Here is a 115,343-nt window from a genome sequence, read left to right as displayed (position 1 = left end):
TTCCGCTTTAATATAAACTCGTCATTCTCTTGTACTTTTAATGCAGCATTTATACCTGCCATTAGTCCTTGAGAAGCAGCTTCTTCATAACCAGTTGTTCCATTAATTTGTCCTGCAAAAAACAAACCATCAATCAACTTAGTTTCTAACGTATGTTTTAATTGTGTAGGTGGGAAATAATCATATTCAATGGCATAACCAGGTCTAAAAAATTTAACGTTTTCAAAACCAACTACAGATTTTAGAGCCTTAAACTGAACGTCTTCTGGTAAGGATGTTGAAAATCCATTCACATAAACTTCAACCGTATTCCAACCTTCAGGTTCAACAAATAACTGATGACGATCTTTATCTGCAAATCGATTAATCTTATCTTCAATTGAAGGGCAGTATCTAGGTCCAGTACTTTGGATTCTACCATTAAACATTGGAGAACGCTCAAAGCCCTCACGTAATAAATCATGTACTTCAGGGCTTGTGTACGTCATATGACAAGAACGTTGTTCTGTCAAGGGTTTAATACGATCTAAATAAGAAAACTTTTCCGGCTGTTCATCGCCAGGTTGCTCAATCATTTTAGAATAATCCAAAGAACGACCATCAACTCTTGGAGGAGTTCCTGTTTTCATTCTTCCAGATTCAAAACCTAAACCAATAAGCTGTTCAGTAATTCCAGTAGCTGCTCTTTCTCCTGCTCTTCCTCCACCAAAATTTTTATCACCAATATGGATTAATCCATTTAAAAATGTTCCATTGGTTAACACAACCGTTTTTGCTTTAATCTCAAGTCCGAGAGAAGTTTTAACTCCGACAACTTTATGGTTCTCGACTATTAAACCTGATACCATTTCTTGATAGAAATCAAGGTTCTTTGTTTGCTCTAAAAGCAATCTCCAGTCTTCAGCAAAACGCATTCGATCACTTTGAACCCTTGGACTCCACATTGCGGGCCCTTTAGATTTATTCAACATTTTAAATTGAATGGCTGAAGTATCACTTACTATTCCACTATAACCTCCTAGAGCATCAATCTCTCTTACAATTTGTCCTTTCGCAATTCCTCCCATAGCAGGATTGCATGACATCTGTGCAATGTTTTGCAGATTCATGGTAATGAGTAGCGTTTTACTTCCCATGTTGGCCGCAGAAGCAGCGGCTTCACTACCTGCGTGGCCAGCACCAACTACTATGACATCATATACGTCGTTGAACATAATTTAAAATATTGTTCCACGTGGAACATTAGGTTTTCGAAATTTTCAGTTTGCAAATATACGTCTAAATACTAATATATTAAGACAGTTGCTTTATGTAGAAATCTTCTTTAGAACGCATTACAGATTTATCATCATCAGTCTTGTCCTTATATCCACAATAATGAAGAACGCCATGAACCATAACTCGATTCAATTCTTCACTAAATAAAACCTTAAAATCTTTAGCGTTATCAGCAACTCTATCTACAGATACATAAACATCACCATGTAATTCTTTTCCTACAGAATAATCAAAACTAATAATATCAGTTAAGGTATCGTGATTAAGGTATTTCATATTAATTTCATGCAAATAATCATCGGTACAAAAGATATAATTAATCTCTCCTTCTCGACAATTCTCTGAAATAATAACGCCAGAAATCCATGTCGAAATTTCATTTTCATTGGATAACTCAAAATCGGTTTCGTAATTAAAGCTGATCATTTGTTTTTTTAAAATACTCTTGGACTTTCTTTTTGTAAACGTCCTGCAAAGGTAGTGCTTGCCTATTTAAAATTTCAGTAGTGTTGAAATACTCTTTTGCGGTAGGCAACTTGTTATTTGTTGTGTTCTTAAAAGTAGTATTATCTGTTTCGGATTTACGCTTATTATCTTCGCCTTGCATAAACGTCGCATTTTCCATTTTCAACAGTTGATGTTGTAGGTCCATCATTTTTTGAAGAGTTTGGTTTGTAAACCCTTTATTTATTAGATCCAATTCAACTTCCTCCATATCTTTTAAAAGCTTCTTTCCGTCGCCTTGCTTACCTAATTCTCCTAGTTTGTTTTCTAAAGCCTGACGTAGTTGTTGTTGTTGTTGATAAATACGATATAATTCGCCATTAAGGTCTTCATTACTACCTTCTCCATCACCTTGGGAATTTCCGTTTTCTCCGCCCTCTCCATCTTCACCTTCTTTACCTTCTTTACCTTTTTTACCTTTTTCACCTTCTTTACCCTTTTCACCTTCCTTTTCACCTTCTCCATCCTTTGGTTTTCCTTGCTCGCTTTTTTTTATGCCGTCCTTCATTTCCCCATTCAACTGTTCTTGACTCATGATAATATCTGGCAATTGCATATCGCCTCCTCCTTTACCCATTGAAGGCTTCATTTGAGCATTCATATTATCAAGAATATCACTTAAGAAGCTAGCCAGCTCATTCGTAGCTGTAATAGTATATTGTTGAGCAGCGACCCCTTGATATAATCGATTTTCAGACAATTGTCCGAGTGACTTGTCAATATTAAAAAACACTTCTGTAATTTGTTTATTGACTTGTTCCGAAATTTTTGGTTGCCTTAATGATAATGCAAACAAACTATCATCAACATGTTCGAAATGTTCTCTCAAATTACTCTGCTTTCTTAAGAACTTTCCATATTCGTTGTGGTTAATTTCTATGCTCTTAAATTGATCCATTAAATTTTCTTGATCAAACGAGAACAACACTAAATTATCTAAAACTTGTCTAAGCATGGTTGCATCTTCTTGCGCCTGATCTCCACCTCCCATTTGCATCATTTGAGCCATTTGCCCACTCATTTCTTTCATTTTCTGAGCGGCCTGCTTTTGTTTCTTCTTTGCTTTTTCCTGCGAATCTTGAGGTTGGCTTTCTGGTTTTTCTCCTGGTTCACCTTGTTCACCCTTTTCGCCAGGATCTTTCTCTTCTTGTTCTTCTTGTTCTTTTTGCTCTAAAGCATCCGTTGCCTCCTGTTGGTCTTGCTTTATAGATTCCTCCGTTGGTTTATCTTGAGGTAATTCCATTGGCTTTTTAAGACCCTTATTTTCTTTCTGAAGTTCATCCATTTCCTTTTGGAAATCTTCAAACTTTTTATTTAGTTTTTCCTGCTCTTCTTTCGTGTTGTTTTCTTCGCTTTCTTCAGACAATTTCTCCTGTTCTTCGGCCAATTCCTCCAACTCCTGTTGTAGTTTTTCGGCTTTCTTGGCTACATAATAGCGTTTTGTTAGCTCTAAAAGTTGTTTTAAACTTCTCTCTTTGTTTTTATTCTGTTTCGCTAATTCTTCAAGTTTTTGAGAAAGTTCTTCCTTTTGGATTTTCTCTTGCATTTTCTCAAGTTCTTCTAAAAGCTTTTCGTCCTTCTTGAGTTGTTCTTCATTCTCCTCAAGACGTTGTTTTAAATCCTCTTTAAACTGGTCCTTTTCTTCGTTTTCGTTTTGAAACTCCTCAAGGTTTTCTTTCAATTTTTTATTGAAATTTTGCATGAGTTGCTCTTGCTCTTTTTGACGCTTTAAGAAATTTTCAAACTTCTTTTTGTCATTAAAATTTAACTCTTCCTTTTCCTTTTGGGTTTTAGAAAACTCCTCAAGTTTCTTGTCCTGTTCTTTAAGCTTTTCGAACGTTTTACCTATATCTTTTATTGTTTCATTTTGCTCCTGAAGTAGTTTTTGCTCTTCTTCTTCCTTGGTTAGTTTTCTGTAATTGTAAACAGTGCTCTTTGTGCTTTTATAATTATGAATAGCATCATTGTCGAATACTTGAAAATAGAATTCATAATCTACGCCGTCAGTTAAATTCAACTGATTTGGAAACGCGCTTACAAACTCATCAAAATTTGATTTTGCTATAGGTATATTCTCAAATGACTTTTCACTCGGGTTTGTTGATGGATAATACACCAATCGCAACTTACTCAACCCATAATCATCACTAACTTGACCGAAAAAATAAAGTGTTTGATTATCTATAGAATCTCTTTCCATCTTTAGATTAAGCTCAGGATAACTGTCCTTAATAACGTTTAATGAAAATGCCAAATTCTCATAGTCTTTAAGATTTGCATTGCTTGTACTAATGCTATAATCCGTATTATTATAAATACGTTTAGTCGCTTCAAACTTTCCTTCGGTTAAATTTTTAAAATTAATCGTGTCCTTAGAATATAAAGCCACATCATCTGTAGATCGCGTAGATACTTTCCATGTAACATTTGTTCCTTCGGGAATTGTTGAGTTCCCTGTACTCTTTAAAATCTCATCTCTTTTTTGAGTGTAGGCTGGATAATCTAAAACCATTTCAAAATTCACTAAAGTAGGCACTTTAATCACATTGACACTGTAATCTTTTGAACGCACTTCGTTAGCCGACAAATTAAAACTCAAAGCATCTTTTAACTGAGGAAATAAATATTCAAATTGACCTGGAGCCGACTGCTGAAGGAAATAGGATTGACCATTGTAATGAATTTGAGCATTTTCCGGAACGACATCACCTGCAGTGTTAACAATAAGTTTAAACTCTTTGTTTTCTATAGCATTCATATCTTCATTAGCAACAAAAAACTGAAAAGGCGCAGGTGGCTCGTAAGCTGTTTGATAATTAATGACTCGATCGTAACTATCACTAAACCAATCTATTTTACCCGTAAAATATGATACTAGTAAAATTGCGATTGGAATTGCGGCATATTTTAAATACTTGGTGTTCTTATTAAAATTAATAGCCAGTTTGAATGGAATCGGACTTAATTCAGACGATTTCTGTTCGATACTTGCTTCAAGAAGTTCAGATTGGGTATTATTATGATTTAGCTGAAGCACGTTTAGTAGCTTGTCACTTACTTCAGGGAAATGATTTCCAATAATTTGAGAAGCCTCCTCGTAATCTATACCTTTTTTAAGTTTGAATAATTTCGCTAATGGAAACGCAATAAACTTTGTAAATAATGCTAATTCAACACTGATAAAAACCCAAAACAAAATAGTTCTAGCTGTTGGGTTTAACCACAAGAAATACTCAATTAACAAGGTCACAATTAAATACAACAAGCCAATAGCGAAAAACAAAATAGCGCCTTTGACTAATTCATTAGTATAGAATCTCCTAATGAATTGTTCTAATTTGGATTGTATGTTCTTGAAATTATTCAACATTAACTATTTAACTCACTAAACTACAATTTTATTTTAACCTGCAAATGCCTAAATTTGGTAAGTTTCTGTTAATTTCGAGGAGTTGTGTTAAAATAAAGACCAACTCGCATTACCATTTGTATGAAAGACTTAAAATATCTCGCTGCATTCTCCATACCACTTGTTGCTTTTTTAGGATTATATTTTAAAGGAAGTTTCGTGTTTTTAACTCCCATTTACGCTTTTGTAATGATCCCTTTGCTAGAGGTTGTTTTTCCGGTTGAACCTAGTAACCTGTCTTCGGAAGATGCAGACCACAAATTAAAGCAAACCGTTTTTGATTGGTTATTATACCTCAACTTTCCTGTCGTTTACGGATTATTATTCTTTGGAATATATCAAGCAGCCACATCAGTTATTGAAACTTATGAACTTACAGGAATGATTATTACTGTTGGTATTGTCTTAAGTGTAAACGGAATTAATGTCGCACACGAACTTGGCCACAGACAAAATACAAACGAGCGTTTTATTGGTAAGGCTTTACTCCTGCCTTCACATTATATGCATTTTTACATTGAACATAATTTTGGTCACCATTTACATGCTGCAACTCCCGAAGATCCAGCAACTGCAAGATATAATCAAACGGTGTATTCTTTTTGGTTTACCTCTATTTATAGGCAATATGTTGGTGCTTGGAAAATTCAGAACAAACTATTAACAAATAATAATCAAAGGTTCTTTTCTTTAAAAAACGATATGTTTTGGTATACGATTTTTCAAATTAGTTATTTAGCAACTATTTTCATTTTACTCGGAAATATTGGATTATTGTTTGCTGTTTCCGCAGGAATTATTGGAATTCTTCTCCTTGAATCAGTAAACTATATTGAACATTATGGATTAATGCGATTAAAAACCAAATCTGGTCGATACGAGCGTGTTAAAGAAATGCATTCTTGGAATTCAAATCATGTCATTGGTAGAATTGTGTTATACGAACTAACAAGACATAGCGATCACCACTTCAAATCATCTAAAAAGTATCAAATATTAGATTGCCATGACGAAAGTCCGCAAATGCCATTTGGATATCCAACCTCTATGGTTCTAGCAATGATTCCTCCTTTATGGTTTAGGATTATGAATAAACGTGTGCCTAAGGAAATGATTTTAACTTAACCATTTCTATTCATAAATATCGTTTTACCTTTGCAGTCATAAAATAAAAACCATGACCAAAGACGTTCGTGTGCGTTTTGCACCAAGCCCAACTGGACCTTTACATATTGGAGGTGTGAGAACAGCCCTTTTTAACTACTTGTTTGCAAAAAAACATAACGGAACTTTCATACTACGTATTGAAGATACCGATCAAAATAGATATGTTGAAGGTGCTGAGGATTACATTGTTGAATCCTTAAATTGGTGTAACATACCGTTTGATGAAGGGCCAAACAAGAATGAAAAATTTGGACCTTACAGACAAAGCGAACGTAAGCATTTATATAAGCAATATGCAAATGAATTAATCGAAAAAGGTCATGCATACTATGCGTTTGATACTGCTGAAACTTTAGACTTTCATAGAAAAGATCACGAAGCTAAAGGAAAAACCTTTATCTACAACTGGCATAACAGGTTAAAATTAAGTAACTCTTTATCTCTTACTAAAGAAGAGGTAAAAGCAAAAATAGATGCTGGTGACAATTATGTGATTCGGTTTAAATCACCTCAAGACGAAATTTTACGTCTTAAAGATATTATTCGTGGTGATATTAAAATTGACACCAATGTTTTAGACGATAAAGTTTTATTTAAAAGTGATGGAATGCCAACTTATCACTTAGCAAATATTGTTGACGATCACTTAATGGAAATTTCTCATGTGATCCGTGGCGAAGAATGGTTGCCATCTTTAGCATTGCACTATCAATTGTACACTGCTTTTGGCTGGGAAACACCACAATTTGCACATTTACCATTAATACTAAAGCCAACAGGAAAAGGAAAATTAAGTAAGCGAGATGGTGATAAATTAGGTTTTCCTGTATTTCCCTTAGAATGGACAGATCCAAAATCTGGAGATACTTCAAGAGGTTATAAAGAAGACGGTTATTTTGCTGATGCAATGATTAACTTCTTGGCTTTTCTTGGCTGGAATCCAGGTACTGAACAAGAAATATTTAACCTAGAAGAATTAACTAATGCTTTTGATTTAGACCGTGTAAATAAAGCTGGAGCCCGTTTTGATCCAGATAAAATTAAGTGGTTTAATCATCATTATATGCAAGTTCAAGACAATAATGGTTTAGCTGATGCATTCAAAAATTCGAGAACTGAATTAATTGAAATTGACTCACAATACATCGAAATGGTAGTTGCTTTGGTTAAAGAACGCGCGACATTTGTTGGTGATTTTTGGGACTTAAGTCACTTCTTCTTTGTTGCCCCTATTTCTTATGATGAAAAAGCTTCAAAAAAGGCCCTAAAAGAGGATACGGCTGAAATTTTAACTACTGTCAAAGATTTAATTGATAGCTTAGAAGACTTCACGGTTGAAAACCTTCAAAATACTATAAAAGGATGGATTACTTCTAACGAAATTGGTTTTGGGAAAGTAATGATGCCTTTACGACTAGCTCTTGTTGGAGCTCTGCAAGGTCCAGATGTTTTTGATATTATTTTTATGATTGGAAAAACTGAAACATTGAATCGTATTGACGCTATTATAAAGTCAATTTAAAGCGTAATCATCAACGAAAAGGCGAGCATGGTTTGGTTACCCTCAAACTTTTCAGAAGAAGGAGTAGTTGTTAAATCCTCGTCATTGAGTTTATTGAAAATATTTGTAAATCCGTAGCTATAGGTTGCTCTTAGCTTAAAATTACCAATGCCAGCTGTTGCTCCTACTACTCCATTGACATTAAAAGGAGAAATATCGCTTATGTCTTCAGCTAACAATGCATCATAACCATTAATAAAAAATTCTTCTTGACTACTGCTCTTAAGATCTAACTGACCATTGTATTGAAGTTGTGGTCCTACATCTAGAGTAAGATTATTACTTATTAGTTTCACGTGAAGCATAAATGCCAACTGAACAGCCATTAAATCATATTCTAACATTTCGATGTTTTTCGATGTTGCAGTAGATCGACCTTCAATTTCAATTGAATTTTGAGATAATTGCAAACCATAGCTTACAGTAAACCACTTGTGAGGAATATCAACTGTTGCAACCATGCCTCCTAGAAAACCTGAACCGCTTTTAGTTTTAAAGTTATCGGTTGTAATATCATATTGGGTTAATCCTCCAACAAATCCTATTCCGTTTTTTATCGTGTATCTTTTATGTTGTGCTGTCGATATTGTAACAAAAGCAACACAAAACACTACTAATATAATAAACTGCTTCTTTTGCATCTCTAAAGTGTGTGATTTGAGCAAATATAACTTAATTTAGTAACTGATTATTTTCTTAACCATTTAAAAAAACTTGTTATGGGTGAATTTATTTTAATTCCAATTATATTTTTCGGCTTAATCGTATTGATTTCGTCATTCTTCGTTGTTAAACAACAAACAGCCGCTATTATTGAACGCTTCGGTAAGTTTAATAGTACTAGGCAATCTGGATTACAGCTTAAAATACCTTTAGTAGATCGCATTGCTGGTAGACTAAGTTTGAAAATTCAGCAGTTAGATGTTATTATAGAAACTAAAACTTTAGATGATGTGTTTGTGCGTTTAAAAGTGTCTGTGCAATACAAAGTGATTAGAGAAAAAGTTTATGATGCGTTCTATAAACTTGATTATCCGCATGATCAAATAACATCTTATGTGTTTGATGTTGTTCGTGCCGAAGTGCCTAAAATGAAATTAGACGATGTTTTTGTTCGTAAAGATGATGTTGCTATTGCGGTTAAATCTGAATTAAATGATGCGATGGCTGAATATGGTTACGATATTATTAAAACCTTAGTAACTGATATAGATCCAGATGCACAGGTAAAAGAAGCGATGAACAGAATTAATGCGGCAGATAGAGAAAAAACTGCAGCTCAGTTTGAAGGTGATGCAGCTCGTATTTTAATTGTAGAAAAAGCAAAAGCTGAAGCTGAAAGTAAGCGTTTACAAGGACAAGGTATTGCTGATCAACGTCGTGAAATTGCTCGTGGTTTGGAAGAGTCGGTTGAAGTATTAAATAAAGTAGGCATCAATTCTCAAGAAGCCTCTGCACTTATTGTTGTAACACAACACTACGACACCTTGCAATCTATAGGTCAACACACAAATAGTAACTTGATTTTAATGCCAAATTCACCTCAAGCTGGAAGCGAAATGCTAAATGATATGGTTGCTAGTTTTACGGCAAGTAATCAAATTGGTGAGGCTATGAAAAATTCAAGAAAAAAAGATGAAGAATAGAATTAATGCGTTTCTTTTTATAGCATTACTCAGTTTTAGCTTAGGGCATTCTCAAACAAAAGAGGGTGCCTTAAGAGATGCTAAAACCACAAGTAAAGCCACTTTAGACCAGGATTTTAAAACGGTATTAAAGCACACTCTTCCTAAGGTTGTGGAATTAATGGGAGGTCAAGAACAGGCTATTCCAATGTTAAAGAAAACCTTTGATGATTTAAATTCTCAAGGATTTGTCTTTGAAAAAGCAGATATATTAAATGTTTCTGAAATTGTATTCGAACAAGATCAGCATAGGTGTATTGTTGAAGGCTACAATGTGATGAAAATGAATGACAAGAGAATTAAATCAAAAAGTTACTTGCTAGGAATCTATAATTCAGAAGCACAATATTGGTGCTTTATTGAGGCTAAACAGCTTAAGAATCCAAATATGATGAATATGGTATTCTCTGACTTCCAAACCAAACTAGAAATTCCAGATGATCAATTAACAACCGAAGTTATAGAAGAAAATTAAGGTTTGGTAATAATCGAGTTTTGAGCGAAAGGATGTCTCTCATCCCAATCCCTTACTGGATTGGCATATTTTACAATCAGTTTTAAAACGGTATTGGCTATAATGTTATTGGTATGCTTTAAATAAATATGCATATTGTATGGTTTCGCGCCAATTGAACTCTTTATTTCCATAGCGGTTCTCGCAAAAATAACTTGCTTAAACTGGTGTTGAATTCCGAAAGAGGCCATATCAAACAACATATTTAAATACATTTGATATTGGTGTTGCAACTCTTGATTATATCCTAAAAAGTAGGTCTCTAGTTTGTCGTGGTTTTTAATAAATGAATAAAAACCTATTAGTTCTTCACCTGAAAAATAACCATATAGTTTAAAGTCGTCCTTAAGCTCTTTTTTGAGTTGAAAGAAATGGTTTTCGTGTAGTTTAAACGAATTAACACCTGCGTTGTCAGACACGTTTTCATATAATCTATAAATTTCACCAGAGTGATTTTCAACGTCTTCCAAATTGAACTCGTTACACTCAATACCTTGACTTTTTTTACGGGCAGTCTTAAACCGTCTTCGATATTTTTTATTAAAATCCGCAATATAAGTTTCTGGCGAAGACCAACTATCCCTGACATCGAAAATCATGTTTGGTTGTGCCTGAGCTTTGTATAACTTTTCTTTCCGGAAGAAATCTCTACTAGAATGAAATGAATCATTTTCAAAATAATCTTTAAACCCTATGATTCTTATTTTTTTACCGAATTGATCCTTAATTGTTTTTGCAAGCTCATGCAACCCTTTAGAAACTTGATCTAAAAAAACATCTTGAGAGATAGATTCGGAATTGAAATACAAACCATGTTGTCCTGTATGCATAAGGTTTCCTACTATTAAAGCATTGCCTTTTACAATCTTTGAGATGAGGAATTTTCCGCAGCGTTTAAAAAACTGATTAGAGGTTTTTCTAAACACATCATCTAAATACATTTGAACACGTTGAATAATAGCAATACCTACTAATTTCTCTTCTTGATAAACACCCAAAAAGTAAGTAGAAAAATTACTCGGACTAGAATTTTCAAGCGCCTTAAGAAACGGTGTTTTTAAGAATACATCATGCGTAGGAAGCGTATTCCAAGCTTGAGGCAAGTCTGATGTTGAATTATATAATTTAAAGTGTGTCAATATGATAAAATAAAAAGACTGAAAACTTAAGTTATCAGTCTTTAAAATTCTTTTATGTTACAAAATTATAACCAACCGCAAACAATGGCTCCCATTATCGTTAAGGATATTGTCCAATACATTCCGTTAATAAGGATATATTTCCAGCTTTTACGTTCAAACATTCCGTTAATTGCAATTACAGGTAAATACATAAATATACCAGCAATGGCTCCATGTAAAGCGCCATGCTTAAAGGTTCTAAAAACGTTTCCATAATCAGCCATAAACGCCTCATAAGACGGTTTTGCTAAAGTAGGATCTCCACCCATTAAGCTAAAAGCTCCCATTTGGTGGTTTGTAAGTGCTTGAAGAAAAAAAGCAAGAATAAAAGATAATACTAATGACACTAAAAAAATAACTGGCATATTACCACTTTTCATTTTTTCTTCTGTCATTTCAGCTTCACGAGCCCAAGCGGTTCCAAAAACTTTTGGATTATACCAAATAAAGCCTAAAACAATAGGTACGATTGCAGCAACAAAAATTGCTAAATAATTAAATTCCATGATGTAAATTGATTATAGTTAGTGACATAAATATACTTAAAATCGTTTATAGGGTTTAATTTTTAACGTTTAGCAAGGATATTTGAAAAGGAAAACCCATAAAACATTAGTCTTATGGGCTTTTAAAGGTTTTCGGTATATTAAACTAAATTAGCTTCTGCTACCAATAAATCATTACTATCTTCTTTTGCCTTTTCTATAAAAGCATCGATATCTTCATTTCGTTTTTGACCGTTTTTTAATAAAACACTTAACGTAATCATTGTTGCAATACGAGTGCCTGCTTTTTTTGCTGCAGTATTAAATAATGGTTGCAGATCGTCATAGCTAACTTCTTCTGCTAATTTTAAAATTTCAGCTCTTGACTTTTCCTGTTTTGCTTCTGGTACATTTGTGTACTTCTTACCAAGTTGCTTAATCACTTCAATCGCTGGCCGCTTTTGTTGTGGTTGCTGAGGTTTATTTTGATTTTGTTGAGGTTTTGGCTTTTGTTTTGCCCATGAATCTCTTAAACCAACTGTTTTATTGAATATTAAATGCTCAGCTGTAGAATCATCATCAACATTAAAATATCCTAAGCGTTGAAATTGAAAGGGATCACCAACTTTCACATCTGCAAGACTTGGCTCAATAAATGCTTCGATAGTTTTTAATGAATTAGGATTAACAAACTCCATGAAATCTTTGTCTTGGTGACTATCTGGAGCTTCATCCACAAATAATCTATCATATTCCCTAACTTCAGCTTTTATAGCGTGCTTTATTGATACCCAATGTAATGTTCCTTTTATTCTCTTTTCGGTGTCTGTTGAATATGTACAATGAATCTCCTTAATGTTACCTTTTGCGTCTTTAACAACACTTTCACCTTTAATTATATAAGCGTTTTTTAGTCGTACTTCGCTACCAAGTTTTAATCTGAAGAATTTGTTACTTGCTTCTTCCTTAAAATCGTCGCGTTCAATATATAATTCTTTAGAAAATGGTACTTTTCTAGAACCAGCTTTTTCGTCTCCAGGATTATTTTCTGCTTCAAACCACTCCTCTTTATCATCAGGATAATTAGTAATTACTAATTTCACAGGATCTAAAACAGCCATAACTCTTGGCGCTGATTGATTTAAATCTTCTCGTATACAAAACTCTAAAAGTGAAACATCAATCACATTTTCACGTTTTGCTACGCCTACCTTTTCAATAAATTTACGAATAGAATTTGGTGTATAACCACGACGACGCAATCCAGAAATTGTTGGCATTCTAGGGTCATCCCAACCAGAAACAAGGCCTTCCTCTACGAGTTTGAGTAATTTACGTTTACTCATAATCGTGTAACTCAAGTTTAATCGTGCAAATTCACGTTGCTTAGGAGCCATTGGAAGCGCTTCTGATGCATAACCATAAACATGTTCCTTGAACCAATCATAAAGCTCTCTATGAGGCTTAAATTCGAGAGAACACAATGAATGAGAAATTTGTTCGATATAATCACTTTCGCCATGTGTCCAATCATACATTGGATAAATACACCATTCATCACCTGTTCTGTGATGCTGCTTCTTCAAAATACGATACATGATAGGATCACGCATTAGCATATTTGGATGCTGCATGTCTATTTTTGCTCGAAGAATATGTGATCCTTCATCAAACTCACCGCTTTTCATTCGCTCGAACAACTCAAGATTCTCTTCTACAGTTCTATTGCGATAAGGACCATCAACACCTGGCTGTGTTGGCGTTCCTTTTTGTTCAGCCATTGCTTTACTTGACTGAGAATCTATATAAGCTTTTCCATCTTTTATAAGTTGAATTGCCCAATCATATAGCTTGTGGAAATAATCTGAAGAGTAAAATTCATTTGCCCATTCATATCCTAACCATTGAATATCACGCTTAATAGCATCAACATATTCTTGTTCTTCTTTGGCTGGATTGGTATCATCAAAACGAAGGTTAACTGGCGCATTATATGTTTCACCTAAACCAAAACTAATTCCGATGGCTTTAGTGTGACCGATATGTAAATATCCATTAGGTTCGGGAGGAAAACGAAAACGAAGCTTATCTTTTGACAAACCATTTGCTAAATCTTCTTCTATAATGTGCTCAATAAAATTAAGCGATTTTGTTTCTTCAGACATCTCTACAGAATTATTGCACAAAATTAAGTAAATATCCCTTTTATTGGTTATAAATCTATTCTAGTTTGATTAATTTTATAGAAAATTAAAACCCATGGAACACGTAAACTACAAATGTCCTAAGTGTGATAACAGAACATACAAAACAGGACAAATGAGAGCAACAGGAGGAACGCTCTCGAAAATATTTGACATACAAAATCAAAAATTCACAAGTGTAATCTGTGAGCGATGCACTTATACTGAGTTTTATAAGACCAAAACAAGTGGCTTAAGTAATGTATTTGACTTTTTTACAAATTAGAGATGGGAATCATAAAAGTTGAAAACATACGTGTTTATGCACATCATGGTTGCTTAAAAGAAGAAACAAAAATAGGAAGTGATTACCGTGTTGACTTAAAAGTAAAAGCGCATTTAAAAACCTCCTCACAAACTGATGAATTATCAGATACTGTTGACTATGTACTTTTAAATAAAATCGTGAAAGAGGAAATGCAACACCCTTCAAAGCTTTTAGAAACTGTAGCAAAACGTATTTTAAAACGTATATTTAAAGAGGATTCATTAGTTAAAAAAGCGACCATTAGTGTGAGTAAATTAAACCCTCCAATAGGTGGTGATGTTGAAATGGTAACGATAAAAATGACCGAAAGAAGAAAAAAGTAAGGGTTAATAGTGTAAAATGGTTATTTTTTTTACATTTGCTGACTCGCTAGAAATAACGAGCTACCTTTTTAGAAAAGGTATAAAAGGCGTCTTGGCCGAGTGGCTAGGCAGTGGTCTGCAAAACCATCTACAGCGGTTCGAATCCGCTAGACGCCTCAAGAACCTTCAAGTTTATGCTTGGAGGTTTTTTTATGTCTAAAATTTTATGAAAATTTAATTAAACCAGACTGCATATCGCTGTCTTCTTAATTCTAAAGCTAATGTTTCTTCCATTTTTAATGCTTCTGCTCTAGTTGCTAATGGCGAAATATGATTGTAAAGACTTGGTCGTAAGTACGATCCGTATTTCTCTACAATATTTGAAGATAACTTATATCCCTTTTTATTTCGATAGCCCGTTCTGTGCTGTTCGAATCGCTCTTTAGGTGTTTTACTTGTCATCCCAACATAGAGACATTCTAAAACGCCATTAAATTGAGGGTTAGCTTCTCTAAATTTCCTATTTTCAGTAAATACTCTTTTAGATAATTCGACAACGTAAATGCGATATTCGGTTTTAGCCATCAGTTTTAAATAAATTATAAACGATGTTCAATTTCTTCTTGTAGTCGTTCTTTTCCTGCAGGAAATAAACCTTGAACCAATAATAAGACTCCGAAACCTAGCACTACAAGTGCAATAATTTTTTTTGTTTTATAGATAAGACGTGGTGTAAGCTTGTTTTTTAATCGTTTAGCTGCTGCAATTTTAACTAAATCTGTTAGGAAGTAAACCGTTAGCATCGTCACAATAAAAACAGTTACACCGTTTTCGGATTCTGTGATTGAGCTTCCAATAACAATAAAACCTAACCAACCTATAAGTACACCAATATTTATAAAATTGAGTAAAAAGCCTTTAATAAAAAGTTTACCGAAAGCATTCTTTTCAATTTCAACTTTATGATACTCTCTAACAATAGATCTAAATGATTTAGAAGTTTTTATGAAAGAAATAATGCCATAAACCAACAGCAGTACGCCTCCAAAAATTAAGAAATTTGGATCGTCTTTTATTTTATCAATAAGCATATTGGTACTGTAAAACGCCAAAAGAATAAAGACAATGTCTGCTACTATAACTCCTAAATCGAAAATTAAAGCGCTTTTAAATCCTTTGGTAGCACTAGTTTCTAGCAGTACGAAAAATACTGGACCAATAGTGAATGCAAGGATAATTCCGAAAGGAATAGCTGCTAAAATATCATCAAACATATTTAGGAAATAGCTTTCCTACAAAACTAATAAAAAAAGACGTTTTCTCAGCTTAATAGCTCAAGGATTAGTTCATGCGTTTAACACGACCTCCAAAAGTTGTGTTTTCTTTGATGCTTTCTGGGTTTCCATAAACATAAACATCACCACCTGCTAATACTTTAGCATTGACAAGTTTTGATGCATGAACATCTGCTTCACCAGCAGCTTTAATGCTTACAGTCGTATTTTTAGTCTCAAAAGATTTACCTTCATAAATACCTCCTGTGTTTAAGGTAATATCTTGCGATGTAGCTTTTCCTCTGGTTTCAATAATACCACCTGTAACAGCTCTTATATCAACTTTATCAACATCCAAACCTATTTTTAAACGCGAACCTTCTTGTGCTCTGAGCTCAATATAATCTTGAGTGATTAATTCATTTGAAGAAATAAAAGCACCTTCATTACCATCAATAACATTTAATTTCGTGTAATACACAGCTACAAATGTTCTTTCTCCATTGAAGGATTTATCAAACTTCATTCTAATTTTTAGCTTTCCGTCTTTATTGATTACCTCTACATCTTCAATATCGTCTCCAGTTATTTCTACTTTATTAACATCACTTTTAATTAAGTTGACTGCAATTAAGTCAAATACCTTTACTTCAGTAAAGTCACCTACTCCTTTTTCTTTTGGGTTCTGTGCTGTTAATACAGATGTAACCACCAATAATGCAATCGTTAAAATAGTTTTCATTTGAATATAATTTTATGTGTTTCTTTCTGGTTTCTGTTATTAAAGAGTGTACAGAAACAAAAATGTTACAGTTTTAAATGAATTAATAAAACTAAGCTACAGAAACAGCGGTTCCTGTAACTGAAACAAAAAAGTATGAACCACTAACTGTTTCTATATCTACACTAATTCCCACAACAGCATTTGCCTTTAATTTGCTAGCATTGGTTTGAAGTTTTTGAAAAGCTTGTTCTTTAGCCTCACTCATAATATCTTCAATAATCTCCATGTTTTTATCATTCTTAAAGGAGAATTTTGTTTTAATCTCAGAAGAAGTACCTGATACAATACCCTTGTATTCGGTAATTTTAAACCCTTCAATATTATTTGTTGTCGTTAGAATCATAACTTAAATTTCTTTGTATTAGAATAAAATATTTAGTCTTGTTGGTGCTTACCTATTAGTGTGAAATCTAAATGCTTTTTAACTAAATCGGTGTTTTTAACCCTAACAACAACCTCATCTCCAAGTTGGTACATGATTTTAGAGTTTTTACCAACTAATGCATAATGATCTTCATCAAAAGCATAATGATCGTCTTTCATGTCTCTAACACTTACCATGCCTTCACATTTATTCTGTATGATTTCAACATAAATTCCCCAATCTGTAACTCCAGAAATTACACCAACAAAATCTTCATTTTTATGATCTTCCATAAAACGAATTTGCATGTATTTTATAGAATCACGTTCGGCTTTAGTGGCCAAATATTCCATTCTACTAGAGTGATTACATTTATCTTCATAAACATCTTCATTAGCAGATTTTCCTCCATCTAAATAAGTTTGTAATAAACGATGTGCCATCACATCAGGATAACGGCGAATCGGCGAAGTAAAGTGACTGTAATAATCAAATGCTAATCCGTAATGTCCAATATTCTGAGTCGTATATTCAGCCTTACTCATCGTTCGAATTGTAAGTGTATCTACTAGATTTTGTTCCTTTTTACCATTTACTTCTTTTAATAAATTATTCAATGAAGACGCAACACTCTTTCGATCTTTAAAGTTTAATTTATATCCAAATCGACCTACTACATTTTGTAATGAAGCTAATTTACTCTCATCTGGCTCGTCATGAACACGATATACGAATGTTTTCTTCGGATTTTGTTTACCTACAAATTCTGAAACTTTTTTATTAGCCAATAACATAAATTCTTCAATCAATTTATTAGCGTCTTTACTTGTTTTAAAGTAAACTCCAACTGGATTAGCTTCTTCATCTAAATTGAATTTTACTTCAACTTTATCAAAAGAAATAGCACCAGAACTCATACGTTTACGACGCATAATTTTAGCTAGCTCGTCTAATTTTAAAGTAGCTTGAGCAATTTCTGGGCTCGTTTTGTATTCTTTACCTGTAAGAGAAACTTCTTTAGGGATTGTGGTATCAATTTTATTTAATTGAGATGTTTCAGCTGGATTCAACGCAACATTTCGTTCTATAATTGCTTGTGCTTCTTCATAAGCAAATCTAGCGTCAGAATATGTTACAGTTCTTCCAAACCATTGGTCTTTAATTTCAGCCTTTTCATTCATTTTAAACACTGCAGAAAACGTATATTTTTCTTCATGTGGTCGCAATGAACACGCTCCATTTGATAAGATTTCTGGAAGCATTGGTACTACTCTATCCACCAAATAAACTGAAGTTGCACGTTCATAAGCTTCATCATCTAAAATTGTATCTTCTTGTAAATAGTGAGACACATCTGCAATATGAATTCCAATTTCATACAATCCGTTATCTAATACCTTAAATGATAAAGCATCATCAAAATCCTTTGCATCTTTTGGATCTATGGTAAAGGTTAAATCTTTACGCATATCACGACGTTTTGCAATTTCTTCTTTAGTAATAGATGTATCTATTTTGTTAGCAAATTCTTCTACATCGTGCGGAAATTCGAGTGGCAATCCATACTCTGCAAGAATAGCGTGTATTTCGGTATTATGTTCTCCTGGCTTACCAAGAACCTTAAGTACGCGTCCGTTTGGAGAATCGGCCTTTTCTGGCCATTCTTCTAAAGATACCAATACCTTATCGCCATCTTCGGCTTTACTAATTTTATTAATAGGTACAAAAATATCTTTATACATTTTGTTTCCATCAGGAACTACGAATGCAAAATTCTTTTTTTCTGAAATTTGAATCACACCAACATATTCGCTTTTTGCGCGTTTGATGATGCTCGTAACTTCACCTTCAAGCTTACCGCGTTTTCTGCGTTTGTACGCATAAAATTCGACCTCATCTCCATGAAGTGCTCTATTCATATTGTTTGAAGCAATATAAGTATCATCTTCAAAATCATCACAAATAATATATCCTGATCCTCTAGAAGCCATATCTACACGACCTGTATGATATTCGGTATTTACGATGGCTTTAAATTTACCGCGATCTACTTCTTCAATCTCTTGCTTTGCTTTGAGTTGATGTAGCGTTTTTATGATTTGATTTCTACTACTTGCATCGTTAACGTCAAGTATAGCAGCAATTTGTTTGTAATTAAATGTTTTGTTTCTGTCTTTTTTTAAAATACTCAGAATTGTATTTGTAAGGTTTGAAATCCCTTTATTGGATTTCTTTTTTTTTCGTTTTGTCATTATAATTTGTAATCATTTTCTATTCCTAAAAGTATTAGGAATTTTTTATTATTCAACTTAATTAAAGTGAAGAAGAGCTTATTAAGTTTCTGCAAATCTACGGTTTAATTATTTAATCGTGTTTAGAGAACGTTAAGTTAATGAAAACAAGTTGTTATAAACAGATCTACATATGTCTTCATTTTCATTTAAAAGTTAATAAACTACCATCTATAAACAATTAATAACCGACTATACTTTTTTTAATAAATGTCTCATAAAAAAAGCTTTATTTAGGATAAAGCTTTAAAGGTAATAGGTTTTAAATCAAAACTTTAATCTATTAATTAAAAACACATATTATGAAAACAAAATTACTTCATGTCTTATTTTTTTTTAGTTTATTCATTTTTAATTATTCATTTTCCCAAACTCAAATACCAGATCCAATTTTTGAACAGTACTTAATTGACGAAGGTTATGATACAGCTCCAATTGATGGATCAGTACCAACAGCTAATATAGTAAACGTAACTATAGTAGATTTAGGTTTTACTGGAGTTAGCGATTTAACAGGAATAGAGGATTTTACTGCATTAACTGATTTATATGCTTATAACAACTCAATAAGTAGTTTAGATTTGAGTAGTAATACCGCATTAACTTATTTATCTATTTCTAGCAATCCATTAAGTGGTTTAGATCTGAGTAATAATATAGCATTACACACTTTAATAGCTAGTGTAGCGTCTTTAAATAGTTTAGATCTGAGTAATAATATAGCATTAACTCAATTATATGTTGATGGTAACTCTCTAAATGATTTAAATCTTAGTAATAATACTGTATTAACTTATTTAGAAGCCAGTTATAATACTGGGTTAACTAGTTTAGATATAAGCACGAACACCGAATTAATTCATTTATCTATTAATAATACTTCTATAAGTAGTGTAAATGTGAGTACAAATACAGCATTAACTACTTTATTTACTTATAACATGCCTCTTAGCAGTTTAGATGTGAGTACGAATAGCGCATTATCTTATTTAATTACTTCAGACACACCACTTAGTAGTTTAGATTTGAGTAATAATAGCGTATTAACTGGTTTTAGTGGCACTAACACACCAAACTTAGATTGTATTACTGTAGCAGATGCAAACGCTGCAACAGCAGGTACAGGTATCTATATTTATTGGCAAAAAGATGTAGATGATACTTACAGTGAAGACTGTGATGCTTTAAGTCTTTTAGACTTTGATATATCTAAAGTGTATGTTGGTCCAAACCCTATAAAAGATGAATTAGATATAGTATTAAATAATTTAGCTATTTTAAATAACGTTTCGCTATTTGATATCACAGGAAAATTAATACTAAAATCTATTAGTACTAATATTTCTACAAGCTATATAGAATCTGGTTTATACCTAGTAAAAATAACAACAGATAAAGGTAGTTTTACAAAAAAACTAGTAAAAAACTAATAACACTTTATTTATTATAAACTATTCTATAATTAATTTTTTTGTTGCTTTACCATTATTAGTTATGACTTCAACGATGTACTATTCCGAAGTTCATTTTGTAGTTATCAACATATATATACATATTATCATTTTTCTTTTAAAATTTAAAAAAATAAATGATGATGATTATAGTGTGTTAATAGTAGCTATAACTTTTTAATATTTTGTTTTGATATATGACTTATATAATTCGATGAATAGGTAATGAACAATAATTTTATATCTAAATATCTCATTATAAAGCTAGTTTATAAATATATTAACAGGTGTTCATAACCTATGTTGACAACTAAAATTTAATAAGTATTTTAAGTTTTAGTGTTAGTATCTTAGTATTTGAATACTGATAACTTCACTAAAAGAAATGACTAACTTTTTAGGTTATCAATTATAACTTAGTGGTTGTAAAAATTACTGGATAATCCTAAGAAAACTTTTAAGTACTTAGAAGAAGATATGAACAAGTAATGAATACAAATCACTAGAGATGTTAACAGCACTTATTTCTTAAGCACAACAGTTTTAAACCAAACTTAATTATTATGAATAACTAAGTGTTTTATCCTTCGGTTTATTTATAAGCAATTATTAACTTTAGACTTTTAAACAACACCTCATAACTATGACTATTTCTATAGGTAACGATCATGCAGGAACCGAGTATAAGCAAGCTATAAAAGCACATTTAGAAGCTAAAGGTTTTACTGTTAATAACTACGGAACAAACACAAACGATAGTGTAGATTACCCAGATTTTGTGCATCCTGTTGCTGAAGATGTGGTTAATGAAAAAGTAGATTTTGGGATTCTAATTTGCGGAAGCGCTAATGGTGTTGCTATGACAGCTAATAAACATCAAAAAGTAAGAGCTGGGATTTGTTGGACCAAAGAAATTACTGAACTTACTAGGCAACATAATAATGCTAATATTTGTTGTATTCCTGCACGTTTTACGGCCATACAACAAGCAATTCAAATAGTAGATACGTTTTTAAATACTGAATTTGAAGGAGGACGTCATCAAAATCGTATAAATAAAATACCTATTTCATGTTAAATGGGTCATTCACACTCTCATAATCACTCTCATTCTCATAATGACTTAAAAGGTAGAAACCTGTTTATTGCTATCTTATTAAACATTGTGATCACTGTTGCTCAAGTAATTGGTGGATTAATTTCAGGAAGCTTATCATTATTAAGTGATGCACTGCATAATTTTACTGATGTTGTTTCATTAATTATCAGTTATATCGCTAATAAGCTTACTAAAAAGAATGCTTCTCTTAGTAAGACATTTGGTTACAAACGTGCTGAAATTTTAGCAGCTTTTATTAATTCAGCAACACTTATTATTGTTGCGGTTTTGTTAATTATTGAAGCTGTTAAACGATTTCAAAACCCTCAAGAGATTGAATCTAATCTAGTTATTTGGTTATCAATTGTTGCTATTTTAGGAAATGGTTTTAGTGTTTTACTTCTTAAAAAAGATAGTGAAGCTAATATGAATATGAAAAGCGCCTATTTGCATTTATTAACCGATATGATGGCTAGTGTGGCAGTGTTAATTGGCGGTTTATTAATGAAATACTACCAAATGTTTTGGGTAGATAGCGTGTTGACCTTTGCTATTGCAGTGTATCTTATTATAATGGGTTACAATTTACTTAAAGATTCGTTTAAAGTTTTGATGCTATTTACTCCACAATCTATTGAAATAGAAGATATTGTTAAAGTTGTTCAGCAAATAGAGGTAATTAAAAACGTACATCACATTCATATTTGGCAATTAAACGAAGAAGAAATTCATTTAGAAGCACATATTGATTTTCATAAAGACATCAGCTTATCTCAATTTGACATCGTGTTACGCGAAGTTCAATCTCTAGTTTTTGATAACTTCGGAATAAATCACGTAAACATTCAACCGGAATTTGGAAAGTGTGATGATAAAGATGTTATTGTTCAGGATTAAAATATTATGATAGAAATAAAAGTAAAAACCTTCCAGGAATTAACTACTCAAGAGTTGTATAATATACTTCAGCTTAGAAGTGAAGTATTTGTTGTAGAACAAGATTGTGTGTATCAGGATATTGATGGTAAAGATCAAAACGCATTACACGTCATAGGTTATAAAGATGAAAATGTAGTGGCTTATACCAGGATTTTTAAACCAGGCTATTATTTCAATGAAGCGAGCATTGGTAGAGTAGTGGTTAAAGATTCTGAACGTCAGCATAAATATGGTTATGATATTATGAATGCTTCAATTAAGGCTATTAAATCTCATTATCAAGTAAACACCATCAAAGTATCTGCGCAAACGTATTTAAAACGTTTTTACAATAATTTAGAATTTTTTGAAGTAGGAGAGGAGTACCTTGAAGACGGTATTCCGCATATTGGAATGCTTAGAAATTAATTTCGTTTACTTGCCACACCAACATAAGTAACTAAAATCTCAACACGACGGTCAAATTTTGGCTCACCACCTAACGGAAATTTACGTCGCATACCGACGTATTTCATTCGCCGTTTATTGACCCCTTGTTTAACTAAATAATCATATATAAATTTTGCTCTTGCAACCGAAAGATTTCGCTTTTTAGATTGTCTATCAATAGCATCTCTACTGTTTTGAGTACAACAGACATGGCCTTGAATGGTAAAATAGATATCTTTTCGCTCTAATAAAGCTTGAGCTAAGCTTTCGAGAGTTGGCTTAGATTCAGGTAATAACGTGCTATAACCTGTTTTAAAAAGAATGTTATCTAATTTAAATTTATCACCTGCTTTTAATTCCCCTTTTATAATATCTTCAACCTTCTCAGGTTTTTTGCTCACTACTTTTTTAGCACGTGATGGATTGTAAGGCTCAACAATAATTTCAACCTTTCGATTAAGCCCTCTAATTTTATGTATATCCTCTTCTTTAACGAGTTTTAAAAGCACCTCTCCTTTTCCGTCAACATTAGTAATGATGGATTCGTCAAATTCATTATTTGAAAAAATAGTTTTAATAGCATTAGCTCTATTTTGAGATAATACCAGATTATAAGAGTCGTTACCTCTATCATCTGTAAACCCATAAATAGATACTTTTTTAATATCTAGTGTTTCGATTTCAGACATAAATAAAAGCAGTCTATAGTGTTCAGTTGGTGGCACTTCAAATTGATCAGTTTCAAAATATACCTCATGTGTCATGATTTTTGTTTGAGCAAACAAAAACGAACTAAAAAATAATATAATCAGTGTTATTTTTTTCATACTGTATTTAAAACAGGGTTTCTAATATAGTTTATTTTGATTCTTATATCAAAATTTCAGGGCTTTTAATCTAAATAACCTTTATAATTAGAGGTTGAATTTAGAATTTCCCTTCCTTTTTGAATCTCAGGATTCGTTGCTTTATAATATGTATAAAGCCCTTCTCTATAAAAATAACGTTTTACAATCTCGTCTGACAATAACGCTAATAACTCCGTTTTATTAGTATCGATAGCCTGAGTTTTATAGGTGTTTAAGGCATTTAGTAAATCTTCATAATCTGAATCAATAGCTGTTCCTATTTTTTCTTCTTTAGCAACTAAAAAGGCTTCAGCAAATGCTTTTTCAGCTTTAGTTTCAAAATTAAAGTTGTTACTTTTTAAGAAGTTTTTAAAGTTAGAAAACTCTGAACTTGTTAATTCAAATTTTGTAACATCTGCTGGTTCAGGATGACTATAATAGTAATCTGTAGCGTATTTAAAAAGTAAATTTTCAGCCAAAATAGCATTGGTTATAGGACTCTGTTTTGAGTCTTCTAATTCTAAATCTGGTTGAATTCCACCACCATCATAAACAGTTCTACCTTTTTTAGTTTTAAATGCATTGTAGTTTTCTCGCTTTACACGAGTTGCTTTTCCGTTTTCATCTCTATTCCAATAATCCAATGCTTGAATGCATCGACCAGAAGGCGTGTAATAACGAGATATGGTTATCTTTATTTGTGTCCCATAAATTAATGGTTTTGGACGCTGTACTAATCCTTTTCCGAAGCTTCGAGCTCCAATAACAACAGCACGATCTAAATCTTGAAGTGCTCCAGCTACAATTTCACTTGCAGATGCACTACTGCCATCAATAAGAACAACGACAGGGATTTCAAGATCAACAGGTTCTTTTTGAGTGTAATAGGTTTTGTTGTATTTTTTAACTTTAGATTTTGTAGTTACTACCAATTGGTTTTTAGGCACAAAAATATTAGTGACATTAACCGCTTCTGTTAGCAAACCTCCAGGATTTCCTCTAAGATCTAAAATAAGCTGTTTAGCACCTTGATTTTTTAATGCCCTTACGGCACTTTTTGTTTCTGAAGAAGCTTTACGAGTGAATTTGCGAAGAACAATATAACCTGTTTCCTCATCAATCATTGAAAAATGTGGAACCGCATTAATTTCTACAGCTTCACGTTTAATAGTTGCAGATTCAGTTTTCCCTTGTCTTATGTAAGTAACTTTAACATCTGATCCAGCAGCACCTTGAAGCAAATTCCCGGCATCATCTTTAAAGTCAGTAACCACGACATTATCTACTTTTATAATTTCATCACCTGCCTTTAAACCGGCTTTATCAGCAGCATAATCTTTATAAGGTTCAACAATAACCAATTTATCTTTCAGCGTTAATACATTAGCACCAATACCTGTATAATCACCAGAGTTATTGATTCTAGAAGCTTCAACATCTTGTTCATTATAATAGTTAGTATAAGGATCAAGATCATTCAACATGCTTTTAATCGCTGTATCCATTAGATCTCCAGGATTGGTATCATCAACATAATTCATGTTGAGTTCTTTAAATACCGTTGTGAAGATTTCGATTTGTTTTGCAATTTCAAAAAAGTCGCTTTTGAAAGCAGTTCCTCCAAAAAATATAGTGACCGCAAATAGCGGAATGAGAATTCGTTTATGTAGTATTCTTTTCATCATTTTCAGCATTTAGTTTTGGGACACTTTTTCAGAAAAAGCATCTAAAAGTTGTTTCATTTTGGTTTCAACAGAATCAAAATCTGTTCCATCTTTACCAATGTACAAAATCATTAACGCATAAGACCCAGAAATGTTGTTAAAATATGCAGTTTTGTTGAGTCTGTAGGCTTCTCTTAGTAAGCGTTTGATACGATTTCTATCTACCGCATTTTTGAAATTTCGTTTACTAGTTGACACGCCAGTTTTGAACTGAACATCATCTTCAAACTCGGTTTTTAAATATACCATTCTAAGTGGAAAAGCAGAAACAGACTTTCCTTCAGAAAATAGTTGTTCGATTAACTTCTGACTTTTTAGTTTTTCTTTTTTTGGATATGAAAATGACATTTAATGCTTTTCTTGGCTTTCTAATTTGCAAATAATACGTTTTAAAACGAATAATTGTTACGGTTAATCAATTGATAATTATTGTTGTTTATTCATCTATATGGAACACTATGAAGTGCATTGAATCTCGTTTTTAGATGTAAGAGCCAAGATACTAAAAGCACACTTAAACCAAACATTTGTTATAATATTTTATAAAAACTGAACCTAGTTCTTTTTAACCACAGACAACGTATTGTCTTCTAAATATATATCAGCCATTAAACCCGACGGATCAATTTGAACAGATGCCACGGTTTTTGAAGCTTCAAAAGTATAGGTTGGAAATGTCCAGGCCCAATCGTCAAGAATGGTGGCTGAGGTTGGCTTTTCGCCACGCATTTGTCGCAAAGCTATATAAAAATCTTCTGAAGTACCATCAGAATAAGTTACTGTAACATCTATTGGCATTGGCATAAGTTCGAAACGCTCTAGTGTCACCATTTTTTTATCAATGCTTTTAACCGTATAATCGATGACGTTTGTGGTTTGTGTGAAATCCATTAAATACCAATCTAGTTCAAGTCCAGAAATTTTTTCCGCAGTACGAATAATATCCAATGGTTTTGGGTGTTTAAACACAAAGTCTTTATAGTACTTTTTAATAGTTTTATCTAAGTTGTCTTCACCAATCACATAGCCCAATTGTGCTAAAAACACACATCCTTTATAATAAGAAGCTGCTGTATAAATCTTATTTAATTCATACCTATCTGCATAATTAGTTTGTGATTGCTCCATTCCAGAATTTACTATATTCTTATAATTAGTATATGATTTCTCCCAAGGGTTTGTTTTATTCTCGTTATAAAAATCATCCATTGCTTTATATTCGATATAAGTTGCAAAACCTTCATCCATCCATTCGTGTTTGGCCTCATTACTGGCTAATAAAAACTGAAACCAAGTATGAGCCATTTCATGAGAAACTGTAGACCTAAACATTTTCTCAAATTCCCTTTCGCCATTAATAAGGGTACACATTCCATATTCCATACCTGAATCACCACCTTGTATTATAGAGTATTGTTCGTAAGGATATGTTCCTACTAAATCACTGTAGTAGGTCATTAATTCAGCAGCTTTTGGCTGCAGTTGTTTCCAATTATCCAATTTTTCTGGAGCCATTGTATTCTTATACAAGAAATGTAGCATTGGACCATTTTCAACTTGTAATGTATCATGAATGTAATCAGGATCTGCAGCCCAAGTAAAATCATGAACATCAGGCGCAATAAAATGCCAGGTAAGCTTATCTCCTTTTGAAGGCTGTACTTCTTCTGAAGTTTCGTAACCATGACCAATCTCGTTTGGGTTTTGAAGATATCCTGTTCCTCCTATAGTGTAATCTTTATCTATGCTGATTTTTACATCATAATTACCCCAAACACCATAAAACTCTCTTGCGATGTATGAATAAGCATGCCAACCTTCGTCATCATATTCTGCTAATTTCGGGTACCATTGCGACATGGATAAAGCAACACCCTCATTATTGTTTCTTCCCGATCGACGAATTTGAGTAGGAACCTGTCCTTCAAAAATCATATCAAATTGAACCTTTTCTCCAGGCTGAACGGGTTGATTTAATTTAACCTCTAAAACAGTTCCCACAACATCATAAGTGAGCTGTTTTCCGTTTTGAAGAAGTGATTTTACGTTGATATAGCCAATTTCATTAGGTTTGAGTATAGAAATTCTACTTTCATAAATAGGATCTTCATCAGTACCAATATTTGGAGCAAGCCGCTTATCTGGATCTGGAATAGTTTGTGCCCTCATATCCATTTCGCTTCCGGGTTGAAATGCATTGAAATATAAGTGGTAAAAGACTTTATCTAATTCGTCAGGAGAATTATTAGTATAAATAATGTTTTGTTTTCCTTCAAACTGATACGATGTTACATCCATATCAATCTCCATAGTATAGTCTGCTTGCTGTTGCCAATACCCATCAGTTTTATATTCTATTTGAGGTGATTGCGATAAAGCTTCAGAAGTAAAAAGAGTAATACTTAATATTAAAACAAAAAGATGTTTCATTAGTAGGATTTAAGTTTGATAATTATTGATTTGTAATTTGTGCTGCCATAATTAAAGCATTATATGCATTAACAATTTTACCTGATTTTGAGATATCTTTAAGGTTTTCAATATCTCTTGATTCGCCAACTAAAACTTTAGTATTAATTGGTAATCCAGAATCCATTATTATTTGTTTTACTTGAGGCGCTGTTAAGCTTGGATATTGAGACCGAATTAAAGCAGCTACACCAGCAACATTTGGAGCTGACATGGACGTTCCATTTTGCGATTCGTATTCGTTTTCAGGAGTTGCTGAATAAATTTCAGATCCAGGAGCAAATACGTCAACACTAATTTTTCCGAAGTTAGAATAATCTGCAACCATACTCGGACCATACCTTGGTGTTAAAGCGCCAACCGTAATGAAATTATCAGCAATCTCTTGTCCTCCACCAACGACATCGTTGGGGAAATTTACATGTACATCTACACTGTGAGCGTCATTTCCTGAACCATGAACAATTAGTACATCTTTAGTGGCAGCATATACAATAGCATCTCTTACCCAATCGCTATGAGGTGAAAATGATTTACCAAAACTCATGTTGATAATTTTCGCACCATTATCTGCAGCATAGCGAATCGCTAAAGCTACGTCTTTATCATACTCATCACCATTGGGAGTGGTGCGTATAGCCATTAATTTTGCGTTATTGGCGACACCTTTTACTCCTTTATTGTTATCGCGTTCTGCTAAAATAATACCACTTACGTGTGTCCCGTGGCTTTCAGTTTTGATAGTTGGTCTTGGATTGTTATTACCATATCCAACATCTGATAAATCATTTGAATCATCACTTGTTTTTCTGCCTTTGAAGTTTTTATTTAAGTGGTAATCTAATCGCGTATTAATTGTAATTAAATCCTTTTCAAGTGCTTTTTTAAAGGCGTCAACCGTATCGTAATCTAGGCTTAATATATAGCCAACCAATGCAATCGATTCTTGAAGTGCTTTGTCTTCGGTTTTAATAGCAGAAGCCTCCTCTTTAGTGTAGTCTTTCTTTTTTAAAAACTTTGAAACTGCATTATCCGCATCAACAACTTGTTGTAGTAATTGTGAAGATTGAGTTTTATACTGAGAATACTTTTGAAATTCGATATTGTATTTTTCTCCGGCTTCTGTATATCTTGGGTTTTGTTTGTCCCCAGAAACCAATAATCTTACATATTCTAATTGCTCATAATAAGTGTCACCAATAAAATTCCAGCCATGAATATCATCCACATAGCCATTATTATCGTCATCTTTTCCGTTGTTCGGAATTTCATCCTTATTTGTCCATAATACATCATCTAAATCTTCATGGTCTATATCAGTTGCAGAGTCAATTACAGCAACAATAACAGTTTTCCCTTTTTTATTTTTTATGATGTCTGAATATGCTTTTTCAACACTCATTCCTGGAATTGTGTCTTTCACTAAATCTAAATGCGACCATGTTTTTAGCTCATTTTCGGTTAATGGAGATACTTTCAATGGCGAATGGTCTATGTTTTCAGCTGGAGTAGATATAATACCTGATGAACCACCGCAACTAGAAAGTAATACTGAAGCGAAAAATGGTAAAGCGAAAGATTTAATGCAGTTATTCATTTTAATTAAAAATATCATTAGTAGTGTATACGTTTTTAAGTCTGACACCTTTTTCAGTATGCTGCACAGTAATAATTTCGTTGTGTGCATCATGTTCTAAAAACAAGTAATAGTCATAGTCTGCTGCCATTTTGAGAAATTTTTCTTTTTCATCCAATGAAAGTAACGGCCTTGTGTCGTAACCCATAACAAATGGCACAGGTAAATGTCCTGCAGTAGGAAGTAAATCTGCCATAAAACAAATGGTTTTGCCTTTATACTGGATCATAGGAATCATTTGTTTTTCGGTGTGACCATTAGCAAAAAAAATATCGAAACCAAGTTCTGAATTTTTAAGCATGTCTATTTCTGGAAGTGACGTAAATTTTAATTGTCCACTTTCTTCCATTGGCAAAATGTTTTCTTTTAAAAAAGAAGCTTTTTCCCGTTTGTTAGGCTGTGTTGCCCATTCCCAGTGATTTTTATTACTCCAAAACTGAGCGTTTTTAAAAGCTGGTTCATAACCGGTTCGGTCCTTATTCCATTGAACACTTCCTCCACAGTGATCAAAATGTAAATGCGTCATAAACACATCTGTAATATCATCACGATGAAACCCATGAGCTTTGAGCGACTTATCAATAGAATCATTTCCCCAAAGAAAATAATATCCAAAAAACTTATCACTTTGTTTGTTTCCCATTCCAGTATCAATTAAAATTAATCGATTACCATCTTCAATTAATAAACAGCGAGCCGCTATATCAATCATGTTATTGGCATCTGCAGGATTAGTTCTTGTCCAAAGTGATTTAGGGACAACACCAAACATGGCACCACCATCAAGTTTAAAATTACCAGCGTTTATTGGATATAAATTCATGATTGCAAATTAATAAATATGACCATGAACACGGTAGGTTTTAGCACTTTATTAAGATATCACGGAATTTTGTCGGTTTGAAAAGTGAAATTGTAACTCAAGAAACATGAATTTATTCATAATGTATTAATTTACTGATGTTAAGCCCACTAGAAAAAACAAAATTATTTTTTTAGCTTTTTAAATGATTTCATTTTTTTGAAAAACGTATATTATGCCATAATTGACCTTTTTTTGAAATATGATAACTAAAAATGCGATGCCTGCTTCTGGAATTAAAGGATTAAAAGAAAATTGGCGTAATGATCTTTCCGCAGCCTTAAGCGTCTCACTTGTAGCCCTACCTCTAGCACTTGGAATTGCTGTTGCTTCTGAAGTAACACCAATGGCCGGAGTTCTTTCCGCAATAATTGGAGGAGTTGTAACAACATTTTTTAGAGGAGGTCACTTGGCAATTAATGGTCCAGCAGCTGGATTAATTGCAGTCATTTTAGGAGGTCTAGTAGTGTTAGAAGGTAATATTAATTATGTTTTAGCTGCAATTGTTATATCTGGTGGAATTCAAACTCTTTTAGGATTCCTAAAAATGGGGCGATTTGCTAAACTATTACCATCATCTGTTCTTCATGGAATTTTAGCCGCAATTGGTGTTATAATTTTCGCAAAACAAGCTCATTATGCACTTGGAACCACATCTGATGCTGATACTACCATTGGCACTTTATTAGATATTTTTTATAAATTACCAGAAGCAAATCCTTTTGTTTTTTTGGTAGCATTATCCGGGATTTTAGTTCTTGTTTTTTATAAAAAAATAAAACATAAATTTATTCGAATTATCCCTGCGCCAATGTGGGTTTTGTTATTAGCGATACCGCTAGTCTTTGGTTTTGATTTTTTTAATGAACACAGTATATCTCTTTTTGGAAACACTTACAATGTTGGTCCAAATTTATTAATAGATATTCCAGACAACCCGTTAGATAGTATAATGCATCCTGATTTTGGTATGATTGGGACCTCAGCTTTTTGGCTTACCGTTTTGTCTATCACCATGATTGCATCTGTTGAAACCTTAGCTAGTGCACGAGCTGTTGATAAGTTAGATCCATATAAACGAACAACCAACCTTAATAAAGATTTAGTGGGTGTTGGATTAAGTACTATGGTTTCGGGCGCACTAGGTGGACTTCCAATTATTACCGTAATTGTTAGAAGTACAGTTAATGTTAATAGTAATGCTAAAACCAAATGGTCTAATTTCTATCATGGAATCTTTTTAATTCTATTTGTTCTTATTTTGGCACCAATTTTAAGAAGTGTTCCATTAGCTGCATTAGCTGCTATTTTGGTACACACTGGATTTAAATTAGCTTCACCCAAAGTTTTTAAGCATGCATATGACCAAGGAGTTGAACAATTATTGTTTTTATCGTCTACACTTATTATTACCTTATTTACAGATTTGCTTTATGGAATTGTGGGAGGTATTTTAGTGACACTAATTTTACAAATGTTATTAGCCAAGGTAGGTTTTATGGCCTTCTTTAAAAAAGTCTATAAATCTGGTTCGAAAGTGTATGTTTTAGAAAATGGCACTTATGATGTTAAGTTAAAAGGTATTTCAAATTTTTTATATGCTTTACAACTTGATAAACTATTAGGTGATATTCCGGCAGGATCAACTGTGCGGATAGATATGTCACAAACTCGTTTGGTGGACCTTACAATAATGGAAAACCTGATTGAATTTAAGCGCATTCATGATAATGATGGAGGAGATGTAAAACTAATTGGTCTAGACAATCATGTGGCGTCTACAAGTCATAATAGAGCTTTAAGAATCATAACTGGTCGTGTAAAAAAGAGAATTACCCAACGTCAAATACGCTTACAGAAGTTGGCTATTGCTAACCACTGGTCTTTTGAACGAGAAATTGATTGGAATACATCCTATCTAAGGAATTTCACATTCTTTGATTCACGTCCAATAGAAATGAAAAGCAACTCTTTACAAGGGGTTGATGTGGAAAATAATGCAAAATGGGAGATCGCAGATATCGTGTTTGATGAAGGCGCCATGCTTGCATTAGAAGTATATCAAACGACGGTACAAATTGTTCGATTACCATCGCCTATACCTCGATTTATTATTGATAAAGAAGGACTTTTTGATAAAATTTTCGAAAAAGTGAAGGTTTTTTCTGGAAAAAGACGAGATATTAATTTTGTAAAATATCCAGGATTTTCAAACAAATTTCAATTAAGCGGAGAAAATGAAGAGGTTATAAGAGCCTTTTTCACTGATGAGCTTATTCGTTTTTTAGAACAAAATGAAATTCATCATATAGAAAGTAACGGAGAAGCATTGATGATATTTAAATACCTCCATATTGCTCGTACAGACGAAGTGAAAAACATGCTTACTTTTTCACATAATTTATTAGGACACATGACTTTAAAATAGAGTTTTCAAAAACAATTGATTTGCTACTAAGAATACTCAAGACCAATAGCCTAAATATAAAATTGTAATTTTTTAGTATTTTCACAAAAAAGAAAGAATGTTAGAATTAGCAGGAATCATCATCTTAGGTATATTAGCACAGTGGGTGGCTTGGAAATTTAAAATTCCAGCAATTCTACCTTTAATCCTTATTGGCTTACTTGTTGGACCAGTTGCCGCGGAGTTTTTATCCGAAGATGGAACAAAATGGATTGAACCCATTTGGAATGGAACTGAAGGTTTGTTTCCCGGCGAAAGCTTGTTTTATTTTGTATCTCTGGCTATTAGTATCATTTTATTTGAAGGTGGATTAACACTAAAGCTTAGTGAAATTAAAAATGTAGGCCCAGTTATTAGTAAGTTAATTACTCTAGGTGCCTTAGTTACTTTTTTTGGAGCTGCAGTTGCTGCTCATTTTATTTTTGAATTAAGTTGGGAGATCTCATTTTTATTTTCTGGTTTGATTATAGTTACAGGACCAACTGTAATCACGCCTATTCTGCGAAATATTCCATTAAAAAAAGATGTTTCAGCAGTGTTAAAATGGGAAGGTATTTTAATTGATCCTATTGGAGCATTAGTTGCAGTATTAGTGTTCGAATTTATAAGTGTTGGAGGAGGAGGAGAATTTACAAAAACTGCTTTTATAGAGTTTGGTAAAATCGTTTTATTTGGCTCTACCTTTGGATTCACATTTGCACATGCACTTAATTTTTCGATCAATAAGAAATGGATTCCACATTACTTATTAAACGTTTTTGCTTTAGCAGCTGTTTTAGGGGTTTTTGTGTTATCAGATAATTTTGCTCATGAATCAGGATTATTAGCGGTAGTTGTTATGGGAATGGTTTTGGGAAACTCAGATTCACCCTACCTAAAAGAGTTACTATATTTTAAGGAGTCACTTAGTGTATTATTAATTTCCATCCTATTTATTCTTCTCGCTGCAAATATCAATATGGAGGATTTAATGCTTATTTATAATTGGGAAACTGCAATTTTATTCGCAATAGTAGTTTTTGTAATTAGACCCATTGGTGTTTTTTTAAGTACTCACGGTTCTGATTTAAAGTTGAATGAAAAACTATTTATAAGTTGGGTTGGACCAAGAGGTATTGTAGCAGCCGGAATCGCTTCTTTATTTGGGTTAAAGTTGGCAAAAAATGGAGTTTTAGGAGCTGAATATATAACCCCTTTGGTGTTTATGATTGTTCTTGGAACCGTATTACTGAATGCTACAACAGCACGTTTTTTCGCAAAAACGATAGGTGTATTTTTAACTAAGTCTGAAGGTATTTTAATTGTTGGCGCTTCAAAAGTATCTCGTCTGTTAGGTCATTATCTTGAGTCTAACGGAAGACATGTGGTTTTAATTGATAGTAATGAAACCAACATTCAAAAAGCAAAAGACCTTGGTCTTGAGGCTTTGAATACCAATATCTATTCAGACAAACTACTTGATAATATTGAACTTAATGACATTGGATACCTTATGGCATTAACAGGTAGTGCTGATATTAATAAGTATGCTATTAATAAATTTAGTAAACAGTTTGGAGAAAACGGAAGTTTTCGATTAGTAACAACTGATGAAATGAAGGACAATAAAAACAATCCAAAAGAAGGTTTATTTTCTCACACGGACGATTATCTTCAGCTATCTGAAGTTACACGCAAGTTTCCAACAGTTAATGAAATAGAACTTACTGATAAGTCCCATTATGACACGTTAATTGAAATGACTAATAAGGATAAAGATATTATTCCTTTATTTTTGAAAGATGATAATGATGAATTAACGATTATTTCTTCTAACAATAAAGACGTGAACAAGATTGGCGAGCACTGGAAATTGGTTTACTTAGGAAAGCCTTTTGACATAGAAAATGTTTAAAAACAAAGAGGCTCAAACATTAGTTCAAGCCTCCTCATTTAAGACCAATTTCAAATAATCAATTTTAAAAACCGTGTCTCAAAATGTCTAAATATTATTTACCAAGACCAATACGAGCATAAGCCATAACCATATTGTCTTTGTTTAAGCCTAGCCACGTATTACTAATCTCCCTTTCATTGTCTTCATACTCATAAGTACGTTGAGAATAAGATAAAAACGGAACTGTAACGCCAACAGCAATTTTATCGTTGACATTAAAATTTGCACCAAAAATCAAGGAGGCACCATAGCCATTAAAGTCCTCTTCAAAACCGAAATTTTCAAGATTTCCAATTTCATAATTCGCCTTAAGACCATAAGTAAGATCTAATTCAGCATTTTTTGTAATTCTATCAAAATAGGTGTATTGCAATCCAAAACTAGTCCTATTAAATTTGTATTCGTCTGCATTACTTATGTGATGACTAACAGCAGCACCTACATAGCTTGCTCCATTATAATTGTCTTCAGAAATCCTATAATTATATTCTCCACCAAGACAAAAGGAAGTTTCACTCTCGCCTTCAGAAGAGTTTAATCCAAATCCTCCTGATGCTGCTACAAATTGAGTTGGATAGTGGTATGCTATAAGTTCTGGTTCTTGATCTGCCTCTACCCATTCCGAAAGTTTGTTCAAATCTAACAACCCTTCTTTTGTAAATGGTATAGTTTGCTCTCCGTTTAATTCGGCGTCAAACATTGCTTTACATCCATAATTTGTGGATATTAAAAAAGAAAGCAGAATTAGATAAATTAATCTCGTAAAAAATGTTGATGTTTTCATAATAAAATTTATTTAATTATTTTTTAGTTTTTCGAATTTGCAAAAGTGTAAACCAGAGAAAATGCGAGTAGATTTCTTTTGTTAATTAATCCCCATCTTGAAAACGTTTTTGTTTCAAAATCTTCGTATTTACGGGTTTGTTCTTGATAATTGAAAACATTGGTTTGAATCATTAATGCCCACTGTTGTGCCATCATGATTTGGAAACCGAGAACTATTCCAATAGTAAGTCTGGTTATATCATAGGTAAATCCATCTTCAAATTTTTCTTTACCAAAACCGTATCCACCAGCTAAACCGTAAAGAAATCTAACTTGTTGAAATTGCTTAACTAATTGAGCGAACATTAGAACTTTTAATGTTATATCAATTAAAGATGTTGAAACAAAATCACTATTTGAACCATTATAGGCTACGCCTAAAGCTCCATATACAGCTGAACGCTTTAGCATTGCCAATCTATAATAATATTCAGCGTGTAGGCACCAGAGAGTTTGATCGCCATTAAACCCAAAACCAAGGCCAAACGCAGCCATACTAAGTGCATACGCAATAGCATTAACTTGGGCATCATTTTGAGTAATACTCGTGGGTGCATTTTCAACACTATATGCTATCTTATAATCATCTATGTTGACTTCATATGATCTAAGATCTATTGTGCTTGACGACATAGAGACTATATCTAAATCTTGAAAAGATATTTCATTCTCATTTAAATTTTGAGATTGTAATTGAGTAGCAGTGTTTATTAAAATAAACGCTAATACCATTAAAAAAAGTTGTGTTGTTTTCATAATATAAAGGTTTGGTTAATTTCTGTTTATAGTTTTATTTTATTTACGCAAAATGCATGATATACTCTTAATTCCTTTGTGCGAATCTTTATGTTCGACTTTGCTTCAAACTCCCATGAATCAGGCTCGTTTTGAGGAGCTTCTTCATCTCTACTAAATAAACGTGTAGAACAAGCTTTATCTTTGCAATGGGTGTTGCCTTCACACCAAACAAAACCATTTCCGAACAATACTTTCTTTTTGGAGGCACCACAAAACTTATAGCCATCTAAAATGACAATTGCCTTTTTCTTAAAAGATGTGAGTACTCTTTTCACTACTATTAATATGAATTGAAATAATTAATATGAAATGAAATTACAAGACAATGATTGTGAAGGCTTTAAGTATTTCAAAAATTACTAAGAGTAATGTTGCATTAATAGTAATTCGCATATACTATTCTTGCATTTTAATGGTAGATTATAATATAAGTTTTTGAATTACAGCTATTTACGTGTTTCATTTGGAGCATAGCCAAATTCAGCCTTAAATGCTCTGCTAAACCAACCAGGACTATTAAAACCTGTTTGATAAGCGATTTCAGAAATAGTGAATTCTGAATTTTGAAGTATTGTTTTTGCTTTTTGAAGACGAACCCTTCTAATAAAAACAGCTGTAGACGCGTCAGTTGTTGCTTTCAATTTTCTATAAAGCTGTGATTCACTTAAACCTAGTTCTCTTGATAATCGCATTGAGTTGAATGACGCATCATCAATGTTTTGTTCAATATAAAACAAGACCTTATTCATAAATGCAGCATCTTTGTCTTCAAGGTCTTTACTTGGAATTGCATCCCAAGATGAAGCGCTAGTGTATTTTTGATATAGTAATGTTCTAAGTTTAATAAGCTCTTGAATTCTTACGAATAGTTCTGCTTTATTAAAAGGCTTTGTTATAAATGCATCAGCACCATTTGAAAGACCTCTTATTTTATCTTGATCTGAAGCTTTTGCCGTCAATAGAATAATTGGAATATGTGATGTTTTTTCATCACTTTTGAGTGTTTTGCACAACTCAAATCCGTTTTTTTCCGGCATCATGATATCACTAATTATAACATCAGGTATGTGTTCTAAAGCTTTTTCAATTCCAGTTTTTCCATTGATAGCAGAAATGACATTATAATGGCTTACTAATGATGTTTGTAATAGGTTTAAAATATCTTTATTATCATCAACAATTAAAACGATTGCCTTTTCATTCGATTGATTATCAATTGTCTCTATAAAACTGTCTTCTAAAGGGCTTGAAGTAATTAAAGCATCTAACAATTGTTCTTTTAACGCTTCTTTTGGTGCGCTATTGGTAATTGGCAATGTAATGTTAAATGTTGTTCCTATATGAATTTCACTTTCAACGCGAATGGAGCCTTTCATTAAATGCACGAGCTCTTTTGTTAGGGTTAATCCAATTCCGGAACCCTCTTCGGTATATTCGGTTGTATTATCAACTTGGTAAAATCGATCAAAAATTGACGTTAAATGTTCTTTTGCAATACCCTTTCCAGAGTCCTTAACTTTAATTGAAACTGTATTTTTCCCAGTTTTTAAGTGCACTACAATTTGATCGTTTACCTCACTGTTTTTAATAGCATTACTGAGGAGATTACTCATTATTTTTTGTATAGAATTAGCATCAAAGTCACAGATGAGCTCTCTTTCTTCGGTGTAAAAAGTAAGTTTTATATCTTTTGATTCTGCATAAGATGAAAAATGCGTAACGATATGTTTTAAATACCAGACCAAATCTGCTTGAACAGGTTTTAATGTCATTTTTTGCTTATCAATTTTAGCAAGATCTAGCATTTGATTTACTAATTTAAGAACAGCATTACTATTATGTTCAATAGTTTTTAGTGATTTTACGGAATCGTCATCTTTTAATTTTTGAAAATTTTCACTTAAGTTAGAAGTGATGCCCTTTATAACCGTTAAAGGTGTTCTGAACTCATGGGTTATATTGGTATATAGTTTGGTTTTCAGAGCATCTAGTTCTTTTAGCTTTTGTGTTTGTTGCTCTTGAAGTTTTTTCTGTAACTGAAAATAATATAAGGCTGAAACGAAAGACAAAAACAATAAGGTATAAATAATGTATGCCACATGAGTTTTCCACCAAGGAGGAGTAACTTTTAAGGCTAGTTTTAATGGCGCAGAATTCCAGATTTCCCCTCTGGTTTTACCTTGGACCAATAGAGTATACTCTCCTGAAGCCATATTCAAAAACTGAATTTCTTTCCTTTTTTGAAGGTCGTTCCATTCAGTATCATTAGGTAATAATTTATAAACGTAACTATTGTTTTTTTGAGGATTGAAATCCAAATCTGAAAACTCTAAATAAAATGGAAATTGATTAAAAGCTAATTCAATTTTTGAACTCCTATCTTCATTTTTATTAATTAGAGCTTTAAAAAAATGATTGGTGTCATCAATTTTTACATTAGTAAAAGTTAACTCACCATCACTGTCTAATTGACCAACGTCATAAGGGTTGAAATAATTATAACCATTTGTTCCTCCAAAATAAAGAATCCCATTATGATCTTTAAAGCTAGCGCCTAAATTAAACTCGTTTCCCTGTAAGCCATCATTTTCATTGTAATTTGCAAACTGTTCTGTGGATTTATTAAAACTGAAAATTCCAGAGTTTGTTGATAACCATAAAAGTCCGGTTTCATCTTGTTGAATAGAATAAACCACACCATTTGTTAGTCCGTGTTCTTCGTTGAAAACTTTAAACCCATTAGTTTCTGGATTATATCTATTTATCCCATTGAGAGTTCCAACCCATAAGGTTTTGTCAGTATCCTCAAGAACACTTAGAATAGTATTATTGCTAATGGAATTGGGGTTTTCTTCGTCATTCTTAAACCTAGTAAATTTTGGATTTCCAAATCCAGAGGAATTGAATTGTAAATGATTGAGTCCATTTTCAGTACCAATCCAATACCCATTAGATTGATCCTTATAAAACACATAGTTTACATTCGTGCTAATACTATTTTTATTTTTCGGTTTGTTTTTAAACTGTTGAAATTTGAAATCTCGGGCGTCAATATCTCCAATAAACCGATGGGTTCCACCGCCTAAAGTTGCTATCCAAATATCGCCATTAGTATCTGCATGAATATTTCTAATTTTAAGGTTACTTAAACTTAATGAATCAACAGCGTGTTTATTAACAGTAATAAAACTCGGAGCTGTAGGATCAAAACTATTAAGATTGGTCAAGGCCACACCTTTTTGAGTTCCTATCCATAAATTATTTTTAGTATCTATAGCGATACTTCTTACTGTATTATGAGGAATGTTGTTGTAATAGTATGTTTTGTTTTCAGTAATTAAATGTAATCCATCTAATGTTCCTACCCAAAGACCATGTTTGCTCTTTGCAAACGTATAAACGTGTTCGTTTTTTAAAGTGTTTTTTTGAGGTTTATTTTTTTGTACTAACTTAAAGACAAGGTCTTTTAAAGCGGCTTGATAAAGTTTGTCGCCTCCAAGCCATAGAAAATCATCTTCTACAAATACACTATTTATTCTATTAGTTAATAGACCAGTTTCTTCACTTGTATTAGTGTCAAATAGTTTAGTCTGTAAAAACGAATTATTATTTTTATTGAAGTTGTTGCACCATATAAATCCTGAATCTGTAGCTAAATACAATTCATTTCCTTTTGAAACCATATCGAATATCGCAATAGGGTTACTAGATTTCAAGGCTATAGTATTTATTTGACTTGTATTTTGATTTAAAAGATATAAACCTTCATCTGTACCTATCCATAATCCGTTTTTTGAATCTAAAAAAGAATGAATTTTTAGCTCATTAAACTCAGGCATTAGCCTATTAAATGTAAACTCAGAACCTGTAATTTTAGAATAGTAAATTTCACCATCTCTTGTTCCAACCCAAACATTGTTTTTCACAATTTTTAAAGCGGTAATATTCGCAGGTGTATTTTCAAAAAATGAAATTTTTGATGCTGCAATTGTATTTTCAGAAACAGTAATTGTTATCAAACCCTGATCTAAAAACGCTGCAAAAACATTTCCTTTATTGTCTAATGATAGTTTATTGCATTGTGCATTATTGGGTAAATTAGGAATTATGATTTTAGTAAAGGAATCTGTTTTTGGAGAGTAGTAGCATAGTCCATTGTTCTTTGTGGCTATCCAAATATTTCCACTCTGATCTTCAGCTAAAGCATTTATAAAATTTCCTGAAATGCTTTCTGGATTCTTTTTTTGAGATTTATAAACCTTAAAGGAGTGACCATCAAATCGATTTAATCCATCTTGTGTACCTAACCACAGAAAACCATTACTGTCTTTTAGTATTGTATTTATGGTTTCTTGAGACAATCCTTTTTCAACGCCATATTTAAAAAAATCTAATTGTTGCGCATTAAGATTTGATGTTATTGCAAAAACAAAACACAATACAAGAGGTATTGATTTTAGAGTTGTTAATCTAAAACACATGTATTTATTAAGGTTGGTTGACCTAAATGTACAAAAAAACCGAAGTGAAATACTTCGGTTTATATTATAAAAGTTTACTTGTAAGATTAATCATTCAATTTTAACACAGCCATAAATGCTTGTTGAGGAATTTCTACATTACCCACTTGTCGCATACGTTTTTTACCCTTTTTCTGTTTTTCTAAAAGTTTACGTTTACGAGAAATATCTCCACCATAACATTTGGCGGTTACATCTTTTCGCAATGCCTTGATAGTTTCTCGAGATATGATTTTAGCACCAATAGCTGCTTGAATAGGAATATCAAATTGCTGTCTTGGAATTAATTCCTTTAGTTTCTCACACATTTTTTTACCAATGTGTTGAGCATTATCCGTATGAATTAATGCAGATAGTGCATCAACAGTTTGGGCATTTAATAGAATATCTAAACGCACCAATTTTGATACTTTCATTCCAATAGGTGAATAATCAAATGATGCATAACCTTTAGAAACTGTTTTTAGGCGATCATAAAAATCAAATACAATTTCAGCAAGAGGCATTTCAAAAGTCAATTCTACGCGTTCTGTTGTTAAATAAGTTTGGTTTAAGACAACGCCTCGTTTTTCAATACAAAGTGACATCACATTACCTACAAAATCTGATTTTGTAATAATAGTTGCTTTAATATAAGGCTCTTCAACACGATTTACGGTTGTCGGTTCTGGTAAATCAGAAGGGTTGTTTACAACAAAAGCTTCATCTGGATTTTTATTAGTGTAGGCGTGGTAAGATACATTAGGAACTGTTGTAATCACAGTCATATCAAACTCACGTTCTAATCGTTCTTGTATGATTTCCATGTGAAGCATTCCAAGGAATCCACACCTAAAACCAAAACCTAATGCAGCAGAACTTTCTGGCTGAAACACTAAAGAAGCATCATTTAATTGTAGTTTTTCCATAGAGTTACGAAGCTCTTCGTAATCTTCTGTATCAACAGGATAAATTCCAGCAAATACCATAGGTTTTACATCTTCAAAACCTTCTACGATATTAGTTGTTGGGTTTACAAAATCAGTAATGGTGTCTCCAACTTTTACTTCTTTAGCGGTTTTAATTCCTGTAATTAAATAACCAACATCACCAGCTTTTACACTTTTTTTGGCAACCTGTGTAAGCTTTAAGGTACCAACTTCATCTGCAAAATATTCTTTGTCTGTAGCGACAAATTTAATTTTTTGTCCCTTTTTAATCTCTCCATTAAAGACTCTGAAATAAGTTTCAATACCTCTAAATGTATTGTAAACCGAATCAAAAATTAGAGCTTGCAATGGCTCATCGGGATCTCCTTTTGGAGCCGGAACACGTTTTATAATAGCTTCAAGGATATTATCAACTCCAAAACCTGTTTTACCACTAGCGTGAATCACTTCTTCAGGATCACAACCTAATAGATCAACAATATCGTCTGTTACTTCTTCTGGATTTGCACTAGGTAAATCAACCTTATTAAGCACAGGGATAATTTCTAAATCATTTTCTAAAGCGAGATAAAGATTTGAAATGGTTTGCGCCTGTATACTTTGAGCTGCATCAACAATTAATAATGCGCCTTCACAAGCAGCAATAGAACGAGATACTTCATAAGAAAAGTCAACGTGACCAGGAGTATCTATAAGATTAAGTACATACTCCTGACCTTCAAAAGTATATTCCATTTGAATGGCATGTGACTTAATGGTAATTCCACGTTCACGCTCCAAATCCATACTATCTAAAAGTTGGTCTTGTTTTTCGCGATCAGTAACTGTACCAGTAAAATCAAGCAAACGATCTGCTAGAGTGCTTTTTCCGTGGTCAATATGTGCTATAATGCAAAAATTTCTGATATACTTCATAAATCAAATCTCCTTTAAAAGATGCTGCAAATATAATTGATTTCTTACGCATAAAATGGCATAAATGTTTACAAAAACCCTAACATGTGAGGAAAATCAGTTAATTCTATTAAAAACAAATGTTATATTGCGTTTCAAAACCCTAACTAAATTTGAAATCCCTACTCAATTTTACATTCTTACTAGTATGCTCACTTATGAGCTATGGGCAGAGTCTATCTGTTTCGGGAACTGTAATTGATGCAGACAACAATCCAATTGAATTTGCAAACGTCATCATATTAAGTGAGGATGAGAGTGAAATATTAAAGGGTACTTCAACAGACCACAGAGGTTATTTCAATATTCTAAATTTAGAAACCAATACCTACATAATAAAAGTTAGTTACATAGGTTTCGATGATTTTAATCAAAAGATTGTCCTTTCGGGTAATTTAGATTTACAAACAATTCAACTTAATCAAGTTTCAGAAACCCTGGATGAGGTAAGTATTTTTGTTAAAAAACCAACTATAAAACGAGAAGCTGATCGATTGGTTTTTAATATAGAAAAAACTGCTTTAGTTGAAGGCGATATGCTTCAGGTATTAAAAAGCACTCCTGGTGTTTTGGTGATTGGTGATGAAATTACAGTTAAAAACTCAAACCCAACAGTATACATTAACAATAGAAAAGTCAATTTATCTTCTGAAGATTTGAATCAATTATTGGAAGGGTCTTCTGCCAATTCTATAAAATCTGTTGAAGTGATTACAAACCCTTCTGCTAGATATGATGCCGAAAGTGGAGTTGTAATTAATATTATTATGAGTAAAAACCTCATAACAGGTTACAGAGGAAGTATTTTTGCAAACTATACGCAAGGTGTTTTTCCGAGATATACCGCAGGAACAAGTCATTTTTTCAAAAACGAAGACATCAGTTTAAATATCAATTATAGTTATTCTAAAGACAAAATTAATAGAGAGGGAGACGACACGGTGAATTTCTTAGATAGTTCAAATGAGGTCGATCAGAGTTGGCGTTCTTTTACAAATAGAAACACGTGGTCTGAAACTCACAACCTCAACACAAACTTTGATTATTTCATTAATGATAATAGTACTTTAAGTATCTCTTCTAACGCACTGTATTTGCCGTACTTTAAATACGAAATCGCTAGTAATACTGTAATTAATGATGAGAATAGTAATTATTTATCTCGATTTACAGCAGATAATTTATCAAGAGATAATAAATATAATTTAGCTTTTGACGTAGATTTTAGTCATAAATTCTCAAAGGGAGAATTGATGATAAATGCTCATTATACGACTTATAATTATGAAAGAAATCAAGGCGTAATTAGTAACTTTTTTGATGTGAATAATACGTTTCTAAGCGCAAGTGCATTCAATACTGATAATAATCAAAAGACTGGTATTTTTGCTGGAAAAACAGACTATAGTTTACCTATAAATGAATTTTCAAATTTTGAAACAGGGTTTAAGTTTTCTAGTACAAGTACAGAAAGTGATATCACACAGTTTGATGTAGATATCATTACCGGAAACGAAATGATTGATGCCTTAAATTCTGACGCTTTTAATTACGATGAAAAGATTTACGCGGCTTATGCAAACTATGATATGAGTATTGAAAAGTGGAGTGTCAATGCTGGTTTGCGAGTTGAACAGACTAATATTGAAGGAGAATCACCTTTAACAAATATTACCAATACACAAGACTATTTGGAATGGTTTCCAAATGCAAGTTTGCAATATAATATTTCTGATGATTACAATGTGTATGCAAATTACAAACGAAGTATTGCTAGACCAAGTTATGCAGATTTAAATCCGTTTAGTTTTTTCTTAAATGATAATTACGTGGTTTCTGGGAATCCGTTTTTGGTTCCAACCTTTACCGATCAAATTGTTTTTGGAACAAGCATTACCAAGTATTTTACTTTTGAAGCTTATTACAAAAACTTTGATGGCGCTATTTCTGAAATTCCAAGACAAAATAACACCACAAATGTTATTGAATATATTTCAGTAAACTTTGATAAATCTGTTGAATTTGGATTCGATTTCATCACCAATTTTGATGTCACTAATCGATGGTCAATTTATGCCGTTACTTCTTTTTATAATTTTGAAGAAGAAACAGATTTCGGACAAGGTTTTGTAACCAAAGATCAGTGGTCTAATTATTCTGAGTTACAAAATGATTTTACATTATTAAAAGATAATAGTTTAAATATTAGTTTCGCTTTAACTTGGCTTGGAAAAAACCTACAAGGCTTTCAAATTGTCGAAAACAGGCTGTTTTCAGAATTAGCCGTCTCTAAGTCAATTTTAAATAAAAAAGGAGTAATCTCATTATCTGTAAGTGATCTATTTAACACTCATGATTTTGATTATAGCACACAATATCAAAACCAATTTAATTTTGGACATGCAGATATTGATGATCGCTATGTGAGATTGGGTTTTAGATATAAATTCGGAAACACAAAATTAAACAGCAATGCTCGTGCTATTGATACTGAAGAACGTGAGCGTATAGAAAAAAAGACAACCAATTAACCTAATCTAGCCATTCTGCAATAAATAGATTTGTATCTCTTCCGCCTCCATTATTTCGGTTAGATGAAAACGCTAAATATTTTCCATTATTTGAAAACACCGGAAACGCATCAAAAGTTTCACCATGAGTTATACGTTCTAGATTTCTGCCATCTAAATCAATTAAATATAAATTGAAAGGGAAACCACGTTCAGCTTCAAAGTTAGAAGAGAATAAAATTTTCTTTCCTGAAGGATGAAAAAACGGACTCCAATTGGCATTTCCTAAATCGGTTAATTGACGTAAGTCACTACCATCTGCATTACAAATGTATAATTCCATTTCTGTTGGTTCCACTAAACCTTCAGCTAATAAATCTTTATATTCTTTGATTTCTTTTTCCGTCTTAGGACGTGAAGAACGGAAAATCAATTTGGTACCATCAGGAGAAAAGAAAGCACCTCCATCATAACCTAATTCGTGAGTAATTTGCTTTACATCACTTCCATCAATATTCATCGTATATAATTCTAAGTCTCCACTACGAGTTGAAGTAAATACAATTTTATCACCTTTTGGAGATACTGTTGGTTCAGCATCATAACCAATTTCATTTGTTAATTGGCTAACAATATTACCATCTAAGTCTGCTACAAAAATATCATAGCTATCGTAAATTGGCCAGATATATTTTCCGTTTTTACGTAAAGGCGTATCTGGACATTCATCTTGTTTTAAATGTGTAGATGCATAAATAATATGTTTGTTATCTGGTAAAAAATAAGCGCAAGTCGTTCGGCCTTTTCCGGTACTAATCATTGGAGGCATATTCTCTTTAAATGTCTCATCAGCATTCATCAAGAACATTTGGTCACAGCCTACATTCCATTCTTTATAATTAGATTGAAATACGAGTTGTTTATCATCAAAACTCCAATATGCTTCAGCATTATCTCCACCAAAAGTCACTTGACGAATAGATTTAAAATGTTTTTCACCAGGATAAATTAATGTGTCCTTTGAAGTCTCTATAGCTTCGGTTTGAACTTCTTTTTTAGCTTCAGAGGTAGTTTTAGCGTCGTTTTTGCAGCTTAAAAAAGCTAACATCAATATGATAAAGTATGTGTATTTCATGCTATTATTAACTAAATTTGTTCAAAATTAAGACTTCATAAGATGAAAAACATATTATTTATACTTTTTTTGACTGTATTAATTGCGTGCAAAACAGATTCTAAGGAAAACCTTAAACCAATATCTATCGAAGAAGACGTTGCTTATTTAGCTTCCGACGAGTTAGAAGGTAGACAAACAGGAAGTGATGGAGAGAAAGCTGCTGCTGATTACATTGCTTTGCGATTTAAAAATCTTGGACTTGAAGCTAAAGGCACAAAAGATTATTTTCAATCCTTTTCTTTTAAACCTAAGACAGATCCACATCAAGAGGTTAACTACACGGTTAAGGATGGAGACAGTACAATTACGGGAACAAATGTGATTGGATTTATTGATAATAAAGCCGAGAATACCATTATTATTGGAGCACATTATGACCATTTAGGGTATGGAGCAGAAGGCTCATTATTTAGAGGTGAATCTCAAGAAATACATAATGGTGCAGATGACAATGCAAGTGGAGTTGCTGTAATGTTAAACTTAGTGGAGAAACTAAAAGAAAAAAACACTGGAAACAACTATCTATTTATGGCTTTTTCCGGAGAAGAAATGGGATTATTGGGCTCTAATTATTTTACTAAAAACCCTACTATTGATTTAACAAAAGCGAATTTCATGTTGAATATGGATATGGTTGGTCGTTTAAAACAAGATAGCACCTTGGCTGTTTATGGTGTTGGGACATCTCCTATATTGAAACAAGTTGTAAAGGCAAATAATATTAAGTTTAAAATTATTCAAAAAGAATCTGGAGTTGGACCAAGCGACCACACGTCGTTTTATAATAGTGATATTCCAGTATTACACCTTTTCACAGGTCAGCATGAAGATTACCACAAGCCAGGTGACGATACTCAGAAATTGAATTATGAAGGAATGGAAGCGATTTCGACTTATATTTTCGATATCATTTCTGACCTTGATGATAATGGAAAGTTGCCATTTAGAAAAACTAAAAATGAAAGCGAAGATGTACCAAGATTTAAAGTTGGATTAGGAGTTATTCCAGATTATTTATACGACGGAAAAGGCATGCGTATTGATGGTATTAGTGAAGATAAACCAGCTGAAAAAGCGGGACTTCAAAAAGGAGACATTGTCGTAAAGCTTGGCGACAGCTTGGTAACTGATATGATGAGTTACATGAGAGCACTATCTACTTTTGACAATGGAGACAAAACGAAAGTAACTGTAAAACGAGGTGATGGTGAGGTTGAAGCAGATATAGAATTTTAAATCATATCAGTGTTAAAATCCAAACAAGACTTCATAAACAAAATACATTTAATCATTTCAGTGGTTATTGTGGTTCCGGTAGCTTTTGTTTATGGGTTTTATCCTGATTCACAATTTGAATTATTTCCAAAAACGTTAGATGAACACAACTTCTACAAAGCTATTATGGGTTTGTATTTAGGGTTTTCTGCACTTTGGATTTTAGGCATTCTTAAGCCGATTTACTTAAAAACAGCCATTATTACTAATATCATTTTTATGCTAGGTTTAGGGTGTGGAAGAGTCCTCAGCTTGATTTTAGACGGACAACCAACTTTCGGCTATGTTTTCGGAACGGCTGCTGAATTAATTTTAGGAATTTATGGTATTTGGGTGTTGAAACGGTTTCAAACTTGAATACAATTTAAAAAACTGTAATTTTGCGCAAAATAAATCGAGTTTGGTAAAAATTGGTGACATAGAACTTTCAGAATTCCCATTGCTTTTAGCCCCAATGGAAGATGTTAGTGATCCTCCGTTTCGCGCATTATGTAAAGAGCAAGGCGCTGATGTTGTTTATACTGAATTCATTTCTAGTGAAGGACTAATTCGTGATGCTGCTAAAAGTGTTATGAAACTCGATATTTATGAAAAAGAGCGTCCTGTTGGTATTCAAATTTTTGGAGCCAATATGGAAAGCATGTTGCAGACTATTGATATTGTTGAGAAATCAAACCCAGACATTATTGACATCAATTTTGGTTGTCCTGTCAAGAAGGTTGTAAGTAAAGGTGCAGGCGCAGGAATTCTAAAAGACATATGTTTGATGGAACAGCTGACTGCAGAAATGGTGAAACGCACGAATCTACCTGTTACTGTAAAAACTCGATTGGGTTGGGATCATGATTCTATAAAAATTGTTGAGGTAGCTGAACGTTTGCAAGATGTAGGCTGTAAAGCGATTTCTATACACGGAAGAACTCGTGCTCAAATGTATAAAGGTGATGCCGATTGGAAACCCATAGCTGAAGTAAAAAACAATCCAAGAATGCATATTCCAGTGTTTGGAAATGGTGATGTCAATACACCAGAACGTGCTGCCGAAATGAGAGATAGTTACGGTTTGGATGGATGTATGATTGGTCGTGCTTCTATTGGAAACCCTTGGTTTTTTAAACAAGTAAAGCACTATTTCGAAACTGGAGAACATTTAGCTCCGATTTCATTGGCAGAACGTGTGGATGCTGCGAGACGTCATTTGCAGATGTCTATAGATTGGAAAGGTGAAAGATTAGGTGTTTTTGAAACTAGACGACATTATACTAATTATTTTAAAGGGATTCCAAACTTCAAGGAGCACCGAATGAAAATGGTTACCAGTGACGATTCAAAAGATGTATTTGCTGCTTTTGATGAGGTCTTAAACAAGTTTTCTGGTTACGAATTTACTACTGAATAGTTTTGCAAGAAGGATTAAGCAATCTGTTTGAGCTCTCTAGATCTACCTTAGTCTAGAAGCGAGTTGCGAGAGCTTGTTTGCGTTAGCAACTTGCCCAAATAAGGTTAATTAGATTTCACTAATTTTTTTGTAATGCGTTGAGAAGCCAGTTTTGAAGCTAATATGCCTAGCGTTGTTATGGTAACCAAAACAATGATAAAGTTGATGACTTTAATTACAACTGGATATGGCTCTGAAGGGATAATCATAACTAGGGAAAATTGCTTTTGTAGAAACACAATGAAAAAGCCTAAAATCAACCCGATTATTCCACCAATAATGGTCATCAAACTACCCTGAAGAAAAAAGACACGTCTAATTTCTTTTGTTGTTGCTCCTAAGTTAAAAAGCGTGTGTAAGGATTCCTTTTTGTCAAGAATCATCATTATTAAGGCACCAATTACATTAAACAATGCAATAATGATGACCAATGTAAATATGAGATAAACAGCTACATTTTCAGTGTTTAACATTTTGTAGAGCGCATCGTTTAGTTGAGTTCTGTTTTTAACTTGAATGGTGTTCCCTAAAACAGTTTGTAAAGTTTGAGCAATTTCCGATTCGTCTATATTAGGTTTTAATTTAAATTCTAAAGCAGAGATTTGATTGTCATTATAATTTAGGAGTTGTTTTACTGTGTCAATATCGGCATATATATACTCGTAATTTAGTGTTTCATTAATATTAAATACACCAATATTAAATACTTTAACCGTATTGAATGCACTTTTTACAGAAGTGATTTGCCCTTTCCCAGGCTTAGGAACAGAGATGGTAAGGCTCTTCGTCATATCTAAGACACCAAAGGATAGTTTATTGGCAATTCCGCCTCCTGACACAATTTGAGACGTGCCGTTTTCAAGCCAACGACCATAGATTACCATGGAGTCTATTGAAGTTACTTTTTTGTAGTTAGCATCAACTCCTTTTATTGTAACAATTTGTTGTTTTTGGTCGAACTGCACAATAGCGCGTTCTTCAATTATTTTAGAATAGGATGCGATTCCATCAATAGCATTTAGAGCTTTTAATTGTTGTTCAGTTAAGGAAAATGATTTGCCTTGAATAGCAACAACTTTTAAATCTGGATCGACATAAGAAGAAAATTTAAGACTGAATTCTTTTAATCCAGCAAAACCAGAAAGCACTATGAATAAAGCCGCTGAAGCGATAATAGTTCCTGAGGCTGCGATAATGGTCATTATATTAATTGCATTATTACTGCTTTTTGAAAACAAGTAACGTTTTGCTATGTATAATGAAAAGTTCATTCTTGTGCTTTAGAAAATAAACGCCTAAGATTTTTTACGTCTACCTAAAAGGTCTTCATCTTTTATAGGATTTTCTTCGCCTTTTAATGATTTTTCTATGCCGTCAATATATTCTAATGAGTCATCAATAAAGAATTCTAAATTAGGCATACGTCGCAATTGGTTTTTGGTACGTTGTGCCATTTCATGTCGAATTAAAGGAGTATTTGAACGAATGCCATCTAAAAGCGCTTGCCCCTCTTTGTTAGGGAAGACACTAAGATATACTTTGGCTACTGACAGATCTGTGGTTACGTTTACTTTGCTTACCGAAATAATTACACCTCGCAATCCACCATCAGTAGCTGCTTTTTGTAATATGTCTGCGAGGTCTTTTTGTAAAAGTCCTCCAATTTTTTTCTGTCTTTGAGTTAATTCTTCCATTGTCATAAATTTAAGTCGTTATCACTTCATCATCAGTTATTCCAATATAACGACTTTTATCAAAAATGAAACCAAGTTTTGGTTTCGAACTGCAAAAATAGGCGATAATTGAGGAATATGTTAACTTTGAACAGATAAAAGAGTCAATATAAATAAAAGGTAGTCCGTTTTCACGGTACATTAAAGATGAAAAAAATTGAACATATAGGTATTGCGGTAAAAGATATTGAAGCTTCTAATGATTTATTTGGAAAACTATTTGACAAAAAACACTATAAAGCGGAAACCGTAGAAAGTGAAGGCGTAATAACATCTTTTTTTAAAGTTGGTCCGAATAAAATAGAGCTACTACAAGCAACAAATGAAGAAAGTCCGATTGCAAAATTCATAGAGAAAAAAGGAGAAGGGATTCATCATATTGCCTTTGCCGTAAAAGATATAGAGGCAGAAATTGAAAGACTAACCAATGAAGGCTTCAGGATGATTCATGAAAAACCAAAGAAAGGTGCCGATAATAAGTTAATAGCTTTTTTACACCCAAAAACTACAAATGGCGTTCTCATTGAGTTATGTCAAGATATTAAGGAATAAATTTCTTGTAGAGTTTTAAAATATGTAGTAATATTGCACCCTTATTGGTCCCATAGCTCAGCTGGTTAGAGCATCTGACTCATAATCAGAGGGTCCTTGGTTCGAGCCCAAGTGGGACCACTTTTAATAAGCGTAAAGCCTTACAGAGATGTGAGGCTTTTTTATTTCTCAACCTTATGAGGTCTAGAACTGCTGGTTATATTTGAAGAGTGGGTGTGTTGTAAATTTATCTACGTTTTCTTATTTTGTGTCTTTTAGATATTCGAAAAATGAGATTAGAGTGTCATAACTCGTAAGACCAATTAGCCGGAATGAATGGTAAAAAAATAAGAGTAATCTGTAAATCACTAACTTTATGTAGATTAAATACCCAATTGACATGAAAATTAGAATATATATATACTAAGAAATATAATCAAAAGAAATTTTGTTTTTTATATGTTTTTAATGATGATTTCTTTTTCTTACGCTTAAGTAGGCGTAGGTAATACAAGTCCACAAGCAGCATTAGATATCACAGCTTCAAACCAAGCCACACCCTCAAACGAGGAAGGAATATTAATTCCAAGAGTTGATGCATTTCCTGCAGCAAATCCTACTGCAGCACAACAAGGCATGCTTATTTACCTTACAAAAACAGTTGGATTAAACCCAAAAGGATTTTATCACTGGGATCAAGCAACGACAAGTTGGATTGGATTTTCGAGTGTTGAAAGATTAAATGACCTTACTGATGGTAAATCAGATGTTGGTGGTACTGATAATGGTTCTTCTGTTTTTATTGGCATAGATGCGGATTTAAATGACGATAGTGATAATCGTAGAAATATTGGTATTAGGTATAACTCTATGAGTTTAAATACTACTGGAACTTCAAATACAGCGATAGGTAATGCTTCATTAAGTGTTAATTTAGTTGGCATCGATAACGTTGCTATAGGTACTGATGCGTTATCAACTAGTGCGGGAAGTGGTAATACAGCGGTTGGTAATCAAGCGTTGCAAGATAACATCGCTAATCAAGCTACGGCAATTGGTTGGCATGCGCTTTTCAAAAACACAAATGGGGCTGGTAATACTGCTGTGGGTTATGCTACTCTAGTTGAGAATCTCACTGGCAATTATAATTCGGCTTTTGGTTATCAAGCTTTGCAACTAAATTCCTCAGGAGATGGAAATTCAGCTTTTGGATACAGAGCTCTTCAAGACAATTCTTCAGGAAATTCAAATATAGCAATAGGCACTGTGGCATTAACCGCTAATGACGATGGTGATCAAAATATAGCCATAGGAGCTTTAGCACTGACAGCAAACGATAGTGGTAGTGAAAATATTGCTATTGGAATAAATGCACTATCCTCCAATACTGCTGGAATAAATAATACGGCAGTTGGTGCTCAAGCACTGCAAAGTAATATAGCCAGTGAAAGTACTGCTTTTGGTTATCAGTCACTTACAGGAAATACAGGTGGTTTAGGAAATACAGCGATGGGTTTTACTTCTCTATCCACAAATAGTACAGGTTCATATAATACAGCTTTTGGGTATTTCGCTTTGCAATTAAATACCACAGGCTTCAGAAATTCAGCATTTGGATTCAGAGCTTTAAATTCTAACATTGGAGGTAGGGATAATACCGCAATAGGAAATGCAACCATGTCCAATACTGCTACGGGAACTTATAATACCGTTATAGGCTCTCAAGCAGGTTTCTCACTTGATGGTGGTTCTAATGTATTGCTTGGCCATGAAGCTGGCTGGAGTTTAGATGGCGATAACAATACAATAATCGGAGTTAATGCAGCACGAGATATTACAGGAAGTAACAACGTATTTATTGTTTATAACACTGGGCTAGATACTAGTTTTAATACAAGTTCAAATACTTTGGTAATTCAAAACTCTAATTCTGCCATACCATTAATACATGGAAATTTTACTACTAATTTAGTTGGAATTGGTAAATTAGCTACAACCAACACTTTAGAAGTAGAGGGCACAACGGAGTCAACTCAATATAAAGTTTCGGCTTTAAACACTCCTCCTGCTACTGATACTGGTAGTGAAGGAGAAATTAGAATTACAGCAACACATATCTATATTTGTATAGCCACTGATGTATGGGTTAGAGCTCTCTTGTCAACTTGGTAAAAGAATATTAAATTTTTTATTCAATCAATCTTTTAGTGTGTTTCAGTTTTAATCCTCAATAATTAGTGCTGGAATGTTTAGCGACTTATACAATTCGTTATAAGCATTCATTTCAGCCGTTGTGATGGCGTCACGTTCCGTTTTATATACTTGCCAGTCTTTCATTAAATCATTAAATCGTTCTTTTGCACCTTCTGTTACTTGCGGCTCAGCTTGATCTATATAACCCAATAATTGCATGAGTTGAGCGTTAAGCATATTATTAAAATTAATGACGTCCTGGAATGTTTTTTGTTTGGATTGAATTAGGTTTTCTTCCCAAACATTAATGCGTTCAATTAATTCTTCTCCTTTATCTAATAGAGGTTTTACGTTTTCGTTATTTTCTAAAAGGGATGCATAACTATTTAACTGCTTTTTAGCTGATTGCATTTGATTAACAGACTCATGAATCTCTCGAACCGTATTTTCAATGGAAATCAATAACTCTTGCTGCTCACTAAAATCTTGAGGTGATGATTTTACGGAAGGATTAGGCAAAATAGTGACTTCAGTTTCAGAAGATAAACCCTCAAGAGTTAATCTCAACACATATTTTCCTGGAGCTACACTTGAACCACTATGTCCTCCAAAAACAAAGACTTTGTGTATTGACGGAAGTGCTTCACGATTAAAGTCCCAAGTAAATCGATTGTATCCTTTTTTTGAAGGTAATATTTGTGGTGCAGATGGTCCTCCTGGCCAAGATTTAAAACCTTTAGGCTTTTCGTTAGTATAAGTTCTAATCACCTTAGAATTTTGAAGCACCTCAAGTTTTAAACCTAATGTATCGGCATCTTTAGGCAGATAGTAATCAAATGTAACTCCAGTTTTTGGGTTTAAGCCTTGACCAATCCCTTTAGATGTACCACCAAAAATACGATAGGTTGGTTTAGGCTGAAAAACGGTTATTTCTTTTTTATCTAAACTCAAGTTTTGGAGCGCATTTATGTCATCAAGAATCCAAAATCCTCGACCAGACGTTGCGGCTACCAAATCGTTATCTTGAATAATCAAATCATTTATAGCAACCACAGGAAGATTAAGTTTAAAAGGTTGCCAGTTGATACCATCATCTAAAGAGAGGTACAAACCAGTTTCCGTTCCTGCATACAGCAAACCTTTTCTTTTTTTATCAGCTCTTACAACGCGAGCGAATCCGTTTGGATCATCGAGTCCGTTTACAATTTTTGTCCATGTTTGCCCATAATTAGTAGTTTTAAAAACATGAGAATTTAAGTCCATAGACTTATATCGCATAACCACAACGTATGCTGTTGAAGGGTTGTGTTCTGAAATATCAATACTATTAACAATACCATCAACCAAACCTTTAGGCGTTATGTTTTGCCATGTTTGTCCTCCGTTTTTTGTGATATGAACCAAACCGTCGTCACTACCAGCATAAAGCACTCCTTCTTCGTGTTGTGATTCTACCAAAGAAGTTAATGTATTGTAGTTTTCGCCACCAGCTGCCTCATTGGTAAAAGGCCCACCTCCTGGACCATGTTTGTCCTTTTCGTTTTTTGTCAAATCAGGACTTACGGTTGTCCAATTAATTCCTCCATCAGTCGTTTTAAAAACTACATTTCCTGCATGGTAAATTGTATTTCTGTCATGAGGAGAAGAAATGATTGGCGCATTCCAGTTGTATCTGTATTTAGAGTCTTTGGGTGCAATACTCAAGCCTAATTCTGGATATTCTTTGATTGATTTTTGTTCTCTAGAGCTTTTAGTCCATTTACCTATATTTCCTTGATATGTTCCACCATAAACAGTTTCTGGGTTGTCTGGGTCGAATGCAATAAAAGCACTTTCGCCACCAGCCACAGAATACCAATCTTTCCAATCAATTCCAGCGTCACTAGTTCTGCTGGCAATAGCAATGGCCGAATTGTCTTGCTGACCACCATACACATTATATGGAACAAGGTTATCTGTTATCACACGATAAAATTGAGCAGTAGGTTGATTTTTTTGAGTACTCCAACTTTTCCCTCCATTAAAAGACACATTAGCACCTCCATCATTAGAATTGATGAGGTTGTTATTATCATATGGATTAATCCACAAATGGTGATTATCTCCATGAGGTACAGAAATGTTATTAAAGCTTTTTCCGCCATCGATTGATTTCATCACTGGTGCATTCAATACATAAACAATGTTTTCATTTTGAGGATCAGCAAAAACCTCCATATAATACCAAGAACGAGCAATATTAACACGATTACTATTAACTTGTTTCCAGGTTTTTCCAGCATTATCAGAACGGTAAACACCTCCTTTTTTGTCTTCGGCTTCAATTATTGCAAAAACACGTTCTGAATTTGCTCGAGAAACCGAAACTCCAGACTTACCAAAGCCTTCTGGAAGCCCATCTTTTAATTGTTCCCATGTTTCACCTCCATCTATTGATTTGTACAAACCTGATTTTTCTCCACCAGATTCCATATACCAAGGATAGCGTTGATGTTGCCACATAGAAGCATATAAAATGCGAGGATTATTCATATCCATAGATAATGAAGATGCTCCTGTAATTTGGTCTATGAATAATACATTTTTCCAAGTTTTTCCACCATCAGAAGTTTTATAGATTCCTCTTTCTTTTGAAGGTGCATATTGCGCACCTTGAGCAGTTATGTATATGATATCTGGATTGGTTGGATGAATAATAACATCTGATATATGACGTGATTTTTCTAAACCCAAATGTGTCCATGTTTTACCAGCATCCATTGATTTATAAACACCATCTCCCATTGAAGTCATTACCCCTCTTGCTGCATGTTCTCCCATGCCCACAACAATAATGTTAATGTCGTTTTCTGAAACTGCAATTGCTCCAACAGACCCTGTTTTAAATGAACCGTCTGAAATATTTTTCCAAGTGATTCCTGCATCAGTGGTTTTCCAAACACCTCCACCAGTAGAACCCATATAATAAGTATGAGGTTGACCAATAACTCCAGTTGAAGTGACACTTCTTCCGCCTCTAAATGGACCAATATTTCGCCATTTCAATCCGTGAAAAAGACTGTCCTCAACTACAATTGTGGAGTGATTACTTCGCTTTTTTTGTTTTTGGCCAAAACTGGTTATTGGAAGGACTAGGAGGCAAAATAGAATAATTTTAAAAGAATTCATGTGGTTAGCGTTTGTTAGTGGTACCTAAAGATATGATGAATATTTTATATAAATCATTTAAGACTTTTCAAATGCAATAAAATGAAATATCTACGAATTCTAGTTTACATCCTACGAATTCTAAAAGCACTCAAATTTAGCTTCAACACGAGCCTATATTTGAATCAAATAAGTATAAACCCATAAAATCAAATTAATATGAAAACCTTAAAGAACACCCAGAAAAACGAAACGATGTCTATTTCAAAAAGAATAGTTCAAAGCCTTTTAATTGTAGCCGTATTATTTATTGCTTCAGATGTTTTTTCACAAACAAAAGAAGTAGAATTTGATGTCTACACAACATCAGCTACAAAAGCTTCAAAATATTTGTTAGCAGATGATGTTGCACTTCGTGATTGCCCATCAGTTCAATGCGAACAATTGACAACAATTAATATTGGAACTAATGTGAGATTATTAGCAAAAAGTTCTACACCACATACTATCAACGGAATTAAAAGTAGATGGTACAAAGTGAAAATGGGACCACAAGTAGGATGGGTTTGGGGAGGAATGATTTCCCAGAAAACCATGGTCAGCAATGCTAATCCAGAAATAAAATTTGTTTTTGGTGAAGCAGGGTATGACTTTAAAGGGAACAAACTATTTCAAGTAAGAGCCTTAAAAAACGGTATTCAAATTGATAAAATTGTTTTCAAGTCAGAGCGATTAAATCAAAGTAAAATCTCATTATTGAATCAAAAAGATGCCAAGTCAGAGGTAGATGTTATTACACTTAGTGGAACTCAAAAAACTTTAGCCGCTGATTCTGCATCTTACATAGTATTTAAAAATAATAAACTTCAAAAAACAAGTGCCTTAGTGGCTAGCGTCGGCACCAAGCCAACTTTCACAGGACTATCTTATGTTTTTTGTAATGATGAAGAGAATTAATTAATGTTGTAGTTGATGTTTTTAGCGCTGCGTTTCTTTAAAGGGCGCAGCGCTTTTTTATATGACATCAAAAATGTATATACTACAACGCTTAAAACTGCGTTCAAAATTGTAAGTTGCAAATAGATATCTATACCATATTGAAACATATTTTATCATATTACCTCTTTGTTTTTTGTCTGTTTGTTGTTGCTGATTTACAATCACAAAACAAACAACTTAGAGCCTATACTCTAGAAGACGGATTGCCTCAGTCTCAGGTATATGCTATGACATTAGATGTTAAAGGGTATTTATGGCTAGGTACTCAGGGAGGAGGTTTAGCACGTTTTGATGGAAGCGATTTCAAAGTGTTTAATAAAACTCATGGATTAGCATCTAATTATATTCAAGCGATTAAATCGTCGAATGACACACTTTACTTAGGAACCCAAAAAGGACTTTCAGTAAAGACTAAAGATGTTTTTCGCAACATTGATAGTCCTCAAGTAAATGAAATTCTAAAGTTTGGGAATACTGTTTATTTGCTGACTAATAAAGGAGTTTATAAACTTTCCAAAGATGTTTCCGTAGAAAAAGTAAACTTACATTCAGGCATAAATAATAGCCAGATCAACGATTTGGTTTTTGATGGGAATCACTACTGGTTAGCCACCAATAATGGACTTTGGAAATTAAGCTCTCTTGATTCTGAAGAAGGAACCATAGAACAACTTGATTTTATTAATTATATAGGACTTACAATATTAGATTCAAAGATTTTTGCATCTACATTTAATAGTGGCATATTGGTGATTGAAGCTCAAGACTTTGAAGACGCTTATTTAATTAGAGAGCCATTACGAATTAATAACATTTCTATTCAAAATAGTAACCAGCTTTGGGTTGCTACTGATAGCGAAGGCATTTCTGTTATTGATACGGAAACGTATACGGAGCTTTTCACAATCAAAAACACTAACGGACTTTCCACGTCGCACGTAAGAGATGTGTTGTCAGATCAACAAGGAAATATTTGGATTGGAACCTCTGGAGGTGGATTGTATAAATATTTTCAAAATAGTTTTAAGCACTTTAATACAGATACAGGTTTAAACGGGAATCGTATTTATGCTGTTCATCATAGTGATAATGGAATTTGGATTTCAAACGCTGAAACTGGATTAATGAGAATTGATCAAATGGGAATTCATAATATAGAATTGCCTAAAACTTTTTCAGAAGTAAAAATAAAGACCATTACAAGTGATAAAAAAGGGCATATATGGGCAGGATCTGATGGTAGAGGTATCCTTTTTAAAGGAAAAGTACAAATAGATTCAATTGTCTTGGACACCATAAAAAAATCAAAAAAGAGAATCCCTATTGAGCGCATCAAGACTAAAGTGTTAAATAGAGAAAATGGTTTTCCTTTTGATTGGATAAGAACAATACACGCCGAAAATGACACTGTTTGGGCAGCAACGTATTCTAGCGGAATTGTCAAATTTAGTTATAACCCTAAGTTAGATGACTTAACTATTTTTAAAACTTATTCAGGTCCTGAGGGCGTTGAGGATCTGTATATAAAAGACATGATTAAAGATAATCAGGATCGATTGTGGTATGCAACTCAAAATGGTCATTTGGGTTACTTAAAAGGAAATCGGGTTACACATTTAGGTTTAGTTTTAGATCAGAACATATCAATTAATTCCATTTTAGTTCAAAACAGAACTATATTTTTAGGTACTGCTGGTAATGGAGTTTGGTGGTCTGACGATTCTAATTACAGTGTGTTTAAAAAATTGAAAGGAGCCAAAACGTTATCTTCAGAAAATATCTATCAGCTCATTTTTGATGATCAAGACTATCTTTGGGTCGGCTCAGAACGAGGTGTAGATAAGATTGAATTAACTAAAGATATTGAAATCAACGATATTTTTTTCTTTGGTAGAAACGATGGGTTTCTGGGTATCGAAACTTGCTTAAATGCGGTTGACAAAGACAATAAAGGTCATTTATGGTTTGGCTCTATTAATGGTCTAACCGAATATCAATCGATAGATATAAGCCTCAACCCTAAAAAACCTAACCTCTTTTTAGAAGATGTCAAAGTTGCTTATAAAAGTATAGATACGATTAATCTATCTGTTTGGAGTAATTCAAATAAGATATTGAGTCTAAACCCAAATCAAAACCAAGTCAGTTTTTCTTTCAAAACGATAGATGTTGATCATCCAAACGGAATAGAATATCACTATAAATTAAATGAAGGCGATTGGAGTCCTTGGTCTGCAAGTAATACTCAGGATTTTTCCGAACTTAATTATGGGTCTCATGATTTTGTTGTACAATCTAGAAATTACAGATGGATTGAAAGTGATCTAATACGATTTTCATTTCATATTGAAAGGCCTCTACACAAAAAAGCATGGTTTCAATGGATACTTATTGGAATAGTCGCTTTGATGCTAATTCTTTTTATAGTTCTGTATATAAAACGCTTGAAGAATAAGAACATAAAAGAACAAGAGCGCTTACAACTAGAGAATCATTTATTGACACTTGAACAAAAAGCTTTGCGTTTGCAAATGAACCCACACTTTATTTTTAATGTACTTAATGGAATTAAAGCAATGGCGCAAACAAAGCCTGAGAAAATGAATGATACGGTTAACAGTTTCGCAATACTTTTAAGAGATACTTTAGTGAATTCTAGAAAAGACAAGATTAGCTTAGATCAAGAAATCAAAACATTAAAACATTATATTGAAGTTGAGCGTTTAATGACTGAAGAATCTTTTGATTATGATATCGTTTTGAATACCGACTTAGATGTAGAGGAAATTTTAATACCTCCAATGTTAATTCAGCCTTTTGTTGAAAACGCAATTCGACATGGAATTTTGAAAGGACCAAGAAAAGGCGAGCTTAAGATTCAATTTGACACAACAGAAGAACAATTGAAAGTAATCATTGAAGACAATGGTATTGGAATTTATAATTCCCAACAACAAAAGCCAAAATCAGATCATCAATCAATGGCTCTTAACGTAACACGAGAACGATTAGAATCAATTTCGGGCGCAGGCGCCATGGAAATAAAAGAAATAAAACAAGACGACGGAACAATTGAGGGCACAACCATAGTGTTTAAAATTCCGTTAGAAACTGATTATTAAATATGTTGACAGCAATAATAGTAGAAGATTTAGTGGATGCAATGCAGCTTTTAAAAAGTGATATTGCAAATAATCATCCCGAGATAAAAATCATAAACACCGCTAAAAGTGTAGTTGAAGCTGCAAGGGTGCTTCGCAATAATGAACCAGATATTCTATTTTTAGATATCATGTTAGGCGATGGCACAGGATTTGACGTCCTTGAGATTTTTCCAGAATTAAAAGCGAAAATCATTTTTGTTACTGCAAGTGATGAATTTGCAATCAAAGCATTCAAATTTGCAGCAATAGATTACGTTTTAAAACCTTATGCTCAAGAAGAATTATCACAAGCAATAGAAAGAGCTAAGCAGCAAATCCAACCCAATAAGGAGCGGCTTGACATTTTAAAGCAGACTTTAAGTTCACCTGAAAAGAAACCAGACAAAATCTCTTTACACACTTTGGATAAAATCATAATAGTCAACTTAGATGATATTATTCGTTGTGAATCAGATAGTAATAACACAATGTTTCATCTTCAAGATGGAAGAAAAATATTCGTAACCAAAACATTAAAGTATTTTGCAGACATGCTAAAGGCTTATGGTTTTTTGAGAGTGCATCAAAGTCATTTAGTGAATTTGCAATGCATAAGCGCTTTTATTAAAACTGATGGAGGCTATTTAATGCTTAAAAACGGAAAGAGCGTCCCTGTTTCGGTTAGAAAAAAATCTGAGGTTATTGAAGTCTTAGATCAAATGCACAGATAGGAAGAATTTATTTGTACTGAATGCATGTGGTTTTTTTAAATCATAAAACAGAAAGCTTAATTATGAATAATATCGCATATATATTGAAAGTAAAATACAATATAACAATGCATTAAAAGTAAAATAAAGTTGAATTACTTTTAATTATGTCAAAAAAGCATATATTTGACATTAGGAAAATTTTAACGACTTTAATACAAAAAATTACATTTCATCGATGTTTTTTGGTTTTTAGGGACGAGTTTTCACATTTTATTTTGTTGACACAGTTTTTTTTATACTTTTACCGCCTAATGAAAATACAAAACAGGAAATATATAGCCTCAATCTTATTTGTATTAATAAGTTTTGTATGCAACGCACAAACCGATGGGACGCCACCACCACCAGCGCCACCACCACCTCCGGGCATGCCTATTGATGATTTCTTACCTTATTTATTAATTGTTGCGCTTATTTACGGAGTGGTAAAGCGATTTAAATTTTTAAAACGCTAAGAAGAGATTGCGTTTATATCGTAGAGTCTCTTTATATATTTCCCAACGACATCAAATTCTAAATTCACAACAGTTCCTGCGGTAAATGTATTAAAATTAGTATGTTCATACGTAAAAGGAATTATAGCTACACTAAACGTATTTGCTTTAGAATTCACCACAGTCAAACTCACACCATTAACTGTTATTGACCCTTTCTCTATGGTTATATTATTTAAAGCATTGTCATATTCAAATGTAAATACCCAGCTGCCTTCAACTTCTTCTACAGATTTACAAACGGCGACTTGATCAACATGACCTTGAACAATATGGCCATCAAGCCTATCTCCTAATTTCATAGCGCGCTCAATATTTACGTGGTCACCAGTTTTTATGTCGCCAAGATTTGTCTTGTCTAATGTTTCTTTAATTGCGGTAACTGTATAGGCGTCATCTTTGATATGTACCACAGTCAAACAAATACCATTATGAGAAACACTTTGGTCTATTTTTAATTCATGTGTTATTTTAGAACGCATGGTCAGATGAAGGTTTTCTTTCTCATTTTCTAATTTGGTCACAATCCCTAAATCTTCAATAATACCTGTAAACATAATGTCAATTAAATGGTTAAATTTGCAATGACAAAAATACACACAAAAGATAGGATTTAATTAAAAGGACTTATAAATTTTAGCCAAAATCGACGTGAGTGTGTGTTAAAGCACTAAGATTAAATCCATGAAAAAAGAAAGCAAGATAAAATTAGGGATTTCGATTGGAGACCTTAACGGAATAGGATCGGAAATCATAATTAAAACATTTGAAGACAATAGAATGTTGGAGTTTTGTACACCAGTTATTTTCGGCTCTATAAAGACCATGTCTTTTTTCAAAAAACATTATGGAAGCGCTATAAGTTTTCACGGAATTAATCATATAGATCAGGTTGTTGAAGGCAAAATCAATGTGCTTAATGTTTGGAAAGAAAATGTGATAATTAATTTTGGAGAAGAGAATGCAAAGGTTGGAGAGTATTCGGTCAAATCTCTTGAGGCAGCAACCCAAGCATTAAAAAGGGAATCTATAGATGTACTAGTTACTGCGCCAATACATAAACACAATATCCAATCTGAAAGTTTTAAATTCCCAGGCCATACCAATTATTTAGCAGAAAAACTAGGAGGTAAAAGCCTCATGTTTATGGTTACTGATAACTTAAAAGTTGGTTTACTTACAGATCATGTCCCAGTTGGAGATGTACCTGAGCATATTACTTCTGAGGTCATTGAAGAAAAAGTTGAAACCGTTTATAATTCTTTAATTAAAGATTTTAGAATTAGTAAACCCAAAATAGCAGTTTTAGGGATCAATCCACACGCAGGAGATAATGGTGTTATTGGAAATGAAGATGATAATGTATTAAAACCAACCTTAGAAAAAATCAGAGAAAACAAAAAACTTGTTTACGGACCATATTCAGCTGATAGTTTTTTCGGTTCAGGTAATTATAAAAACTTTGATGCCGTTATTGCCGCTTATCACGATCAAGGTTTAATTCCTTTTAAAACCATAGCTTTTGGAAATGGCGTAAATTATACAGCAGGACTTAATAGAGTTCGTACTTCTCCAGACCACGGAACTGCTTTCGAAATTGCAGGAAAAGGTGAAGCTGATAACGGTTCATTTAAAGAAGCCGTTTTTACTGCCATTCAAATTTTTAAGAATAGAAATGAATTTGAAAACATCTCCAGTAACCCACTAAAATCAAGGCCAAAAAAGATATAAACATTTTTTGTTTATAAGACATAAGAAATAAATAAAAATGTATATATTTGCAGGCTCAAAATGAATGCGATGATGAAGCCCTTAAAAGACTATACCATACCTTATGTTGGTCTCAAGCTTGGAAAGCATCATTTTGATTATCAGATTGATAAAAAGTTCTTTGAGTATTTTGAGTATGATGATTTTAATAATGTAGACGTCAAAACAGAATTAGTTTTCGAAAAGAAGTCAACACTATTAGAGTTACATTTTCAAGTTTCAGGTAGTGTTAATGTCAATTGCGACCTAACAAATGAGCCTTACAATCAAGACGTAAATGGAGATTTCAATTTGGTTGTTAAGTTTGGAGATGATTATAATGATGATTTTGAAGACATTGTTATTTTACCTCATGGTGATTACGAAATAAATGTTGCGCAATATATATATGAGCTAATCATATTGTCAATGCCAGCAAAACGTATTCATCCAGGAGTTGAAGATGGTACAATAGATTCAGACATACTTGAAAAATTAGAAGAGTTAAGCCCAAAAGGCTTAAAAGAAAAAGAAGAAACATCAGAGGAAATAGATCCTCGTTGGAATACATTAAAAAAACTATTAACGGATAAATAACATATAAAATGGCACATCCTAAAAGAAAAATATCTAGAACAAGAAGAGATAAGAGAAGAACTCATTATAAAGCATCAGTTCCGACTATCGCTACGTGTCCTACAACAGGAGAAGCACACCTTTACCACAGAGCTCATTGGCATGAAGGTAAATTGCATTATAGAGGTCAAGTATTAATTGACAACTCTGAAAAAGAAGAAAATTTAGCATAAGTATTATGCACGCATATAATAAAACGCTCAGCAATGAGCGTTTTTTTTATGTTTAATTTCTATAAGTCTTAAAAACGACTTAATTTGCGTCATATGCGTTCAAAATTTAGTAAATTCATTAAAATTTTGCCTTTTTTGGATGATTTTTGTCTTTTTTGGACTGTTTTTTAAAAACACAATATGAGTAAAATCACAGCTGCGATTACAGGTGTAGGAGCTTATTTGCCTGAATATAGATTGACTAACCAAATTTTGGAAACAATGGTCGATACTAATGACGAATGGATAACTTCACGTACAGGTATTAAAGAGCGCAGGATTCTTAAAGAAGAAGGCAAAGGCACATCATTCCTTGCCATAAATGCAGCCAAAGACCTTATTAATAAAAGAGGCATTGACCCAAAAGATATAGAATTAGTGATTGTTGCTACTGCAACTCCTGATATGAAGGCTGCTTCAACCGCAGCTTTTACTGCAACTAATATTGGTGCTACAAATGCATTTTCATTTGATTTGGAAGCTGCTTGTTCAAGTTTTCTCTTCGGAATGTCTGTTGCTTCAAGTTATATTGAATCTGGTAAATACAAGAATGTCTTGCTTATTGGTGCAGATAAAAACTCATCATTTATAAATTATAAAGACAGAGCAACTTGTATCATTTTTGGAGATGGAGCAGGAGCCGTTCTATTTGAACCTAATCATGAAGGTCTAGGATTACAAGATGAATTATTAAGAAGTAATGGTGAAGGACGAGAGTTTCTTCAAGCGACTTATGGAGGATCTTCATATCCAATTACGGCAGATACATTTAATGAAGGAAAACAATATGTGTTTCAGGAGGGTAAAACTGTATTTAAAAATGCAGTATTTAACATGGCAGATGTTACTGAACGTATTATAGAAAGAAATAACTTAACAAATGATGATATTTCTTGGTTAGCCGCTCATCAAGCTAACAAACGTATTATCGAGGCAACGGCTAAAAGAGTATCTTTAGATCCTGCTAAGGTAATGATGAACATTCATAAGTACGGAAATACAACATCGGCAACATTGCCATTACTATTGCACGATTACGAATCACAATTAAAAAAAGATGATAAAATTATATTCGCAGCATTTGGAGGCGGATTTACTTGGGGCTCAATATATTTAAAATGGGCTTATAATTCCTAACGTTTTAACTAACTAACTAAAAGACTAAAAAATTATGGATATTAAGGAAATTCAGAACTTAATCAAATTTGTAGCCAAATCTGGCGCAAGTGAGGTTAAATTAGAAATGGATGATATTAAAATCACCATAAAAACTGGCGGAGATGATAAAGGGGAATCTACCACTTATGTTCAGCAAATACCAATGAATCAACCAGTGGCTCAGGCTATGCCAGCAGCACCTACTGCAGAACCAGTAGCAGAAGCACCTGCTGCATCTGACGATTCAAAATACATAACAATTAAATCTCCAATTATTGGTACGTTTTATCGTAAACCGTCTCCAGACAAACCAGTGTTTGTTGAGGTAGGAACTTCAATAGGAGAAGGCGATGTACTTTGTGTCATTGAAGCAATGAAATTGTTTAATGAAATAGAATCTGAAGTATCAGGAAAAATCGTTAAAATTTTAGTTGACGATTCTTCACCAGTAGAATTTGATCAACCACTATTCTTAGTTGATCCATCATAACCAAATTTAAAATTCCAGAATGCAATTCCTAATTTATAGGGATTTGGAATTTGAGATTTTAAATAGCAATAAGTTATGTTTAAAAAAATATTAATAGCCAATAGAGGTGAAATAGCACTGCGTGTTATTAGAACCTGTAAGGAAATGGGGATCAAAACTGTTGCAGTTTATTCAACAGCTGATGCCGAAAGTTTACACGTGAAATTTGCTGATGAGGCAGTTTGTATTGGACCTCCTTCAAGTAGCGAATCTTATTTAAAAATACCAAACATTATAGCAGCAGCAGAAATAACAAATGCTGATGCCATACATCCAGGTTATGGATTTTTGTCAGAAAACGCTAAGTTTTCAAAAATTTGTGAAGAACACGATATCAAATTTATTGGAGCTTCTCCAGACATGATTGATAGAATGGGAGATAAGGCAAATGCAAAAGCGACAATGATTGAAGCTGGAGTGCCATGTGTTCCCGGAAGTGAAGGTGTTATAGAGGATTTTGAAGATTGTAAAAAAGTAGCAAAAGAAACCGGTTATCCAGTAATGCTTAAAGCATCAGCTGGTGGAGGAGGAAAAGGAATGCGTGCTGTTTGGAAACCCGAAGAACTTCAAAATGCTTGGGAATCTGCTCGTGCAGAATCGAAAGCTGCTTTTGGTAATGACGATATGTACATGGAGAAACTTATTGAAGAACCTCGACATATTGAAATTCAAATTGTAGGAGACTCTACAGGTAAAGCTTGTCATTTGTCAGAACGTGATTGTTCAATTCAAAGACGTCATCAAAAATTAACAGAAGAAGTACCTTCTCCTTTCATGACGACTGCTTTGCGTAAGAAAATGGGAGACGCAGCTGTAAAAGCTTCAGAATACATCAAATATGAAGGTGCAGGGACTGTGGAGTTTTTAGTAGATAAGCATCGTAAATTCTACTTCATGGAAATGAATACTCGTATCCAAGTTGAGCACCCAATTACAGAACAAGTTATTGATTTCGATTTAATTCGCGAACAAATCTTGGTAGCTGCAGGAGTGCCAATTTCAGGTAAGAACTACACACCAAACTTACATTCAATTGAGTGTCGAATTAATGCAGAAGATCCATTTAACGATTTTAGACCTTCACCAGGTCGCATTACGACATTACACGCTCCAGGTGGTCACGGAGTACGTTTAGATACACATGTATATGCAGGATATGTAATTCCACCAAATTACGATTCTATGATCGCTAAGTTGATTACAACCGCACAAACGCGTGATGAAGCAATCAATAAAATGAAGCGTGCTTTAGATGAATTCGTTATTGAAGGTATTAAAACAACGATTCCTTTTCACAGACAATTGATGGAGCATCCAGATTATCTGGCTGGTAATTACACCACCAAGTTTATGGAAGATTTCGAAATCAAACCTGAAGAAGAATAATATATCAACTCCGAAATTAACGTTTCGGAGTTTTTTTATGCTGTTACTCTTTTCCGCTTAAGCTACAAAGTGTCAGGCTATCCGTTAAATCTTTTTAGAAAAAGCAAAAAAGGATATCACTTCTATACTTAACAGAAAAACAGTTAAATTAGCAATATGAACTTATCCTATTGGGAAATAAAATCATGGCTTACCAATGTCGATTTTACAATTGTTGGTAGTGGAATCGTAGGTTTAAATTGTGCATTACAATTAAAGCAACGATTTCCAAAAGCGAATATCTTAATTCTTGAAAAAGGAATGTTGCCACAGGGCGCAAGTACAAAAAATGCAGGTTTTGCTTGTTTTGGTAGTCTAAGCGAAATTATTGACGATCTTAAATCACATTCTGAAGAAGAGATCTTTCATCTCGTTAAAAAGCGTATTGACGGTTTACAATTATTGCGAAAAACATTAGGCGATAGTGCGATCAATTATCAACAATTAGGAGGCTATGAGTTATTCTCTAATACCAACGATTTACTAGAACAATGCAGAGCAAAACAAGATAGTATAAACTCTTTTTTAAAACCATTGTTTGGACAAGACGTGTTTAGTTTTCAATCCAACACATTTGGGTTTAAAAACTGTCAAGACGCAATGAGTGTTAATCAGTTTGAAGGTCAACTTGACACCGGAAAGATGATGACATCTTTGACGCAATTGGTATTAAATAAGGGAATAAAAATTCTAAACAATATAAAGGTTGAGTCCTTTTCCGAAGATTCAAAATTTGTAAAAGTTAAAACAGATCAGTTTGAATTCACAACGTCCAAGCTATTAATAGCAACTAACGGCTTTGCTTCAAGTCAAGGTATTTCTGAAGTGAAACCAGCGAGAGCTCAAGTTTTAATTACAAAGCCAATAGATAATTTAAGTATAAAAGGAACGTTTCATTTAGACAAAGGGTATTACTATTTCAGAAATATTGATAACAGAATTCTATTTGGTGGTGGACGAAATCTTGATTTTAAAGGCGAAGAAACAACCGAGCTAAAACAAACAGAGCTAATCCAAAATAAATTAGAAGAGCTTCTAAAAACTACAATTCTACCCAACACATCTTTTGAAATAGAACATCGTTGGACTGGAATTATGGGAGTTGGACAACAAAAGAAACCGATAGTAAAACAAATGAGTAATCAGGTGTTTTGTGGTGTTCGTTTGGGTGGTATGGGAGTTGCAATTGGCAGTTTCGTAGGAAAAGAATTAGCTGATTTATTGTAATCATTTTCAATGAAATTCATAAAACGTTTCTTTAGGTTTATCTTCAAAACACTGTTTGGGCTGTTCGTGTTTTCTGTGGTCATTGTGGTTGTTTTTAAATGGGCTCCTGTGCCAATTACACCTCTAATGGTAATAAGAAATATACAGAAGACAGAAACCAATAAAAAAGGATGGGAACATAATTGGATTCCTATTGAAGACATGTCAACCAATGTGCAATTAGCAGTTATTTGTAGTGAAGACCAGAACTTTTTGAAACATCATGGCTTTGATATTAAAGCTATCGAAAAAGCATATGAGAATAATAAAAAAGGAAAAAAAATAAAAGGAGCGAGTACAATTTCTCAACAGACAGCAAAAAACGTATTTCTTTGGTCAAACCGAAGCTGGTTACGAAAAGGATTAGAAACCTATTTCACGTTCTTAATTGAGCTCATTTGGAGCAAAGAACGCATTATGGAAGTCTATCTCAATAGTATAGAAATGGGTCCAGGAATTTATGGAGTGGAAGCAGCTTCTCAATATTGGTTTAAAAAATCAGCATCCAAACTATCAAAATATGAAGCAGCAGCAATTGCTTCAATTTTACCGAACCCTTTAAGATATAAAGCTAATCCAGCAACATCATATATAGAAGGAAGAAAATCGTGGGTTGTCAAGCAAATGCGTTATTTTGGTCCATTAAATTATCCTAAGCGAGATGATAATTATGAATAACTTAAAGCAAGAATTATACATTCAATGTCAAGCATTCGTGGATACACGTCTACAAACTATCCAGAAAACCATTGATGAGATTCAAGAATCTCTAACATCTGAAACAAAAAGTTCTGCAGGAGATAAACATGAGACAGGACGAGCGATGTTACAAATAGAACGAGAAAAAGCAGGACATCAATTAGCCGAAATTCAGAAACTTAACCAATTGCTATCTAAAATTGATGTCTCAAAATCATCACAAACCATCGCGCTAGGAAGTGTTATTTTTACATCTCAAGCCAACTATTTCATTGCTCTAAGTGCTGGTGAAATAAAAGCAGAGAATCAGTCATTCTATGCGATTTCTGCAAACACTCCTATTGCTTCATTACTCATGGGTAAACAAAAAGACGATCAAATTAAATTTAGAGACCAAGAGTTTAAAATTACTGAGGTTATCTAAATTAATTTCGACTTATCTTTAGAAAAAAATTTGAAAAAGAAATTGAGCACAGCAAATAGAACTTTTGATGTCATTGTTGTTGGTGGTGGATTAGCAGGTTTATCTAGCGCAATTCATTTATCCAAAGCAAATTTGAGTGTTTTAGTGATTGAAAAAAACAGCTTTCCAAAACACAAGGTTTGTGGTGAATATATTTCTAATGAAGTCTTACCTTACCTTGATTTTTTAGACATTGACGTCTTTAAATTAGGCGCTAAAAAAATTGATAAATTTCAATTATCTACTACGAAAAGCAAACTTATTTCTACAGCATTACCATTAGGTGGTTTTGGGATTAGCCGGTTTTGTTTAGATAACGCTTTAGCAAAACGAGGTCTTCAATCTGGAGCAGAAATTCTGCAGGATTCAGTAGAAGATATTCAATTTTCAAATGATGTGTTTTCAGTTGTAACAAAAAGCGATAAACAGTTTGAAGCTAAAATTGTAATTGGCGCATATGGAAAACGGTCTAATCTCGATATCAAACTTAAACGTCAATTCATAAAAAGCAAGTCCCCATATTTAGCAGTGAAAACTCACGTTAAAGGAAGTTTCCCTGAAGATGTAGTTGCGCTACATAATTTTGAAGGTGGTTATTGTGGTGTTTCTAAAGTAGAAAATGACAGTATTAATTTATGTTATATCACCAATTTCAATTCCTTTAAAACCTATAAGGACATTGACGAGTTTCAGCAGAAAGTCCTATATAAAAATACATTTCTTAAAGATATCTTTACTAATTCGAGTCCAGTATTTAAAGAACCTCTAACTATAAGTCAAATTTCATTTGATAGTAAAAAGCCTATAGAAAACCACATCATTATGTGTGGTGATACCGCAGCTTTGATTCATCCGCTTAGTGGAAATGGGATGAGCATGGCAATAAGAAGTGCTCAAATAGCTTCAACATTAATTATTAATTATTTTAATTCGGAAAACCTTGATAGAGAAACATTAGAAAAGAAGTACCTTAGAGCATGGAATACAGCGTTTAAATTGCGCTTAAAAACAGGTCATATTATAGCAGATTTATTTAATCAACCCAAATTATCAGAAGTATTGATGCAAGGTCTAAAATGGTTTCCGGGTATTTTACCTTATATCATAAAAAGAACACACGGTAAAGTAATGAAAGCGGAATGAGTTTGTTAGTGAGTACGAAATACAGAAGTGAAGCTGAAGAAATTATGGATGATTTGGACTATAATGGTCCGATACTTCATGATGCCCTTGATAAGCTGGCCAAAATAAATCAATGGTTGGGCGGAAATATAGTCACAGTTAACGGACTTAAAAAAACGCTCAAAAATCATTCAAAAAACGAAGCCATAACTATTGTTGATTTAGGTTGTGGAGGAGGTGATATTTTGCGAGAAGTCTCATTATTTGGAAAGAAGAATGGCTATCAATTTCACTTAATTGGAATAGATGCCAATCAGCATACAGTTGATTATGCCAATACATTGTCAGAAGCTTATGATAATATAGAATTTAAAGCGATTGATATTTTTTCAGAAGAGTTTAAATCACTAAACTACGATTTGGTATTAACAACCTTATTTTTGCATCACTTTAAGAATGATGAATTGGTGTCGTTTTTAAAACCAGTCTTGGAAAAATCAAAATTAGGGATCGTTGTAAACGATTTACATAGACACAAACTTGCTTACTATTTGTTTAAGTTGTTATGTACAACTATTACAAACAAAACCATTATTGAAGACGGATTAACATCAGTATTACGAGGATTTAAAAGAAAAGAGTTGAAATCTATATCAGAAAAGTTAGAAGCAAATTATCACATACAGTGGAAATGGGCTTTTCGTTTTCAATGGATTTTGAAACAAAAAAACATATGAGTGTAAAAATCACATCAGTAGCTAAACAGTTACCAAAATATACTAGAGAAACTAAGGATATTATCCCGTATTTAAATATATGGATGTCTGGACAAGAAGAGCGGTTTCAACGAAAAGTAATTAAGCTGTTTGAAAACGCAGGAGTCGATAGACGCTATTCAATTATGGATGCTGAAGAGGTGTTTTTAAACACTTCTTTTGAAGAGAAAAATAACATCTATTCGCGTGAAGTTGTAAAGTTAGCTGAACAATCTTTGGTTAAAGCCTTAGACAAAGCCAGCCTAAAGCCAACAGATATTGATTATATTATTACGGTTAGTTGCACCGGAATTATGATTCCGTCAATGGATGCTTATTTAATCAATAGCCTTAAAATGAAACAGGATATAGTACGACTTCCTGTTACCGAAATGGGTTGTGCGGCTGGAGTTTCAGGAATTATATATGCCAAGAATTTTTTAAAAGCAAATCCAAATAAACGTGCCGCAGTTATTGCAGTAGAATCTCCAACAGCAACCTTTCAACTAGATGATTTTTCTATGGTTAATATCGTTAGTGCGGCGATTTTTGGTGATGGAGCATCGAGTGTTATTTTATCATCCTATGACAATGAAGAAGGTCCCAAAATAGTTGATGAAGCCATGTATCATTTTTATGACGCTGAAACAATGATGGGTTTTAAATTGGTGAATACAGGTTTGCAAATGATTTTAGATAAGGCTGTTCCTGAGACGATTTCAGAACATTTCCCCATGATTGTGCACCCCTTTTTAGAACGAAATAACATCACAATTGAAGATGTAGACCATCTTATTTTTCATCCAGGAGGAAAGAAAATCGTGCAAACCGTTGAAGATTTATTTGGTTCGCTTGGAAAGAATATTGATGACACTAAAGACGTTCTTAAACTGTACGGAAACATGAGTAGCGCAACTGTGCTTTATGTTTTAGAACGCTTTATGGATAAGCAATTACCGAAAGGAGATAGAGGGTTAATGCTAAGCTTTGGGCCAGGGTTTTCAGCACAACGAATACTATTAGAATGGTAAAAGAATTTCAAGATAAAAACTATTGGGCACTCATTTTGGGTGGTTCTAGCGGATTGGGTTTAGCAACGGCTAAAAAACTTGCAAAACATGGAATGAATATTTGTGTCATTCACAGAAACTCTAGAATTCAGGAAGATGAGATTAATGCTGAATTTGATGAAATTAAAGCTGAAAATGTACAATTCAAAGCGTTTAATGTAGATGCTTTTAAATCTGAAAAACGTGATCAAATTTTATCAGATTTGATAGACTTATTTGGACCAGAAGGAAAAATAAGAACACTCGTTCATAGCGTTGCAAAAGGAAATCTAAAACCAATGATTTCTGAAGAAACACCAACATTAAAAAATGATGATTTCAGTCTTACTATTAATGCAATGGCAATTAGTTTATACGATTGGACAAAAGCCATTTTTGAAGCTCAATTGTTTACAGAAGATGCTAGAATCTTAAGTTTTACGAGTGAAGGGAATACGAAGGCTTGGAAAAATTATGCAGCTGTTTCTGCTGCAAAAGTTACCTTAGAGGCTATAACAAGAAATATTGCTTTAGAGTTTGCGCCTTTTGGAATTAGAGCAAACTGCATTCAAGCTGGAGTTACAGACACCGCATCTTTACGAATGATTCCTGGAAGCGATAAAATAAAAGAACACAGTTTGAAGCGTAATCCATTCAAAAGATTAACACAACCTGAAGACATAGCAAATTCTGTTTATCTTTTATCTAAAGATGAAGCATCTTGGATAAATGGTTGTGTCATTCCTGTAGATGGAGGTGAACATATAAGTTAACAAATGACATCAAACCAAATCATATCATTATTACCATATCAAGAACCATTTTTGTTCGTTGACGAATTGACTTCAATATCTTCCGACGGTATAAAAGGGTATTACTCGTTTAAAAAAGACGCGTATTTTTATGAAGGTCATTTTAAAGACAACCCTATTACACCAGGAGTAATTCTAACGGAATGCATGGCACAAATAGGCGTGGTGTGTTTAGGAATTTATATAATGAAAGATGAGGTTTCAGAAAATAGCCATCCGCAAATTGCTTTGACCTCAAGTCAAGTTGATTTCTTTTTACCAGTTCTTCCAGGAGAGAAAGTGACTGTGATTTCAGAGAAAGAAGTCTTCCGTTTTAACAAGCTTAAATGTAAGGTCAAATTATATAACGAAAAAGAAGAGTTAGTGTGTCGAGGAACGATTTCAGGAATGATAAAAGCATGAAAAACAGAGTAGTCATTACAGGTCTAGGAGTAGTAGCACCAAACGGAGTAGGAATCGATGCGTTTTCAAAAGCGATTAAAAAAGGAGAGTCTGGTATTACCTTTCATCAACAATTGGCTGACTTAAATTTTTCGTGTTGTATTGGTGGAATTCCAGAAATTTCTGAAGAAAAAAAACTTGAATATCTAACGCCTTTGCAACTAAGAGGTTTTAATAGTTCTGGAATTTTATATGGATGTATTGCCGGAATTGATGCCTGGAAAGATGCTGGTTTTTCAGTAGATGCTGATAGTGAATTAGATTTTGATAGCGGAACGGTTTTCGGGACTGGTACATCTGGAGTTGAAAAGTTCAGAGAGGCTATTTACAAATTAGACGATAATCAAGTAAAACGTTTAGGAAGTACTGTTGTTGTACAAACTATGACTAGCGGAATAAGTGCTTTTTTAGGTGGGATTTTAGGTTTGGGAAATCAAGTTACTACAAATTCATCAGCATGTACAACGGGAACTGAAGCCATTTTAATGGGTTATGAACGCATAAAAAATGGTCAAGCAAAACGTATGCTAGTTGGAAGCTGTAGTGATGATGGGCCTTATATTTGGGGCGGATTTGATGCCATGAGAGTTATGACTTACAAACATAATGATTCACCAGAACAAGGTTCAAGACCAATGAGCAAAAGCGCATCAGGTTTTGTTCCAGGAGCAGGAGCAGGAGCTTTAGTCTTAGAGTCTTTGGAGAGTGCTTTAGATCGAAATGCAACTATTCATGCTGAGGTTTTAGGTGGAAATATTAATTCTGGAGGACAACGACAAGGTGGAACCATGACAGCTCCAAATGCTGTGGCAGTGCAACGTTGCATTAAGGAAGCCCTTTCAAATTCTAATATTTCAGCAAATCAAATAGACACAATTAATGGCCATTTAACAGCGACTTCAAAAGATGGTCTTGAAATAGAGAATTGGACAAAAGCCTTGAGTAGAAAAGGCGAAAATTTCCCTTATATTAATTCATTAAAATCGATGGTTGGTCATTGTTTGGCTGCTGCAGGTAGTATTGAAAGCGTTGCCACTGTTCTTCAGTTGAAAGAACAATTTGTATTTCCAAACATCAATTGTGAAGATGTACACGAAGAAATTCCCGTATTAATTTCTGAAGATAAAATTGTAAAGCAGGTATTGCATACTGAATTGAATATTGCTGCAAAAGCAAGTTTTGGTTTTGGTGATGTAAATGGTTGTATTATCTTTAAAAGATATAATTAAGCCCATGACCAAAGACGAACTTATTGCCAAACTAAAAACAATTGTTCAACCCTATATTCAAGATGAAACTGCTTTTGCTAACTTGTCTGAAAACACTGATTTTATTAGTGATTTAAAAATTAATTCAGCAAATCTAGTTGACGTTATACTGGATGTTGAAGATGAATTTGATATTAGAATAGAAAATGATGATATGGAAAAAATGATTTCCGTAAAAAGCGCTATGGATATTATTAATGAAAAATTGGCTCAAAAATGATAGGCAATGACATTGTTGATTTTAAGCAAGCAGCAAAAGATTCTAATTGGAAACGACCTCGATTTTTAGACAAAACATTTACCCAAAAAGAACAATCAATTATTTTGTCTTCAGAAAATAAAGATCAAACGGTTTGGTTGCTTTGGAGCATAAAAGAAGCAGCGTATAAAGCTTACGTAAGGGAATTTGAACACAGCTTTTTCAATCCCAAACGAATTCAATGTCAATTGGGTTTAAACAATGAAAGTGTTGTTAATATTGATGATAAGATATATTATTCAAGATCAATAATTACTTCAGAATATGTGCACAGCACAGCTAGTAATAATAAAGGAAAGCTCCCGAAAATTGAGCTTTTTAAATTAAGTGAAGCTAATCAAAGTGAAGCGGTAAGAACGCGATTAATAAAACAAGTTTCTAATGATAAAAAGCGTAATTTAAATTCACTGAAGCTTAAAAAGACAGCATTAGGAGTTCCAAACTTGTTTTTAAATAATCAACAAATTTTTGAAGCGTTGTCCATATCGCATCATGGTGAATATGGCGCTTATGCTATTTGTTAATGTCTAAATAAACGATACTTCCTTCGGTCAATTTTTCAGTGTATTCAAAAAATACAGTTTCGTTTTCAAAGCTAGATTCAATTAAATAATAGGTTCCTTTAAAATAGTTTTTATTCACCGTTACTTTAATATTTGATTGTTCAACAACATTGAGTTGATGCGCATAAACGATTTCATTTTTAATGACATTAAACTCGTCAAAAAAGGATGCAACAAGAGGCGTTTTTGGATGTTTAAACAAATGTTCTGGAGAATCGTTTGCTTCTATTTTTGCATTGTTTAAAAGAATCACACGATCCGCAAATCCTAAGACATCATTTTTATCGTGAGTAGCAACAATACACGTTATTTTCTTTTCTTTTAAATATTTGAAAACACGACGTCTAAGCGACTGTTTTTTAAAATTGTCAATGTGACTAAAGGGTTCATCTAACAAAAGAATTTCAGGCTGTTTTGCTAATGCACGAGCAAGTGCAACACGTTGTTTTTGTCCACCACTTAGGGTTTTCACTTTTACATGTGCAAACTTAGTAAGCTCAACAACTTCTAGCAATTCTTGTGTTCGTATTTGTTTTTCTTCTGGAAAGAAATTTGAGAGAAACTTACCAATATTTTCCTCGACACTTATATATGGCATTAAATCAAATTCTTGGGCTACGTACTTTATAAAGTCATAACCAATCACAAGATTATATTTTGGACCTAAAATTTGTTGTTGTTTCCAAAATATAGTACCATGATTTATGTCAAATTCACCATAAAGAAGTTTGAGAAGTGTCGTTTTTCCTGAGCCGCTTTCACCAATTATCGAGATATTTTCGCCTAGATTTACAGAGAAGTTTAGATCATTTAAAATCTTAGTTTTTTTGTAACTAAAAGTGAGGTCTTTGACTTGAAGCATAAAGCAAAAATACTACAAAAAAGCCGCTACAATCACTGTAGCGGCTTTTTTGTAGTAAAAATCTTAAAGTATTATTGCTTAATAAATTTTTGATTTCTAATAGTATTTTCAGAGACAATACTTACAATGTAGTTTCCAGCAGTTAATTGAGACACATCAATTGTCTTAGAATTACTAAGAGAGTTTGTCATTACACGTCTACCACTCATATCATAAATATTATAGAATGCATTTTCTAACTGCAATCCAGTAGTAATATTTAAAACATTTTTAGTTGGATTTGGTGATAAAATGAAATCTGAAGCAAGTTCTTCATCATCAACTCCAAGTGCATCACAGGAAGAATCTCCTGAACCTTCAACAGCATTAAATGCTTGATTAATGTCGGGGTTTAAAAACACTTCACATGGAGAATTTGGCCAGTATACAATAACATGATTGACACTTGTGTCACTTCCAATACCAAAGTGAGTATTTAAAGTACTCATGTATTCAAATCCTTCTCCACTGCGTACATCTCTAATTTGAACTCCACTATCTGTGTAGATTTCAACACGCGCACCAATACCATCAACATTACTTGCAGTACCAACGGTATTTATTTTAATCCAATTGTTACTGGTAGTAAGATTCCAATAAATATTCCCATTATAATAAGCATCAATAAATCCGTCATTATTTAAATCACCTAAAGATCCATTTTTGTAATTGATTTGAGTGTTATCTGCATCTTCGAAAGTAAGATCACCTTTTCCGTACATAATTGTACCATTACATAAAATATCTAAGTATCCATCATTATCAATATCATAACTAACATTTTCATGACCATTAGGAGCACCACTTACACCAGCTCCAGACGTAACGTCCGTGAAAGTACTATCACCATTGTTACGCATAAGTTTGTGTGTGCCAGAACTCGCACCAACAAAAACATCCATATCACCATCGTTATCATAATCAGCCCAAGACGACGACCATGTTTGCATTGGATCAGCAAGACCTAAAGCATTAGCGTTTTCTGTATAAGTACCATCGCCATTATTGGTTAACATTTGATTAGTTCTTCTAGCAGTCTCTCCACCACATTTAGCAATAAACATATCTAAATCTCTATCATTATCATAATCTATCCATATAGACCCATAATTACCTCCTGAAGAATAGTCGCCTAAACCTCCTTGATTAAACGCAAGGTTTCCATTTCCATCATTTATATAATAAACGTTAGGAGCAACATCATGACAAACGAAAGCATCCAAATTACCATCTTGGTTTATATCAGCAAAGTTTGAACGTTGTGAAAATACATATTCAGGGCTAGAGATTTCTGTAAACCCTGTACCAGTATTATTAGCTTTCATAAATGTAACTCCACTACCATTTCCGTATAATAAATCAGTATAACCATTTTCATCAAAATCTGCAGCAGCCATACTCCAACTAGGCATAAAGTCAGCATTTGGAGTTGGTAGATCAACTGCGTTGAAACCACCAGTGCTTAATTGGTAATGAATATTAACATTGGTATTAGAAACGGAAACAATATCATCTAGATTGTCACCATTCATATCCACAACTGTCAAGTCGTAACTACCACCAATTGGCATAGCTTGGAGAGAAAAATTAACTCTAGATGGAATTAGTGTTGTAAAGTTTACTGGTCCAACCCAATTGCTGAAATCTGTTCCTCCACAAAAACCTCTAACATAAACTTCGTATGTTGTGTTTTGGTTTAACCCACTTAAAACATGTGGATTATTTGTAGTTGTTGATGTTCCAGATCCAGCAGGAATTCCAGTTCCGGGAGCTTGAACAGCTATTTCCCATGAAGTTTCTGCGTCTCCAGCTTCCCAGATAACATTAGCACCATCTGAAGAAATAAAATTAACTATAAGATTATTAATATTTGGACAGACTGGAGGTGTTTCTGAATATATTGTAGGAGATTCAAAACAAAATCCCCAACCATAAGATCCGTTATCATCATATGAGATGCGGTATTTGAAGTTGGCTAATTGAGATGCTGTAAAAGAAGTAATACTTATTGTTTGATTTACTTGTTCTGGAGTTCCATTACAAAAATTCACATTTGGCGCGTTATTGGTCTGTGTTAATTCATCACCAAAATCTTGCCAGTTTCCAGCATCATTATCCCAATATTGTATGTTTAGTTCTTCATTTGCGAAAATATTAAAAACATAAGAGCTTGCTACAGTAACCCACGTTTCTCCAGCATTATGAGCCGCAGTTAAATCAATAGTATTAGATTCGGCAGCTATGTTATTTACTGAATTTGGTCCAGCTTCATCTTCATCAAATGAAAAGTTAGATGAACTATCTGTTGGATTGTCAGTAAAGATATCTGGATTAGTGTCATATGAGCCCGTAATTGTCCAGTTATTGTTTGGCCAGTTAGCTGATTCGTTTAAAACCTGTGCAACTGAACAATAAGACATCACAAGAAATGCTAATAATGTAATTTTTTTCATAATAATTTAAATATTAGGTAAGTAATTTGCAAAAGTAATAAAAAAAAGCCACTACATTCAATGTAGTGGCTTTTTTGTAGTAAAAATCTTAAAGCTCTATTGCTTAATAAATTTTTGATTTCTAATAGTATTTTCAGAGACAATACTAATGATATAATTCCCAGCTGTTAATTGGGACACATCAATTGTTTTAGAATTATTTAAATTATTTGTCATTACACGTCTACCACTCATATCATAAATATTATAGAATGCATTTTCTAATTGCAGTCCAGTTGTAATATTTAAAACATTTTTAGTTGGGTTTGGTGACAACATGAAATCAGGCGCAAGTTCATCATCATTAACCCCTAAAGTATCACAAGAATCACCCGCACCTTCAACAGCATTGAATGCTTGATTGATACCTGGGTTTAAATACATTTCACAATCAGAATTTGGCCAGTATACAACAATATGAGATACACTTGTGTCGCTTCCAATACCAAAGTGAGTATTTAAAGAACTCATATATTCAAAACCTTCACCACTTCGTACATCTCTAATTTGAACTCCGCTATCTGTGTAGATTTCAACTCGTGCACCAATACCATCAATATTACTTGCAGTACCAATAGTGTTTATTTTAATCCAATTGTTACTGGTAGTAAGATTCCAATAAATATTACCATTATAATAAGTATCAATAAATCCGTCATTGTTTAAATCACCTAAAGAACCATTTTTGTAATCGATTTGATTACTATCTGCATCTTCGAAAGTAAGATCACCTTTTCCGTACATAATTGTACCATTACATAAAATGTCTAAATAGCCATCATTATCGATGTCATAACTAACACTTTCATGACCATTAGGAGCACCACTTACGCCAGCACCAGATGTTACATCTGTGAAGGTACCATTACTATTGTTACGCATAAGTTTGTGTGAACCTGAACTAGCGCCTACAAAAAGATCCATATCACCATCGTTATCATAATCAGCCCAAGACGACGACCATGTTTGCATTGGATCAGCAAGACCTAGAGCGTTTGCATTTTCAGTAAAACTACCATCACCATTATTGGTTAACATTTGATTAGTTCTTCTAGCAGTCTCTCCTCCACATTTAGCGATAAACATATCCATATCTCTATCATTATCATAATCTATCCATATAGACCCATAATTACCTCCAGAACAGTAATTTCCTAAACCACCTACAGCTCCAGTATCATCTACAGAGGTTGGCGCATCATCACAACCATCATCGTATTGTGCACCTTGATAGAAGGTTAAATTCCCTGACCCATCATTTATGTAATATACATTAGGAGCAACATCATGACATACAAAAGCATCTAAGTGACCATCATTATTTATGTCAACAAAGTTTGAGCGTTGTGAAAACACGTATTCAGGACCAGAGATTTCTGTAAATCCTGTTCCAGTATTATTAGCTTTCATAAAAGTAACTCCACTACCAGAACCATATAATAAATCGGTATAACCATTTTTATCAAAATCGGCAGCAGCCATACTCCAGCCAGGTAAAAAATCAGCACTTGGCGTAGGAAGATCTACTTCGTTGAATCCTCCTGAGTTTAATTGGTAATGAATATTAACATTACTATTAGATGCAGAAACAATATCATCAAGGTTGTCACCATTCATATCCACAACAGTCAGGTCGTAACCAGTTATATCCATAGCTTGCAGAGTATAATTAACTCTAGCTGGAATTAGGGTTGTAAAGTTCACTGGTCCAATCCAATTACTGAAATCTGTTCCTCCACAAAAACCTCTAACATAAATTTCATATGAAGTGTTTGAATTTAATCCACTTAAAACATGTGGACTATTTGAAGTTGTTGATGTTCCAGATCCAGCAGGAATTCCTGTACCTGGAGCTTGAACAGCTATTTCCCATGAAGGCTCTACGTCTCCAGTTTCCCAAAAGACATTAGCCCCATCTAAAGTAACAAAAGTCACAGATAAGTCGCTAATATTTGGACAAGCAGGAGGAGTTAAAGAATGTATTGTAGGAGAATCAAAACAAAACCCCCAACCGAAAGAACCATTATCGTCATATAAGATGCGATATTTAAAGTTAGTTAATTGTGATGCTGTAAATGCCGCTATATCTAATGTTTGATTTAATTGCTCAGCAGTTCCATTACAAAAATTTACATTAGGCGCATTATTAGTCTGTTCTAATTCAAGACCAAAATCTTGCCAGATAGCAGCGTCATTATCCCAATACTGAAGCTTTAAGTCTTCATCTTCATAAATATTAAAGACAAATGTGCTAACTACAGTAACCGAAGTTTCTCCAGCATTATGAGCGGCAGTTAAATCAATGGTATTCGATTCTGCAGCGATATTATTTACTGAAGCTCCACCAGCTTCATCATCATCAAATGAAAAATTAGATGAACTATCCGTTGGGTTGTCAGTAAAGATAACTGGATTAGCGTCATATGAACCTGTAATTGCCCAGTTATTGTTTGGCCAGTTAGCTGATTCATTTAAGACCTGAGCTACTGAACAATAAGACATTACAAGAAATGCTAATAGAGTAATTTTTTTCATAATAATTGAGATTTTTGTATGTAGTTTATAAAAAAAACATAAAAAAACCTTCAAATTTAATTTGAAGGTTTTTAAAGTTATTATTGCTTTATAAATTTCTGAGTAATTATATTCTCACTAGATATAATTCTAAGAATATAATTTCCAGAACTTAAAGAAGAAACATTTATAGTCTGAGTTTCTAATTTAGTACTTATAACTTGCCTTCCATTGATATCGAAGATAGTGTAAATAGCATCATTATCTAAGGGCGTTTTAGTAGTTATATTTAAAAGATCTTTTGCAGGGTTTGGAGATAAAGTTAAATCTAAACCGATTGTTTCGTCATCAACTCCTAAGGTATCACAAGATAAACCAGAACCTTCAACAGCATTAAATGCTTGATTAATAGCTGGGTTTAAGAAAGTCTCACAATCAGAGTTTGGCCAATACACAATAATATGCGAGATACTTGAATCTGTACCAATACCGAAATGTGTATTCATTGAACTCATATACCTGAAACCGTCACCACTTTTCACATCTCTAATTTGAATACCAGAGTCAGTGTAAATTTCAACACGAGCACCAATAGCATCTATGTTACTAGTAGTTCCAACAGTGTGGATTTTAATCCAGTTATTATTTGTTTCTTTATTATTTGTATAAATGTTACTAGAATTGAAGGCATCGATGTAACCATCATTATTCACATCTCCATAAGCTCCTGCTCCTGGAAAAACTCCAGTATGAACTGTGAAATTCATGTTTCCATCTCCAAATAGCATATTACCACCAGATACGAGGTCAAGATTACCATCATTATCAAAATCATAAGTTACAGTTTCTGTAGAAGTAAGTGATAATAAATCTACACCTGTACCTGCCGAGATATCAACAAAAGTACCACCATCATTTCTCATAAGTTTGTGGCTACCTGAACTAGCACCTACAAAAACATCCATATCACCATCATTATCAAAATCTCCCCAAGCAGAAGACCATGTTTGCATTGGATCAGCTAAACCAATCGCTGCAGCATTTTCGCTGTAGTTTCCACTACCATCATTAGTATGCATTTGATTAGTTCTTCTTGCTGTTTCACCACCACACTTAGCAATAAATAAATCTAAATCTCTATCATTATCGTAGTCAATCCAGATAGAACCATAATTACCTCCTGAAGAATAGTCTCCTAAACCACCTTGGTTAAAAGTAAGGTTTCCAGAACCATCATTCATATAATATACATTAGGAGCTACATCATGACAAACGAATGCGTCTAAATGACCATCTTGATTTATATCAACAAAGTTAGAACGTTGAGAAAATACATCTTGAGGTCCAGAAACTTCAGTAAATGCAGTTCCAGTGCTATTACTTCTCATAAATGTCACACCATTTCCGGCACCATAAAGTAAATCGGTATAACCATCTTTGTTGTAATCTGCAGCAGCCAAACTCCAAGAAGGTTCGTAGTTAGCAGCTGTTGTTGGGATGTTTTTTGTTGTAAATCCACCTACAGTTTGTTCTCTAATATTAACATTAGTAGAAGATATAGATACTAAATCATCTAAGTTATCTCCATTCATATCAACACAAGCAAGTCTGTAAGATCCTGAAGACCCTGAAGAACTTGATGTAAATGTTACAGGAGTTGGTAATGGAGCATTGTTTGTAGCTTCTAAACAAAATGCAACATCTGAAAGTCCAGTACCTTCAAAATCATAAATTTGGATAACTAAATCATCTCCAATATCCCATCCACCAATAGTCTCTGTAGCAAAGGTGTTTGTACAAGCAATCTCTATGGTACCTGTAGAATTAAAAACTACAATACCAGGATTACCTGGGTTTTGAGAGAAAAAATTCAAACCTAAAGCAGTTGCAGTCCAAGTGAAAAACTGGTCTAAACCAGAAGCTCTACAAGAACCTTGCACTCCACTATCTGTAGTTCCATCAGTTGAAAACGGAAGAGTAAAAGGTGTACTACAAGCCCCATCTGCAGCAGGAGTAATAGGAATTGCGCCTGAAAAATTATCATTTGCTGGCTGAGCAAATGCCTGAAAGCTAAATGCCATAAATGCCATTGATATAAAAAGTAATTTTGTTTTCATAATAACTTATTTTCTAATTTTAATTTAATTATTCACATACTCCTTCTAAGGAGTTTATCCACTCTTCAATAAGTCTAACTCCCTCAGTATGCTGAAGTGTTCTCCCTAAAAGCGGCATTCTATTTTGTTCTTCTATTGAACTAATTCTAAAGTGTAAAATGGATTTATCTATTTGACCACTTGAAATAATATGGGTATATGGTGAAATTTGAGTGTCTGGAGTTACACACACACCTTTATTCACATCATCATCATTTTCATTGAATGCTAATCGCAAAGGACGATATTCACAATAGCTTTCTTCTGAGTGACAGTGTGCACAGTTAATATCTAAATATGAACGAACTCTAAGTTCTAAAGACAGAGAATCGTCTTCCCAATCAACAGTTGAAACAATAGTTGCAGGCACATTACTTTCTAAATAGCCTACATCAACCCACTTACTCAATTGATTAAGTGCACCATCAGTATAGTTATACTCTTTATTTAAGTTTTGAGGTTTTGGACCAATAGGTAATGGTGTTCCAAATTTATTATGACATGTGAAACATTCATTACGTGATGGAATTCTATAGTTTACAGAATTTGTTGCCCCGTTTTCTATCCAATCAATCTCAATAAAACTTCCATCGTTTGTAAATGTTGCTTCTGTTTGTTCATCATCCCAAACATATTTTGCGAAATCCCAACCCTCTTCTGTCATATACATTAAACGAGTTTCAACGATTCTCGTTGTGTTTTCAGGTTGAACATTGTCATAGAAAAAATTCTTTATTAACATTGCTCCAACTGGAAAATCTAAAGGTGTAAAATCACTATTATAATTAGCTGTTGTCCCGTCAGGCATCCAAACAAAACGTTTCTTGTGAGCATAGTCACTAAAAAGAGGAGAGTTTAAATCGTAAGGTAAAACCCCTGGAATAGGGTCTAAATTCTTTAAATCACCTACAAAAAAGTTATACTCTGAAAGTGTTTGGTAAGGAAGGTCTTCAGGATTATATACAACTAACAACTCAGGAGTCACTGTTACGCTTACATCTTCAGTTGAACAACTAATTGGATCTAAGTTGTTACAAATTGTATATGTAAAAGTATCGGTGCCTACAAAATCAGTATTTGGTGTGTATAAAACCATGTCATCTGAAGGGGTATTAGGTGTGTTATTTATGTCTAACACCTCAATAGTTCCATTTGCAGCATTGCTTGTAACTAAACTACCAGATGTTGGCACATTAGTATCGTTACTTAAAACGTCTATTTCAATAGCGCTATTTTCTACAACCACAGCAAGATCTGGAGATGTTTCTATAACAATAGGAATATAATCGTCACTTTTATCATCATCACCACAAGATTGAATTGAGAATATCAACACAATTAGTAATGACGATTTAAGGTAATTTTTAAGCATTTATAATAAATTTGGATAGTAAATATAGTTATAAGCTACAAGTTTGAACAATTAATTAGACGTAATAGCCTTTTTGTCAGACAACAAGAATACTAAAATAACGTTTCTATGATTAATTCAATATTGATTTATATCAATATAACAACTCAAATGACCAAAACCCTAAGGGGATTAATGATTTTTTTGACTTAATTAAAGAAGATTGTTTTTTAATAAGTACTCAGCAATTTGAACCGTGTTTGTTGCAGCTCCCTTACGCAGATTGTCACTAACAATCCACATATTTAAAGTATTGGGTTGAGACCCATCTCTGCGAATTCTACCAACAAAAACATCGTCTTTTCCATTTGCATAAATAGGCATTGGGTATGTGTTTACATCAATGTTATCTTGAACAACAATACCTTCAGAGTTGTTTAGTATTTGTCTCACTTCGGATATGTCAAAATCGTTTTCAAACTCAACATTTACAGCTTCACTGTGTCCACCAGTGGTTGGTATTCTTACAGCAGTTGCAGTAATGGCTATTGTGCGATCATCTAAGATTTTTTGAGTTTCACGCACCAATTTCATTTCCTCTTTGGTATAACCATTTTCTTCAAAAACATCGCAATGCGGAATGGCATTTTGGTGAATAGGATAGTGGTAAGCCATCTCTCCTTTAATACCTGCAAGTTCGTTTTCTAATTGTTTTACAGCTTTTACACCTGTTCCAGATATAGATTGGTAAGTTGAGACAACAATACGTTTGATTTTATATTTTTTATGAAGAGGTGCCAAAACCAGAACCATTTGAATAGTAGAACAGTTTGGATTAGCAATTATTTTATCTTTAGATGATAATTTATTAGCATTAATTTCTGGTACAACTAATTGTTTTGATAGATCCATTCTCCAAGCTGAAGAATTATCAATAACAGTAATCCCAGCTTCAGCAAATTTCGGAGCCCATTCTAATGATGTGTCTCCTCCAGCCGAAAACAAAGCTACATTGGGTTTCATATTAATTGCATCTTGCATACCAACCACTTTGTAATCTATTCCTTTATACGAAATCAATTTACCAATAGATCGCTTAGAAGCGACAGGAATTAATTCTGAAACAGGAAAATTACGTTCTTCAAGAACTTTAAGCATGACTTCACCTACTAAACCAGTGGCACCAACTACTGCTACTTTCATTATAATTTTGTTTTGATAAACAAAAGTAGCGATTTATTCATTTTTATAATCTAAAAAAAGACATAAAAAAACCACCTCTTTATAAGGAGGTGGTTAAGGTTTAAAAAACATGTAATGTAGCGGTAAGCCATCTTATTTTTTAAGTAAATCTCTAATCTCAGCAAGTAAATCATTGTCTGATGGTCCTGCTGGAGCCGCTTCTGCAACTGGAGCTTTTGTTTTATTGTATGATCTTACAATCATAAACATTACAAGTCCTACAATAAGTAAGTTGATAATAGTATTAATCCAAGATCCGTAAGCAATTACTGCTGCACCAGCCTCTTTAGCAGCTGCTAATGATGCATACTCTGTTCCGTCCATTGCATAATGAAGGTCTTCAAAATTCATTCCACCGGCAAAATACCCAATGAAAGGCATAGCAATGTTAGATACAAATCCGTTAATAACAGCACCTAATGCACCTGCCATAATTACTGCAACAGCGAAATCAATCACGTTACCTGTCATGATAAAATTCTTAAATTCTTTCAACATAATTTTAGTGTTTTAATAGTTAGTTAATATATATTATTAAGACCCTAATTTAGTTAAAAAGTCACAAACGATGATTAGAAAGGTTAACTATATCAAAAACAAACGCTTAACTCTTAAGGAAATAGCGGTTATGATTTCGTAGGAAATCGTTTGAGCAGTTTTGGAAAACTCGGATGCTGAGTGAGGATGATTTCCAAAAATAATGACCTCATCTCCTTCTTTGCAATCAATATTTGTAATATTTACCATAATCATATCCATACAAACATTACCTATAATATGTGCTGGTTTGTCATTAATGATGACATAGCCTTTTCCATTACCATATTGCCTACCAATACCATCTGCATGACCAATAGGAATAGTTGCCGTTTTAATAAAACGCTCACTTTTATAAGCTCTGTTATAACCTACAGTTTCACCTTTTTCAACATGATGAATTTGTGAAATCAAAGATTTTAATGTTGCAATTGGTTTGAAGTTTTTATTTTCTTTTTCCGAATTCCCAAAGCCATATAATCCAATACCAATTCTTACCATATCTAAATGAGCTTCAGGATAATTTATAATTCCCGATGTGTTACAAATATGAAGCATGGGTTGGTATCCTATCTTTTTAGAAAACTCTTTTGCGATTGATTCAAAATTTTGAATTTGTTGACGAGAAAAGTCTTTTTCCGAAAGATCTTCACTAGCTGCTAAATGTGAAAACACAGATTTAGTGATTATAGAATTTGTCTCTTCTAATTTTGAAATGATATAGTCCACATCATTTGCGCCAAACCCTAACCTATTTAAACCAGTATTAAATTTAATGTGAACAGGATAATTGCTCTGCTCTTCTTCTTTAGCTACAGAAATAAATTCATTTAAAATCTTTGCATTATATAGACTTGGTTCAAGACACTTTTCAATAAGTGTTTTGAAATTTATAGCTTGAGGATGTAGGACTAAAATTGGTTTTACAATTCCGGCATCTCTAAGAGCGACGCCTTCAGAGACATACGCTACTGCAAAATAATCAACGTTTAAATCTTGTAGATAGTTTGCAATTGTGCCTGGATGACTTCCGTATGCAAAAGCCTTCACTACAGCCAAGGTTTTTGTATCTTTTTGTGTTATAGATTTTAGATACTCGAAGTTGTGTTTGAGCGCTTTTAAATCTATTTCAAGTACAGTTTCTTGCGCTTTAGGCATTAGAGTTGTTTTTTTTTGCCTCTACTTCTTCCGCATCATTGACTTTCATGTTTCTTACTTTATCACGAAGCATTGCTTTATAATATGCTGCTCTACTTAATGGTTCATATTCATCAACTTCACCAAGAAGAACAAGGCTATCACTAGCAGATTTTCTGTAACTGTATTGTGCTAAATTCCCAGTGCGTGTACAAATGGCATGCACTTTAGTTACGTATTCTGCCGTTGCCATTAAATTTGGCATTGGTCCAAACGGATTACCTTTAAAATCCATATCTAAACCAGCTACAATTACACGAACACCTTTATTAGCTAAATCATTACATACGCGAACAATTTCATCATCAAAAAACTGAGCTTCGTCAATACCAACAACGTCACAGCCATCTGCTAAAATAGGAATATTAGCAGCTGCAGGAACAGGTGTTGAACGGATTTCATTTGAGTCATGAGACACAACCATTTCTTCGTCATAACGTACGTCAATCGCAGGTTTGAAGATTTCAACCTTTTGTCTAGCAAATTTGGCACGTTTGAGTCTGCGTATCAGTTCTTCTGTTTTACCAGAAAACATTGAGCCACAAATAACTTCAATCCATCCAAATTGTTCTTTATGATTTACTGTATTTTCAAGAAACATTTTGTAATTTTAACACTAAAACAAACCCTTTGCTCGTTTTGAATATAGGTGGCGTAAATTTATTAAAAATCAATCGCAAAAATCGGTTTTAAATTTAAAAGTTATGAAGAAGAAGCTAGAATCTGAATTAGTAAGCATTGCTCACAGAATTTTAAAACTAAAAGGGCAGGAGGATGTTTCAAAAATGCATACAGAAGTTTCTGCTCTATATGAAAAGTTGAGTGTTCTAAAATTTGCACATCAAAATTTCGATGGAGACCTGCCTACCATTGGAAGTAATTCTTCTTTCTTTGGTATGTTGGATACTGCTTTTAATAATAAAGTAAGTGATAATATTGAAATTGAGGACAAGATCTATGTTAATCTTGACGAAAATGAAGATGATCATATCTATGAGCCAGTAATGGAAAAAATAAAAGATATGGTAGCCCAAATGCCTCAGGAGTCTCAGCAGGTTGATGAGATGATAGAAACTGTGGTTTCCGAAAAGGAAAACCCAGTAACACATTTAGAAGATATTACTGCTGGTTTTGAGGAAATGCCAGAATTTGAACCTGTTTCGGAAGCTAATGCTAAAAAATCATTAAATGATGAACTTAAAAAAGGTACTTTAAATATCGGTCTTAATGATAAGCTAGCATTTATAAAACAACTTTTTGATGGTAAAACTGAAGACTATGATCGTGTCGTTTCTCAATTAAATACTACACAATCTTTTGAAGATGCCACTCGACTTATAAACGATATTGTAAAACCAGATTATAATGATTGGTCTGGAAAAGAAGAGGTAGAAAAACGTTTTATGGAAATTGTTGAAAGTAAGTTTGCCTAACAAAGAACGACTTTCAATAAATGAAAATTAAAAATATAATTTACTGGATAAGTACAATTGCATTGAGTTTAGTGTTTCTATACTCGGCTCAGATGTATGTTTTTAAAACAGAAATGATTAAAGGTTTTTTCGAAAGCTTTAATTACCCAACCTACATTGTAATTCCTTTAGCTCTTGTAAAGATTTTAGGGGTTGTAATGATTTTATGGCGTAAAAGTAATTGGCTTACAGAATGGGCATATGCTGGTTTTTTCTTTGATTTAGTTTTGGCTACTGCAGCACATGCTAACGCTGGACACGCAATTGGGCTATCTGTGTTTGCGATGCCAATTCTTTTTGTCTCATACTTTCTTGGGAAAGAAGTAAGGTCTTAATAATTTAAATATACCCAACCAATAACCGGTTTTATAGATTCTGAAATTTCTAAAATGTAAAAATAAGTTCCAACAGGAAGTAAGCCTGAATTATTAGGAAATCCCTTGTTTGCTCTACCATTCCAATTGTTCTTATAGGCTTTAGTTTGGAATACAAGTGTTCCGTATCGATTAAATATTTTTATTGAATTTTCTGGATAAAGCTCCAAGCAAGGAATCATGAAAAAATCATTAAAACCATCATTATTCGGAGAAATTCCTTCAGGAATATTTAAACAATTATTAACTGAAGTTTCAGCGGAATCTTCATTATTTGTATCATCTCTATCAATTTCATTCACCTGATTTAAAACAGCAATGTTTAGTAAATCTTCTGAAGAAATCACACGAACAGTAATGGTTAGACTTTCAGATTGATTAGGGCTTAAAGTAGATAGACTCCAAATAGAAGATCCTGTATCGAAAAGACCTTGTGTGGCAGTGTGCGATGTATATTGATAACCAATAGGTAGGTTCTCTAAAATTTCAATTTGAGTGGCGGTTGTTGTACCAATATTAGTTGTTGTAATTGTAAAATCTATTTCATCATTTAAAAACACGGAAGTTTCGGATACCGATTTTAATACTTCAATGTCAACATCTGAAGTGTCCTCAAGAACAGTAAGTGTTGCTTCTGTTTGCGTCGTGTCAATATTATTCTGATCACTAAAACTGGAGTTGTCATTTAGATATATTCCAATGATATCTGAAGTCACCTGTACAGAGAATGTACAACTATTAACACCTTCGGGAAATGTTAAACCAGTTACACCAACAAAGCTGTCTTCTGTATTTCCAATGAAGTTTGCGATACATCCATTAGCATTTAACCAAGCAGGAGAACCAACTAATCGTAACTCTGGAGCAAGATTGTCAGTATACGCAATATCAGTTTGTGCAGGATTTACGGCTAAATTATTAATGGTAAAGGTGAGAGTACTTATTGCTCCTGTTATAATAGTTTCAGGATTGTAACTTTTAGTTAAAGTTGGTGATACGACTTGAGCGTTACTAATAGAAATATTAGTTTCTGGCGTCAATTCTTCATTATTAATGGCACTAGGAAATACATCTGCAGTATTATTAAAAACACCTCCATAATTTGGAGCCATTACAGGAATCAAAATTCGTATGGTTGAACCTGCTTCAAGTATAGGAATAGTTCCAGTAACTATAGAACCATTTACATTAAAGTTAGTAATACACGTCGCTGTTCCGGTTTCTACTTGACAAGTTGGAGGTCCAATAATGGTGAACGCAGGATTTACAACATTAGAGAATGTAGCATCAATGGCTGTAGAGCTTGTATTACTATTCGTAATATCAACAATCCAATTGAATGTTGAATTTACAGAAATAGACGACGACGATGGAAACGTTTGAATAATTAAATCAACACATGGTGTGAAATAAGTGGTTGAAGAAAACCCATTATTAGTAAAATTACCATCAGGAATTCCACCATAGGCCAATACATTTACATTATTGATAACAGGTATTGGCTCGTTATTGCAATCGGGAAACCAAGAATGAACAGTTCTAAATGTAACTGAAGACCCAACTGGCATGAACCAATTATCATCTTCTGTAATTTCCCAAAATGTAGAATCTGCTGAGTTTTGATCTATTTCTATATCAATATTTTGAATCGTTATAGAGCCACAAGATGCTCCTCCAGTTGCAGATATACAGTCTACACTTCTTAAAATGCTCGTGGCACCAAATCCAGAATTGGCATATAAATCTACCAAGGTCATAAAGGTGTCTTCATCACCAATGTTACTAGCTGTAATTTCATAAGTTACATTTCCCCAAGGCATCGGATTTTGATCAGAACCACCAATAGGTAACTGAGGATCTATTTGGGTTTTTGTAACGGCTAAATCTGAAAACGCACATTGTTCAGCAGGAAAAAGGACAACAAAATCATCATCAAAATTATTGCTGTAATCGATATCAATTATATCGTCAGGAATTATATTTATAGCGCTTCTTATTTGTGAAGTAAATAGTTGTGGGTTAGGATTGCATTGAGGTTCTACATAATTTAAAACCGTTTCCACAGTAATTGTTCCTCCTGCAGGAATATCAAAATCAAAAGTATTCCAAGATTCTCCATTCAAGCTAAACGTAACATCACTGCAAACAAAGGGACCAGTTGTTCCTAGGCAAGTCACACTTATTAAATTCCAGGTTCCAGCTGCTGAGGTTAAGTTTTGAAGAAAGAATCGAATAGGCACATCAAATGTTCCAAGATTTGAGACAACGGTTTCTAATATGACAATATCACTCCAATCACTAATACCTCCACTTGCAGGTTGAATCACTTCGGTTTCAATTGCAACATCAGTAAGCAAACAAGCTTCAGGAGTTAACAAAAGGGTATTGACAAAATTTGATTCGTTTGGAGAAACATTGTCGTGATCTAGTCCAATTTCCACGAAACTCTCGATATTAATAACATCAGGAGTTTCAGCACATCGACCTTCAAGGAATTTAACAACGATTTCAAAACTAATAGTGCCATTAATTGGAAACACAACCTCTTCATTAAATGCGAAAATTTCAGAAGTATTCTCTAGACTTACAATGCTTGTCGAAAATGGAATAGATTCAGGACAAAGGACACCATTTGTTGTGGCTATACATTCTATAGATTGAATTTGTATGTCTGGCTCTCCGTTTTCTATAGGATTACTATTCATATTCATATTGAACACATCTATTGGAAACGCAATAATACTGTTATTACTTATTGTAAGCTGATAAGTAACATCGTCTCCCCAAGCATTTATTGGTGTGCTTTCATTTGGTGTAATTTGATTAAGAGTAACCGTAAAATCGATATCAATATCTGTAACATCTAAGGAGATGATAGATTGGTTATTAGCCTCATCAACATCAGTAGTGTTTACAGGAGGAAAGACAGAAACATTAGTTGCAATTCCGCCCACGAATGTTGGTGCAATTACAGTAACTTTTACTTCAATGCTAGAATTTGATGGGAGTGTTGTTATGCTTCCAGATAAGTCATTTGTGTTGTCGTCTAAAACTAAGTCTGTAACAATACCAGCTCCACCAGTTGCATTTTGATATTCAAAAGAAACGACATTTACATTAGCATTAATTTCTTGAGTAAATGTTGCATTGTCAACCAGATTACCAGAATTAAGAATCGTGATGATGTACTGGAATTCTTGGTAAATATGAACTTGGGATACTTCTGTATTACTTGTATTTTGTGCTTCAACCAATACCGCTAAATCTGTAGTTTGGGCTTCAGATTGAAAATAGGAAGCACATAAAAAAAGAAAAAAAAGATACCTTTTTAACATTGGTTGGTTTATTTCTAGATGCCAAATAGTGATAATGGTTGCGTTAATATAGACTAAAGATTGTAAATTTGAAAACAATCAAAATTATTAATGAGTAAACTTTATATTGTTCCAACTCCAATAGGAAATTTAAAAGACATGACTTTTAGAGCCGTTGAGGTCCTAAAGGAAGTCGATTTAATTCTTGCTGAAGACACACGTACTTCAGGAAAACTATTGAAGCATTTTGAAATCGGAACACACATGCAAAGTCATCACATGCATAATGAGCATAGAATGGTTGAAGGTTTGATTCAGAAACTGAAAAGTGGATTAACTATTGCACTTATTAGTGATGCAGGAACACCTGCTATTTCAGATCCTGGATTTTTATTAACGAGAGCTTGCGTTGAACACCAAATTAATGTAGAATGTTTGCCAGGTGCAACAGCTTTTGTGCCAGCACTTGTAAATTCTGGATTGCCAAATGACAAGTTTGTATTTGAAGGTTTTCTTCCCGTGAAAAAAGGAAGACAAACCAGATTATTATTATTAGCTGAAGAACCTCGAACTATTATTTTTTATGAGAGTCCACATAAACTTCTAAAAACACTAGCAAGTTTTTGTGAGTATTTTGGAGAAAACAGATCCGTTTCTGTATCACGAGAGTTAACCAAGCTTTATGAAGAAACAATAAGAGGCACAGCAAAAGAAGTCTTAGATTATTACACGAATAAACCTCCAAAAGGCGAAATAGTAATAGTTGTTGCTGGCAACAAATAGTTCTTAATGGACATTTAATTATTATCACTCAAATGTAAATTTGTTTTTATGGATGCATTATTAAATAGCATAAGACAATGCAGTACCTGCGAAGCACACTTACCACTTGGTCCAAGACCAATTGCTACTGGTCATCCAAATTCTAAAATTGTTATTATTGGTCAAGCACCAGGAACTAAAGTACATGCTTCTGGAATTCCCTGGGATGATGCATCTGGAAGACAATTACGTAAATGGCTAAATGTCTCTGATGAAGACTTTTATGACGAAACTAAATTTGCAATTATTCCTATGGGATTTTGTTATCCAGGAAAAGGGAAAAGTGGCGACTTACCACCAAGACCAGAATGTGCTCCACAATGGCATCAGCCTTTGTTTGACCATATGAATAATGTGGAATTGGTTATTTTAATCGGAATGTATGCTCAGAAGTATTATTTAAAAGATCAAGCTAAACGCACTTTAACTGAAACCGTTGCGAATTATAAAGATTACTTACCTAAATATTTCACATTACCACATCCTAGTCCGAGAAACCGATTTTGGTTAACTAAGAATCCTTGGTTTGAAGGAGAAGTTGTTCCTAAGTTGAAAGAGAAAATTAGTAATCTGCTCTAAAACATTAATTCTTTATTTTAGAAATAATCAATCCTTGATTGATGTATTTTGCAGTAGTATCTTCTAGAGCCAAATCAATTGCAGATTTAATTAAGGTTTCAACATCTTTATTTCTGTAGTCACTTTTTGTTTTAATTGGAATATGACGAATCCATTTCCCAGTGCCTTGCAATAACTTTTTAGGATCATTAATAACAGTTCCTTTGTTAAATCCAAGATTGAGGTGATTGGTATATATAGGAATCATACAAAAGCCGTCACCCATTTTTTCTAAAACCGTATACAATGATGTAAGTGCATGCGTATGATATAATAATTCATTGCTTTTAGGATGCATTTCTAAAACATACTCACGTAAGTCTGTATATAAATCAATTAACGATTGGTCTTTATGCTTTAAATGATTTAAAAAATCAGGATGAATTGTTCTTTTGCTCATTGTTTAAGACCTAAAGCTTATAATTTAATACTTAGAACCATCATGTTTTCCAACTTCGAAACCATGTTTTCCTAGGTATTGATTACCGCTTTCTACAGCGTCTTCTTCTATAGATGTTCCCATAGAATCATTCCAACGATTAAGATATCCAAACAATGAAATTACACCAAGCATCTCTACAATTTCACCTTCATCCCAATGCTCGTATAGGCGTTTTTTAATATCAGCATCTACACCATTTGGTACTTGAGAAGCTGCTAAACTAAAATCAAGAGCTGCACGTTCTGCTTCTGAAAAAGCAGAGTGCGTTCTGTATTCCCAAATATTATCTAACTGTTCTTGTTCAGCACCATAACGTTCTGCAGCACGAATAGCATGAGCTTGACAATAACGACAACCAGTAGAATTACTACTAACCCAAGCAATCATGCGTTTTAAGGCTGAGTTCACTCGACCTTCGTTAGCCATAACAGCTTTATTTAAATTGATAAATGCCTTGCTAATTGCAGGACGTCGCTGCATTGTTAGAACTGAGTTTGGACAAAATCCAAGGGTTTCATTAAAGAACTCTGCAAGCTGTTTTGTTTCCGGATCGTGCTCTGCAGATAATGGTGTAACTAATGCCATATGTTTATTTTTTTAGTGGTATTTTTGAGTTAACAAGTAACGAAAAATTCTTTAGATATGTCTCATAAAGTAGTCACACACTGGAAAGGAAACTTACAATTTGATTCAGATAATCCTAGTGGGAAAACCTTACTTATGGATACATCACCTGAAAATGGAGGTTATAATTCTGGATTAGCGCCTAAAGCCCTGATGTTATCGTCGCTTGCAGGTTGTTCTGGATTAGATGTCGTGTCTATTCTGAAGAAAATGAAAGTCCCTTTTTCCGATTTTAGAATTGATACTTATGGAGAGCTTACAGATGAGCACCCAAAATATTACCATTCAGTTTCTGTTGAATATCATTTGTATGGTGATAATTTAGATGAAGGCAAGATTAAGAAAGCAGTAGATCTTTCAATTGAAAAGTATTGTGGTGTGATGGAAATGTTCAGAAGATTCGCAGACGTAAAAACATCTATTCATTATCATAATATATAGCGAAAATTTTCTATATTAGTGCATGCGGTGGACTTTAAAACCAAAACCAGATTCTAAGATTGTTGAAGACTTACAAAAAGCACTTCAGGTAGATCGTTCTGTTTCGACGTTATTAATTCAACGAGGTATAGATACATATGAAGCGGCTAAAACATTTTTTAGACCGAGTTTAGATGATTTACATGATCCATTTTTAATGAAAGATATGGATTTGGCTGTTGAGCGAATCGAAGCAGCACTTCTTCAAAATGAAAACATTCTAGTTTACGGTGATTACGATGTTGATGGCACAACTTCCGTAGCGCTAATGTCATCTTATTTAAAAACGAAGTCCGATAATATCGCGACGTACATACCAGATCGATATGACGAAGGTTATGGTGTGTCATATAAAGGAATTGACTTTGCTCATGATAACGATTTCACACTAATTGTCGCATTAGATTGCGGAATAAAAGCTATTGATAAGGTAAATTATGCTGCTGAAAAAGGCATCGATTTTATTATTTGTGATCATCACAGACCAGGAAATGACCTTCCAAAAGCAATTGCGGTTTTAGATCCAAAGCGGGAGGATTGTGAATATCCTTATAAAGATTTATGTGGATGTGGTGTTGGATTCAAATTAATTCAAGCTTTAGCATCAAAAGAAGGTCAGTCAGTTGAAGCATTAGCAGAATACTTAGACTTAGTTGCCACAGCAATTGGAGCAGATATAGTTCCTATAACTGGAGAAAATAGGGCTTTGGCCTATTTCGGACTACAAGTCATAAATAATAATCCAAGACCTGGAATCAAAGTTATTATTTCTGAAGTAGATAAAAAAGAGCTAACAATTACCGATGTTGTGTTTATAGTAGCACCAAGAATTAATGCAGCTGGTAGAATGAAACACGGTAATCATGCCGTGACATTACTTACTGAAATGGATTTAAACCTCGCAGCAGCATATGCTATAGATATTAATAAATTCAACCTTGATAGAAGAGAAGCTGACCAAAGAATCACAAAAGAAGCACTGATTCAAATTGAGGAAAACGGAGAAGAAGATAGACTAACTTCTGTAGTATACCACGAGTCTTGGCATAAAGGTGTTATTGGAATTGTGGCTTCTCGATTAATAGAAACGTATTACAGACCTACCTTAGTGTTTACTAAAAGTGGAGATAAATTAGCTGCTTCTGCAAGATCGGTTAAAGGCTTTGATGTTTATAATGCTTTGGAAGCGTGTGGCGAACATATTGAACAATTTGGTGGTCATAAATATGCAGCAGGTTTAACACTTAAAAAAGAAAATTATGAAGCTTTTAAACAAGCATTTGAAGATGAAGTTTCTAAAACAATAGACCGAAATTTACTTACTCCTGAAATTCAAATCGATGAACTCATTGAATTGAGAGACATCACTCCAAAGTTTTACCGGATCATCCGTCAGTTTGCGCCATTTGGTCCTGGAAATATGACACCGATTTTCATGACCGAAAACGTACAGGATACAGGTTATGGTAAGTGTGTTGGAGAAGACGATAAACATTTACGTTTAACAGCATCGCAAGGGTCTCAAAAAATCATTGGAATTGCATTCAATTTAGGAAATAAATTAGAGTTGATTCAAAATAAAAAGCCATTTAAAACAGTCTATTCTATTGACGAGAACCATTGGCAAGGCAAGGTGAGTTTACAGCTAAAAATTAGAGATATTAAGGGATAAATATGGCGAAAAAAGACCCATACGCAGCATTGCGGTATCGAGAATTCAATATTTTTATATTGGTCCGTTTTGCTCTAGTATTTGGTTGGTCTATGCAATTTGTTATTATTGAATGGCAGGTTTATGCGCTAACAAAAGATCCTCTATATATAGGTTTAATTGGGTTAATGGAAATTATTCCAGCCTTAGGAATGGCGCTTTTTGCTGGACATATTGTAGACCAAAGAGAGAAGAGAAATCTACTTGCGGTTTGTATTGCTTTGTTTTCGATTATTAGTTTTGGACTGTTTTGGATTACATCTCCAGAAATATCTGAAACATGGTCTGTTAAACATATATTGTATTCCATTTATGCGCTTGTATTTTTTGGTGGACTTTTACGATCCTTTTTTGGACCTTCAATATTTTCATTAGTAGCTTTAATTGTTCCCAAAAAGGTTTATCCCAATGCAGCCACTTGGAATAGTTCGACGTGGCAAATGGCTCGCGTTTTAGGTGTAGCTTTTGCTGGATTTTCTATTAGTTGGCTTGGTGAAAATGATCAAATGGGAGTCCACTGGTCACTTTGTATAGTTTTCGGATTAGTAATGTTTTCATTAGTAATGTTATTTCAAATTAAAAAGAAACCTGTTTTAAATCCGAATATTGGAGAACCACTAGTTCAAAGTTTAAAGGAAGGTGTCAATTTTGTGTTTAAAACGAAGGCTATTTTAGGAGCTTTGACTTTAGATATGATTTCTGTATTGTTTGGAGGCGCAATCGCTTTAGCTGCTGTATTTGCTACAGACATTTTAAATGTAGGTCCAGAAGGCTTTGGTCTTTTGGTTGCTGCACCAAATGTTGGGTCATTTTTAACAATGTTGGTTACTGCATATATTCCAATTGTTAAAAAGGCAGGTATAAAGTTACTTGTTGCTGTTTTCGGATTTGGTTTAAGTATTATCGCTTTTGGATTGTCCTCAGTGTTTTGGATTTCTGTTATTGCTTTATTCCTTAGTGGTATTTTTGATGGTGTTTCTATGGTGATTCGTCAAACTATTCTTCAGTTGAAAACACCAGACCATATGCGAGGTCGTGTATCTTCTGTGAATTCTATGTTTGTTGGATCTTCAAATGAATTAGGTGCTTTTGAAAGCGGATTAACAGCTAAAATTATGGGAACAGCTACTGCTGTAGTCTTTGGAGGCACAATGACTTTAATTACTGTGATAACAACGGCTACGGTATTGCCTTCGTTTAGGAAATTAGACTTAACAAAAGATATAGAAGAGCATGAAAATGCAGATTAGTTTTTTAAAAATTTTAGAATTAAGCTATTTATTTGCTTAGGTTGTTCTTCTTGAATGAAATGTTTTGCATCTATCAGATGAATATTTTTTTGCGAAGAGATTAAAAATTCATTCACCTTATCCTTCATTTTATCAAAGACTAAAAAATCATCCTCTTTACCCCAAATTATTAATTTTGGCATGTTTAATTGACTCACAATGTTAGTGTAATCAGGTAAATCATTACATGTATTACTGAAGAACTGATACATAGCTTTTGTTTTGCCTTCTAGTAAAGGTGTTTTATAGCCTTCAATATCTAACTGGGTTAGTTCTGTATCACTCTTTAGACCAGTTTTAAACAAGCCATTTAGCATTACATTCGTTGTAATTCCGGTGCTATACATCGCCATAATGCACTTAGCAATAATTCCTTTTTTGAAGCGAATAGGTGGATTAAATCCTTCCTTGAAAATAATGGTGTTTAAAATGATTAACGCATTAATTTTTTCTGGAGCAACCTTTATAAGTTCCCAAGTCCATAAACCGCCTGCATCATGAAATACATGGTTCCAAGAGTTTATGTTAAGAAACGACATTAATTCAAGTAATCTTTTTGCATGTTCTTGAGGCGCATAAATGTCATATCCTTTTGGTGAATCACTCGAGCCAAAACCTAACATGTCTGGAACAATTACACGATAATTGTTTGACAATTCATCTATCATCTTTCTGAAGAGCCAACCAGAAGTTGGAATACCATGAAGTAAAAGCAAAACATCACCTTCACCTTTATCAATATATTTTAGGGTTCCGTTGGAAGACAGAAAGGATTGTTGCGTATCCCTAAATTGAGAATATGTCATGATATTAGTTTCCCTTTTGGTCGAAGGAGTTAGTGTAAACCTACTTAAAGTTTTTTAACTCAAAGTCTTTGCCATCGAAAACACCATAAGTATAATATTGAATCCAATCACCAAGATTTACATATTTAGAGTCGTTTTCTAAATCGACAGTCATTGGTAAGTGACGATGTCCATATACGAAATAGTCGCGATGAGCTTCCTTTAATTTTGTACCACTATACTGAATGAGCCATTCTTTGTCTGCACCTAGATAGGTGGCATCGTGCTCTCCTGAAATCAATTTATTTTTAACTGAAAGATATTGGGCAACCTTCATCCCAATATCTGGATGTAGCCACTTAAACAGAAACTTAAATACAGGATTAGTAAATACTTTTTTCATGCGTTTATAACCTTTGTCAAAAGGTCCTAACCCATCTCCATGAGCAATATAAAAAGAGGTGTCGTTGAAAACAAATTCTTTAGGTTTATGAAATACAGGAATATTGAGTTCGTTTTCAAAATAACCATTCATCCATAAATCGTGATTACCAACAAAGAAATAAATCGGAATTCCAGAATCACTTATTTCAGCGAGTTTTCCTAAAGTTCTTACAAAGCCCTTAGGAACAACTGTTCCATATTCAAACCAAAAATCAAATAAATCACCTAATAAAAAAATGGCAGCAGCATCAGTTTTAACTTCATCTAACCAAGCTACAAATTTCTTTTCGCGAGGCAGAGAAGCTTCCATCGTTGGTGCTCCCAAATGGTTGTCTGAAGCAAAATAGATAGATTTCCCTTCAGGGATTTTTATGTATGTTGGTTTAATCATTATCTGAAGCAAACCACTGCGCATATGAGGTTGCTGTTTCTTGTAGTTTTAAAGAGTGTAGTTTTATATTCTTTGGTAATCTGTTTTTTATTTTTTTCGCAAAATCAATCACCATCATTTCACTAGTTGGTTGATAATCTACAAGCAATACATTATGATCTCGTGCTTGAAGTTCCCTTGCAAGTTCAACATGAGGCGTGTTTTTATTAAAAACCGTTGCATGGTCAAAGACATCTACAATGTCTTCTTTCACTATTTTCTTTAGATCGCTAAAATCTATAACCATTCCGAACTTCACATTGGTACTATCTGAAATGGGTTGACCAATAACAGTCACATCTAATCTGTAACTATGTCCATGAACGTTTTTGCATTTTCCATCATAACCATATAAGGCATGACCTGTTTCAAAAGAAAACTGTTTTGTAATACGAATATTGCTCATTATCGTTTTTTGTTCCGGTTAATGAAATATATAACAACGAGTACTATTCCTAAAATAAGAAACAAACCACTTCCACTTAAAAAAGACATAAAATCCATAAACTATTTTTTAGATTTATTTTTAAAATACCTGAACACAAAAAACGCTAACACTAAAATAATGACATAAGGCAAGTTTTGTCCAATAGCATAACCAACATCATAACTTGAGTTATTAGATTCTGAATCTTGAAATAGAGATATCAAAAGCATATTCATGTTTAAGGTAAATTATCGCTCAAAGTTACGTCTTTTGGGAAAGCGATAAAAATTGTTGTCTGAATTTTATGATTAAAGGTATTCCTCTTGCAATTATCCATAGTGTTAAAGCAATAAATACAGCGTAAAGTTTTAGGTTATAACTGTCGAGCAAGAACAAAACAGGTATGAAAACTAATCCTGTTGATAGTATTAATAAGTTTCTTAAAAATTTCATTTTGCCCATGCCTTTAAATATGCCATCAAAAATAAAGGCTAAAGCACAAAAAGGTTGCATTACTAATACAATCCAAAAGACTTTATAAAATTCATCTAAGACCAATTGATCTTGAGTAAAAATGGAACCCACAAAATTATAAGAAAGCAACCCTAAAGCAGTTAAAATAACTCCGACACCAATTCCACATTTAATTAAGAATTGACTGAGTTCAACCAATTTCTTATAGTTTTTAGCGCCTAGATATTTACCAGATAGAATATTTCCAGCGCTGGCATAACCATCAATTATAAAAGCACCCAAGAACCAAAGATTAATGGCAATGGTATACGCTGCAATATATTCAGTTCCATAAGAAGTTGCAAAACGCGTTGCAAAATACAATGTTGCATTTAGAGCTAATGTTCTCACAAATAAGTTGAGAATCATTATGGTGAAATTCTTGATTTCTGAATTAAAAGGAAACGTAATTCTTAAAGAAATATCTGTCTTTTTCAATAAGAAGTAAGCCGAGCATAATGCCATAATAATTTGAGCAATGACACTTGCATAAGCTGCACCTTTAATATGCATTGGACTAACAACACCTTCAATACCGTAAACTAAAGCAAAATCTAAAATAACGTTTACTATAGTTCCAATTATGGCAATTATCATTGGATAAAAGGTGTTCTGAAGACCTCTAAAAGTTCCAAAAATTGCAATAGTAAATAGAGTAAATGGAAATCCGAAAACTCGAATATGATAATAGTCTATACTATACTCTAAAATAAGATTTGACGCATTATAGAGTTTGAAAATCTGAGAAGCAAATGGCCATGTTGTAATTATTATAAGAATGCTTAAAGAGGTTATGATAAAAATGGCTTGTGCAGGTAAGTTTTTCACTTTATCCAATTCATTAGCGCCAAGGTGCTGTGAAACAATAGACGATATTGCGCTTCTTGTTTGACCTAAGACCCAAATGAGCATAGAAATAAAAGTTCCAACAATACCAACAGCTGCTAATGATTCAGCAGCATTATAATCTACATTACCAATAATTGCAGTATCAGTTAAAGATAGAATAGGCTCCGCAACTCCAGCAATTAATGCAGGAATGGCTAGTTTGTTGATATTTTTTAATGTGATTTCTGTTTTCAAAGGACTAGTTCATAACAATAAAAAGGATGTTTGCTTTGCTTCGGAAAAAAGATATTACTCAATTTTTGATATCCACGAAGTTCGTAAAATTTTTGATTTCTGCTGTTTTGAGAAAAGGTATCTAATCTCACAGATGTATGGTTATTTTCTATTGAATAATTTTCAGCAAAATTCATTAAATCTTGAGCATATCCTTTTCCTTGATGCTTCGGATGAATTGCCAAACGATGAATATAGATGTTATTCTCATTAGGTGTTAACCATTGTATTGGAATGTACTCTTCATCCATGAGTATTGAGATGACGATACAACCTATAATAGTATTTTCAACTTCTAAAACATAAAGTTCATCTCGTTTAACATCATTTTCAAAAGGCGTTCTATTTGGATAGTGTTCGTTCCATTGAAATATGTTTCGAGCAATCATATATCTCGCACAAGCTCTTGTAATATCTATAATGCTATCAATATCTTTTAGTGTTGCTTTTCGTATCATTTTTAATAGTTACCTTTGTCAAAAATTTACACAAAGTTACTTTTAAATATTTGATTATGAAGTCTATTTTAGTTCCAGTTGGTTCATCCAAAAACGCAGTAAGTCATTTACAATACGCAGTTGATTTTGCAAATGCTTTTGGCGCAAAATTATATGTTGTTCAAGTCTATAATGTAGAGACAAAGGCAGGTACGATGATGAAATTAGATGAAATGATAGAACGCGAAAGTTTAGGTTTTTTAAAGAGTCATATCGCTAAAGTTAATTCAAGGAATGTTGAAATTATTTTAAAAACATTTAAAGGCAAACTTGTAGATACATTGGAATCAGTTGGTGAAGACTTAAATGTAGATTTAATTATTTTAGAACCTAGAACGAATTCTATAAAGGATGAGGTGTATTTAGGAAAAACTTCAGGTAAGATCGTGAAGCAAACTAATATTCCAGCTTTAATTGTTCCTGAAGGTTATGCTTACAAACCTATTGTGAAAATTTTATTAGCTATGAAGTCGGCTATCATCAGAAAAGAAAACGCTTTAATTCCTTTAATGGAGATTAAAAACCAATATAAGGCAGTTTTAAATTTACTATTGGTTAAAACTCAATTCCATAATGAAGGTGATTTTAATGTTAGTGATGAATTGTCAAGTCATATAACAAATACGACTACTAGTGAAAACCCAACGACCTATCAAGGTGTCTTAGAGCATTATAAAGAAAACAATCCAGACTTACTTTGTGTTGTAAGACGTAAGCGAGGTTTCTTTGTAAAGAAATGGGAAAAGAACACGATTCTTAAAAAAGACTTTACGAGTAATTTACCTGTTTTAGTATTAAGAGGACTCAAGTAATTTGGGGATGATTTTTCATATCAAGTTAACTTGTTAATTTTCTTTTCTCTATCAGATCATCCATAACCTTTTGACAAAATAATTTTTCCTTTTTTGGCGACTAACACTCATCCTGAATGGCTATTGGTTGCAATATTATTTGCAATAAGCATTTGTTGGAAATAGAGCAATTGTAGTTAAACGCTCTCAACTTTTGAATTCCAAATTCCAGTTGCTGCTGTTTCTTTTATGTACTCTGAAAAATCCTTTGGTTTTCTTCCTAATACGTTTTCAATATCATTGGTGATTTCAGAATTATTAGGATTCCCTAGAACTTCCGAAAATAAATATTCAACTAGCCAAATAAAATTAGCAGGAACACCCTGTTGCTTCATTACCTTTGTGTAAGCTGGCAAGGCAATAGGAGTAAAGGCTATGTCTCTTCCGGTTACTTCAGAAATATCTTTAATAACGTCTTTAAAAGTCAAGACTCTTGGTCCAGTAAGTTGATATATTTTTCCGTTGTGTTCTTTGTTTATTAAGGCAACTACCGCAACATCAGCTATGTCATCCGTGTCAACATAAGGTACTTTCACATCTGCCTGTGGCAATGCAACAAATCCTTCAAGAATAGGTTCTAAAAAGAAACTTTCACTAAAGTTTTGATTGAACCAACTCGCTCTTACTATAGTATAGTCTAAACCAGAATGGATTACTACTTGTTCGCAAAGTTCAGCTTCACGCTCCCCCTTTCCTGATAAAAGCACTAGTTTTTTCACGCCACACCTCTTTGCTTGTTTTGTGAGTTCCTCTATTGCTTCTAATGCTCCTGGCACAGCTAAGTCAGGCTGAAATGTAATGTAAACTTTGTCCATTCCTTGCATGCTCTCAGACCATGTCTCAGAATTATCCCAATCAAAGGAAGGAGATGCTGATCGCGAACCGATTCTAACATTATGTCCAATTTCAATTAGCTTACGTGCTACTTTACGGCCAGTTTTTCCTGTTCCGCCAATGACTAAAATATTGCTTTTGTTTTTCATTTTTAATATGATTTATTATCTAGGTCATTTTGACCTTATTATTTATAGTTTCGATGTTATTTTAAAAGATTGGGTAAGGCTAAATAGTAGAAATAGAAATGATATAATAGATGTCGCAGTTCTAATTAAATGCAAGCGATTCCATTTTACTTCAAACACACTTCGATGTTGTTTTAATTCTTCTATACTTGACGAAGCCAAATCTGTTTTATCTAAAATCTCATTTAGTGGAACATTTCCGAAAATGGTAACTAATACAACTCCAAAAAAGTAGAAGGCTATAGCTAAGAACATTAACCAAATCATTGGATTCGAGGCATTTTTAAATAGATATAAATTAATGAGACCCAAGAAGAATGGACCAAAGAAAACAAGGATAAAAAGGGGGTTTAAAATGCTTCTATTCATCTGTTGGAATGCACTTAAATAACTCAAGTCATCTAACCTCCCAATTCCTGGTGTTATTGCATTAGACCATGTAAAACATAAGCCTGCAGATAAGCCTGTTAATAAGACAAGCGTAATAGTGACAATATGTTGAATTGAATATTCCATAGTACTATTGATTTAAAGTAGTGTGTTTGGAGAACACACGTACATACCAATATAAACTGGCTACAATTAGAAATTCAAAGGCAATGATCCAAAACCCTAGAGAGGTGAAAAAACTGTAGTGATTTCCTCCATTGGGCATTATAAAAAGTGGGACTGTTATGAGCGTATCTAATGCAACAGCAGTTAGTAGCATTGTTTGGCCCACTTTAAGACCATGGGTTTTGTTATCCTTTTTGTAATAGAAATAACAAGCAAGCCAAACTAATGGCATCACAACCACAAACAATACGATGTTCGATTGTGTATCTGCAGGTTCTAAAATGGGTACGTAATAAGAAAAAGAATAAAATAGTATCCCGATTACCCAAATGATGCTGCCGAGTAATATGGCGCGTTTAGTTTTCATGTCTTTATAAGTTTAAATTACAAGACAAAATTATGTTGAAGACAAAATAACGGCTTGTCTTAAAAGGATAAAGATTTGTTCGAAAAGTAGTTTACTTAATTTGGCTTGGTCTGTATCCAAACTTTTTTTCAAAGGCGTTTGAGAAGGAGCTCAAACTATCATAGCCAACATGCCATGCAGCTTCTTGAACCGTTGAATCTTGATTTCTAATCAATTTATGAGCCAAAGTAAGTCGCTCATTTTGGAGGTATTTGAAAACTGGGACTCCAAAGAATTCCTTGAAATCTTTTTTTAATTTAAAAGTATTTAAACCAATTTGTTTAGAGATTTCACTTAACGAAGGTGGATTGTCAATGTTTTTGAGCAAAATATCTTTAGCTTGATTTAATTTCTCGCGTTCAGGAGTCTTTATTTTTTCAGTTTTTAAACTTGCTATTTGTCCAAAAAAATGAGAGAGAAGTGTTGTTATCTGACTTCTAAAAAACATCATTTTGGTTTTACCTTCATACTGAATATTGAATAATGAATCTACAATGGTTTGCATTTCTGGAGTCATTATAAAACTTGGTCCTTCTACATAATGATCTTTAGGATTAACGAGTTGATTGAGCATTTCTCCAAATAACTCTCCTTCATGGTTTGGAAGTTGATGTATTGCATTTGCAGTAGTTGCTATTACAATGCATTCTAATGGTTTGGCAGCAGACACAGCATGTGTGAATTCTACCCTATCATCGGCATAAAATGAGAGCGCTAACCCTTTAGTGTGGTTAAATTCTTTTTGTTTGTCACCATATTTCACTGTTAAATCTACATTGCCTTCACCATAAAAAGCCACAGCAATTATTGGTTCATCAAAAAAGCATGAATCTGTTGTTGCTTCATCAACCTTAGCTTCTTCTACCAAAATGGTAAAATCATTTATATCAATAATATCTCTGTTCATACTTCTGTAGAATACATCTAGGTTCTTTAAAACTACAAATTATTTAAGTTATAAATTCAATGCTTTTTTCTACAACACTTTTTAAGTTTTCTGGAAGCTTATCTTTTCCCCAAGGATGAGATGCTCCAAAAACATGATTGCTGTCTTCGATTTTAAGTAGTTCACTTTTAGAATTCCACGAATTTAGAGAGTCTGCCTCCTTAATAGTAACAGAAGAATCTCCTTTTGCATGAATAATTAAAAATGGTATTTCTAGTTTTTTTACTGAGTGTTCAATATTAAGACGTTCTCTATTTATTTGAAAATCTTCATAAAATTGATAGAGATGAGGCATTTTTTGTTTTGTTCTACCATTTAAAACATACTTTACACCATTTTCTTGCCATTCAATTATCTCAATACTTGAGCCAAAACGAGAGCCATAATCACTTACGCTTGCCCAAGTGATAAGTTTTGTGATTCTTTGATCTTCTGAAGCTTTTATAATTGAAATTCCGCCACCTCTAGAATGCCCAATAAGCGTGATATTTGAGATGTCAATTTCGTTTTTATGTTTGAAGTTTTCAGAAAGAATAAGGTTGAGGATATCATCTAGGTCGATAAGCTCTTTTGTGTAGTTGTTCTCAGAAAAAGCTTTTAAATCAGGGAAATCTATAGGGTTATCTATAGTTCCTCCATTATGAGAAAAATTAAATTTCACAAAAAACAGATTCTGATTACTAAAAGTTTTTGCTACTAAATCCCAACTTCCCCAATCTTTAAACCCTTTATAACCGTGGCAAAAGATGACTATAGGTTTTTTTACACCATCAGATTTAAAATAGGCATCCCAAACAATAGGTTTGTTGTTTTTTCTGTGAAGTATCTGATTTTTTGTAATCATTGTTAAACTTCTTTTTCTACAAAATTAGTACTGGGATTACAGATTTCGAAGATGAGTTTTTTCAATTCTATTTCAAAAGCTATTAATGTTTCTTCTGTTATAGAATTGTCTTTAGTTCTTGTTCCTTGAGTTTCTTTTTTTCCAAATTTTATAAACCCTGAACCCAATTTTTTAAATGATACAATTCCGGCTTCAACAGGCAACTCTATCTTTTTCTGTTTATGCATCATATAGGCATACATTAATATTTGAAAACTTTTGCTATACTTATCATAATCTGTTGTAATGTCTTCCCAATTTACAATTTCGACTTTGTTTTGTTCAACGCGACCAGTTTTATAATCGATAATCCTTGTGACGCCATTATAACTATCTACACGATCTACTTTTCCAGTTAAATTAATGGGAAAACTTAAACCATCAATTTCCAATGATACGTCATTTTTCGTTTCAATAGCCAAGATTTTAATGGAATTCCCTTCTTTGATAGCCTTACTTTCAAGGCTTAAGAAATTTGATATATAGTGTTTAGCTATTTCATAAATTATAAGGTTTTTCCCTCTAGTAACATCACCTTGTTTGTATTCGGTTTTAAAATGATGTCCAACAATAGCGTCTATTTTTGACACCATTTTAGTAATTTCCTCGAGAGTTAAGATGTGACCTTCAAGAGGTTTATAAAAATCTTCAAGAGTGTTGTGAATTATAGTTCCTAAAGTATTTAAGGCAACACTTTCTTCTACATCTTCATATTGTTTTATTCCTAGTATTTTTTCATAGTAGAATGCTATAGGATTTCTAATGTAGTTTGTAAGTGATGATGGTGAAAACCCTGATTTAGAATATCGTTTAAGCCCTTCAATAACATCTGATGATTTTGAAACCTCAATAAGATTTTGTTCAGTTATTGGAACTTTTGGGGTGACTACTACATGTGTAATGTCATGAGTTTTTTCAATCTCTAATTGTGTTATAAAGCGGCTTTTTTCACCTCCATTTAAAACGTCAGGTTCAGTATTATAAATGATGTGTATGTTTTCAGCACGTTGCAGCAATCTATAAAAATGGTAAGTGTATACTGCATCTTTTTCTTTATAGGTTGGCATGTTGTTTTCAAGCTTTACATCAAACGGAATAAAGGAGTTGTTACTTTTACCTGCTGGCAGAACACCTTCGTTAACTGAAGTAATAATAACCGTTTCAAAGTCTAGAACTCTAGACTCTAGCATTCCCATTATTTGAAGACCTTTAAGAGGCTCTCCCTTAAAGTCTAAAGTCTCACTCTTCAAAAGCTCTTTATAAAGCCCGAAAAGAACAGAGATGCTATTTATATATGAATACGTGTTGTTTAAATTATTCAGTTCATTAAAAATGACATTAAATCGATATAAGTATTCTAATGCTAATAAATTATCATGCTTATTCTGATCTAATGAATCTTTTATTTCTAAAATGAGCTGTGTACATTTTTTTAAAGCATTTTCTGAATTGTTTTGCCATGAGCCAAATAGTAATTCTAGAATTTCAGACTTAGTACTACCAAGTGTTTTTAACTTATCGATTGAAATATAACTAATGTTATTTTGTTGGATTTCATAAATAATTTTATCTGAAACATTACTGTTTTCAATATTGAAAAGTGGTTTTACAAACTGATTTGATAAAATAGAAATGACATCCTTATGGTAAAGTGTTGGACTATCTGATTTGTGTAACTTGAAAAGACTCTCAAATAATGAAGCCATTGGAATGGTGCCTAACGGAAGACCCATTGTAATATTTATAGGCCCTATGTCTTTAGGAATAGAATTTAATAACGGAATGAGTAAAGACTCATCTCCTAAAACAATTGCAGTATGCTCTAAGGATTCGTTCTTGTCTTTTAATTTTGATAACAGTTCACCTACATATTTTATTTGACCAATGTTTTTTGGAGTACCTATGCATTTTATTTTTTTATCGGTAGTATAATAATCCGAGAACCAATTAAAATCTTCTTTATTAAAGTAATGCCACTGTGCCTTGTGTGCTCTTATAAATAAACCTGCATCATGAATTTGATCCTTTACAAAGCTATCATCTATATCCCAATATATATGAGCTATATTTTGTTGCAGAAGTTCTTGAATGATTATTTCTTCTGCTTTATTAAGTGCATTAAAGCCAACAAACACATAAGTTTCATTTTTTTGGGAGGCTATAAACTGTTCGAGGTTTTCAATAGCTTCTTTGTAAACAAGGCCTTGATAACCTTTTTTACTACTAATCAATTGATTGTTTAGTTCAGAATAATATAGTTTTAAACGATTCCAGAAGGAGAGATAATTTTTTACATATGATGTTTGATCTTCATCCAGAGACCAATGCTGATGCTCTACTTCTTTTATAGCATTTAGATAGTCAAAGATTTGATTAGGAGGAACAAGATAACGATCAATTTCATTAAAATCTTGAAGAAGTATTTGGGCCCATTTTGAAAACGTATCAAATGGTTCGATGAGATCTTTTGGTGTGTGTGTCAAATAAACTTTATAAAACTCAAAAAGAAGCTCAGTGTTGTTGGCGTATTTAAGATCAGAAAGTGTTTCAACAAATTCTTCAATAGATAGAATTTTGGGAGCAAAAATTGTTTTGTTAAGATGTTTAGAAATGCTGTGCTTAAGAAATACTCCTGCTCTTTTACTTGGTAAAATGAATGTTAATTGCGAAAATTCTGCATTCTTTTTTTGAAGGTCAACAATAACATCATTTAAAAAACTTACCATAGTATAAAAATAAAAAACGCTCCGAATTTCGGAGCGTTTTTTAAAACTTATTTGTAATGTTTGATAAAACTTATTTTATAAGTTTTACTTCAACACGTCTGTTATTTGCTTTACCAGCTCTAGTTTTGTTTGAATCGATTGGGTAATCTTCTCCAAAACCTTTAGAAGTTAATCTATCAGCAGCAATACCATTAGAGATTAAGTAATCTCTAACTGCACTAGCTCTTCTTTCAGATAATAACTGGTTAGATGTTTTTGCACCATCACTATCAGTATGACCTTCTATAGAGAAGTTAGCCTTTGGATATTCTTTAAATATCACTGTCATAGCTTGTAATACTTTATCAGTTTCAGCTTTGAAAGTTGACTTACCTGAATTGAATAAGACATCTCTTGCGTAAGTATTTAAAGCGCTCACAACTTCTGCAGTAGGGTGAATTTCTGGACAACCATTATTAGCTACTGTACCAACTTCGCTAGGACATTTATCATCTTTATCTAAAACACCATCACCATCAGTATCAGCCCAAGGACATCCTTTGTTAGCAGATGGACCAGCTTCGTTAGGACAATCATCAGCATTATCAGCTACACCATCATTATCAGCATCTGGACAACCGTTAAGAGCTGCAAGACCTGCGACAGTAGGACAATCATCATTTTTATCAGCTACACCATCACCATCAGAATCAGGACAACCATTAAATTCAGCTAAACCAGCTTCGTTAGGACAATCATCTTTAGAATCTTCGATACCATCATTGTCAGAATCTGGACAACCATTGAAGGCTTCTAAACCAGGAACATCTGGACAAGCATCGTTTTTGTCATAGATACCATCAGAATCAGTGTCTTTTCCACCAAATTTAACTGATATACCTAATGAATGTTGAAAATGATCTTGTAAGTAATCTTCGAAAGAAGACTTATAAGAAGACTGAGCAGTTAAAGCTAAGTTATCACTAAACCAATAGTTAATACCTACTGTACCATTAAAAGTACCTGCTCCAATTTCATCAATCCAAGTATAACCACCACCAACACCTAAGAAAGGGTCAACGCTATTAGACTTTAAAAGTTTCATGAAACCATAAGAAATTGTACCATCTAATGCATAGTATGATAAGTCATTTACTTTAGTATCACCAAATTTTGAGATTTCGTTAATAGAACCTGCTGCTGTAATGCTAAAACCTTCGCTTAAGTATCTAGAAACAGATACTGTTGACAAAGATGGAAGGATATTCCAATGGTCATCTAAGTTAAAAAATTCGTCAAGGAAGTCACCTCTTGGAGCATCTTCTCCAACTGGATACATGTCAACTGCGTTTACACCAATGTGAATTTTCCAAGGGTTGTTTTCATCCTGTGCATTAGCGCTGAAGCTTAAAGCAAGCAACAAAACGAAAAATAATCTGCTAAGATTTTTCATATTCTAATAATTTTAATTTTAAGTGTTATAAGTGTTAATTCTAAGCAAAAGTAAGTTGTTAAATTTTATTAACAAAGACAAATATATAAAAATATTGATTAGTTCTATTAAATTTAGGGAGTTTGGAGTGATTTTAAATAATATTTAGTTGTTTTCCTACTTTAATAAAGGCTTCGATAGCTTTGTCTAAATGAGCTTTTTTGTGGGCTGCAGACAACTGAACACGTATCCTTGCTTTTTCTTTTGGAACGACTGGAAAGAAGAATCCAATTACGTAAATTCCTTCATCTAATAACATTTTTGCCATGGTTTGAGAGAGCTTTGCATCGTAAAGCATTACAGGTACAATAGCCGAATCTCCATCTATGACATCAAAACCAGCGTCCTTAATACCTTTTTTGAAGTAATTTGTATTTTCTTCTAAAGTGTCTCTAAGTGAAGTGTCGTTAGAAAGCATATCAAATACTTTGATAGAAGCACCTACAATTGCAGGAGCTAAAGAATTGGAAAACAAATAAGGTCTTGAGCGTTGTCTTAACATTTCAATTATTTCTTTCTTACCTGTTGTATAACCTCCCATGGCTCCACCAAGCGCTTTACCTAAAGTTCCAGTAATAATATCGATACGTCCCATTACACCTTTTTCTTCAAGTGTACCTCGACCAGTTTCACCAATAAAACCAGTAGCATGACATTCGTCAATCATAACCATAGCATCATACTTATCTGCTAATTCACTAATTTGATCTAAAGGAGCTACTAAGCCGTCCATAGAGAATACGCCATCGGTTACAATAATTTTAAAACGCGCACCATTTTCATTAGCTGCAATAAGTTGTTGCTCCAGATCGCTCATATCGTTATTCTTATAACGATACCTAGCTGCTTTACACAAGCGCACACCATCTATAATAGATGCGTGGTTTAATGAATCTGAAATTATAGCATCTTCTTTTCCTAATAAAGGTTCGAAAACGCCTCCATTAGCATCAAAGGCAGCAGCATATAATATAGTATCTTCTGTACCATAAAATTCTGCAATCTTAGCCTCTAAGGTTTTGTGAATATCTTGAGTACCACAAATAAATCGAACCGATGACATTCCAAAGCCATGAGTATCCATAACATCTTTAGCTGCTTGTATAACATCTGGATGTGACGAAAGTCCTAAATAGTTATTGGCACAAAAGTTTAATACTTTTTGACCTGTGTTTAATGTAATCTCAGCGCCTTGAGCTGAAGTGATAATGCGTTCTTCTTTAAAAAGCCCATCATCTTTTATGTTTTGTAATTCAGTTTGTAAATGTTCTTGGATTTTTCCGTACATGTTTGCTAATTTTTTACAAATTTAAAATTCTTTTACAGTTATTTCATCATTAATATATATGAGAACCTTTTTAATGACTTTAAAGTTCATTTCTTCTAAAACCAATTGGTAATCGTAAAGTTGCTCTTGGTGTTTGGAATTGGTTTGACCTGTTTTGTAATCGATAATAACAGCTTCATTTTCAGTATTTATAACAACTCGATCTGGCCTAAGAAGAGATCCTCTTTTAGTAATAATATCTTGTTCATTATATATGGTAAGATCAGAATTAAAATAAGATTGTAATTGACTGTGATTAATAATATCATAAACCGTTATTTTTAGTTTATCATGTTGTAACGTATTTATTTTGCCTAAACTTTCAAAATCTGTTAAAACATACTCAACATCTTCAATCGTTTTAATTTCAGCCATGATATCATGAAT

At 33.3% G+C, this 115,343-nt stretch carries 102 protein-coding genes and 2 tRNA genes (2 of these 104 cut by a window edge); 48 read left to right on the top strand and 56 right to left on the bottom strand.

Features of this window, described 5'->3' with window-relative positions:
* The 3 genes from mnmG to RH81_RS07850 all read right to left on the bottom strand — a co-directional run.
* On the bottom strand, positions 1 to 1,214 hold the 5' portion of the coding sequence (mnmG, locus tag RH81_RS07860; protein ID WP_033959513.1) for a tRNA uridine-5-carboxymethylaminomethyl(34) synthesis enzyme MnmG. The gene continues 658 nt to the left of window position 1, outside the view; the window shows 1,214 of its 1,872 coding nt (coding positions 1-1,214); its start codon is at positions 1,212 to 1,214; its stop codon lies off the left edge, out of view.
* 79 nt (positions 1,215 to 1,293) lie between these two features.
* Positions 1,294 to 1,704, bottom strand: coding sequence for an rRNA maturation RNase YbeY (gene ybeY, locus RH81_RS07855; RefSeq protein WP_033959512.1), 411 nt, complete (start codon positions 1,702 to 1,704; stop codon positions 1,294 to 1,296).
* Complete coding sequence (locus RH81_RS07850; protein ID WP_052172468.1) at positions 1,691 to 5,152, bottom strand: ABC-2 transporter permease; 3,462 nt, start codon at positions 5,150 to 5,152, stop codon at positions 1,691 to 1,693. Before RH81_RS07850 ends, ybeY begins: the two co-directional genes overlap by 14 nt.
* A gap of 120 nt (positions 5,153 to 5,272) precedes the next feature.
* Between RH81_RS07850 and RH81_RS07845 the strand changes: the two genes are divergently transcribed.
* Together RH81_RS07845 and gltX are read left to right on the top strand one after the other, a co-directional pair.
* Positions 5,273 to 6,316 (top strand): alkane 1-monooxygenase, encoded by a 1,044-nt coding sequence (locus RH81_RS07845; protein ID WP_033959511.1) that lies wholly within the window; start codon positions 5,273 to 5,275, stop codon positions 6,314 to 6,316.
* Positions 6,317 to 6,368: 52 nt separating this feature from the next.
* A complete protein-coding gene (gene gltX / locus RH81_RS07840; RefSeq protein WP_033959509.1) occupies positions 6,369 to 7,880 on the top strand; it encodes a glutamate--tRNA ligase in 1,512 nt (503 codons plus the stop codon).
* Here the strand turns inward: gltX and RH81_RS07835 are convergent.
* Positions 7,877 to 8,560 (bottom strand): outer membrane beta-barrel protein, encoded by a 684-nt coding sequence (locus RH81_RS07835; RefSeq protein ID WP_033959508.1) that lies wholly within the window; start codon positions 8,558 to 8,560, stop codon positions 7,877 to 7,879. The genes gltX and RH81_RS07835 overlap by 4 nt on opposite strands.
* Before the next feature lie 78 nt (positions 8,561 to 8,638).
* On the opposite strand from RH81_RS07835, the gene RH81_RS07830 reads away from it, so the two are divergent.
* Together RH81_RS07830 and RH81_RS07825 are read left to right on the top strand one after the other, a co-directional pair.
* Positions 8,639 to 9,565 carry an SPFH domain-containing protein gene (locus RH81_RS07830; protein ID WP_033959506.1) on the top strand — a complete coding sequence of 309 codons (927 nt, stop codon included), beginning with the start codon at positions 8,639 to 8,641 and terminating at the stop codon, positions 9,563 to 9,565.
* On the top strand, positions 9,555 to 10,079 hold the full coding sequence (locus RH81_RS07825) for a hypothetical protein (protein ID WP_052172467.1): 525 nt from the start codon (positions 9,555 to 9,557) through the stop codon (positions 10,077 to 10,079). The genes RH81_RS07830 and RH81_RS07825 overlap by 11 nt, the downstream gene beginning before the upstream one ends.
* Here the strand turns inward: RH81_RS07825 and RH81_RS07820 are convergent.
* The 3 genes from RH81_RS07820 to RH81_RS07810 form a co-directional block, all read right to left on the bottom strand.
* A complete protein-coding gene (locus RH81_RS07820) occupies positions 10,076 to 11,257 on the bottom strand; it encodes a GNAT family N-acetyltransferase (RefSeq protein WP_152604805.1) in 1,182 nt (393 codons plus the stop codon). The two genes, RH81_RS07825 and RH81_RS07820, sit on opposite strands and share 4 nt — an antisense overlap.
* A 65-nt stretch (positions 11,258 to 11,322) precedes the next feature.
* Positions 11,323 to 11,805 carry a DUF1761 domain-containing protein gene (locus RH81_RS07815; protein ID WP_033959504.1) on the bottom strand — a complete coding sequence of 161 codons (483 nt, stop codon included), beginning with the start codon at positions 11,803 to 11,805 and terminating at the stop codon, positions 11,323 to 11,325.
* 140 nt (positions 11,806 to 11,945) lie between these two features.
* Positions 11,946 to 13,949, bottom strand: coding sequence for a glutamine--tRNA ligase/YqeY domain fusion protein (locus RH81_RS07810; protein ID WP_033959503.1), 2,004 nt, complete (start codon positions 13,947 to 13,949; stop codon positions 11,946 to 11,948).
* Positions 13,950 to 14,043: 94 nt separating this feature from the next.
* Here RH81_RS07810 and RH81_RS07805 point away from each other — a divergent pair, with 94 nt between their 5' ends.
* From RH81_RS07805 to RH81_RS07795, 3 genes are all read left to right on the top strand, one after another.
* The gene (locus RH81_RS07805; RefSeq protein ID WP_033959502.1) at positions 14,044 to 14,253 is read left to right on the top strand and encodes a zinc ribbon domain-containing protein; all 210 of its coding nucleotides are present in this window, start codon (positions 14,044 to 14,046) and stop codon (positions 14,251 to 14,253) included.
* A gap of 2 nt (positions 14,254 to 14,255) precedes the next feature.
* The gene (folB, locus tag RH81_RS07800) at positions 14,256 to 14,618 is read left to right on the top strand and encodes a dihydroneopterin aldolase (protein WP_033959501.1); all 363 of its coding nucleotides are present in this window, start codon (positions 14,256 to 14,258) and stop codon (positions 14,616 to 14,618) included.
* A gap of 85 nt (positions 14,619 to 14,703) precedes the next feature.
* Positions 14,704 to 14,774 (top strand) — tRNA-Cys (locus RH81_RS07795).
* Positions 14,775 to 14,831: 57 nt separating this feature from the next.
* Here the strand turns inward: RH81_RS07795 and RH81_RS07790 are convergent.
* From RH81_RS07790 to RH81_RS07770, 5 genes are all read right to left on the bottom strand, one after another.
* Positions 14,832 to 15,182 carry a hypothetical protein gene (locus RH81_RS07790; protein ID WP_033959500.1) on the bottom strand — a complete coding sequence of 117 codons (351 nt, stop codon included), beginning with the start codon at positions 15,180 to 15,182 and terminating at the stop codon, positions 14,832 to 14,834.
* 14 nt (positions 15,183 to 15,196) lie between these two features.
* Positions 15,197 to 15,871 (bottom strand): LysE family translocator, encoded by a 675-nt coding sequence (locus RH81_RS07785; RefSeq protein WP_033959499.1) that lies wholly within the window; start codon positions 15,869 to 15,871, stop codon positions 15,197 to 15,199.
* 67 nt (positions 15,872 to 15,938) lie between these two features.
* Complete coding sequence (locus RH81_RS07780; protein ID WP_033959498.1) at positions 15,939 to 16,613, bottom strand: head GIN domain-containing protein; 675 nt, start codon at positions 16,611 to 16,613, stop codon at positions 15,939 to 15,941.
* Positions 16,614 to 16,704: 91 nt separating this feature from the next.
* Positions 16,705 to 16,998 carry a YbjQ family protein gene (locus RH81_RS07775; RefSeq protein ID WP_033959497.1) on the bottom strand — a complete coding sequence of 98 codons (294 nt, stop codon included), beginning with the start codon at positions 16,996 to 16,998 and terminating at the stop codon, positions 16,705 to 16,707.
* A 32-nt stretch (positions 16,999 to 17,030) separates the two neighbouring features.
* Positions 17,031 to 19,271 (bottom strand): ribonuclease R family protein, encoded by a 2,241-nt coding sequence (locus RH81_RS07770; RefSeq protein WP_033959495.1) that lies wholly within the window; start codon positions 19,269 to 19,271, stop codon positions 17,031 to 17,033.
* A gap of 341 nt (positions 19,272 to 19,612) precedes the next feature.
* Between RH81_RS07770 and RH81_RS07765 the strand changes: the two genes are divergently transcribed.
* The 4 genes from RH81_RS07765 (at position 19,613) to RH81_RS07750 (ending at position 23,207) form a co-directional block, all read left to right on the top strand.
* Positions 19,613 to 20,740: a T9SS type A sorting domain-containing protein gene (locus tag RH81_RS07765; RefSeq protein ID WP_033959494.1), complete on the top strand. Its 1,128-nt coding sequence runs from the start codon at positions 19,613 to 19,615 to the stop codon at positions 20,738 to 20,740.
* Positions 20,741 to 21,404: 664 nt separating this feature from the next.
* Entirely contained in the window at positions 21,405 to 21,839 is a 435-nt protein-coding gene (rpiB, locus tag RH81_RS07760; protein ID WP_033959493.1) for a ribose 5-phosphate isomerase B, read from the top strand.
* A complete protein-coding gene (locus RH81_RS07755) occupies positions 21,840 to 22,757 on the top strand; it encodes a cation diffusion facilitator family transporter (RefSeq protein WP_033959492.1) in 918 nt (305 codons plus the stop codon).
* 6 nt (positions 22,758 to 22,763) lie between these two features.
* On the top strand, positions 22,764 to 23,207 hold the full coding sequence (locus RH81_RS07750; RefSeq protein ID WP_033959491.1) for a GNAT family N-acetyltransferase: 444 nt from the start codon (positions 22,764 to 22,766) through the stop codon (positions 23,205 to 23,207).
* Here RH81_RS07750 and RH81_RS07745 read toward each other — a convergent pair.
* The 6 genes from RH81_RS07745 to RH81_RS07720 form a co-directional block, all read right to left on the bottom strand.
* Positions 23,204 to 23,992, bottom strand: a complete 789-nt coding sequence (locus tag RH81_RS07745; RefSeq protein ID WP_241478967.1) for an OmpA family protein — start codon at positions 23,990 to 23,992, stop codon at positions 23,204 to 23,206. The two genes, RH81_RS07750 and RH81_RS07745, sit on opposite strands and share 4 nt — an antisense overlap.
* A 128-nt stretch (positions 23,993 to 24,120) precedes the next feature.
* On the bottom strand, positions 24,121 to 25,758 hold the full coding sequence (locus RH81_RS07740; protein ID WP_033960255.1) for a S41 family peptidase: 1,638 nt from the start codon (positions 25,756 to 25,758) through the stop codon (positions 24,121 to 24,123).
* A gap of 12 nt (positions 25,759 to 25,770) precedes the next feature.
* Complete coding sequence (rnpA, locus tag RH81_RS07735) at positions 25,771 to 26,148, bottom strand: ribonuclease P protein component (RefSeq protein ID WP_033959489.1); 378 nt, start codon at positions 26,146 to 26,148, stop codon at positions 25,771 to 25,773.
* Positions 26,149 to 26,355: 207 nt separating this feature from the next.
* Positions 26,356 to 28,230: a M1 family metallopeptidase gene (locus RH81_RS07730; RefSeq protein WP_033959488.1), complete on the bottom strand. Its 1,875-nt coding sequence runs from the start codon at positions 28,228 to 28,230 to the stop codon at positions 26,356 to 26,358.
* 22 nt (positions 28,231 to 28,252) lie between these two features.
* Positions 28,253 to 29,866, bottom strand: coding sequence for a S8 family peptidase (locus RH81_RS07725; protein WP_052172521.1), 1,614 nt, complete (start codon positions 29,864 to 29,866; stop codon positions 28,253 to 28,255).
* A gap of 1 nt (position 29,867) precedes the next feature.
* Positions 29,868 to 30,728, bottom strand: a complete 861-nt coding sequence (locus RH81_RS07720) for an MBL fold metallo-hydrolase (protein WP_033959487.1) — start codon at positions 30,726 to 30,728, stop codon at positions 29,868 to 29,870.
* Positions 30,729 to 30,969: 241 nt separating this feature from the next.
* Between RH81_RS07720 and RH81_RS07715 the strand changes: the two genes are divergently transcribed.
* Positions 30,970 to 33,195, top strand: a complete 2,226-nt coding sequence (locus RH81_RS07715) for a SulP family inorganic anion transporter (protein ID WP_033959485.1) — start codon at positions 30,970 to 30,972, stop codon at positions 33,193 to 33,195.
* Between the two features lie 97 nt (positions 33,196 to 33,292).
* Entirely contained in the window at positions 33,293 to 35,128 is a 1,836-nt protein-coding gene (locus RH81_RS07710; protein ID WP_033959484.1) for a cation:proton antiporter, read from the top strand.
* A 94-nt stretch (positions 35,129 to 35,222) separates the two neighbouring features.
* Here RH81_RS07710 and RH81_RS07705 read toward each other — a convergent pair whose 3' ends face one another.
* The 5 genes from RH81_RS07705 to lepA form a co-directional block, all read right to left on the bottom strand.
* Positions 35,223 to 35,954 carry a hypothetical protein gene (locus RH81_RS07705; RefSeq protein WP_152604804.1) on the bottom strand — a complete coding sequence of 244 codons (732 nt, stop codon included), beginning with the start codon at positions 35,952 to 35,954 and terminating at the stop codon, positions 35,223 to 35,225.
* Positions 35,955 to 35,977: 23 nt separating this feature from the next.
* Positions 35,978 to 36,751 (bottom strand): hypothetical protein, encoded by a 774-nt coding sequence (locus RH81_RS07700; protein ID WP_033959482.1) that lies wholly within the window; start codon positions 36,749 to 36,751, stop codon positions 35,978 to 35,980.
* A gap of 26 nt (positions 36,752 to 36,777) precedes the next feature.
* The gene (locus RH81_RS07695) at positions 36,778 to 37,068 is read right to left on the bottom strand and encodes a hypothetical protein (protein ID WP_033959481.1); all 291 of its coding nucleotides are present in this window, start codon (positions 37,066 to 37,068) and stop codon (positions 36,778 to 36,780) included.
* A 171-nt stretch (positions 37,069 to 37,239) separates the two neighbouring features.
* Positions 37,240 to 41,274 (bottom strand): hybrid sensor histidine kinase/response regulator transcription factor, encoded by a 4,035-nt coding sequence (locus RH81_RS07690; protein ID WP_033959478.1) that lies wholly within the window; start codon positions 41,272 to 41,274, stop codon positions 37,240 to 37,242.
* Positions 41,275 to 41,360: 86 nt separating this feature from the next.
* Positions 41,361 to 43,157: a translation elongation factor 4 gene (gene lepA, locus RH81_RS07685; protein WP_033959477.1), complete on the bottom strand. Its 1,797-nt coding sequence runs from the start codon at positions 43,155 to 43,157 to the stop codon at positions 41,361 to 41,363.
* A gap of 197 nt (positions 43,158 to 43,354) precedes the next feature.
* Between lepA and RH81_RS07680 the strand changes: the two genes are divergently transcribed.
* Entirely contained in the window at positions 43,355 to 45,727 is a 2,373-nt protein-coding gene (locus tag RH81_RS07680) for a TonB-dependent receptor domain-containing protein (protein WP_052172465.1), read from the top strand.
* A gap of 1 nt (position 45,728) precedes the next feature.
* Here the strand turns inward: RH81_RS07680 and RH81_RS07675 are convergent, their stop codons facing one another.
* Positions 45,729 to 46,841: a TolB family protein gene (locus RH81_RS07675; protein ID WP_033959473.1), complete on the bottom strand. Its 1,113-nt coding sequence runs from the start codon at positions 46,839 to 46,841 to the stop codon at positions 45,729 to 45,731.
* A 42-nt stretch (positions 46,842 to 46,883) separates the two neighbouring features.
* Between RH81_RS07675 and RH81_RS07670 the strand changes: the two genes are divergently transcribed.
* From RH81_RS07670 to dusB, 3 genes are read left to right on the top strand one after another with little or no spacing between them, the layout of a single operon-like run.
* Positions 46,884 to 48,119 (top strand): M28 family peptidase, encoded by a 1,236-nt coding sequence (locus RH81_RS07670; protein WP_033959471.1) that lies wholly within the window; start codon positions 46,884 to 46,886, stop codon positions 48,117 to 48,119.
* A gap of 9 nt (positions 48,120 to 48,128) precedes the next feature.
* Complete coding sequence (locus RH81_RS07665; RefSeq protein ID WP_033959470.1) at positions 48,129 to 48,515, top strand: DUF4345 domain-containing protein; 387 nt, start codon at positions 48,129 to 48,131, stop codon at positions 48,513 to 48,515.
* Positions 48,516 to 48,558: 43 nt separating this feature from the next.
* Positions 48,559 to 49,557 carry a tRNA dihydrouridine synthase DusB gene (gene dusB / locus RH81_RS07660; RefSeq protein WP_033959469.1) on the top strand — a complete coding sequence of 333 codons (999 nt, stop codon included), beginning with the start codon at positions 48,559 to 48,561 and terminating at the stop codon, positions 49,555 to 49,557.
* Positions 49,558 to 49,661: 104 nt separating this feature from the next.
* Here dusB and RH81_RS07655 read toward each other — a convergent pair whose 3' ends face one another.
* Together RH81_RS07655 and rbfA are read right to left on the bottom strand one after the other, a co-directional pair.
* Complete coding sequence (locus RH81_RS07655; protein ID WP_033959468.1) at positions 49,662 to 50,867, bottom strand: ABC transporter permease; 1,206 nt, start codon at positions 50,865 to 50,867, stop codon at positions 49,662 to 49,664.
* 24 nt (positions 50,868 to 50,891) lie between these two features.
* A complete protein-coding gene (rbfA, locus tag RH81_RS07650) occupies positions 50,892 to 51,290 on the bottom strand; it encodes a 30S ribosome-binding factor RbfA (RefSeq protein ID WP_033960251.1) in 399 nt (132 codons plus the stop codon).
* A 186-nt stretch (positions 51,291 to 51,476) separates the two neighbouring features.
* On the opposite strand from rbfA, the gene mce reads away from it, so the two are divergent.
* Both mce and RH81_RS07640 read left to right on the top strand, forming a co-directional pair.
* Positions 51,477 to 51,881, top strand: a complete 405-nt coding sequence (gene mce, locus RH81_RS07645) for a methylmalonyl-CoA epimerase (RefSeq protein WP_033959467.1) — start codon at positions 51,477 to 51,479, stop codon at positions 51,879 to 51,881.
* A 46-nt stretch (positions 51,882 to 51,927) separates the two neighbouring features.
* A tRNA-Ile gene (locus RH81_RS07640) sits at positions 51,928 to 52,001 on the top strand.
* Positions 52,002 to 52,351: 350 nt separating this feature from the next.
* Here RH81_RS07640 and RH81_RS17000 read toward each other — a convergent pair.
* Positions 52,352 to 52,498: a hypothetical protein gene (locus RH81_RS17000; protein ID WP_161791977.1), complete on the bottom strand. Its 147-nt coding sequence runs from the start codon at positions 52,496 to 52,498 to the stop codon at positions 52,352 to 52,354.
* On the opposite strand from RH81_RS17000, the gene RH81_RS07635 reads away from it, so the two are divergent.
* Entirely contained in the window at positions 52,497 to 54,032 is a 1,536-nt protein-coding gene (locus RH81_RS07635) for a beta strand repeat-containing protein (RefSeq protein WP_033959466.1), read from the top strand. The genes RH81_RS17000 and RH81_RS07635 overlap by 2 nt on opposite strands.
* 48 nt (positions 54,033 to 54,080) lie before the next feature.
* On the opposite strand, the gene RH81_RS07630 is transcribed toward RH81_RS07635, so the two are convergent.
* On the bottom strand, positions 54,081 to 57,221 hold the full coding sequence (locus tag RH81_RS07630; protein WP_033959464.1) for a VPS10 domain-containing protein: 3,141 nt from the start codon (positions 57,219 to 57,221) through the stop codon (positions 54,081 to 54,083).
* 198 nt (positions 57,222 to 57,419) lie between these two features.
* On the opposite strand from RH81_RS07630, the gene RH81_RS07625 reads away from it, so the two are divergent.
* The 3 genes from RH81_RS07625 to RH81_RS07615 all read left to right on the top strand — a co-directional run bounded on the left by RH81_RS07625 (position 57,420) and on the right by RH81_RS07615 (position 62,073).
* Positions 57,420 to 58,157, top strand: coding sequence for an SH3 domain-containing protein (locus RH81_RS07625; RefSeq protein WP_033959462.1), 738 nt, complete (start codon positions 57,420 to 57,422; stop codon positions 58,155 to 58,157).
* A gap of 116 nt (positions 58,158 to 58,273) precedes the next feature.
* A complete protein-coding gene (locus tag RH81_RS07620; protein WP_152604803.1) occupies positions 58,274 to 61,321 on the top strand; it encodes a ligand-binding sensor domain-containing protein in 3,048 nt (1,015 codons plus the stop codon).
* Between the two features lie 2 nt (positions 61,322 to 61,323).
* On the top strand, positions 61,324 to 62,073 hold the full coding sequence (locus RH81_RS07615) for a LytR/AlgR family response regulator transcription factor (RefSeq protein WP_033959460.1): 750 nt from the start codon (positions 61,324 to 61,326) through the stop codon (positions 62,071 to 62,073).
* A 493-nt stretch (positions 62,074 to 62,566) separates the two neighbouring features.
* Here RH81_RS07615 and RH81_RS07605 read toward each other — a convergent pair whose 3' ends face one another.
* Positions 62,567 to 63,166, bottom strand: a complete 600-nt coding sequence (locus tag RH81_RS07605) for a riboflavin synthase (protein ID WP_033959457.1) — start codon at positions 63,164 to 63,166, stop codon at positions 62,567 to 62,569.
* Positions 63,167 to 63,293: 127 nt separating this feature from the next.
* On the opposite strand from RH81_RS07605, the gene pdxA reads away from it, so the two are divergent.
* From pdxA to RH81_RS16425, 17 genes are all read left to right on the top strand, one after another.
* Complete coding sequence (gene pdxA / locus RH81_RS07600) at positions 63,294 to 64,340, top strand: 4-hydroxythreonine-4-phosphate dehydrogenase PdxA (RefSeq protein ID WP_033959456.1); 1,047 nt, start codon at positions 63,294 to 63,296, stop codon at positions 64,338 to 64,340.
* A 72-nt stretch (positions 64,341 to 64,412) separates the two neighbouring features.
* Complete coding sequence (locus RH81_RS07595; protein WP_033959455.1) at positions 64,413 to 64,955, top strand: YceD family protein; 543 nt, start codon at positions 64,413 to 64,415, stop codon at positions 64,953 to 64,955.
* An 8-nt stretch (positions 64,956 to 64,963) separates the two neighbouring features.
* Entirely contained in the window at positions 64,964 to 65,167 is a 204-nt protein-coding gene (rpmF, locus tag RH81_RS07590) for a 50S ribosomal protein L32 (protein ID WP_033959454.1), read from the top strand.
* A 180-nt stretch (positions 65,168 to 65,347) separates the two neighbouring features.
* Positions 65,348 to 66,343, top strand: a complete 996-nt coding sequence (locus tag RH81_RS07585) for a beta-ketoacyl-ACP synthase III (RefSeq protein WP_033959453.1) — start codon at positions 65,348 to 65,350, stop codon at positions 66,341 to 66,343.
* 34 nt (positions 66,344 to 66,377) lie between these two features.
* Entirely contained in the window at positions 66,378 to 66,854 is a 477-nt protein-coding gene (gene accB / locus RH81_RS07580) for an acetyl-CoA carboxylase biotin carboxyl carrier protein (protein WP_033959452.1), read from the top strand.
* A 75-nt stretch (positions 66,855 to 66,929) separates the two neighbouring features.
* A complete protein-coding gene (gene accC / locus RH81_RS07575) occupies positions 66,930 to 68,279 on the top strand; it encodes an acetyl-CoA carboxylase biotin carboxylase subunit (RefSeq protein ID WP_033959451.1) in 1,350 nt (449 codons plus the stop codon).
* Between the two features lie 156 nt (positions 68,280 to 68,435).
* Positions 68,436 to 69,545, top strand: coding sequence for an NAD(P)/FAD-dependent oxidoreductase (locus RH81_RS07570; protein ID WP_033959450.1), 1,110 nt, complete (start codon positions 68,436 to 68,438; stop codon positions 69,543 to 69,545).
* Between the two features lie 9 nt (positions 69,546 to 69,554).
* Positions 69,555 to 70,262, top strand: coding sequence for a monofunctional biosynthetic peptidoglycan transglycosylase (mtgA, locus tag RH81_RS07565; RefSeq protein ID WP_033959449.1), 708 nt, complete (start codon positions 69,555 to 69,557; stop codon positions 70,260 to 70,262).
* The gene (locus tag RH81_RS07560) at positions 70,255 to 70,707 is read left to right on the top strand and encodes a GreA/GreB family elongation factor (RefSeq protein ID WP_033960249.1); all 453 of its coding nucleotides are present in this window, start codon (positions 70,255 to 70,257) and stop codon (positions 70,705 to 70,707) included. Before mtgA ends, RH81_RS07560 begins: the two co-directional genes overlap by 8 nt.
* A 30-nt stretch (positions 70,708 to 70,737) precedes the next feature.
* Positions 70,738 to 71,889: an NAD(P)/FAD-dependent oxidoreductase gene (locus RH81_RS07555; RefSeq protein ID WP_033959448.1), complete on the top strand. Its 1,152-nt coding sequence runs from the start codon at positions 70,738 to 70,740 to the stop codon at positions 71,887 to 71,889.
* Positions 71,886 to 72,605, top strand: coding sequence for a methyltransferase domain-containing protein (locus RH81_RS07550; RefSeq protein ID WP_033959447.1), 720 nt, complete (start codon positions 71,886 to 71,888; stop codon positions 72,603 to 72,605). The genes RH81_RS07555 and RH81_RS07550 overlap by 4 nt, the downstream gene beginning before the upstream one ends.
* Entirely contained in the window at positions 72,602 to 73,654 is a 1,053-nt protein-coding gene (locus tag RH81_RS07545) for a type III polyketide synthase (protein WP_033960245.1), read from the top strand. The genes RH81_RS07550 and RH81_RS07545 overlap by 4 nt, the downstream gene beginning before the upstream one ends.
* Positions 73,648 to 74,445: an enoyl-ACP reductase FabI gene (locus RH81_RS07540; protein ID WP_033959446.1), complete on the top strand. Its 798-nt coding sequence runs from the start codon at positions 73,648 to 73,650 to the stop codon at positions 74,443 to 74,445. The genes RH81_RS07545 and RH81_RS07540 overlap by 7 nt, the downstream gene beginning before the upstream one ends.
* A 3-nt stretch (positions 74,446 to 74,448) precedes the next feature.
* A complete protein-coding gene (locus RH81_RS07535; RefSeq protein ID WP_033959445.1) occupies positions 74,449 to 74,886 on the top strand; it encodes a 3-hydroxyacyl-ACP dehydratase FabZ family protein in 438 nt (145 codons plus the stop codon).
* On the top strand, positions 74,883 to 76,154 hold the full coding sequence (locus tag RH81_RS07530; protein WP_033959444.1) for a beta-ketoacyl-[acyl-carrier-protein] synthase family protein: 1,272 nt from the start codon (positions 74,883 to 74,885) through the stop codon (positions 76,152 to 76,154). The genes RH81_RS07535 and RH81_RS07530 overlap by 4 nt, the downstream gene beginning before the upstream one ends.
* Before the next feature lie 4 nt (positions 76,155 to 76,158).
* Positions 76,159 to 76,413, top strand: coding sequence for an acyl carrier protein (locus tag RH81_RS07525; RefSeq protein ID WP_033960240.1), 255 nt, complete (start codon positions 76,159 to 76,161; stop codon positions 76,411 to 76,413).
* Positions 76,410 to 76,976, top strand: coding sequence for a 4'-phosphopantetheinyl transferase family protein (locus RH81_RS16425; RefSeq protein WP_052172464.1), 567 nt, complete (start codon positions 76,410 to 76,412; stop codon positions 76,974 to 76,976). Before RH81_RS07525 ends, RH81_RS16425 begins: the two co-directional genes overlap by 4 nt.
* Here the strand turns inward: RH81_RS16425 and RH81_RS07515 are convergent.
* The 9 genes from RH81_RS07515 to RH81_RS07475 all read right to left on the bottom strand — a co-directional run bounded on the left by RH81_RS07515 (position 76,966) and on the right by RH81_RS07475 (position 90,006).
* On the bottom strand, positions 76,966 to 77,877 hold the full coding sequence (locus RH81_RS07515) for an ABC transporter ATP-binding protein (RefSeq protein WP_033959443.1): 912 nt from the start codon (positions 77,875 to 77,877) through the stop codon (positions 76,966 to 76,968). The two genes, RH81_RS16425 and RH81_RS07515, sit on opposite strands and share 11 nt — an antisense overlap.
* 71 nt (positions 77,878 to 77,948) lie before the next feature.
* A complete protein-coding gene (locus RH81_RS07510) occupies positions 77,949 to 80,369 on the bottom strand; it encodes an FG-GAP-like repeat-containing protein (RefSeq protein ID WP_033959442.1) in 2,421 nt (806 codons plus the stop codon).
* 96 nt (positions 80,370 to 80,465) lie between these two features.
* A complete protein-coding gene (locus RH81_RS07505; protein ID WP_033959441.1) occupies positions 80,466 to 82,943 on the bottom strand; it encodes an FG-GAP-like repeat-containing protein in 2,478 nt (825 codons plus the stop codon).
* Positions 82,944 to 83,023: 80 nt separating this feature from the next.
* On the bottom strand, positions 83,024 to 85,039 hold the full coding sequence (locus RH81_RS07500; protein WP_241478966.1) for a T9SS type A sorting domain-containing protein: 2,016 nt from the start codon (positions 85,037 to 85,039) through the stop codon (positions 83,024 to 83,026).
* A 28-nt stretch (positions 85,040 to 85,067) separates the two neighbouring features.
* On the bottom strand, positions 85,068 to 86,450 hold the full coding sequence (locus tag RH81_RS07495; RefSeq protein WP_033959440.1) for an Ig-like domain-containing protein: 1,383 nt from the start codon (positions 86,448 to 86,450) through the stop codon (positions 85,068 to 85,070).
* A gap of 192 nt (positions 86,451 to 86,642) precedes the next feature.
* Entirely contained in the window at positions 86,643 to 87,632 is a 990-nt protein-coding gene (locus RH81_RS07490; RefSeq protein ID WP_033959439.1) for an aspartate-semialdehyde dehydrogenase, read from the bottom strand.
* A gap of 132 nt (positions 87,633 to 87,764) precedes the next feature.
* Complete coding sequence (gene mscL / locus RH81_RS07485; protein ID WP_033959438.1) at positions 87,765 to 88,169, bottom strand: large conductance mechanosensitive channel protein MscL; 405 nt, start codon at positions 88,167 to 88,169, stop codon at positions 87,765 to 87,767.
* Between the two features lie 87 nt (positions 88,170 to 88,256).
* A complete protein-coding gene (gene alr, locus RH81_RS07480; protein ID WP_033959437.1) occupies positions 88,257 to 89,366 on the bottom strand; it encodes an alanine racemase in 1,110 nt (369 codons plus the stop codon).
* On the bottom strand, positions 89,359 to 90,006 hold the full coding sequence (locus tag RH81_RS07475) for a thymidine kinase (protein ID WP_033959436.1): 648 nt from the start codon (positions 90,004 to 90,006) through the stop codon (positions 89,359 to 89,361). The genes alr and RH81_RS07475 overlap by 8 nt, the downstream gene beginning before the upstream one ends.
* Positions 90,007 to 90,109: 103 nt before the next feature.
* On the opposite strand from RH81_RS07475, the gene RH81_RS07470 reads away from it, so the two are divergent.
* Positions 90,110 to 90,838 carry a hypothetical protein gene (locus RH81_RS07470; protein ID WP_033959435.1) on the top strand — a complete coding sequence of 243 codons (729 nt, stop codon included), beginning with the start codon at positions 90,110 to 90,112 and terminating at the stop codon, positions 90,836 to 90,838.
* 20 nt (positions 90,839 to 90,858) lie between these two features.
* Positions 90,859 to 91,212 (top strand): DoxX family protein, encoded by a 354-nt coding sequence (locus tag RH81_RS07465; protein WP_033959434.1) that lies wholly within the window; start codon positions 90,859 to 90,861, stop codon positions 91,210 to 91,212.
* On the opposite strand, the gene RH81_RS07460 is transcribed toward RH81_RS07465, so the two are convergent.
* The gene (locus RH81_RS07460) at positions 91,209 to 94,586 is read right to left on the bottom strand and encodes a DUF7933 domain-containing protein (protein ID WP_152604802.1); all 3,378 of its coding nucleotides are present in this window, start codon (positions 94,584 to 94,586) and stop codon (positions 91,209 to 91,211) included. The two genes, RH81_RS07465 and RH81_RS07460, sit on opposite strands and share 4 nt — an antisense overlap.
* A gap of 90 nt (positions 94,587 to 94,676) precedes the next feature.
* On the opposite strand from RH81_RS07460, the gene rsmI reads away from it, so the two are divergent.
* Both rsmI and RH81_RS07450 read left to right on the top strand, forming a co-directional pair.
* Positions 94,677 to 95,348, top strand: a complete 672-nt coding sequence (rsmI, locus tag RH81_RS07455; protein ID WP_033959432.1) for a 16S rRNA (cytidine(1402)-2'-O)-methyltransferase — start codon at positions 94,677 to 94,679, stop codon at positions 95,346 to 95,348.
* Positions 95,349 to 95,396: 48 nt separating this feature from the next.
* The gene (locus tag RH81_RS07450) at positions 95,397 to 95,966 is read left to right on the top strand and encodes a uracil-DNA glycosylase family protein (RefSeq protein WP_033959430.1); all 570 of its coding nucleotides are present in this window, start codon (positions 95,397 to 95,399) and stop codon (positions 95,964 to 95,966) included.
* A 4-nt stretch (positions 95,967 to 95,970) separates the two neighbouring features.
* On the opposite strand, the gene RH81_RS07445 is transcribed toward RH81_RS07450, so the two are convergent.
* Positions 95,971 to 96,405 (bottom strand): DUF5655 domain-containing protein, encoded by a 435-nt coding sequence (locus tag RH81_RS07445; protein WP_033959429.1) that lies wholly within the window; start codon positions 96,403 to 96,405, stop codon positions 95,971 to 95,973.
* Between the two features lie 24 nt (positions 96,406 to 96,429).
* The gene (locus RH81_RS07440) at positions 96,430 to 97,032 is read right to left on the bottom strand and encodes a carboxymuconolactone decarboxylase family protein (protein WP_033959428.1); all 603 of its coding nucleotides are present in this window, start codon (positions 97,030 to 97,032) and stop codon (positions 96,430 to 96,432) included.
* Between the two features lie 57 nt (positions 97,033 to 97,089).
* Here RH81_RS07440 and RH81_RS07435 point away from each other — a divergent pair, with 57 nt between their 5' ends.
* The 3 genes from RH81_RS07435 to RH81_RS07425 are packed head-to-tail and all read left to right on the top strand — an operon-like array spanning position 97,090 to position 100,512.
* Entirely contained in the window at positions 97,090 to 97,512 is a 423-nt protein-coding gene (locus tag RH81_RS07435) for an OsmC family protein (protein WP_033959427.1), read from the top strand.
* A gap of 22 nt (positions 97,513 to 97,534) precedes the next feature.
* The gene (gene recJ, locus RH81_RS07430; protein ID WP_033959426.1) at positions 97,535 to 99,223 is read left to right on the top strand and encodes a single-stranded-DNA-specific exonuclease RecJ; all 1,689 of its coding nucleotides are present in this window, start codon (positions 97,535 to 97,537) and stop codon (positions 99,221 to 99,223) included.
* A 2-nt stretch (positions 99,224 to 99,225) separates the two neighbouring features.
* A complete protein-coding gene (locus tag RH81_RS07425) occupies positions 99,226 to 100,512 on the top strand; it encodes an MFS transporter (protein ID WP_033959425.1) in 1,287 nt (428 codons plus the stop codon).
* Here RH81_RS07425 and RH81_RS07420 read toward each other — a convergent pair.
* The 6 genes from RH81_RS07420 to RH81_RS07400 form a co-directional block, all read right to left on the bottom strand.
* Positions 100,509 to 101,357 carry an alpha/beta fold hydrolase gene (locus RH81_RS07420; protein ID WP_033959424.1) on the bottom strand — a complete coding sequence of 283 codons (849 nt, stop codon included), beginning with the start codon at positions 101,355 to 101,357 and terminating at the stop codon, positions 100,509 to 100,511. The genes RH81_RS07425 and RH81_RS07420 overlap by 4 nt on opposite strands.
* 40 nt (positions 101,358 to 101,397) lie before the next feature.
* Entirely contained in the window at positions 101,398 to 102,153 is a 756-nt protein-coding gene (locus tag RH81_RS07415; protein ID WP_033960235.1) for a UDP-2,3-diacylglucosamine diphosphatase, read from the bottom strand.
* A 10-nt stretch (positions 102,154 to 102,163) separates the two neighbouring features.
* Entirely contained in the window at positions 102,164 to 102,616 is a 453-nt protein-coding gene (locus RH81_RS07410; protein ID WP_033959423.1) for a 6-pyruvoyl trahydropterin synthase family protein, read from the bottom strand.
* 101 nt (positions 102,617 to 102,717) lie between these two features.
* Entirely contained in the window at positions 102,718 to 102,867 is a 150-nt protein-coding gene (locus tag RH81_RS16995) for a hypothetical protein (protein WP_161791976.1), read from the bottom strand.
* A gap of 31 nt (positions 102,868 to 102,898) precedes the next feature.
* A complete protein-coding gene (locus RH81_RS07405) occupies positions 102,899 to 104,233 on the bottom strand; it encodes an MATE family efflux transporter (protein WP_033959422.1) in 1,335 nt (444 codons plus the stop codon).
* Positions 104,230 to 104,730 (bottom strand): GNAT family N-acetyltransferase, encoded by a 501-nt coding sequence (locus tag RH81_RS07400; RefSeq protein ID WP_033959421.1) that lies wholly within the window; start codon positions 104,728 to 104,730, stop codon positions 104,230 to 104,232. Before RH81_RS07400 ends, RH81_RS07405 begins: the two co-directional genes overlap by 4 nt.
* Before the next feature lie 56 nt (positions 104,731 to 104,786).
* Between RH81_RS07400 and RH81_RS07395 the strand changes: the two genes are divergently transcribed.
* Positions 104,787 to 105,581, top strand: a complete 795-nt coding sequence (locus tag RH81_RS07395; RefSeq protein WP_033959419.1) for a universal stress protein — start codon at positions 104,787 to 104,789, stop codon at positions 105,579 to 105,581.
* Between the two features lie 176 nt (positions 105,582 to 105,757).
* On the opposite strand, the gene RH81_RS07390 is transcribed toward RH81_RS07395, so the two are convergent.
* From RH81_RS07390 to RH81_RS07350, 9 genes are all read right to left on the bottom strand, one after another.
* A complete protein-coding gene (locus RH81_RS07390) occupies positions 105,758 to 106,603 on the bottom strand; it encodes an SDR family oxidoreductase (RefSeq protein ID WP_033959418.1) in 846 nt (281 codons plus the stop codon).
* A 42-nt stretch (positions 106,604 to 106,645) separates the two neighbouring features.
* Positions 106,646 to 107,158 (bottom strand): anthrone oxygenase family protein, encoded by a 513-nt coding sequence (locus tag RH81_RS07385; RefSeq protein ID WP_033959416.1) that lies wholly within the window; start codon positions 107,156 to 107,158, stop codon positions 106,646 to 106,648.
* 4 nt (positions 107,159 to 107,162) lie between these two features.
* On the bottom strand, positions 107,163 to 107,564 hold the full coding sequence (locus RH81_RS07380) for a DUF5367 family protein (RefSeq protein WP_033959415.1): 402 nt from the start codon (positions 107,562 to 107,564) through the stop codon (positions 107,163 to 107,165).
* 91 nt (positions 107,565 to 107,655) lie between these two features.
* A complete protein-coding gene (locus RH81_RS07375) occupies positions 107,656 to 108,510 on the bottom strand; it encodes a helix-turn-helix transcriptional regulator (RefSeq protein ID WP_033959414.1) in 855 nt (284 codons plus the stop codon).
* 43 nt (positions 108,511 to 108,553) lie between these two features.
* The gene (locus RH81_RS07370; protein ID WP_033959413.1) at positions 108,554 to 109,393 is read right to left on the bottom strand and encodes an alpha/beta hydrolase family protein; all 840 of its coding nucleotides are present in this window, start codon (positions 109,391 to 109,393) and stop codon (positions 108,554 to 108,556) included.
* A gap of 2 nt (positions 109,394 to 109,395) precedes the next feature.
* Positions 109,396 to 112,158: a PD-(D/E)XK nuclease family protein gene (locus tag RH81_RS07365; protein WP_033959412.1), complete on the bottom strand. Its 2,763-nt coding sequence runs from the start codon at positions 112,156 to 112,158 to the stop codon at positions 109,396 to 109,398.
* Positions 112,159 to 112,228: 70 nt separating this feature from the next.
* A complete protein-coding gene (locus RH81_RS07360; RefSeq protein ID WP_033959411.1) occupies positions 112,229 to 113,590 on the bottom strand; it encodes an OmpA family protein in 1,362 nt (453 codons plus the stop codon).
* A gap of 133 nt (positions 113,591 to 113,723) precedes the next feature.
* Positions 113,724 to 114,917, bottom strand: coding sequence for a glycine C-acetyltransferase (gene kbl, locus RH81_RS07355; protein ID WP_033959410.1), 1,194 nt, complete (start codon positions 114,915 to 114,917; stop codon positions 113,724 to 113,726).
* Positions 114,918 to 114,938: 21 nt separating this feature from the next.
* Positions 114,939 to 115,343 carry the final stretch of a UvrD-helicase domain-containing protein gene (locus RH81_RS07350; protein ID WP_052172462.1) on the bottom strand. The gene runs 2,781 nt beyond the window's last position, so the window shows 405 of its 3,186 coding nt (coding positions 2,782-3,186); its start codon lies off the right edge, out of view; the stop codon is at positions 114,939 to 114,941.

It is taken from the genome of Psychroserpens jangbogonensis, assembly GCF_000797465.1.
Classification (GTDB): Bacteria; Bacteroidota; Bacteroidia; order Flavobacteriales; family Flavobacteriaceae; genus Psychroserpens; species Psychroserpens jangbogonensis.
This window is presented reverse-complemented; position numbering and strand designations above follow the sequence as displayed.

Coding starts and splice junctions, on each gene's coding strand:
- ybeY (WP_033959512.1), bottom strand. CDS start 1,704: ATGATCAGCTTTAATTACGAAACCGATTTTGAGTTATCCAATGAAAAT.
- RH81_RS07850 (WP_052172468.1), bottom strand. CDS start 5,152: ATGTTGAATAATTTCAAGAACATACAATCCAAATTAGAACAATTCATT.
- RH81_RS07845 (WP_033959511.1), top strand. CDS start 5,273: ATGAAAGACTTAAAATATCTCGCTGCATTCTCCATACCACTTGTTGCT.
- gltX (WP_033959509.1), top strand. CDS start 6,369: ATGACCAAAGACGTTCGTGTGCGTTTTGCACCAAGCCCAACTGGACCT.
- RH81_RS07835 (WP_033959508.1), bottom strand. CDS start 8,560: ATGCAAAAGAAGCAGTTTATTATATTAGTAGTGTTTTGTGTTGCTTTT.
- RH81_RS07830 (WP_033959506.1), top strand. CDS start 8,639: ATGGGTGAATTTATTTTAATTCCAATTATATTTTTCGGCTTAATCGTA.
- RH81_RS07825 (WP_052172467.1), top strand. CDS start 9,555: ATGAAGAATAGAATTAATGCGTTTCTTTTTATAGCATTACTCAGTTTT.
- RH81_RS07815 (WP_033959504.1), bottom strand. CDS start 11,805: ATGGAATTTAATTATTTAGCAATTTTTGTTGCTGCAATCGTACCTATT.
- RH81_RS07810 (WP_033959503.1), bottom strand. CDS start 13,949: ATGTCTGAAGAAACAAAATCGCTTAATTTTATTGAGCACATTATAGAA.
- RH81_RS07805 (WP_033959502.1), top strand. CDS start 14,044: ATGGAACACGTAAACTACAAATGTCCTAAGTGTGATAACAGAACATAC.
- folB (WP_033959501.1), top strand. CDS start 14,256: ATGGGAATCATAAAAGTTGAAAACATACGTGTTTATGCACATCATGGT.
- RH81_RS07790 (WP_033959500.1), bottom strand. CDS start 15,182: ATGGCTAAAACCGAATATCGCATTTACGTTGTCGAATTATCTAAAAGA.
- RH81_RS07785 (WP_033959499.1), bottom strand. CDS start 15,871: ATGTTTGATGATATTTTAGCAGCTATTCCTTTCGGAATTATCCTTGCA.
- RH81_RS07780 (WP_033959498.1), bottom strand. CDS start 16,613: ATGAAAACTATTTTAACGATTGCATTATTGGTGGTTACATCTGTATTA.
- RH81_RS07775 (WP_033959497.1), bottom strand. CDS start 16,998: ATGATTCTAACGACAACAAATAATATTGAAGGGTTTAAAATTACCGAA.
- RH81_RS07770 (WP_033959495.1), bottom strand. CDS start 19,271: ATGACAAAACGAAAAAAAAAGAAATCCAATAAAGGGATTTCAAACCTT.
- RH81_RS07765 (WP_033959494.1), top strand. CDS start 19,613: ATGAAAACAAAATTACTTCATGTCTTATTTTTTTTTAGTTTATTCATT.
- rpiB (WP_033959493.1), top strand. CDS start 21,405: ATGACTATTTCTATAGGTAACGATCATGCAGGAACCGAGTATAAGCAA.
- RH81_RS07755 (WP_033959492.1), top strand. CDS start 21,840: ATGGGTCATTCACACTCTCATAATCACTCTCATTCTCATAATGACTTA.
- RH81_RS07750 (WP_033959491.1), top strand. CDS start 22,764: ATGATAGAAATAAAAGTAAAAACCTTCCAGGAATTAACTACTCAAGAG.
- RH81_RS07745 (WP_241478967.1), bottom strand. CDS start 23,992: ATGACACATGAGGTATATTTTGAAACTGATCAATTTGAAGTGCCACCA.
- RH81_RS07740 (WP_033960255.1), bottom strand. CDS start 25,758: ATGAAAAGAATACTACATAAACGAATTCTCATTCCGCTATTTGCGGTC.
- rnpA (WP_033959489.1), bottom strand. CDS start 26,148: ATGTCATTTTCATATCCAAAAAAAGAAAAACTAAAAAGTCAGAAGTTA.
- RH81_RS07730 (WP_033959488.1), bottom strand. CDS start 28,230: ATGAAACATCTTTTTGTTTTAATATTAAGTATTACTCTTTTTACTTCT.
- RH81_RS07725 (WP_052172521.1), bottom strand. CDS start 29,866: ATGAATAACTGCATTAAATCTTTCGCTTTACCATTTTTCGCTTCAGTA.
- RH81_RS07720 (WP_033959487.1), bottom strand. CDS start 30,728: ATGAATTTATATCCAATAAACGCTGGTAATTTTAAACTTGATGGTGGT.
- RH81_RS07715 (WP_033959485.1), top strand. CDS start 30,970: ATGATAACTAAAAATGCGATGCCTGCTTCTGGAATTAAAGGATTAAAA.
- RH81_RS07710 (WP_033959484.1), top strand. CDS start 33,293: ATGTTAGAATTAGCAGGAATCATCATCTTAGGTATATTAGCACAGTGG.
- RH81_RS07705 (WP_152604804.1), bottom strand. CDS start 35,954: ATGAAAACATCAACATTTTTTACGAGATTAATTTATCTAATTCTGCTT.
- RH81_RS07700 (WP_033959482.1), bottom strand. CDS start 36,751: ATGAAAACAACACAACTTTTTTTAATGGTATTAGCGTTTATTTTAATA.
- RH81_RS07690 (WP_033959478.1), bottom strand. CDS start 41,274: ATGTGTTTTAGATTAACAACTCTAAAATCAATACCTCTTGTATTGTGT.
- lepA (WP_033959477.1), bottom strand. CDS start 43,157: ATGAAGTATATCAGAAATTTTTGCATTATAGCACATATTGACCACGGA.
- RH81_RS07680 (WP_052172465.1), top strand. CDS start 43,355: ATGAGCTATGGGCAGAGTCTATCTGTTTCGGGAACTGTAATTGATGCA.
- RH81_RS07675 (WP_033959473.1), bottom strand. CDS start 46,841: ATGAAATACACATACTTTATCATATTGATGTTAGCTTTTTTAAGCTGC.
- RH81_RS07670 (WP_033959471.1), top strand. CDS start 46,884: ATGAAAAACATATTATTTATACTTTTTTTGACTGTATTAATTGCGTGC.
- RH81_RS07655 (WP_033959468.1), bottom strand. CDS start 50,867: ATGAACTTTTCATTATACATAGCAAAACGTTACTTGTTTTCAAAAAGC.
- rbfA (WP_033960251.1), bottom strand. CDS start 51,290: ATGGAAGAATTAACTCAAAGACAGAAAAAAATTGGAGGACTTTTACAA.
- mce (WP_033959467.1), top strand. CDS start 51,477: ATGAAAAAAATTGAACATATAGGTATTGCGGTAAAAGATATTGAAGCT.
- RH81_RS07635 (WP_033959466.1), top strand. CDS start 52,497: ATGCTTATTTACCTTACAAAAACAGTTGGATTAAACCCAAAAGGATTT.
- RH81_RS17000 (WP_161791977.1), bottom strand. CDS start 52,498: ATGCCTTGTTGTGCTGCAGTAGGATTTGCTGCAGGAAATGCATCAACT.
- RH81_RS07630 (WP_033959464.1), bottom strand. CDS start 57,221: ATGAATTCTTTTAAAATTATTCTATTTTGCCTCCTAGTCCTTCCAATA.
- RH81_RS07625 (WP_033959462.1), top strand. CDS start 57,420: ATGAAAACCTTAAAGAACACCCAGAAAAACGAAACGATGTCTATTTCA.
- RH81_RS07615 (WP_033959460.1), top strand. CDS start 61,324: ATGTTGACAGCAATAATAGTAGAAGATTTAGTGGATGCAATGCAGCTT.
- RH81_RS07605 (WP_033959457.1), bottom strand. CDS start 63,166: ATGTTTACAGGTATTATTGAAGATTTAGGGATTGTGACCAAATTAGAA.
- pdxA (WP_033959456.1), top strand. CDS start 63,294: ATGAAAAAAGAAAGCAAGATAAAATTAGGGATTTCGATTGGAGACCTT.
- RH81_RS07595 (WP_033959455.1), top strand. CDS start 64,413: ATGAAGCCCTTAAAAGACTATACCATACCTTATGTTGGTCTCAAGCTT.
- rpmF (WP_033959454.1), top strand. CDS start 64,964: ATGGCACATCCTAAAAGAAAAATATCTAGAACAAGAAGAGATAAGAGA.
- RH81_RS07585 (WP_033959453.1), top strand. CDS start 65,348: ATGAGTAAAATCACAGCTGCGATTACAGGTGTAGGAGCTTATTTGCCT.
- accB (WP_033959452.1), top strand. CDS start 66,378: ATGGATATTAAGGAAATTCAGAACTTAATCAAATTTGTAGCCAAATCT.
- accC (WP_033959451.1), top strand. CDS start 66,930: ATGTTTAAAAAAATATTAATAGCCAATAGAGGTGAAATAGCACTGCGT.
- RH81_RS07570 (WP_033959450.1), top strand. CDS start 68,436: ATGAACTTATCCTATTGGGAAATAAAATCATGGCTTACCAATGTCGAT.
- mtgA (WP_033959449.1), top strand. CDS start 69,555: ATGAAATTCATAAAACGTTTCTTTAGGTTTATCTTCAAAACACTGTTT.
- RH81_RS07560 (WP_033960249.1), top strand. CDS start 70,255: ATGAATAACTTAAAGCAAGAATTATACATTCAATGTCAAGCATTCGTG.
- RH81_RS07550 (WP_033959447.1), top strand. CDS start 71,886: ATGAGTTTGTTAGTGAGTACGAAATACAGAAGTGAAGCTGAAGAAATT.
- RH81_RS07545 (WP_033960245.1), top strand. CDS start 72,602: ATGAGTGTAAAAATCACATCAGTAGCTAAACAGTTACCAAAATATACT.
- RH81_RS07540 (WP_033959446.1), top strand. CDS start 73,648: ATGGTAAAAGAATTTCAAGATAAAAACTATTGGGCACTCATTTTGGGT.
- RH81_RS07535 (WP_033959445.1), top strand. CDS start 74,449: ATGACATCAAACCAAATCATATCATTATTACCATATCAAGAACCATTT.
- RH81_RS07530 (WP_033959444.1), top strand. CDS start 74,883: ATGAAAAACAGAGTAGTCATTACAGGTCTAGGAGTAGTAGCACCAAAC.
- RH81_RS07525 (WP_033960240.1), top strand. CDS start 76,159: ATGACCAAAGACGAACTTATTGCCAAACTAAAAACAATTGTTCAACCC.
- RH81_RS16425 (WP_052172464.1), top strand. CDS start 76,410: ATGATAGGCAATGACATTGTTGATTTTAAGCAAGCAGCAAAAGATTCT.
- RH81_RS07515 (WP_033959443.1), bottom strand. CDS start 77,877: ATGCTTCAAGTCAAAGACCTCACTTTTAGTTACAAAAAAACTAAGATT.
- RH81_RS07510 (WP_033959442.1), bottom strand. CDS start 80,369: ATGAAAAAAATTACATTATTAGCATTTCTTGTGATGTCTTATTGTTCA.
- RH81_RS07505 (WP_033959441.1), bottom strand. CDS start 82,943: ATGAAAAAAATTACTCTATTAGCATTTCTTGTAATGTCTTATTGTTCA.
- RH81_RS07500 (WP_241478966.1), bottom strand. CDS start 85,039: ATGAAAACAAAATTACTTTTTATATCAATGGCATTTATGGCATTTAGC.
- RH81_RS07495 (WP_033959440.1), bottom strand. CDS start 86,450: ATGCTTAAAAATTACCTTAAATCGTCATTACTAATTGTGTTGATATTC.
- RH81_RS07490 (WP_033959439.1), bottom strand. CDS start 87,632: ATGAAAGTAGCAGTAGTTGGTGCCACTGGTTTAGTAGGTGAAGTCATG.
- mscL (WP_033959438.1), bottom strand. CDS start 88,169: ATGTTGAAAGAATTTAAGAATTTTATCATGACAGGTAACGTGATTGAT.
- alr (WP_033959437.1), bottom strand. CDS start 89,366: ATGCCTAAAGCGCAAGAAACTGTACTTGAAATAGATTTAAAAGCGCTC.
- RH81_RS07475 (WP_033959436.1), bottom strand. CDS start 90,006: ATGTTTCTTGAAAATACAGTAAATCATAAAGAACAATTTGGATGGATT.
- RH81_RS07470 (WP_033959435.1), top strand. CDS start 90,110: ATGAAGAAGAAGCTAGAATCTGAATTAGTAAGCATTGCTCACAGAATT.
- RH81_RS07465 (WP_033959434.1), top strand. CDS start 90,859: ATGAAAATTAAAAATATAATTTACTGGATAAGTACAATTGCATTGAGT.
- RH81_RS07460 (WP_152604802.1), bottom strand. CDS start 94,586: ATGTTAAAAAGGTATCTTTTTTTTCTTTTTTTATGTGCTTCCTATTTT.
- rsmI (WP_033959432.1), top strand. CDS start 94,677: ATGAGTAAACTTTATATTGTTCCAACTCCAATAGGAAATTTAAAAGAC.
- RH81_RS07450 (WP_033959430.1), top strand. CDS start 95,397: ATGGATGCATTATTAAATAGCATAAGACAATGCAGTACCTGCGAAGCA.
- RH81_RS07445 (WP_033959429.1), bottom strand. CDS start 96,405: ATGAGCAAAAGAACAATTCATCCTGATTTTTTAAATCATTTAAAGCAT.
- RH81_RS07440 (WP_033959428.1), bottom strand. CDS start 97,032: ATGGCATTAGTTACACCATTATCTGCAGAGCACGATCCGGAAACAAAA.
- RH81_RS07435 (WP_033959427.1), top strand. CDS start 97,090: ATGTCTCATAAAGTAGTCACACACTGGAAAGGAAACTTACAATTTGAT.
- recJ (WP_033959426.1), top strand. CDS start 97,535: ATGCGGTGGACTTTAAAACCAAAACCAGATTCTAAGATTGTTGAAGAC.
- RH81_RS07425 (WP_033959425.1), top strand. CDS start 99,226: ATGGCGAAAAAAGACCCATACGCAGCATTGCGGTATCGAGAATTCAAT.
- RH81_RS07420 (WP_033959424.1), bottom strand. CDS start 101,357: ATGACATATTCTCAATTTAGGGATACGCAACAATCCTTTCTGTCTTCC.
- RH81_RS07410 (WP_033959423.1), bottom strand. CDS start 102,616: ATGAGCAATATTCGTATTACAAAACAGTTTTCTTTTGAAACAGGTCAT.
- RH81_RS16995 (WP_161791976.1), bottom strand. CDS start 102,867: ATGCTTTTGATATCTCTATTTCAAGATTCAGAATCTAATAACTCAAGT.
- RH81_RS07400 (WP_033959421.1), bottom strand. CDS start 104,730: ATGATACGAAAAGCAACACTAAAAGATATTGATAGCATTATAGATATT.
- RH81_RS07395 (WP_033959419.1), top strand. CDS start 104,787: ATGAAGTCTATTTTAGTTCCAGTTGGTTCATCCAAAAACGCAGTAAGT.
- RH81_RS07390 (WP_033959418.1), bottom strand. CDS start 106,603: ATGAAAAACAAAAGCAATATTTTAGTCATTGGCGGAACAGGAAAAACT.
- RH81_RS07385 (WP_033959416.1), bottom strand. CDS start 107,158: ATGGAATATTCAATTCAACATATTGTCACTATTACGCTTGTCTTATTA.
- RH81_RS07380 (WP_033959415.1), bottom strand. CDS start 107,564: ATGAAAACTAAACGCGCCATATTACTCGGCAGCATCATTTGGGTAATC.
- RH81_RS07375 (WP_033959414.1), bottom strand. CDS start 108,510: ATGAACAGAGATATTATTGATATAAATGATTTTACCATTTTGGTAGAA.
- RH81_RS07370 (WP_033959413.1), bottom strand. CDS start 109,393: ATGATTACAAAAAATCAGATACTTCACAGAAAAAACAACAAACCTATT.
- RH81_RS07365 (WP_033959412.1), bottom strand. CDS start 112,158: ATGGTAAGTTTTTTAAATGATGTTATTGTTGACCTTCAAAAAAAGAAT.
- RH81_RS07360 (WP_033959411.1), bottom strand. CDS start 113,590: ATGAAAAATCTTAGCAGATTATTTTTCGTTTTGTTGCTTGCTTTAAGC.
- kbl (WP_033959410.1), bottom strand. CDS start 114,917: ATGTACGGAAAAATCCAAGAACATTTACAAACTGAATTACAAAACATA.